This is a genomic window from Pectobacterium carotovorum, assembly GCA_016415585.1.
In the GTDB taxonomy this organism is placed as follows: Bacteria; Pseudomonadota; Gammaproteobacteria; order Enterobacterales; family Enterobacteriaceae; genus Pectobacterium; species Pectobacterium carotovorum_K.
This window is the reverse complement of sequence record CP066552.1, coordinates 4,612,066-4,727,408: the sequence shown is the minus strand read 5'-3', so window position 1 is coordinate 4,727,408 and position 115,343 is coordinate 4,612,066. Positions and strand designations below refer to the sequence as shown.

Genomic DNA, 115,343 nt, shown 5'->3' with positions numbered 1-115,343 from the left:
GCATGTTGGCAACTTTGTCGAACTGAAAAAAGCGCGGCTGGGTAAAGGATCAAAAGCGGGTCACCTTAGCTATTTGGGTGATGCGGATATCGGTTCCGGTGTTAATATTGGCGCAGGAACGATCACCTGTAATTATGACGGCGCGAATAAACATAAAACGGTTATTGGTGACGATGTATTTGTTGGTTCGGATAGTCAGCTGGTAGCGCCCGTTAGCATAGCCAGCGGTGCGACGATCGGTGCAGGAACGACGGTTACGCATGATGTGGCAGAGAATGAGCTGGTGGTCGGTCGCGTGAAGCAACGGCATATTTCCGGCTGGCAACGTCCGGTGAAAAAGAAATAATATTTAATGCCTCCGCACGCGGCGGAGGCGGTTTTGCCCTGTGCTTTGGCCTATCCCCTGTGTGGGTCGGTCCCCGAGCACAGAACAAAACATAATAATCCCCAACTCTCTACAAGGCTCGGGGAACCCGGAAAAACCGGAACAATCAGGTCTAAGACATCCCTGGTGACACAATATGTCACTTTTATAGGAATACCATCGATGTGTGGAATTGTAGGCGCTGTTGCGCAACGTGATGTTGCTGAAATTTTGTTGGAAGGTTTACGCCGTCTTGAGTACCGCGGCTATGACTCTGCGGGCCTGGCGGTTGTTGACAGCGAAGGACATGTCGCTCGTTTGCGCCGTTTGGGGAAAGTGCAGGTGCTGTCTCAGGCAGCCGAAGAGCATGAACTGCACGGCGGTACGGGTATTGCCCATACTCGCTGGGCAACGCACGGTGAACCTTCTGAAGAGAACGCACACCCGCATGTTTCTGAACATATCACTATCGTCCATAACGGCATTATCGAAAACCATGAACCGCTGCGCGAACTGCTGATTGGTCGCGGCTATCGTTTTGTTTCTGAAACCGATACCGAAGTGGTTGCTCATCTGGTTCATTTTGAACAGCAGCAGACCGGCGGAACGCTGGTTGACGTGGTTAAGCGTGTGATCCCACAGCTGCGCGGTGCGTATGGCATGGTGGTGTTGGATAACCGCGATCCGAGCGTACTGGTTGCCGCGCGTTCTGGTAGCCCGCTGGTGATTGGCCGTGGTGTGGGTGAAAACTTCATTGCCTCCGATCAGTTGGCATTACTGCCTGTGACTCGCCGTTTCATGTTCCTGGAAGAAGGTGACATTGCGGAAATCACCCGTCGTGATGTACGCGTGTTTGATAAATCCGGCCAACTTGCTGTACGCGAAGAAATTGAATCAAAAGTGAATTACGATGCCGGTGACAAAGGCGCGTATCGTCACTACATGCAGAAAGAGATCTACGAACAGCCGATGGCGATCAAGAACACCCTTGAAGGGCGTTTCAGCCACGGCGAGATCAATCTTTCTGAGTTAGGCCCGAAAGCGGATGAGCTGCTGGCGAAGGTTGAACACGTTCAGATTATCGCCTGCGGTACGTCCTACAACTCCGGTATGGTTTCCCGTTACTGGTTTGAAGCGCTGGCGGGGATTCCGTGCGACGTGGAAATTGCTTCCGAATTCCGCTATCGCAAACCTGCTGTGCGTAAGAACAGCCTGATGATTACCCTATCTCAGTCTGGTGAAACGGCAGATACGCTGGCGGCACTGCGTTTGTCCAAAGAGCTGGGCTATCTGGGTTCGTTAGCCATTTGTAACGTTGCGGGTTCCTCGCTGGTGCGTGAATCCGATCTGGCGCTGATGACCAAAGCGGGCGTAGAGATTGGCGTGGCCTCGACCAAAGCCTTCACTACCCAGCTTACCGTTCTGCTGATGCTGGTGGCGCGTGTTGGCCGCCTGCGCGGTATGGATGCGAAAATTGAGCATGAGATCGTTCACGGTTTGCAGGCGCTGCCAGCGCGTATTGAGCAAATGCTATCTCAGGACAAGCTCATCGAATCTTTGGCGGAAGGTTTCTCTGACAAGCACCATGCGCTGTTCCTCGGCCGTGGCGATCAGTATCCGATCGCAATGGAAGGGGCGCTGAAGCTGAAAGAGATTTCTTACATCCACGCGGAAGCCTATGCGGCAGGCGAGCTGAAACACGGCCCTCTGGCGCTGATTGATGCGGATATGCCGGTTGTTGTCGTGGCACCGAACAACGAGCTGTTGGAAAAATTGAAATCCAACATCGAAGAAGTTCGGGCGCGCGGCGGTGAGCTGTATGTCTTCGCTGACGAAGATGCCGGTTTCACCAGCAGCGAAAATATGAAGATTATTCCACTGCCGCATATCGAAGAAGTGATTGCGCCAATCTTCTATACGGTGCCGTTGCAGTTGCTGTCTTATCACGTCGCGCTGATTAAAGGCACCGATGTCGATCAGCCACGTAACCTGGCGAAATCCGTTACGGTAGAATAACTTTCCGGTATTTTGTTAGCCACGATCGTCCGCCTTATGTCGATAAACATAAGGCGGATTTTTTATATCCATTCTTTAGTTGTGCTTATTGCTCTGCTTCACACTACCGATATCTGTTTGATAAAACCTGAGGCAGGGAACCATGTTTCTTTTGTCAGGTTATCTCTATTTTGTGTAAAATAGTTTTAATGATGCATTAGTTTTACATCTTGCATCAGAAACGAATTCTTTTTTGGCAGTGATGTTTTTGTTTGATAGGGATTTTATGAAAAAACAGATTATTTTCGCCGCTTTAGTCTCTGTTCTTATATTGGCTGGTTGTGCTGAGCGTACGGTTCCGGTAGCGAATGTGACACAGTCCATCACTGGGCAGCACACAACAGAACAAGTAAAAAATGCCATTATTGAAGCAGGACAAAAACGTAAGTGGGCGATGACTCAGGCTTATGTGGGGGCGATTGATGGTCGTCTAGTTCAGCGCAGCCATGTGGCAAATGTTCGCATTACCTATTCACAAACCAGTTATTCTATCAGCTATGTTGGAAGTGAGAATTTGTTGGCAGGCGGTGGGAAGATTCACCGAAATTATAATAATTGGATAAAAACGCTGGATCATGAAATTCAATTAACACTTGCCAGTCAACAGATTAAATAATTTTAATAGTCGGATATCTTTTTGCTATCCGACTCTATTTTTTGTTGTTCTTTTCTGATCGTTTTTGTCCGACCTCAAGGGAAAAGTCAGTGTATTACGGATATGACAAAGATAATGTCAGCGCGTTGGATGCTATTACAGAAGCGCAACGAATTGCGTTTGCTCCCATGCTGTTTCAGGCCGCTATCAATCTGCGTAACCACGGTATTTTAGATTTTCTGGATAAGCGCGGTCATCAGGGAGCAAATCTCGATGAGATTGTTGCCATTACCTCATTAAATCGTTATGCCGTTGAACTGCTGCTGGATGTCGGGCTGAGTGGCCGCATTATTATCCAGAAAGAGGAAAATTACGCGCTGGCTAAAATTGGTCATTATCTGCTTCATGACCGCATGACGCGCGTCAACATGGATTTTACTCAGGATGTTTGTTATCAGGGGATGTTTTACCTTGATGAGGCGTTGGCAAAAAATGAACCTTCTGGATTAAAAGTTTTTGGTGAATGGCCAACAATCTATCCAGCGTTAAGCCAACTGCCGCCGCAGGCAAAGTCGAGTTGGTTTGCATTCGATCATTTCTATTCCGATGCCGCGTTTGATGCTGCCTTGCCGCATGTATTTCAGCTAAAGCCAAAACATCTCTACGATGTTGGCGGGAATACCGGTAAATGGGCCATGCGCTGCTACGACTACGATCGTGATGTTAACATGACGATTTTGGATTTGCCGGAGCAAATTGCGCTGTCGACAGAAAATATCATCGAAGCTGGGAAATCTGACCGTATTCAGGGATGTGCTGTCGATATGCTCTCCGATTGTCCGTTGCCGAGTGAAGCGGATATATGGTGGATGAGTCAGTTCCTCGACTGTTTCAGCGAAGAACAAATCGTGGCTATCTTGCGTAAAATCGCCGGCGTGATGAAAACGGATGCAAGAGTCTGTATTTTAGAAATTTTCTGGGATCGTCAGAGGTGGGAAGCTGGTGCTTTTAGTCTTAATGCCTCTTCGCTCTACTTTACCTGTCTCGCTAATGGTACCAGCCGTTTCTATGCGGCAAGACGATTTTTACCTTTATTAGAGCAGGCCGGATTTATCGTTGAAAATCAAATCGATAACATTGGCGTTGGTCACACGCTGCTGATCTGTAAAAAGCGATAATAAATAGCGGACGTAAACGGGAAATAGCAGCGATATAGCCGAAATAGGTCGGACTGGAAGAAGGCAGTATGAGATTAGCATTTTCAATCATTGATTGGCAGGCCAGCGCGCCGGGCCTCAGCAGCGCGGACGATTGGCTGAATTGGTCGCGGGCGTCCGTTGCTATCAATGCCGAGCAACCTTTGGATAAATGTCGACATTTACCCATGATGATGGCTCGTCGCCTCAATCAAGGGAGCCGTTTGGCGGTCGATAGCGGGTTAGCGTTGCTGAGTCGCCAGTCGGTGGATGCCATTGTCTTCACCTCACGCCACGGCGAGCTGGAACGCAATCTGAGTATCCTGAAAGCGCTGTCAGAAAATGAGAATATTTCTCCTACTGATTTTGCTATGTCAGTACACAATGCGGCAGTCGGAAGCCTGACGATTACGGCAAAAGCCCCATTGGTTTCTACGTCGATTGCCGCAGGAATGGACTCTTTCCAGCAAGGCCTTATCGAAGTGAAGGCATTACAGACCGCGGGATACCGCAATATTCTATTGGTTGATTTCGATGGCGTGATCCCTGACTTCTACCACCCACATGTTCCGGCAGACATGCCCCGTTATCCCTATGCCGTCGCTCTATTGCTAGGGGATGGTGATGACATGGTGTGTGAATCGCAACCTCAGGTGGAATCTCACTGCGAAGGTTCACCACAAAGTCTGTTGTTCTTACAGGCTTTTCTTGCCAGAAGACCGCGTTTTTCCTTACCGGGCGAACGCGTTGGCTGGGCGTGGGGGAGAAAAGATGTCTGAGCCATCGCTGGTGCTTCGCCCTTCGACTCGTCTGAATCGTTTGTGGCGATTAATGATGACCGGCATGTGTTTTGCCATGTTTGGCGTTGGCGGCTTACTGCTTTCTCTGGTGTGGTTCAATGTATTGCTGATTCAGCGTAATACCGTTCGCCGCCGCCAGTTGGCTCGCCGCAGCATTTCCGCCAGCTTCCGATTTTTTTTATGCAGTGCCCGCAAATTAGGGGTACTGGATTACCGCATTGACGGCATAGAAACCTTACAGCGCGATAGCGGCTGTTTGGTTGTCGCCAATCATCCGACGTTAATTGACTATGTTTTGCTGGCCTCCGTCATGCCCGATGCTGACTGTCTGGTTAAGGCTGATTTACAGAAAAACCCGTTTTTCCGCGGCGTCATTCGTGCGGCGGATTACCTGCTTAACAGCCAGTCTGATGCGCTATTGCCGGACTGTCAGCGACGGCTTGATAACGGCGATGCGATCATTATTTTTCCTGAAGGCACACGTACGCGTTATGGCGAACCCCTTGTTCTGCAACGCGGTGCCGCAAATATTGCGGTGCGTTGCGGCTGTGATTTGAGGGTCGTGCATATTCGCTGTAGCCAAAAAACATTGGGAAAACAAAGTCGCTGGTATCACATTCCGCCTGAAAAACCGTGTTTCACGGTGAGCGTACGTGAACGCATCAATAACGACACTTTTATGGCGCCTGAAGAGGCGCGATCCTTGGCGGCTCGCCGTTTGAATCGCCTTTTGCAGCAATCTTTAACACCAGAAAGCTGATCACCATTTGGAAATACATATGGAAAGTATGTTTGTTGAAATTAAAGAGATGATTATCGACTCTCTTAATCTTGAAGATATCAGTGTTGATGAAATAGAAACGGACGCTCCGCTTTTTGGCGAAGGCCTTGGTCTGGATTCTATCGATGCACTTGAGCTGGGATTAGCGGTAAAAAACCGTTATGGCGTCGTGCTTTCTGCGGAAAGTGAAGAGGTACGCCAACACTTCTTTTCCGTTGCAACCCTTGCAGCTTTTATCAACACTCAGCGCGCCGTGAGTGCCTGATAGTAAAATAAAATGAGTTGATGATGGATAAAAACGAAATTTATCAGGAAATTACAGGCTTACTGGTCAAGCTGTTTGAACTGGATGCTGATGATATCAAACCTGAATCCCGCCTCTATGAAGATCTTGAGTTAGATAGCATCGATGCGGTGGATATGGTGGTTCACCTGCAAAAACGCATCGGGCGCAAAATATCGCCGGAAATTTTTAAATCTGTGCGCACGGTACAGGATGTGGTCGATGCGGTAGAAAACCTGCTCCGTGAAGGTTAATGAGCCCGCCAAGTGATGCGTGTGCTGATACGTAGTCTGAATATTTTAATGACGCTCGCCTGGCCTTTTCTGGCCTGGTTTAGCATCACGCACCCTGAGCATCGCTGGTTACTCGCGGTACTGGCGCTGATGTGTGTTCTGCGTTTCGCTACGTTGCGTGATGAAAAAAATTTATTTGAAAACAATGTATTCAAAGGAACGGCTCTGTGGCTGGCTGCGGCCGGGGTTGTGCTTTCCGTTGCCAGTTTATTACTGCGTGATGGCGGTTGGCTGTTGTGGTATCCCGTGGCGGTAAACAGCGTCATGTTGATGCTTTTTGGTGGCTCACTTTATAGCGGTATGCCGCTTGTAGAGCGCCTTGCCCGCCTTCAGGAACCAGAGCTTCCTGCTCAGGCTATTTCCTATACGCGTCGCGTGACGAAAGTCTGGTGTTGGTTTTTTATTTTTAACGGCAGTATCGCCGTGCTGACCTGCCTTGTCGGCAATCTTCATTGGTGGACGTTATGGAATGGCGTGATCAGCTATGTGCTTATGGGGTTGTTGATGGGGGGAGAGTGGTTGATACGCCAGCGTCTGAGGAAGCGCGTATGAACGGGTTCACTGTCCGCACCATCAATGACTGGCTGACGGGGAATTATTCCCCTCAGCGCATTGTTGCCAGTAATGGTGCCAGTACGTTCACGCTGGGGTCGTTGAAAGCGCAGGTAGTTGCGCTCTGCCAGCAGCTAAGCCTGCGGCATGAAACGCGTTGGGCGCTGTGTTTTGAAGACAGCTACCGCTTCACTATCGGGCTTCTGGCTACTCTGCATGCGGGAAAAACGCCAGTCATTCCCGGCCACTGCCGCCAATCTGTATTAGAAGAACAGGCGGATGAGTTTGACGGAGTGTTGACGGATGTGTCCCTGCATCTGGATTGCCCTGTGTTTGCCCTGACAGCGGAGACGGAGAGCGTCGCTGATGCCGTGTTGCCCCCCATACCGGATGATGCCTGTGTGGTGTTGTTCACGTCAGGCTCCACCGGGAAGCCGCGTCAGATTGTTAAACCGGTACGCTGCCTGGATGAAGAGTCGCGTTGGTTGGCGGATCGCTGGGGCGCGCATTTGCAAGGCTGTGATGTGATCGCTTCCGTCACCCACCAGCATTTATATGGGCTGACGTTTCGCATCTGGCTGCCTATGGCGCTGGGGCTGCGCTTTGATAGCCGCCAACTGCTTTATACCGAACAGCTTACTTCCCAGCATCGCCAGCGGCGTTACGTGTTTATCAGCAGCCCGGCATTCTTACGCCGCATTGACCGCGCGCTTTCTGCCCCCGAGTGTTCGTTGATTGTCTCTGCTGGGGGAACCTTGCCCTGGCTACATGCCGAAGCGGCAGCCGAGTGGTTTATGCAGCCCATCAATGAGATATACGGCAGTACCGAAACGGGCGTTTTAGCATGGCGCTCGCGTGAGACGGATACCGTGCCGTGGCAGCTCTTCCCCGGCGTGTCGCTGAGGCGTGATGAACAAGATAACTGGTGGGCGCAGTCGGCGCTGATCCCACACGCTCTGGGGCACAAGCTGGATGATCGATTGGCGTTCGATGACGCGGGCCATTTTCAGCTGTGCGGCCGACACGACCGCGTAGTGAAGATCGAAGATAAGCGCATCTCGCTAAGCGAGATAGAACGGCGCTTACTCGATTTGCCCGATATTGCTGATGCGGTTGCGCTTCAGGTGACGCGCTCGGAGCGTAGCGGCATTGGCGTGGTGCTGGTGTTGAATACCCCCGATAAGGCCGATGACTTACCGAATTTGAAACGCCAATGGCGGCATGAATTGCAAAAATGGCTGGAGCCGTTAGCGATGCCGCGTTTCTGGCGCGTTGTCGACGTTATCCCCCACAATAGCCAGAGTAAACGTGCCTGGCCGCAGATACAGGAATTGTTTCATGTTGCCCGTTGAGCTTGTCCGGCACGATGTAAAAAAGACGGATGAAACGTCTCAGGTTGAATTGATGCTACAGGCTGACCCTGAACTGTTCTGGTTCAAGGGGCACTTTACGGGGCAGCCGCTACTGCCCGGTGTGGCACAGTTGGATTGGGTCATGCATTACGCAACGACGGTGCTGGCACAAGGGTGGACGTTCTTGTCCATTGAGAACATTAAATTCCAGCAGCCGATTTTGCCCGGTAAAACGCTGCGTCTGGTGCTGACATGGCACACCGGAAAACAGCAACTGACCTTTAGCTACACCATTCTGGAGGGCGAGACTGAGCGCACGGCCAGCAGCGGGAAAATAAAGCTCACACCGATGATGGAAGATCGCCCATGTCAGTAAATGGCGCATTCTCGCCCTGCGTGGTGATCCCTTGTTATAACCACGGCGCCATGATGGCGTCGGTGCTGGCGCGCCTGGCACCGCTAGCGCTGCCCGTTTTCATTGTTGATGATGGAAGCGATGCGGCAACGCAACACGTTCTCACCCAACTGGCAGCAGAAAATGACGGCGTGACGTTGATTCGTTTGGCGCATAACAGCGGGAAAGGTGCGGCAGTGATTCGTGGTATTGACGCTGCGGCGCAGGCCGGATTTAGTCATGCCTTACAGGTTGATGCCGACGGGCAGCATCAGATTGAAGATGCGCCGCTTCTGCTGGATGAGGCGAAAACGCACCCGCATTGCCTGATTTCCGGGCGACCGCGTTACGATGCCTCTGTGCCGAAATCACGCCTTTACGGGCGCTATGTCACCCACGTCTGGGTTTGGATTGAAACGCTATCCCTCTCCATCAAGGACAGTATGTGCGGTTTCCGTGTCTACCCAGTTGCGGCCACGGTATCTCTTCTCTCCCGAAAGTCTCTCGGTCACCGTATGGATTTCGATACGGAAATTATGGTGCGTCTGTATTGGGCGGGAACGCCTAGCCGCTTTATTGAAACGGCGGTGACGTATCCAGAAAACGGCCTGTCTCATTTCGATGCGCTGCACGATAACCTGCGGATTTCCTGGATGCATACCCGTCTGTTTTTCGGCATGCTTCCGCGCATTCCCGTGCTGCTAATGCGGCAGCGTCAGCAACACTGGGCTGGCGTGTCGGAGCGCAAAGGCCTGCTCGGTATGCGGTTCATGCTGGCGGTATATCAACGGTTAGGACGCGGGGTGTTTACGCTGTTTCTCTGGCCTGTTATTGCGTTTTACTGGCTGACGGGCCGTACCGCGCGTCAGGCGTCTCAGTCATGGCTGCGGCGAATCGGAGGGTATGCGCGTCAGCACGAGATCCCGCTGCCTAAACCGCTCAACAGCTATCACCATTTCCTCCGTTTTGGTCAGTCAATGCTGGATAAAATCGCCAGCTGGCGCGGCGATCTACACTGGGGCCGCGATATTGATTTTGCCCCCGGCGCGCGGGAAACCATTGAGCACAGCAGACAAAAAGGGCAACTGATTCTGGCCTCACACCTTGGCGATATCGAGGTGTGCCGGGCGCTGGCGCAGCAGGTGAGCGGGCTGGTGATTAACGCGCTGGTGTTTACTGAAAACTCCCAGCGTTTCAAGCAGGTGCTGGAAGAGATTGCCCCGCAGGCCGGTGTGAACCTTATCCCTGTCAGCGACATCGGGCCGGATACCGCAATCATGCTACAAGAAAAGCTGGATGCCGGTGAATGGGTGGCGATTGTCGGCGATCGCACGGCGGTCAATCGTCAGCGCGGCGGTGTGCGACGCGTGGTGTGGAGCCCGTTTTTGGGAAAAGACGCGCCTTTTCCTCAAGGGCCTTTTGTTCTGGCTGCGGCACTGCGTTGCCCCGTATTGCTGATGTTTGTCATTCGCGAGCAGAAAAAGCTGCGCGTCTACTGCGAGCCGTTTGCCGATAGCATTGCGTTACCGCGTCCAACCCGACAGCAGGCCTTACAGCAGGTCGTCGATCGCTATGCCGAACGGCTGGCGCACTATGCGCTGAAATCCCCGCTCGACTGGTTTAATTTTTTTGATTTCTGGAGCTTGCCTGATGATGACGGCCGAGCCGCTGGGAAAAAGGAGTAAGGGTGCTAAACGATTCCCGCTTAAGCCATGAAGTTGAACTGACGGTATCTTTCCATGACTGCGATCCGATGGGCGTGGTGTGGCACGGTAACTACTTTCGTTTTTTTGAAGTCGCGCGCGAGGCGCTGCTTAGCAAATTTAACTACGGCTATCGCGAAATGCAGGCCTCTGGCTATGTATGGCCGGTGGTCGATACGCGGGTGAAATACCGTGCGGCGCTGACTTACGAGCAGCGCATTCGCATTCGCGCCACTATCGAGGAAGTCGAGAATCGTTTGCGTATCGCCTACCAGATTTTCGATGTTGAAAGCGGCCAACGTGCCACGACCGGCTATACGATTCAGGTCGCGGTACAGGAAGGATGCCGCGAGCTGAGTTTTGTTTCTCCCCCCATTTTGTTTGAGCGCCTTGGAGTGACGCCATGATACGACTGATTGTCGCGGTTTTTGTGCTGTTGAGCGGTATGGCGCAGGCCGTTACGCTGGATGATTTACAACAACGGTTCAGTAGCCAGCCTGTTGTGCGGGCTGATTTCACCCAACTGCGTGAAATAAAGGGGATGGCAAAGCCGCTGAAATCCGGTGGGCAGCTGTTAATCGCGCAGGATAAAGGGCTGTGGTGGCATCAGGCCACGCCGTTTCCGCTGACGATGGTGTTGGACGAAACGCGGATGGTTCAGGTAATGAACGGGCAAGCGCCGCAGATCGTTACGGCGGAAAGCAATCCACAGATGTTTCAGTTTAACCACCTGTTACGTGCCTTGTTTCAGGCCGATCGTCACGTATTAGAGCAGAATTTTTCCATCGATTTTACCGATCTCGGTCAGCAACAGTGGAGACTGGTGCTGACGCCCAAAACGTCGCCGTTAGATAAACTGTTCAACACCATTACGCTGAACGGCGGTGAGTTTCTTGACGGCATTGCGCTGGATGATCGCCAAGGCGACATGACCCGAATTACGCTGAGCAATCAGCGGATTGAACCCCGGATGTTGAGCGATGATGAGCAACAGCGTTTCGTTTTCTGACGGCATTCGTCGCGCGGCGCGGGTTTGGATTGGCTGCTGTGTTGCGCTGATCGCGGCGCTGGCGCTGCTGCTACCGAAGGCGCAGATCAACAGTAGTGTATTGGCTCTGTTGCCTAAGCAGTCGATGGGCGCACTTCCCCCGGAGCTACAGCAAGGCTTTATGCAGCGTCTCGATCGGCAGATGGTGTGGCTAGTGACGCCGGGCAAGCAGGCGGAACCCGCGGTAGCGGACTGGTGGTTGAAACACCTGCGTGCGCTTCCCGATCTACAGCAGGTTAATGGCCCTATTGATGCTGAACAGCAGCAGCGATGGGGGAAATTCGTTTTTGAACATCGCAATGGTCTGGTCGATCCCGTCACGCGCGCGCGGCTGGAGAATGGTGGTGCGGCGCAGGCCGATTGGGTGCTGGCACAGCTTTATTCCGCGTTTGCTGGCGTGAGCGGTAAAGAGTTAAATCACGACCCTTTGATGCTGGTGCGCGGTTCCCAACTGGCGTTGCAGCAAAATGCCAGTCAGTTGGGGTTGTCGCAAGGTTGGTTAACGACAAAAGATGCAGAAGGCCGCATCTGGTACTTTCTGCACGGTGAGCTTAGCGCTGGCTCGTTTGACATGGCGCGTAACCAGCAACTGGTTGATCAATTAGATGTCCTTGAACGCGATCTCAAGGCCACATTCCCTGATGCCGACGTGCTCACTCGCGGGACAGTACTGTTCAGCAACTATGCCAGCCAACAAGCCAGACAGGATGTCTCTACCCTTGGTGTCGCCACCGTGGCGGGCGTTCTGTTGCTGATCTTCTTTGTGTTTCGTTCACCGCGCCCGCTGCTGTTATGTGGATTATCGGTCGGCATCGGTGCGCTGGCAGGCACGGTCTTTACGCTGCTGCTGTTCGGTGAACTGCATTTGATGACGCTGGTCATGAGTATCAGCATCGTCGGGATTTCAGCGGATTATACGCTCTATTATTTGACCGAACGGATGGTCCACGGCGGCCATGTTTCCGCGATGGAAAGCCTGAAAAAAGTGCTGCCCGCGCTTCTGCTCGCGCTGGGAACGGCGGTGGTGGCTTACTTGATTATGGCGCTGGCACCGTTCCCCGGCTTACAGCAGTTGGCGGTGTTCGCCGCAACCGGGCTGACCGCCTCCTGTCTGACTGTGGTGTGCTGGTATCCTTTTCTGGTTAAGGGACTGCCAGTTAGACCTGTTCCCGCGATGGTGCTGATGGGGCGCTGGCTGGCCGCGTGGCGGCGTCAGCGTGGCGTACGTTTCGGGATCCCGCTTGCGCTGCTGGTGCTTTCTGTCGTGGGGCTGCTGCGGCTGGAGGTCAATGATGATATCTCCCAGCTACAGGCGTTGCCGCAGGATCTGATGCAGCAAGAGCGGCAGTTGACAGCGTTAACGGGACAGAGCGCCGATCAAACCTGGTTTGTCGTCTACGGCGACAGCGCAGAGGAGACATTGCTGCGTCTGGAACAGCTCGCGCCTAAACTGCGTGACGCGCAGCAACAAACGTGGCTAAAGCAGTTCCGGTTACTGCCGCTTTCTTCTCAGGCTCAGCAACAGCGCGATAGTCAGCTTATTGCGTCTGCCGCACCGGCGGTTATCGAGCGTCTTAAAGGCACGGGCGTTGATGTGGCGATGCCGGATGTGCGACCGATGCCGGTCACACCGGAGCGCTGGCTCGATAGCCCGATCAGTGAAGGGTGGCGACTGCTGTGGTTGACGTTACCTAATGGGAAAAGCGGTGTTCTGGTTCCGGTAAGTGGCGTGAGCGATAGCTCTGCGCTAGGACAGATGGCCAAAACATTGCCGGGCGTGGAATGGATCGACAGAAAAGGGACATTCGATGCCCTGTTCGGTTTCTACCGCGTCATGCTGGGATGGTTGTTGATGGCAGCGCTGGCGGTGATTGCGCTGAGCTACATGATTCGTCTTGGACTGCGCCGTGGATTAGTCAATGTGGTGCCGTCGGTGCTGTCGCTGGGCGGCGGACTGGCGGTGCTGGCGTTGAGCGGTCATTCGCTGAACCTGTTCTCATTGTTGGCGCTGGTTCTGGTGCTGGGCATCGGCATCAATTACACGCTGTTTTTCAGCAACCCACGCGGTACACCGATGACCTCGCTGCTGGCGGTGACGCTGGCGATGTGCGTTGCCCTGCTGACGCTGGGTATGTTGGTTTTCAGCAGCACTCAGGCCATCAGCAGCTTCGGGATTGTGCTTTGTAGCGGTATTTTTATCGCCTTCTTGCTGGCGCCTCTGGCGTTGCCTGATTCAAAAGGGAAACGAAAATGACATTATTGCGACGTGGGCTTCTGCTTATTGGTGTGCTGCTGCTAAGCAGCTGTGCCAGCAAACAGCATGATGATAACCGCCCACAGGCGTGGCTCAAACCGGGTGTGAAAGTCACGCTACCCGCACCAGCCATTACCCCGTCGGTCAACGAACAGCAGCTATTGACGGGCACCTTTGACGGTAAGCAGCAATCGCTGCTGGTAATGCTGAATGCCGATGATAAGCAGCTTTCTCTGGTCGGGCTTTCCTCTATCGGTATTCGTCTGTTTAAAGTCACCTACGATGCGCAGGGTGTTCATACTGAACAGTCCATCGTCCTGCCGCAGTTGCCACCAGCCAGTCAGGTTCTGGCGGATATCATGCTGAGCCACTGGCCGATCGCCGTGTGGAAGACGCAGCTACCAGCGGGTTGGACGCTGAAAGATAGCGAGGATAAGAGACAGCTGCGTGACGATCGCGGCACGCTGATTACGGAAATTCGCTATATGACGCGGAATAACCAGCGCGTGCCGATGAGCGTTCAGCAATTCGTCTTTGGTTATCACATCGTGATTCAACATCTGGATAGCTAGCATGATTTACATTAACGCTGTCGGGGCGCTGAATGCGCTGGGCAATAATCTGGATGAGATTGCCGATAACCTTGCTAGCGGTCATGCGCCGAGCATGCGCCCTGATACCGGATGGCTGCTGCACGATAAACCCTGTTGGACAGGGAAGGTGGATGCAGAATTACCGGTTATCCCAGTAGAATTAGCGGCGCATAACAGCCGTAATAACCAGCTATTGCTCGCCGCATTGGAGCAAATTCGGCCTCAGGTTGACGCGGCTATCGCGCAGTTTGGCTCCGACCGGGTAGCGGTGATTTTGGGCACCAGCACCTCAGGGTTGGATGAGGCCGATCGTTACGTCAGCGACAATATTTCCACTTATCACTATGCGCAGCAGGAACTTGGCGATCCTTCCCGATTTCTGGCTGCCTATCTGAAGTTAAATGGACCCGCTTACACCATATCAACTGCTTGCTCTTCCAGCGCCAGAGCGCTGATCAGCGGTAAACGATTGATTGATGCCGGGCTGGTGGATGTAGCTATCGTTGGCGGCGCGGATACGCTGAGCCGTATGCCGCTAAATGGCTTCGATAGCCTTGAATCGCTATCTTCAACGCGCTGCCAGCCGTTCAGCGAAGAACGTAACGGGATCACCATCGGTGAAGGCGTGGCGCTTATGCTGATCGGGCCGCAGCCCGATCGCGTGGCGGTATTGGGTGTCGGAGAATCATCAGATGCTTACCATATGTCAGCACCACACCCAGAAGGCGAAGGGGCAATTCGCGCGATAACTATGGCGTTGTCGCAAGCGGGATTGCAGCCCGAGGATGTGGGCTATATCAATTTACACGGTACCGCCACGCGCCTGAATGACCAGATTGAAGCCAATGTGGTTCACGCCGTTTTTGGCGATGGCGTGCCTTGTAGCTCAACCAAACACCTTACCGGCCATACGCTGGGAGCGGCGGGGATTAGTGAAGCCGCGATCTGCTGGCTGCTGCTGACGCGGGATCTTCCTTTGCCCGCGCAAGATTTCTCACGCAGTCACCCCGATGCCTCACTGCCATCATGCGGCTTGCTCCGTGAGCCAGCTCCGCTGACCCGCTCGGTCATTCTGTCTAATTCTTTTGCGTTTGGCGGCAACAATACGTGTCTGATCCTGGGGACGAATCATGAGTGAGTATCTGGCTGCGGCAGCTTATCTGCCCCATTCAGCCCCTATGGTGCTGGTGGACAAGGTGATCCATGTTGATGATGAACACGCGCACTGCCGTGTGGCAGTCAGCCGCGAGAGCATTTTGGCACCGTTTCTGAATGCTCAGGGGCATCTGCCAGCTTGGTTTGGTATCGAAATTATTGCTCAAACGATCGGGGTCTGGTCTGGCTGGCACGGGCGTCAAATCAGCGGGCTGCAAGAGAAGCCGCGTCCCGGCATGTTGCTGGGTGGGCGGGGTTATCGCTGCAAGCAGGATAATTTTCCTGCCGGCTCCCTACTTGATGTGACCGTTACGCTGCTGATGCGTGACGATAAAATCGGTAGCTTTGAGGGTGAGATCGCGATAGCCGGGGAGACGTATGCCTCTGGCCGGTTGAACACCTATCAGCCTGACGAACATGAGTTAAAAGCACTTTTAGAACAGGGAAAGCGACTATGACAGACGGAAAAACAAGCATGACTCGTTCCGTGTTAGTGACCGGTGCCAGCAAGGGGATTGGTCGAGCCATTGCGCTGCGTCTGGCGGCGGATGGTTTTACCGTGGTGGTGCATTATCACCGTGATGAAAACGGGGCGCAGGAAACCTTACGCCAGATTACGGCACAAAACGGTTCCGGCCGTATTGTCAGCTTCGATATTGCCGATCGGGAAACGTGTCGCACCGTGATCGAACAGGATATTGAGGCGTATGGTGCCTACTATGGCGTGGTCAGTAATGCGGGTATCACCTGTGACGGTGCTTTTCCCGCCCTCGACGATCAGGCGTGGGATAGCGTCATTCACACCAATCTCGACAGCTTCTATAACGTGATTCATCCCTGTGTGATGCCGATGATCGGTCTGCGGAAAGGCGGGCGAATTATCACGCTGTCTTCTGTTTCCGGGATCATGGGGAATCGGGGGCAGGTCAACTACAGTGCAGCAAAAGCGGGCATTATCGGCGCAACGAAAGCGCTGGCTATCGAACTGGCGAAGCGAAAAATCACCGTTAACTGCATCGCTCCCGGTTTGATTGATACTGGCATGGTTCAAATGGAGCCCGTCGCCGTTGAAGAAGCCATGAAGATGATCCCCATGAAACGCATGGGTCAGGCGGAAGAAGTCGCAGGGCTGGCGAGTTATCTTATGTCCGATATCGCGAGTTATGTCACGCGTCAGGTCATTTCTATTAATGGAGGGATGCTGTGATGCGTCGTGTCGTGGTAACGGGAATGGGCGGTGTCACCGCGTTCGGTGAATCCTGGGAAAGCGTCTCGGACGGGTTGCGTGCGGGTCGCAATGCGATACGTAAGATGCCCGAATGGCAGATTTATGATGGCCTGAATACACAGTTGGGCTCGCCGATTGATCACTTCAGTTTGCCAGAACACTACACGCGTAAGCGCATCCGTTCGATGGGGCGCGTGTCTCTGATGGCAACCCGAGCAACCGAACTGGCGCTGGAACAGGCCGGGTTGATTGGTCATCCGGTGCTGACTAACGGAGAAACCGGCATTGCTTACGGCTCATCAACGGGCAGCACAGGGCCGGTGAGCGAATTCGCCACCATGCTGACAGAAAAGCACACCAATAATATTACCGGTACGACCTATGTGCAGATGATGCCGCATACCACCGCGGTGAATGCTGGCTTGTTTTTCGGGCTGCGCGGCCGTGTGATTCCGACATCCAGCGCCTGTACGTCAGGAAGTCAGGCGATTGGCTACGCCTGGGAAGCGATTCGTCATGGCTATCAGACGGTCATGGTGGCGGGCGGTGCGGAAGAGCTGTGTCCGTCAGAAGCGGCGGTGTTTGATACGCTGTTCGCCACCAGCCAACGCAACGATGCGCCAGAAACGACGCCGTCTCCTTTTGACACAAGCCGTGACGGTCTGGTTATTGGGGAAGGTGCGGGTACGTTAGTGTTGGAAGAGCTTGAACATGCTCTGGCGCGTGGGGCAACGATTTATGCCGAACTGGTTGGGTTTTACACCAACTGTGATGCGGCACATATTACGCAACCCCAGCGTGAAACCATGCAGATTTGCATTGAAGGATCGCTGCGCTGCGCGGGTTTGCAACCCGGTGATGTGGGTTATATCAGCGCACACGGAACCGCAACCGATCGGGGTGACGTCGCAGAAAGCCAGGCTACCGCCGCCGTGTTTGGTAACTCCACACCGATTTCGTCGCTGAAAAGCTATTTCGGCCATACGCTGGGCGCCTGTGGTGCGCTTGAAGCGTGGATGAGTATTGAAATGATGCGTGAAGGGTGGTTTGCACCGACGCTTAATTTACGGCAACCTGCGGAAGACTGTGGCGAGCTGGATTACATCATGGGTGAGCCACGCCATATTGAGACTGATTATATTCAGTCTAATAACTTCGCCTTTGGCGGCATCAATACGTCGCTGATTTTCCGTCGTTGGCAATAATGGGTTGAGAACGTTAACGGGTTCATGATGAATAACAAACAACAATATCTGGATATCGCTGAAGGGAATGCCACTCAGTTAAGCAACTGACTCGCCATCTTTCTCATCTGACAGTTCACCAGATTGTAGGCCAGCAGCATAATATCAAGGCGGTTAACTATCTGATAAGGAGGATCTTTACACTCCAGCACCATACCCACAATGTACCAGACCATCATTTCCAGCGGGAGACGATGTTTATGCAGAGTGACAATCTCGGACTCTTAAAGACAACGTTAAATGAGCGCTGGGTCAAGAAAGTCACCCAAAGAAGTCAGGGGTTACGGGTGGCGTTTTAGCAGGAGATAAGATTAAGAGCCTGAGCAATAAGCATAAAAAAATCCGGAAACGAGGGTGATTTTCGGATTTTTACACAATAACTGGAGCGTTCAGCCGATCCTTAATTGATCGGTATTACCCGTCTCGGCAGCGGCAATAAAAATTCGGCGTTGATCGAGGGTAATGGCGTCTGACATAACTATTGGCTCGGGCGATGGGTTCAATTAATGGTAAGCGTTCTGGCAGCTCAATCTTTCTCATACTGACAGTGGTCAGCTTACCTTTATCATCGTCTGGGTGACTTGAATAATCCAATTAATGACAGCATCCACCCGTGGTGCAATATGCCTGCGGTGCGGAAGCAACAAAGAAACTTGTCGTGGCGGTGGTACGAACTCTGGCAACACCGCTACCAATGCTCCGGCGTCAAGTAAACGCTGGCTGGTGGCTTGCTTCTGTAATCAAAGCCACGGACTCTTGCTTAAAACAGATCAATCAACACGATAAAACAGGGCTATTGACCTCAATCAGCAGCCCTTATCGTTCCACGATTATTGCGGATAAATAACAAATTTATTACCCCTGTTCAATTTTCAATAATTAGAAAATCTTAATAATCATCGAACTCAACAGGCTTTGACTCTCCCAATCTGACCTGATTTTCATCCACTACGTCGCAAGACTGGGGGGCAGTTTCTTCATGTGTTAGTGATGAAAGGCGATAACTTTTTACACGCCAATATCAACTAACCACTGTTCGACTGTGCGCGGATGAATACTCAATAGTTGCTGCGCACTTATTTTTACATTGATTGCAGAATCTTTGGTTAGCGCTTTTGCTTCGTAACCTGCAACAACGTCAGCCGCTACCGCCGCACCAAACAATACTGCCAAGCGCTCTCCAAATTCTTTCGGAGTCAAACTCGTATAACTGACTTCTCGCCCCAAATGATTAGCGAATGATTTCGCAAGTTCATCACCAGTAACAGCCGGTAACTGACCAATCTCAACGACGCCTGTGATCGCATCGCTCATCAAAAGTGCCGCTGCGACATCAGCAACATCCAGATGCGAACACCAGGAAACTGGGTAATCTGCTCGTAGTGGATAAGGGAGAACGCCTTCAGTTTTCACTGCCTCAATCACTATCGGTAACAGCAAATTTTCGAGATATAAACGTGGCGCAATTATCGCGCTAGAGACGCCTGTTGCTTCAACTCCACGGATCAATTCGGCTAGCGCACTTTTATCCTCTGAATCACCCAATACCCATCCGCTAGTAGAAATTACCACCCGTTTTGGGCGGGCAAGCCCAACTGCCTCTGCGATATTCTGTGCATATTGCAGGCGCAGGCTTTCAGGCCCTAATGGCAAATGGATAAAAACGCCTTTCGCACCCAAGTACGCCGCAACCAAGGATTGAACGGACGTGAGATCCACCGCTACGGCTGAACCCGATTCAAGATTTTGTGGATGCCTAATCGCAGCCGTTACATTTTTACCTTCAGCCACCAATTTTCTAAACAGGGGGGATCCTTGTGCGCCAGTTGCGCCGTGAACTACGTATGTCATAAACACCTCTATGGTTAAATAAACAGACTATTAATAGTGCTGTGCTAAGATAGGTTACGTCAAATGCACTATTAGAGATGTTTTGCCATGAATGAAAATAAAGTTCCCTGCTGTGGAGTCGCTCGGTTTTTAGTCCTTCTTGATGGACCATGGGCGACCTTAATTGTGCGGCAATTGCTCCTTGGCCCCCAGCGTTTCACGCAACTACGAGATGCCCTGCCAGGCATAAGTGCGCATACCCTGACTCATCGGCTGAAAAGATTTGAGGCGCACGGATTGGTCACTCGCACTGCCTATGCAGAAACACCGCCGCGCGTTGTTTACGAACTCACTCCGCTGGGAGAAGGTTTACGCGGTGTGTTGGAGTCAATGAAAACCTGGGGCGACGCAGTGCCGAATGAAATAATTGTGGGGAATGTAAAATATAACGAGGCAAGCTTGGCCGACATTAGCGTTCCTTTACCGGAGTTGAAGTCTCCTTCTTGAACAATCGTCTATAAACCGACGGTGAGGGAGAAGAGCGCGAGCCGTGGTTCGCTCCCCCTCTGGATTGATGCCAATGTCATGAACAACTAAGTTCACCACGACCATCACTGACAGGCAGCCCACCCACATTATAACGGTCACTTGGGGCTGGATAAGCATTCTTACGACTAATTTGGGAAGCCCCTTTTTAATTAACGCAGACTGAAATCACCTAATCTATATCTTTAATGTATCGATAACCGCTCTCAAAGCTGGCGACGCATTGCGATGAGGGTAGTAAAGATATAGACCGTCCAAGCGGTGGCTAAACTGTTGCAACACCCTGATTAGTTTTCCGTGTTCAAGCTCAGTGGCAACTAGCTCCTCCGGCACATAGGCCAACCCTAATCCCATTTTTGCAGCTGCTGCTTCCATATAGCTGTCGGAAAAGACCCACTGCCCCTCTGGCCGATGCTTGATGGGCTTACCCTCGAGCCAAAGCTCCCACTGATATAGGCTGCCATCGGCAAACTGGTAGGCAATGCAGGGGTGGACCGCTAGCTCGGCTGGCGTCTGCGGAAAGCCGTATTGCAGAAAATGATCCGGCGTCCCCACCATCACCATCTCCATATCCGGGGTGATGCGCACGGCCACCATCCCCTCGTCCACCTCGCCCCCCAGACGCACACCGGCATCGAAGCGCTCATCGATGATATTCACGAAGCGGCTTTCGCTGATGAGCTCCAGACGGATATCAGGATAGTGCTGCCTGAAGATGACCAGCTTAGGCAGCAGCACCTTTTCAATGGCGTGCTGACTGGCATTGATCCTCACAGTACCTGAAGGGATATCGCGAAAATGTGCGAGCGTGGCAAGCCCCGCATCCAGGGATTGAAAGCCGCTCATTGCCGTGCGGTATAACTGCTCGCCAGCCTGGGTCAGTGACAGGCTGCGGGTGGTGCGCACCAACAATTGCACCCTGAGCCTGACCTCGAGATCTCGGATTGTACGACTGATCCCGGACTGAGCCAGTCCCAATCTGGCTGCTGCCCGGGTAAAGCTGCCTTCCCGGGCAACCAGCATGAAAACGTGGAGATCGTTGTAATTTTCGCGGCTTGTCATCTTGTTCCACCCACACTTTTTTCAGCCAGCCATGGCTTGTTCAACGCCTATTGGACGTCCGAATTAAGAACACATACACATTAATGTTATCAAAAAAACCGATCTAATCATCATAAATGGTTCTAACTAGAATGTAGCCCATGGTTCACAACACCATCAATCCAGTACCACGGATCAGAAACCCGATTTCAAGGAGTTTTGCCATGAATGTCCTCCCCAAGAAGCTGACAGCTATCGCGTCTGCCCTGCTGCTGGGCGCAGCATTAACCGGAGTATCCACAATGAGTCATGCACAGACTGCCAATCCCACTGAACCCGTCTCAATGGTGACCCAATGGGACAAGACTTTTGCCCAGAGCGACAAAGTCGAGCATCGCAAGGTGAGCTTCAAGAACCGTTATGGCATCACCCTGGTCGCTGACCTCTATCTGCCGAAGAACCGGGGAAACGCCAAGCTAGCGGCCATAGCTCTGGGCGGCCCCTTTGGCGCGGTGAAGGAGCAGTCGAGCGGTCTCTATGCCCAAACCCTGGCCGAGCGCGGGTTCGTCACTCTGGCATTTGACCCCTCCTACACCGGCGAAAGTGGCGGTCAACCACGCGATGTGGCCTCACCCGACATCAACACCGAAGACTTCAGCGCAGCCGTCGATTTCCTTGGCTTGCAAGAGGAAGTGGACCGTACCCGGATCGGTTTGCTGGGGATCTGCGGCTGGGGTGGTATGGCCCTCAATGCCGCAGCCGCGGATACTCGCATCAAAGCTGTGGCGACCAGCGTAATGTATGACATGAGTCGAGCCATGGGGCATGGGGTGGGCGATGGCAAGGATCGTTACACCACTGCCGATCGCCGCGCCATATTGAAACACCTGAACGAACAACGTTGGCAAGACGCAGAAAGTGGCTCATTTGCCCATAGCAATCACGATCTCTATGTCGACCAGAAGGGTAACGTCACGGCAGCCAGCCGGACCCTGCCAGAGGCACTGCCGGACAATCCGCATCCGGTACTCAAGGAGTTCTTCGATTACTACCGTTTGCCACGCGGGTTCCACTCCCGCTCGGTGAACTCCAATGGAGCCTGGACCACCACCATGCCCCTGTCGTTTATGAATATGCCACTGTTGAGCTATGCCAGCGAGATCAAGATTCCTACGCTTGTCGTCACCGGCGAGAACGCCCACTCGCGCTACTTTGCCGAAGATGCCTTCAAGGCCGTGGGAAGTCAGCAAAAAGAACTGGTCGTGGTACCGGGCGCCAACCATGTTGATCTCTACGATAACGTGGCAGGCAAGATCCCCTTTGCTCAGTTTGAGCAGTTCTTCAAGACCAACCTGAAGTAAAGACCAAGCACGCGGCGGGCCATCCCGCCGCGCATTTTCCATCGGATGCGGTATCACATGACGTGTCTGCTGCACGTAAGCTGATCGGCAATGACCAGTGAAACACGCACCATTGAAGCCGTCCAATGACGCACCTCCACCCTTCAATATCAGGTCCTAAAATGAAGACTCATCATGCCACTGTCGAATCCCTCCCCGCAGTACAAGAACATTGGGGGGCCGTGGGGGCCATGTCCCTCTGCGTGGCTCTGCTGATTGCCGCCGAGTTTATGCCGGTCAGCCTACTGACCCCGATCGCCCGCGATCTCGGTGCCAGCGATGGCCAGGCAGGCCTTGCCATCTCCATCTCGGGTCTCTTCGCCGTCGTCGCCAGCCTGCTGGTCACTCGGGTCTGCGCCCACCATGAGCGGCGTCATGTGCTGATGGTATTGGCACTGGTGATGCTGATCTCCCTCATCCTGATCGCGCTAAGCCCCAACTTTGCGCTACTGATGCTGGCCCGGGCCCTGCTGGGCGTGGTGGTCGGTGGATTCTGGGCACTAGCCACCGCCACCATCATGAGGCTGGTGTCCCCCAACTCGGTGCCTAGGGCCCTCGGTCTCATGTACACCGGCAACGCCGTCGCGACCGCCTTTGCAGCTCCGCTCGGCAGCTATCTGGGTGGCATCATCGGCTGGCGGGGCGTGTTCTGGCTGCTTACCCCACTGGTTGTGCTGAACCTACTGTGGATAGCCGTCAGCCTGCCTTCGATACGAAGCAAGCACAGTGCTGATCCGATTCTGGGGCTGCTCAAGCGACCCAATGTGGCGATGGCCATGCTCGGCGTCATGCTCACCTTTGCTGGCGCCTTCTGTGCGTTTACCTACTTCCGACCGTTTCTGGAGACGCGTACCCAAACCAGCCTGCCGGAACTCTCCTCCCTGCTGCTGGCACTAGGAATGGCCGGATTCGTGGGCACCTCGGTGGCCAGCGCCACCCTGCATCGTCACCTATACCGGCTGCTGCGATGGCTGCCCCTGATGCTTGCACTCATCACCCTTGGCCTGCTCGCCATCCAGCACTCCTTCTGGGGCGTCGCGCTGATGCTGACCCTGTGGGGTGCTATCAATGCCGCCATTCCGGTTGCCTGGTCCGCCTGGATAGCTCGGGGGATCCACGATGCCCCCGAGAATGGTGGCGGCCTCATCGTTGCCGCAATTCAGCTCTCCATCATGCTGGGGGCCAGCATCGGTGGCTGGCTGCTCGATCACTACACCATAGGCGCCACCTTGCTCGGCAGCGCCTCGTTGCTGATGGTAGCAACACTGATGGTAGGCAGTGGCAAACGACTGCAAGCAAACTCAGCAATAGAGAGGTAAATGTATGGAAATAATTGCTAATGGCACGAAATCTTCGCTGCAAGCTCCCGGAGCTTGGTTTGTCGGCAAGGTACGCATTGATGATTTATTTCAGGCTCCACTGCCTGCTACGGTATCGATAGGGACTGTAACATTCGAACCTAGAGCTCGAACGGCATGGCACAGTCATCCACTTGGGCAAACACTGATTGTGACTAAAGGAATCGGATGGATTCAAGTTGAAGGTGGCTCCATTCGAGAAATTTGCTCGGGTGATATTGTGTGGATATCGCCGGGTGAAAAGCATTGGCATGGAGCTACGGCCAATACAGCTATGACGCATATTGCCATACAGGAAGCAGTGAATGGTCAAGCCGCTGAGTGGTTTGAACAGGTCAGTGAACAGGATTATATAGGCAACACCACTTTGTAATCAGTTCAACTCCCTGTCATCCATAATGCGGATTGTGTCATGAGCCGAATGGCGGTTATTATCGGTTCATATCGTGAGCCGAATGTGGTGTCAATTCGGCTCATTTTTGGCATTGCACTGCTTGCCCGCGACACAGAATCAACGAGATTATCGATGACCGTAGACTGGATCTGGCAACATGATGAGTGGCCAAACTTTTGCTGGCAAGATTGGCTGTTACTGCCACGACTACGCCGTGCAAATTACTTAGCCATAACTAGACTCACTGACCGATCCCCTGCACCAGTCAGAACGCCTGTTCTGGCTGGTGATGCCTGAATTTTCCTGCACCCTACGTCACTGTCATAAAACTGTCATATTGCGTACATTTTACTGTCACCAAACTGTCCTATTTTTCCTCCTGCGAACTACACTCTGATTTGATAACTCTGATTGATAACGACGTTACGTCGACACGTTTGAGTATCCCACAGGAGGGATTATGAAACTGATGCGTACCACTCTTGCCAGTGTTGTTGCGGCAACCTTTTCTCTGACGGCATTTTCTGCTTTAGCTGCTGCTAACCTCACCGGTGCCGGTGCGACATTCCCTGCGCCTGTTTATGCCAAATGGGCTGACTCCTATCAAAAAGAAACCGGTAATAAAGTTAACTATCAAGGCATCGGTTCTTCTGGTGGTGTAAAACAGATTATCGCTAAAACAGTCGATTTCGGTGCTTCTGACGCCCCTCTGGCTGACGACAAATTAGCACAGGATGGTTTATTCCAGTTCCCAACCGTTATCGGTGGCGTGGTGCTGGCAGTGAACGTTCCTGGTATCAAATCTGGCGATTTAACGCTGGATGGTAAAACGCTGGGTGATATCTACCTGGGCAACATCAAAAAATGGAACGACCCGGCGATCACCAAACTGAACCCGAATGCCAAGCTGCCGGATCAGGACATCGCAGTGGTTCGTCGTGCTGACGGTTCTGGTACGTCTTTCGTATTCACCAGCTACCTGGCAAAAGTGAACCCAGAGTGGAAAGAGAAGATTGGTGCAGGTTCTACTGTGAACTGGCCAACCGGTCTGGGCGGTAAAGGTAACGATGGTATCGCGGCGTTCGTACAGCGTCTGCCTGGTTCTATCGGTTACGTAGAATACGCGTATGCCAAGCAAAACAACCTGGCTTACACCAAACTGATTTCTGCCGATGGCAAAGCGGTTAGCCCGACTGGCGCAAGCTTCAGCAACGCGGCTAAAGAAATCGACTGGAGCAAGTCTTTCGCTCAGGATCTGACGAACCAGAAAGGCGCTGATGCATGGCCGATTACCTCAACCACGTTTATCCTGGTTCAGACCAAACAGGAAAAACCTGAGCAGGGCGCTGAAGTGTTGAAATTCTTCGACTGGGCGTTCAAGAAAGGCGGCGAGCAAGCTGAAGCGCTGGATTACGCAACACTGCCAAAAGAAGTGGTTGAGCAAATCCGTGCTGCCTGGAAAACCCAGGTAAAAGACAGCAGCGGTAAAGCTCTGTACTAATTATTGTATCGACACCATCGTGTTGATAACCAGAGCGTGATGAGGTTGTCAGGTTCTGGGAAAGATGTAGTGGAATAACACGTCGTATCGGGGCGGAGAGGTGATAGCAACCTCTCTGCCTTCAATAGCTTATCAAATGTAGTTAAAACGAGAAGAGAGACGTATGGCGGAGTACAAGCCAACTATCAAAGCCCCGGGAAAATATGGCGATATCCTCTTCAGCACGCTGGTAAAACTGGCGGCGCTGGTCACGCTACTGCTCTTGGGCGGCATCATTGTTTCCCTGATTGTGGCGTCCTGGCCTAGCATCGAGAAGTTCGGTTTTGCCTTCTTGTGGACGAAAGAGTGGGATGCGCCCGCAGAGCAGTTTGGTGCACTGGTTCCGATTTACGGCACCATCGTTACCTCACTGATTGCACTGATTATTGCGATTCCGATTAGCTTCGGGATTGCGCTATTTCTGACAGAACTGGCACCAGCCTGGTTGAAGCGTCCGCTTGGCGTGGCGATTGAATTGCTGGCGGCCATACCGAGTATTGTCTACGGCATGTGGGGGCTGTTCATTTTCGCTCCACTGTTTGCCAAATACTTCCAACAGCCGGTAGGAAATGTCCTGTCCGGTATTCCTATTGTTGGTTCGCTGTTCTCCGGCCCGGCATTCGGGATCGGTATTCTGGCGGCTGGCGTCATTCTGGCCATCATGATTATCCCGTACATTGCGGCGGTGATGCGTGACGTGTTTGAGCAAACGCCGGTGATGATGAAAGAGTCCGCTTACGGCATTGGCTGTACGACGTGGGAAGTCATCTGGCGCATTGTGCTGCCTTACACCAAAAACGGCGTAATCGGCGGGGTGATGTTGGGACTGGGACGCGCGTTGGGGGAAACCATGGCGGTGACCTTTATCATCGGTAACACCTACCAGCTCGACAGCGCATCGCTGTATATGCCAGGCAACAGTATTACCTCTGCACTGGCGAACGAATTCGCCGAAGCGGAATCCGGCTTGCACACGGCAGCGCTGATGGAGCTGGGGCTGATTCTGTTTGTGATTACCTTTATTGTTCTGGCATGTTCAAAGCTGATGGTGATGCGTTTGGCTAAAAATGAGGGGGCGCGCTAATGGCTGCATTAGGCATAGAGCAAGATGCTGCTCTGGAGCGTTCGCGGCGTAAAATGCAGGCCTGGCGCCGCCAGAAAAACCGCATTGCGCTGTTCTTATCGATGTCCACGATGGTGTTTGGCCTGTTCTGGCTGGTCTGGATTCTGTTTTCGACCGTGACCCGAGGCGTGGATGGCATGTCTCTGGCGTTGTTTACCGAAATGACGCCGCCGCCTAATACGGCGGGTGGTGGATTGGCGAATGCCATCGTCGGGAGCGGATTGTTGATCCTGTGGGCGACGCTGCTGGGTACGCCACTGGGGATTATGGCGGGCATTTATCTGGCGGAATACGGTCGTAAATCCTGGATCGCCGAAGTGATTCGTTTCATCAACGACATTCTGCTGTCAGCACCATCGATTGTGGTGGGTCTGTTTGTCTACACGCTGGTGGTGGCAAGAATGCAGCACTTCTCCGGCTGGGCGGGCGTGATTGCGCTGGCGCTGTTGCAGGTGCCGATTGTGATTCGTACCACCGAGAACATGCTTAAATTGGTACCGGATAGCCTGCGTGAAGCGGCTTATGCGCTGGGTACGCCGAAATGGAAAATGATTTCTGCGATTACGCTGAAGGCATCGGTATCGGGCATCATCACCGGGGTATTGCTGGCCATTGCGCGTATCGCCGGGGAAACCGCGCCGCTGCTGTTTACGTCGCTGTCGAATCAGTTCTGGAGCACGGATATGATGCATCCGATTGCTAACCTGCCGGTCACCATATTTAAGTTTGCCATGAGCCCGTTTGTGGAGTGGCAACAGCTGGCCTGGGCGGGTGTACTGCTGATTACGCTGTGTGTGCTGCTGCTGAATATTCTGGCGCGCGTTATTTTCTCTGCCAAGAAGCACTAATTCGCTAAGAAAGCGTCGTTTTCTGAGAAACATTAAATAAATTCAAGGTGCTGCCAGGCAGCGCCAGGAAAAAGAGAGAAGTCTTGATGAGTATGGCTACTGAGACATCCAACAAAATCCAGGTACGCGATCTGAATTTCTATTACGGAAAATTCCACGCGTTGAAAAACATTACGCTGGATATTGCCGCGAATCAGGTTACCGCGTTTATCGGCCCGTCCGGCTGTGGTAAATCCACTCTGCTGCGTACGCTGAATAAAATGTATCAGCTCTACCCTGAGCAGCGCGCTGAAGGCGACATTCTTCTGGATGGCAATAACATCCTGACGGATAAGCAAGATATCGCGCTGCTGCGCGCCAAGGTCGGCATGGTGTTCCAGAAGCCGACGCCGTTCCCGATGTCGATTTACGACAACATCGCGTTTGGTGTGCGTCTGTTTGAAAAGCTGTCTCGTGCCGATATGGATGAACGCGTTCAGTGGGCGCTGACCAAAGCTGCGCTGTGGCAAGAGACGAAAGATAAGCTGCACCAGAGTGGCTATAGCCTGTCCGGTGGTCAACAGCAGCGTTTATGTATTGCGCGTGGTATCGCGATTCGCCCAGATGTCTTGCTGCTGGATGAACCTTGTTCTGCGCTTGACCCGATTTCTACTGGCCGCATTGAAGAACTGATCTCCGAGCTGAAAAAAGACTACACCGTGGTCATCGTGACGCACAATATGCAGCAGGCAGCGCGTTGTTCAGATCATACGGCGTTTATGTATTTGGGTGAGCTGATTGAGTTCAGCGATACTGATACCCTGTTTACTGCTCCACGGCAGAAACAGACTGAAGATTACATCACCGGCCGTTACGGTTGATTAGGAAAGCATCATGGATAATCTGAATCTGAACAAACACATTTCCGGTCAGTTTAACGCCGAACTGGAACACATCCGCACGCAGGTCCTGACCATGGGCGGGCTGGTGGAGCAACAGCTGAGTGACGCGATTACCGCGATGCATAATCAGGATGCGGAGCTGGCTCAGCAGGTGATTGAAGGTGACGCCAAAGTTAACATGATGGAAGTGGCGATTGATGAAGCCTGCGTGCGCATTATTGCGAAAAGGCAGCCTACCGCCAGCGATCTGCGTCTGGTGATGGCGATCATCAAAACCATCTCCGAACTGGAACGTATCGGTGACGTAGCGGATAAAATCTGTCGCACCGCGCTGGAGAAGTTCTCCCATCAGCATCAGCCGCTGCTGGTGAGTCTGGAGTCATTAGGGCGCCACACCGTGCAGATGCTGCATGACGTGCTGGATGCGTTTGCCCGTATGGATCTGGATGAAGCGATTCGTATTTATCGCGAAGACAAAAAAGTGGATAAAGAGTACGAAGGGATTGTGCGTCAACTGATGACCCACATGATGGAAGATCCCCGGACCATCCCAAGTGTACTGACGGCGTTGTTCTGCGCCCGTTCCATTGAGCGTATCGGTGACCGTTGCCAGAACATCTGCGAATTTATCTTCTATTTCGTCAAAGGTCAGGATTTCCGTCACCTGGGTGGCGATGCGCTGGAAAAGCTGCTGGCGCAGAAAGATAAAGCGGAAGAGTGATCCAGTTTTTGTGATTTTCGTGATAACGCCCTGCTTGCAGGGCGTTATTTTTTATCAGGATAGTGAATCAGATCGTGGAAGCGCGCTGTGGTATCGGCAGGGTTGTGGTAGCGGTGTTCCCTGTCGGCGGCAAAGCGCAAGGCGTCACCAGCGGACAACACATGCGTCTGCCCATCAACGGTCATTTCCAGTTGTCCCTCCAGCACAATAATATGCTCGATCACCCCGCTTTCATGCGCCGATGAGGTGCTGCTGGCTCCCGCCGCCAGCTCAATAACCAACATATCAAAACGTAGCTTTTCGTCGAAGGGGAAGAGCGGTACCACGTGCATTCCCGCCTCGTTTTCCCTGAATGACGATCCCGCACCCGAGCGATAGGTCACGTCTTCATCCGCGAGCGTCGGTTCGATAAAGGTAGAAAACGCGACATTCATGCCGGTCGCAATTTTCCACAGCGTGGCGACCGTCGGGCTGGATTCACCGCGCTCGATCTGGCCGAGCATTGCTTTGCTCACACCCGTCTCTTCTGCCGCACGCGTGAGGCTCCAGCCTTTCTCTTGCCTTAACGTTTTCAACGTATTGCCAATGTGGCTGGTTAACTCATCAGACATCAATATTGGCTCCTGCTTGTGCGTTATAGCGCACGCTGCTATGTTAACGCTTTCTGTGCGTTATAACGCACGATAAGAATGAAGGTATACCATGCCTGCGTCATTTGCGCTAAAAGATGTCACCTTTTCGACCCTCATCGCTGGCTTCGTTGCGGTGCTGGTGGGCTACACCAGCTCGGCCGCCATCATTTTTCAGGCAGCGGAAGCGGCGGGTGCCAGTGCGGTGCAGATCGGCGGCTGGTTAAGCATGCTGGGGATTGCCCAAGGGCTGGCGTCTATTAGCCTGTCGCTGTATTACCGCGCGCCGATACTGGCGGCCTGGTCAACGCCGGGGGCGGCGCTGCTGGTCACCAGCCTGCCGGGCACCTCGATCAATGAGGCGATCGGCGTGTTCCTGTTTGCCTCTGCGCTTATTTTTATCTGTGGGATCACTGGCCTCTTTGCCCGCCTGATGAATGTGATACCACACGCTATTTCTGCTGCGATGCTGGCGGGGATTTTGCTGCGCTTTGGCGCGGATGCCTTTCTTTCCCTGCAACACGATTTCTGGCTAGCTTTTGCGATGTGCATAACCTATTTGCTCAGCCGTCGGCTGCTGCCGCGCTTTGCCATTGTGTTGACGCTGCTTGCTGGCCTGCTGCTAGCCTTATTTCGCGGACAAATTGTGGTTTCTGATTCGCCGCTGGTGTTCGCCGTACCGGAATTTATTACGCCACATTTTTCATGGGCGTCTCTGTTGGGTGTCGGTATTCCATTTTTCATTGTCACGATGGCGTCGCAGAACGCGCCGGGCGTTGCCACGCTGAAAGCCGCTGGCTATCAGGTTTCCATATCACCGCTGATTACCATTACCGCATTAATCGCGCTGGTTTTGACGCCGTTCGGTGGCTTTTCCGTCTGTATCGCCGCGATTACCGCCGCGATCTGTATGGGGCCGGATGTACATCCCGATCCGAAGAAACGCTATCTTGCTGCCGTTGCTGCCGGTGGCTTTTATCTGCTGGCGGGCGCTTTTGGCGGATCAATCGGGCAGCTTTTCATGGCGCTACCGCAGCCGCTGATTCACGCTATCGCCGGTTTGGCGCTGCTCAGCACGATTTCAGGCAGCCTGTATCGCGCGTTGCTGGATGAAAAGCAGCGCGATGCTGCGGTCATTACTTTCCTGATCACCGCCTCTGGGCTGACGCTGTGGGGAATTGGCGCGGCATTTTGGGGGCTAATCGGGGGGATGATGACCTGGTTTATTCTGTCAGTAAGGGAAAATAGTTAGAGCATGTTCAAGAATGGATGAGGCTGGGTTTGTCAGAGTCAGCTCGTTCAACCCTTACTGGGATAAAGATGGTGTGACTTTTCGGGATCATGATGGGTACAGGGTTGTCATCCAGAACCGGCGGTGCGGATAACCTTGACAGCGCTTTACAGGCTTATGGTAAATAAGTGCATAGGCTAGCTCATTCGGACTAGCATAAGAACGACAAAGGCTCACCATATGGCGAGCCTTTGTCGTATATCTACTTCTGTTGTCCTCGGGGGGAAGCATTACTGCTAACAAGTCCCGTGGCTAGTGAGATCAGTATAAGGATGATTGACGATGTCGTCAAACAGCATAAAGGATAGCCTCTCTGCGGCCAGAATAGGCACGTATGAAAATATCGTCGGTGGAGCGACTGGCTTGCCTCAGACAGAAAAAGCCTTAAAGCTTTATATGTGGAATGCGCAAATATCAGCCGCTTTTTTTGTTCCTCTTCATGTGTGCGAAGTCCTCACGCGCAATGCTATTTCTGAAGTCATTGAAACGGTATACGGGGACAGATGGCCTTGGTCCATTGGTTTTGAGCGAAGCCTACCGATCCCTATCCATGGCTATAAGCCAAAAGATGATCTGATTAGTGGGCGACGAAATCAGCCAACGACGGGAAAAGTTATCCCTGAACTAAAGTTTGTTTTCTGGCAAAAAATGCTGACCGGAAGATTTGATACTCGCTTATGGAACAATCACATACTAACCGCTTTCCCTCATGCCGTCGCTCAGGGCCTGAGTGCCGCGCAGCTGCGTCAGAATCTCTATAGTGATTTAGAAACTGTGAGAAAACTGCGCAACCGCATTGCTCATCATGAACCTATAATCAACCGGAACCTGCTGGATGATTTCGCAACGATAAAAAGAATTATTGCATATCGGTGCGAACATTCGGTTGAGTGGATGCAAAACAATCAGATGCTGCTCCCGCTCCTTACACTTAAACCGTAGTAATACTGTGCCTGGCTGCCGTTATCTCTTCCGAAAAAGTCTGAATAGGAGATTTCCTGTCGCTTTCCATCACTCTACCTAGCTGTACTTGAATCAGGATAATCTGCCAGAATACTGAAGTAACATAAGGTTATATTATAGCTATTTATGTTATTTCCCGCGTTTTCGCCCTGCTGATAGCCTGCTGTTAATACACCAATAATTAAGGGGCAGGGAATGAAAAAGCAGATTTTGACAGTGACTTTATTGGCCGGGTTGGCTTCCGTTTCTGGTGCTGCACAGGCAGATAAATTAGATGACATTCAGAAGGCGGGTGTGGTGAAAATTGCCGTCTTCGACAGTAATCCGCCGTTTGGCTATGTCGATCCGCAGAGCAAAAAGCTGGTGGGTTATGACGTGGATATCGCTGAGGCAATTGGTAAGGCGCTGGGCGTAAAGGTTGAGCTGCGCGCGACTAACCCCGCTAACCGTATTCCTTTGTTAAGTTCGCAGAAAGTCGATCTGATCGCCGCGAACTTCACCATTACCGATGAGCGTGCCAAGCAGGTTAACTTTAGTATTCCTTACTTCGCTACCGGGCAAAAATTCATCGCCCGTAAAGGCGTGCTGAAAACGCCGGAAGACATCAAAACGCTGCGCATCGGCGCGGATAAAGGCACCGTGCAGGAGATTACCCTGCGCGAGCATTACCCGACAGCCAAAGTGATTTCCTACGACGATACGCCGCTGGCTTTCGCTGCGCTGCGTAACGGCAACGTTCAGGCCATCACGCAGGATGATGCCAAACTGGTCGGCCTGCTGGCTAACGTGCCTGATGCACAGAAGGCTGAGTTTGAAATCTCTCCGTTCAGCATTACCAAAGAGTATCAGGGCGTCGGGATTCCGAAGGGCGAAGAGCGTCTGACGACGAAAATTAACGACACGCTGATTAACCTGGAAAAACAGGGTGAAGCGAAGACGATTTACGATCGCTGGTTCGGGCCGAGCACGAAATCATCCCAGCCGCGTGGCGACTTCACCTTTGCCCCGCTGGATCAACAACCTAAATCCTGATAGCTGACGCCTTCAGTGCTATGATCTCAGCCCTCTGCATGCAGAGGGCATTTCTATTTGTACCTCGTAATAATGACAAAGAGAGATAAAACGCATGGATACGGCGCTGCAATCGCTTGAGTCGTGGCTGTTGGCTCCTCAATACCTCATCTGGCTGTGGCACGGTTTCCTGATCACGCTGGGTCTTTCCCTAAGTACGATCGTTCTGTCTACGGTGTTGGGTTTTCTGTTGGCGGCGGTCAGAGACAGCCAGATTCGTGTACTGCGTGGCGTTGTTGTGGCGTATAGCTCGCTATTTCGTAATACACCGCTGCTGGTGCAGCTATTTTTCTGGTATTTCGGCGCCGGGCAGCTTTTTCCCTCAGAGATGATGCAATGGCTGAATACCTCCCATGCCATTTCGCTGCTGGGTACGACGCTGGCATGGCCTTCTTTTGAGTTTCTGGCGGGCTTGGCAGGGTTGACGCTCTACTCCAGTGCGTTTATTGCGGAGGAGATCCGCTCCGGTATTCGCGGCGTAGCACGCGGGCAGAAGTATGCCGCGCATGCTTTGGGGTTAACTGGTTTCCAATCCATGCGTTATGTGGTGTTGCCACAGGCGCTAAAAATCGCCCTGCCGCCGCTGCTTGGGCAGTACATGAATATCGTTAAGAACTCGTCGTTGACGATGGCGATTGGTGTTGCTGAATTGTCCTACGCGTCGCGTCAGGTAGAGACGGAAACCCTGCGTACGTTTCAGGCATTTGGTGTGGCGACGGTGTTGTACATCATGATTATTGCGGTGATGGAAGGCTGGGGCATGTGGCGTCAGCAGCGCAGTCTGGCGGAGAGACACTAAGATGGATTTTACCGTTATCACCGATAACATCGACTATTTGATGTGGGGAACGTTCCCAGATGGCCCGCTGGGTGGCGCGGCGCTGACGCTGGTGATGAGCCTGCTGGCGGGCATAGCGTCTGCCATATTGGGTACGATTTTAGGCGTGGCGCTAGCGATGTCCCGAGGCTGGTGGAGTGCACTGTTGGCGATGATACTGGGGTTCTTCCGGGCGATTCCCGTCATCATGCTGATTTTCTGGACGTACTTCCTGCTGCCGATCGTTTTTGGCGTCGATATCCCTGAAATTACTACCGTGGTTTGTGCACTGGCGCTGATCGCCTCGGCGTATCTGGCGCATGGTGTGAAGGCCGGTATTGTCGCCATCGGGCGCGGCCAGTGGCAGGCTGGACTCTCGCTGGGGCTAAGCCGCTGGCAGGTGTTATGGCAGATAGTGCTGCCGCAGGCGCTGCGGATGATGGTGCCTTCCTTCATCAACCAATGGATTTCTCTGATTAAAGATACCTCACTGGCCTACATTGTCGGAGTTGGCGAGCTGACGTTTCTTGCTACGCAGGTCAATAACCGCAGCATGGTCTACCCGATGGAGGTTTTCCTGTTTGTCGCGCTGGTCTACTTTGTGTTTTGTCTGTCGCTGGAGCTGCTGGCGAACGGGGTTAACGCCCGTTTTAACCAGCAGGAAAAGCAGCCGAAACGGCGTTTGCTGTGGTGGCGGAATAAGCCAGCCTGAGGATGCGGATTGTCGACAAACCTATTTGCAGAACAAAAACGGGATTAACGGAATAGAAGAGTAAAGCGTTTGCGCCAGGGATGGCGCAATTCGAGCTTACATGGATGTACTTGCAGCGTCTTTACGATCTATCCGTTACTCCCGCTCGGTGACCTTTGTCAGTAACCTCAAACTGCCTTTTGGTGGTTTATTCCTGCGCAGTTATGTTCCAGCCTTTTTCGCGCCAGATTTGCGGCAGTTCGCGCATATCGTCGAACATCGTGACCAGCGGGTGATGGATCGGTTGGTTATGGGGATCGGCGCAGTAATAGAACACCGGAATGCCCGCAGCAATGCCTGCCTGTACACCAGCAGAGGAATCTTCAACCAGAATGCAGTGTTCGATGGGAAGCTGTAACTGCTCGGCAGCGTGATACAGCACCGCCGGGTCGGGTTTCCATTTTTTCAGATCGTAGCCGCTGTAGAGATGGTCGCCAAACAGATCGAGCATGTGCGTCAGGCCGAGCGAATGGTGCATCTTGCTGACCGGGCCGTTGGACACCACGGCCATTGGGACAGTAATCGACTGCACTAACTCACGTGCGCCCTCGATAGGTTGCAGGAACTCATCGAACAGACGTTTCACTTCTTGCCGGAAATGACGCTCCGCATCATCTACCGACACGGTTAAGCCATGCTGCTGGCTGATGCGGGCAATAATCTCGTACAGCTTCACGCCCTTGTAGGTTTTTATCACCTCCTCCAGCGATAAGTTCACCCCATACGGGATGAAGATATTCACATAAGCCTGGCAACACAGCACTTCGCTATCAACCAGCGTGCCATCACAGTCGAAGAAGACGCATTCAATACGGGGCATGACCAATCCTTATCGATGAAATAAAAGATGAAGCTCCTACTTTAACTAATTGACCCGATATTGCGACCTACAAAGCCATTTTCAGAGCGATCTTGCATAAAATTAAGGGGTTTAAATTGAGGGATGGCGGCGCAATAGCCATGACGTTAATAGGTTCTTCTTATTCGATGAAAAAAAACGTGGGATCAACGTAAAAACGCAGCGTTTTGTTATAGGATACCCGACGACAGTTATTCCCTTCTTTGGATTGTTACTAATGAATAAATCACAACCCGGTCTTGCTACCGAGCAGGGCCTGCTGGAGCGCGTGTTTAAACTTAAACAACACGGCACGACAGCACGTACGGAAACGATTGCCGGTTTCACGACGTTTTTGACGATGGTCTACATCGTTTTTGTTAACCCGCAGATTCTGGGCGTGGCGGGGATGGATACCAAAGCGGTCTTTGTGACCACCTGTCTGATTGCGGCATTCGGCAGCATTTTGATGGGGCTGCTGGCTAACCTGCCTGTGGCGCTGGCTCCGGCAATGGGACTGAATGCATTTTTCGCTTTTGTCGTTGTTGGCGCGATGGGTCTCCCATGGCAGGTTGCGATGGGTGCTATTTTCTGGGGCGCAATCGGTTTCCTGTTGCTGACTATCTTCCAGATTCGCTATTGGATGATCGCCAATATCCCGCTCAGCCTGCGTTTGGGTATCGCCAGCGGTATCGGCCTGTTCATTGCCATGATGGGCCTGAAAAACGCCGGCATTATCGTTCCTAACCCTGAAACGCTGGTGACGATTGGTAACCTGACGTCACACAGCGTGCTGCTGGGTGCTCTGGGCTTTTTCATTATTGTGGCGCTGGCCTCACGTAATATTCACGCCGCGGTACTGATCTCCATCGTGGTGACCACCTCAATTGGCCTGCTGCTGGGCGATGTGACGTATTCTGGCGTGTTCTCCATGCCGCCGAGCGTCATGTCGGTGGTGGGTCAGGTTGATCTGGCTGGGGCACTGAACCTCGGGATGTCCGGCATTATTTTCTCCTTCATGCTGGTTAACCTGTTTGATTCCTCCGGTACGCTGATTGGCGTGACGGATAAAGCCGGTCTGGTTGATGCTCGTGGTAAGTTCCCGCGCATGAAGCAGGCACTGTATGTCGATAGCGTTAGCTCTGTGGCCGGTTCATTTATCGGGACATCCTCCGTTACCGCGTATATTGAAAGCTCTTCTGGCGTATCTGTGGGTGGACGTACCGGCCTGACGGCTGTGGTTGTAGGCCTGCTGTTCCTGCTGGTGATCTTCCTGTCGCCGTTGGCGGGGATGGTGCCTGCCTATGCGGCCGCGGGCGCACTGATTTACGTGGGCGTATTGATGACGTCCAGCCTGGCGCGCGTGAAGTGGGATGACTTGACGGAAGCCGTACCGGCCTTTATTACCGCGGTGATGATGCCGTTCAGCTTCTCTATTACTGAAGGGATCGCGCTGGGCTTCATTTCTTACTGTGTGATGAAGTTGGCGACGGGTCGCTGGCGTGAAATCAGTCCTTGCGTGGTCGTAGTTGCGCTGTTGTTCCTGCTGAAAATCGTGTTTATCGACGGGCATTAATGTGTTCGTGGCTCCGGGGCTTTCCCGGAGCCTCAGCCTGCGACAAGGTGGCTGGCTACTGTGAGGCGGTAGAGGTGGCTTTTTCTATCGTATGGCTGGTTAATTTCATATAGCGTACAGACTGGCGCTGCTGCTGTAGAATTTCCCCCGACTTTCTCATGCCCGTTGCCGACGTGTATTTCCACATGATCAATCGGTTAAGCGTGGGGATATGGGCGCAGGCCCAGGCAAGGTAATCATCAACATCGCTCATCACTTCTACGGCGGGGGTGCAGGTTGAACGCAGCCTGCCAGAGGCGGGGTGGAGTTTCAGGTTATTGGGAGGGTGGCTGTTCACGCCAGGGATTTTCATCAATGACTGGCGGATGGTGCATAGCTGCGTTGCTGCTTCCAGCGGATCGCGCTGTGCGTCGATCCACGCCTGTTCGGCCTGTGTCTGTGCCTGCATCTGTGGGACGGCCTGATTCGTTGGCCTGACATGAACGATTTCGATATCCATACCGACGCTGCCTTCTTCGCTCAGGAGGATGGCGATAGTATTGCCTGCATAGCCGATGCTGAAATTGGGCATATTGGGATCGGCAAAATAAGGGCGTCCCTCAGGGGACACGAGTAGCGTGGGCAACAGCGGATAGCCGAAAAAATAGAACATCATCTCAGCCAGCAGCACTCGACTTTTCAGATAACGCTCGCGGCGTTTGGCTGAAAAACCTTGTGTTGATGAGATGAGCCTATCGGGCAGTCTTTGTAAGTCAGGAAGCGCTTCCGTGCTTGTCCACCTGACAAAATGGCAGGTCATTGTTCACTCCGTGATCGTGATAAAAGATGGGAACCTATCAGGCATTACCGATGCATATTATCAGACTAATATGTGATCTAAAGAAAAATCGATGGATAAATCGGCGATAATTATTAATTAGGCACACCGAATTTCCTGCGTAGTGTGTTTTGTGGCGATCTTTCCCTGTTCGCCACCTTCCAGTCTGTTTTAATGGCTTGGCCACCCCAGTGCGGAACGCCGCTGTTTTTCCAACGTCTGCTTGCGCAACTCATCCGCTGTCACTAATCGCAGCGCCGATGTCGGACACACGCTGACGCAGGAAGGGCTCTGGGCGACATCCACGCATAAATCACATTTGTGGACCTCGCTTTGCGTGAGGTGCGCTTCCCCCTCGTCATTCGACGCTTTTGTCACCACATTGATGGCCCCGAAAGGACAGGCGACGACGCAGCTTTTGCAGCCGATGCAGCGGGACTGAATAACCTGAATGCTATCCCGATCGCGCACCAGCGCATCATTCGGACACACGCTGGCACAGGGTGCATTTTCACACTGGCGGCACAGAACCGGCACGCTGACGCTGGCGCTTTTCACGACCTTCAGGCGGGGAAAGAAGTGCGAAGGACGCAGTTGTGCACTTTGACCACCGCTATGGGCTACCGCGCAGGCGATCTCACAGGTTCGGCAACCGATACATTTTTCTGCTTCGGCGATAACAAATTGATTCATGAGCGGAGCTCCTCGCGGGTTGCGTTCATTTCGGGGCGCTGCGGGTGTGCGGGAATCGTACCCGTGACGGCGGTCAGCCCCATTGTCGCAATCATTCCCAATGCAGCTTTGCGGCCGTCGGCAATAGCGGTCACGACCAGATCGGCACCGCGCACGGCATCGCCACCGGCAAAAATACGCGGATGGTTGGTCTGGCAAGGTATTTGACTATTCAAGGGGGCGGTGATGTATCCCCAGTTATCCAGACCGACGTCGGCGTCTTCCAGCCACGGCATACTGTGTGACTGAAAACCAAAGGCGGTTATCACGGCCTCTGCAGGTTGCACGAATTCCGAATTAGGAATGGGGCGCGGACGGCGACGGCCGCTGGCATCGGGTTCGCCCAGTTCGGTGCGAACCAGACTAATTCCGCACACTTCGCCTTGTTCATTCAGGCAGATTTTTTGTGGCTGAACGTTAAACAGGAATTCCACACCTTCTTCGCGGGAGTTTTTCACCTCTTTTTTCGAGCCTGGCATATTCGCTTCATCGCGACGATACGCGCAGGTTACGGATATCGCACCTTGTCGAACGGAGGTGCGCAGGCAGTCCATTGCGGTATCTCCACCGCCCAGCACCACAACACGTTTTCCCGCCATCGAGATATAGGGTTCGTCGTCTAATTCAGGTAGTCCCATAACGTGCTTGGTATTGGCGATCAGGAATGGAAGCGCATCGAAGACGCCGGGAGCTGTTTCATTATCAATGTTGGCCTTCATGGAGCGGTAGGTGCCCACGCCGAGGAAAACGGTGTCATAGTCGTCCAGAAGCTGAGCCAGAGAAATATCTTTCCCTACTTCGGTATTCAGCCGGAATTCGATTCCCATTGCATTGAACACTTCACGACGATGGATCAGGACGTCTTTATCCAGCTTGAACGATGGAATCCCGAACGTGAGCAGCCCACCAATTTCCGGGTGACGATCGAACACCACGGCCTGCACACCGTTGCGTGCTAGCACATCGGCACAGGCTAGCCCAGCCGGACCCGCACCGACGATCGCCGCGCGTTTGCCGCTGGGAACGACACGCGTCATGTCGGGCGACCAGCCCATTGCCATTGCGGTATCGGTAATGTAGCGCTCAACGTTGCCGATGGTGATGGCGCCGTACTCTTTACCCAGCGTACAGGCGCCTTCACATAGTCGATCCTGCGGGCACACTCGGCCACAGATTTCCGGCAGGCTGCTGGTTTGGTGCGACAGTTCTACGGCTTCAAGAATGCGCCCCTGTTTGGCCAGACTCAGCAGCTCGGGAATATTGTTATGCAGCGGGCAGGTCCACTCGCAGATCGCGCGTTTGCCACAAGAAAGGCAGCGGTCAGCCTGATCTTCCGTCTGCTGCACGGAGAAGCCATGATAGATTTCATCAAACGTGGAGGTTCTCTGGATCAGCGGTTTTTTCTCGGCATCCCGGCGCGGCCAGTTTTTTCTTTTGCTGAGCGGATGGGTTGTCTGCGCTTTCAGCACGGGCGTTTCACGCTGCCAGTGAGCGGAGGAGCGCAACGCCATTACCTGTTGTTTCTCCTGACGGCGGGCCGCTAACGTTTGCTCGCTGACGAGCTGTAAGGCCTGAGTCGGACAGGCTTCTACACACGCTTGTCCTTCTGGACGATCGGCGCAGAGATCGCATTTATGGGCGATGGCGCTGTTGTCCACCGGGCTTGTCACCATGGACATCGCGCCGAACGGGCAAGCCAGTACACAGCTTTTGCAGCCGATGCACTTTTCCTGAACGAGCTGAATGCTATTGTCTTTTCTGATCAAGGCCTGCGTTGGGCATACGCTGGCGCAGGGGGCATCTTCACAGTGACGGCAGGTTACGGCAGCCCGCAGCGTTGGCGTATTGAATGCCTTGATTCTGGGCTGAAACACCGCGGCACTATCTGGATAGCGCTCGTCATTGTGTGAAATGACACAGGCGATTTCGCATGCATGGCACCCCATACAGTCTTGAGTACTGGCAATAACAAATCGGTTCATTACCTTTTCCTACTCTGGATCCCTCGATCGTGGCCTTTATCCTAATAGCTGGATAACACCCTGACCTTGATATAGAGCAGGTAAAAAGTCGGTTAATGTTAAATCTCATACGTGTTACTAATAAAATTATTGAATCGTTTCAGTGAGTTGTAATGTTATGCGAAAGTAATGGTCTGGTTGTATATAACCTTGTTTTTTGTCTGGTTTACAGTGGTTTATCTCGGGTAAAAATTCTGGTTTTTATTATTTTTGATGAAATAACTCGTTACTTTTACTTACTCGCCTCATAATGTTTGGCGCTATTTATATGCAGAAAAACACTGTTGCATCAAAACAATGTTGCAGCTAAATAACGTGTTTACGGCATTTTCATTATGAATCAATAACAGGGCGTTGCTCAGGTTAATGGATTGTCACTAAGGGATAGTGTTATGAATAAAAAAGTCGTTCTTTGTTCTGTATTCATGTCGGCTGCATTATTGAGCGGATGTGCCACAGAGTCTTCCCGTACCGTAGAAGCACAAAAAGTGACTTCTTACAGTACGCCTTATCAGGGTGTTCGCAGCCCGATTTCCATCGGAAAATTTGAAAACCGCTCTAACTACATGAACGGTATTTTTTCTGATGGCGTTGACCGTTTAGGTAATCAATCCAAAACCATTCTTGTTAGCCATCTTCAGCAGAGCGGCCGCTTTAATGTGTTGGATCGTACCAACATGGAAGAGCTGAAAGCGGAAGCGGGTATTAAAGGACAAACGCAGACGCTGAAAGGCGCTAGCTATGTTATTACCGGCGATGTGACCGAGTTTGGCCGCAAAGAAGTGGGTGACCATCAGCTGTGGGGCATCCTGGGTCGCGGTAAAACACAGGTCGCTTACGCAAAAACCACGTTAAACGTGGTGAACGTACAAACGTCTGAAGTGGTGTATTCCGTACAGGGTGCGGGCGAGTACACCTTATCCAACCGTGAAATTATCGGTTTTGGCGGTACGGCCAGCTATGACTCTACGCTGAACGGCAAAGTGTTGGATTTGGCTATTCGTGAAGCCGTCAACAATCTGGTTGCAGGAATTGAAAGTGGTGCCTGGCGCCCAGCGAACTAATGGAATAGGAATATAACCATGTTATCTCATAAGAAAATTGTCCTGCTACTGGCAGCGGCAGTATTAGCAGGCTGTGCGTCTGCGCCAAAAACGATTTACAGCTGGGATAAATATCAGCCTGCGCTTTACGATTATTATCAACAGGATAAAGTCGGCCCAGAGCAGCAGATTCTTGCTTTGAATGAATCGATCGAAAAAGCCAAAGCCGCCAATAAACCTGTCCCACCGGGACTCTATGCTCAACTCGGGTTGCTGTACGCCAATACTGGCCGTGATAGTGAAGCTCGCCAACAGTTTGAAACTGAAAAAGCGAAATTCCCTGAATCAGCACCTTTTATGGACTTCCTGTTGAGTAAAAATAAAGGGAGCATTAAATGAATCGTTTCTTAGGATTATGTGGTCTGGTTTTTGCGCTGGCGCTGACCGGCTGTGCTAAACCCGTTCCTTATGATTACACGGCATTTAAGCAGAGCAAGCCTAAGTCCATTCTGGTATTGCCGCCTGTTAACCATTCCCCAGATGTGAAAGCGAGCTATAGCCTGCTTTCTCAGGTCACGTATCCGCTGGCGGAGTCGGGTTACTACGTCTTGCCTGTCGCTGTAGTTGACGAAACGTTCAAACAGAATGGTCTGTCGACCGCGGCGGATATTCATGCGCTGAGTACGGCGAAGCTGCATCAAATCTTTGGTGCTGATGCTGCGCTGTATTTGGACGTAAAAGAGTACGGCACGTCATACATCGTGATTAATAGCGAAACCCGCGTTTCTGCGGATGCGCGTCTGGTTGATCTGCGTACCGGAAAACTGCTGTGGAGCGGAAGCGCAACGGCGTCCAGCAACGAACAGCAGTCAAATTCTAACGGCGGCATCATCGGTATTCTGGTACAGGCTGCGGTGAATCAAATCGCAGACACGATCTCCGATAAAGGCCACGATGTTGCTGGCGTGACCAGCGCGCGCCTGCTGGCGGCGGGTAATCCACGCGGTATGCTGTACGGGCCTCGTTCACTGCAATACGGTAAAGAAACCTACTAAATTTCTAGGTAGTACATCGTTACATGGTAGTACACCGCTACATCATCAACGCCGTTCATTATTGAACGGCGTTTTTTATCGTCTTAACCGAGTGCTATACATCAGCAGCCTGATGACGATGCTGTTTATTATGGCGGGTTGTCCAGACGAAGGCCGCGGTCAGCAGCAGGATCAGCGTGGCTGCGGCCAGCACAATGGAAAAACCCGAATCAAAGGCAGAATGGGCCTGTGTGGTAAGCACCTGTCGCATATTTTCCGGTAAGGATTCGGCAAAGATTAATGCCTCGTCCAGGCTGTCATACGCGGTGTCCGGTGCGGCAAACCCAGCGGGTAGCATAAACGTTGCGGAATAAGCGAAAGACAGCAAACTGCCCATCAGCGTCACGCCCGTCGCGCCCCCTAATTCATAGGACACTTCTTCGATTGAAGCCGCCATACCTGCTTTTGACGCTGGAGCAACCTGCATAATAGTGCTCGATGCAGCCGTCATGGTGGAGCCCACGCCTGCGCCAATAACGGTTAGGCTGATGATTTGTATAATGGTGGGCGCATTGTGCAGCAGCAGATAGCTTCCCATTCCCAGCCCCGAAATCAACAGGCCAGCGGCTAGCATTGTCCCACTATTCACGCGCGGCAGTATCTTTCCGGTTAACGGGCCAGAGATAAAGGACGCCAGCGATAGCGGTAAAATGAACAATCCCGCCTGTAGCGGAGACAGTCCGACGACTAACTGCAATCGCTGAGTGAAAGCCAGCTCCATACCGATCAATGCGGCCGCAGCTACGATAGCTGCGGCTACGGCCGCGCTGAAAGGCCGCAGGCGGAAGAGAGAGAAATCGACCAGAGGATGCTTGCTGTTACGCTGACGCCGAACGAACAGGGTAATGAACGCCACGCCGATGAGCAGAGCGATGAGCGCATCTTCATAAGACGGAACCCGCTTGCCCAGCTCTTTGATGGCATAGGTGATACCAATCAAACCTACCATGATTAATAGAGAACCGATGAAATCCCAGCGGTGGGAGGCGTTGCCCGGCCGGTGTGGAATCACGGTGATTCCCATGATGAGCGCAAGCAAAACGACTGGTACGTTAATGAGGAAAACCGATCCCCACCAGAAGTACTCAAGCAGTATCCCGCCCATCACGGGACCAAACGCTGCGCCGCCGGAGGCCACCGCAGCCCAGATACCGATCGCCAGTGCGCGTTCCCGTTCATCAGTAAATGTCAGACGAATAATCGACAGTGTGGCAGGCATCATCATCGCCGCACCTACTGCCAGTAGCGCGCGGGCAGCGACAAGCAGACTGGGTGTGGGCGAATAAGCGGCAAACAAGGACGCCGCACCAAAGACCACCAGCCCGGAAATAAATAGAGGTTTATGGCCCAGCTTATCGCCCAATGTGCCCGTCCCCAGCAGTAAACCGGAGGCAACCAGCGCATAGATATTAACGATCCACAGCTTTTCCGATGCAGTCGCGTGCAGGTCGTGAGTGCGGTGTACAGCACCGTCATGTCGATAACAATCAGGAACAGTGCGCTGGAAACAATGGCCAGGATCAGCCACTTCTTTGGTGATTGCATAGCAGGATCTCTACCTTGAACTTCTATTTTTCATCTGTTGGATAGCGTTCCGATGATATAGAATTGCCTTTTAAATACAAACGTATTTTAAATTGGGGAAGATATGGGGCGTCATAAGAGCATTAATCGTGCATGCGTGTTGGATGCGGCGGAGCAGATTGTCCGCACGCAGGGAACGGCTGCGCTGACGATCGATGCAGTCGCTAAAGCTGCGGGCGTGACAAAAGGCGGTATTCAGTCGAGCTTCGGGACGAAAGATGAGCTAATTAACGCGATGTATCAGCGTTGGGAAGACGAGTTTGATGAGATGGCTGCCGTGTGCATCGGTACGGATGATAGCCGGGAAGCCAGGGTGCGTGCACACGTTGATATCACTTATCGGACGGATGCTGCAGAAGGCGATCGGGCGGCGGGCATGATGGCCTCGCTGTTGAATATGCCTGAACACCTTGCTAGATCGCAGGCGTGGTATGACAGCCAGTTGGCAGGGCTTGATCTGAATTCGCAGGAAGGGCGAGATGCTCGGCTGGCGTTTCTGGCATCCGAAGGGGCATTCCTGCTGCGCTATTTTGGCTTTATGGCGGTCGATGACGAGACCTGGAAAGCCATTTTCTCTGATATTTCCCGCCTGCTACCTGAGCGTACGGCTTCTTCCTGAGTAAGCTCCTCTGTCCATGACGCGCATTGTTTTATCGATGATCGTTTGATTATGGTTTGATGGATTGTTGCTCGCTGGACTGCTGCGCTGCCAGAATGTCGTCCAGATTCCCTTCGACCCATACCGCCAACTCTTTTACCCGCTCGCCAACCTCTTTGCCTAACGGTGTCAGGCTGTACTCAACATGCGGCGGAACAACCGGATAGGCTGTTCGCAGGACAAAACCATCACTTTCCAGCCATTGCAGAGTTTGCGCCAACATGCGCTCGCTCACGCCGCCAATCCGTCGACGCAACTGGCTGAAGCGATGCGTATCATCAAGTAATGCGATCAAAATCAGCACACCCCAGCGACTGGTAACGTGGTTAAGTATCTGGCGAGAAGGGCATTTCTCAGCAAAGACATCACCAGCTGGCAGAATGGGTAGCAATAAATCTGCTGGTGTTTTGGGTTGACTCACTATACTTACCTTTATGTATGTACTTACTTAAAATTAGCTTTGCCGATATTATGCCAGCCAGTTCTTGTTAACAAAAGACGGTTAATAAAAGACAGTCAATAAAAGGAGCTTGAGATGATTGCTATTACTGGTGCATCCGGCCAACTGGGCCGTTTGGTTATCAAACAACTGTTAGAGAAGGTTCCGGCGAGCGACATCGTGGCGCTGGTGCGTGATGTGAATAAAGTTGCCGATCTGTCGGCAAAAGGCGTGCAGGTGAAAGCGGCGGATTACAATCAGCCAGAAGCGCTGGCTTCCGCGCTGCAAGGTGTGGATAAGGTGCTGCTGATCTCTTCGAGCGAAGTGGGTCAGCGTGCGGTACAACACCGCAATGTCATCGATGCGGCGGTGAAAGCTGGTGTGAAGCTGGTCGCATACACCAGCCTGTTACACGCGGATAAATCGCCTCTGGCGCTGGCAGCAGAGCATCAGCAGACAGAAGCGCTTCTGAAAGCGTCTGGCTTACCGTATGTCTTGCTGCGCAACGGCTGGTATACCGAAAACTACGCGGCCAGCATCCCTGCTGCGCTGGAACACGGTGTATTTATCGGTAGCGCAGGTGAGGGGAAAATTACCTCAGCAACGCGCGAAGATTTCGCTGCCGCTGCGGTCGCGGTGCTGACGCAGGAAGGACAGGCTGGCAAGGTTTACGAACTGGCTGGTGATGAGCCTTACACGCTGGCAGAGCTGGCGGCGGAAGTCAGCAAACAGTCTGGTAAAAATATCGGTTATCAAAACCTGTCTGAAGCGGAGTTTGCCGCCGCGCTGGTTTCAGCCGGGCTGCCTGAGGGGTTCGCGCAGATTATTGCGGATTCAGACACGGGCGCATCCGAAGGTGGTCTGTTTGATGACGGTAAGCAACTGAGTCGCCTGATTGGTCGCCCAACAACGCCGCTGTCTGCGGTAGTGAAAGCGACGCTGAAATAACGCCTAAAAAGTAACGCTTAAAAATCGGCTCGGGGATAGTTCTGGGCCGATTACTATTACACAACCGCTAACCTAGACAGTAATGACAGCATTTCTTTCTGTGGCCAAAGATATCCGCGATCTTTAACTGAACAGGGTCTATCAGCTAGTGATTGACCGAGGGAGTAACCCGCCAATTCAGCAATGTTGAGGTTATCAAATCGCACAATGTGCTCAACATCCCCTTTCATCTGATTCAATGTGCCCTGCACAGAACGGCTGCACTGCGTATCCACCTGAAGTGGGCGTAAATAATGTTGTGCTGCGTTGAGTTGATCTTCATCTGCACCACACTTGAGTAGGGTATTGATGAAGCTATCCGTGAAGTGGTCGTTTAGCTCTGCGAAATCCTTCTTTATCAACGCCGGAAGTACCAAAGGAAATCGGGTGGCGTCATGAACTAGCAGTACGCAATTCCGGCGCTGTAAGGTGATTAGATTTCCGTGCCAACTGCTCAGTGGGTTGATATCTACGGTGGGTTGCGTAAATAACCACTGGCTGCGTGGTGTAACAGCAAGTTGACTGCTGTCATTCAGTGGTAAATGACTGAATAGTTTGTGTGTGGCATGAAGTTGAATCATCTTATCCCTCTTGTTCTTCTGTACCCGCCTTATTGCTTATATTCTATTTACACGCCATAACAGGTAAATGCACGGTTAACGGTTATAGCGTGTAATTCTTATTTTACCTGCTAAAGCGTGTAATATTTATTCTATCGTCTATAACCGATAGGATAAGAGGATGAAGGTCACCAACAGCAAGCAGCTTAGCAGCTATCTGAAAGATGTTCGTATCACGCAGAAGCTTTCACAAGGGAAAGTGGCCAGTAAAGTGGGTATTCGCCAGGATACGGTATCCAGTTTCGAGCAACATCCTGATTCCACTAAGCTGGAAACCTTCTTTAAAATCCTGTCGGCATTGAATTTAGAACTTACTGTTACGCCCCGGAATGTGGACACCACCAATAACGAAGCCTCTGTTGCATCATCCTGGAAGGAAGAATGGTAATGGCTGCGCTCGATGTTTACATGAACGGCTATCGGGTGGGGATTCTGACCAAAACGGGCAGTGGAGCACATCATTTTTCCTATGATGCGAACTGGCTCGGGTTGCCGGGGAGTCGCCCCATTTCGCTTTCTGTGCCGCTACGTCATCAGTCCTATCAAGGTGATGAGGTTTATAATTTCTTCGACAATTTGTTGCCGGATAACCCGGATATCAGAAGACGGATTGTCGCCAGGTATCACACGGATTCCACCCAACCGTTTGATCTGCTGGCTAAAGTGGGGCAAGACAGTGTCGGGGCGTTACAATTAGTGCCGCAGGGTTCACCTGTGCACGATATAAAAAAGATCGAATACAAAACCTTATCCGAGCAGCAGCTTGAAAACATACTGACCGGATATCTGTACGATGCCCCGCTGGGTATGATTGACACTGAAGACGATTTTCGTATTTCTATCGCAGGTGCACAGGAAAAGACGGCGCTGCTTTATCTGGATGATCACTGGTGCCTGCCTCTCAATGCCACACCAACTACCCACATCATCAAGCTACCGATTGGTAAAATCGAGAGTCACTCTTACTCAATTGATATGTCTGACAGCGTTGAAAATGAGTATCTGTGCCTGCTCATTGCCAAGGCATTTGGGCTGCCAGTGCCGCACTGTTTTATGATCAAAGCTGGCAAGATAAAGGCGCTGGCGGTGGAGCGTTTTGATCGTAAATACGCCTCGGATGTCAGTTGGATTATGCGGCTACCACAAGAGGATTTTTGTCAGGTATTAAACGTTCCTTCCGCACTGAAATATGAAAATCATGGTGGACCGGGTATTTCCGCCATTATGTCGTTTCTATTGGGTTCGGTTGATCCAGAAAGAGATCGTTATCGCTTTATGCAGGCTCAGGTACTGTTTTGGCTATTGGCTGCAACGGATGGTCATGCGAAAAATTTTTCCTTGTTTATTGAATCTGAGGGGCGATATCGACTCACGCCTTTCTATGACATTCTCTCTATGTATCCGGCGATGGGATTAACTGGCTCAAGAGGCAAGAAATATGCGATTGAGCAGATCTTTCCCCGGCATTTTTTCCAGACGGCGAAGGCCGTTGGGTTTGCCAGAGAATCAATGGAAAACATTCTGGCGGAGTTTGCACAAACCGTTGATAACGTCATTACGACTGTTGGAAGTCAACTGCCAGTGGATTTTCCTACTCATATCAGTGAGGCAATCCTGACCGGGTTGCTGGCTAGATCGAGACGGCTCATGAGAGGATGGGAGTAATTTCCCCGACGAATAATATCGGGGAGAGCAAATCACTTCCCGATACAAAAGCTCGAGAAAATACGGCCTAGCAGGTCGTCAGAGGTGAACTCGCCGGTGATTTCACTTAAGGCCTGTTGTGCCAGCCGCAGTTCTTCTGCCAGCAGTTCTCCCGCGTAGGCACTCACCAGCTGTTCTTTGCCCTGAATCAGATGCTGTGCAGCCAGTTCGAGTGCTTGCAGGTGGCGACGTCGAGCCAGAAAACCGCCTTCTGTGTTGCTGGTGAACCCCATACTTTGCTTGAGGTGGTCGCGCAGCGTATCGATGCCTTCACCCGTGCGGGCGGAAAGTCGGATAAGTGAGTGAGTATTCACATCTTCGATGCCGAGCGCTTCGCCAGTCACGTCAGCTTTGTTGCGCACCACGGTAATCGGCAGCGTTTTTGGCAGGCGCGCCATAAATTCTGGCCAGATCTGCTCAGGCTCGGTCGCCTGCGTGGTGGTGCCGTCTACCATGAATAGCACGCGATCGGCCTGTTCGATTTCCTGCCAGGCTCGCTCAATACCAATGCGCTCGACTTCGTCGCTTGCATCGCGCAGCCCGGCGGTGTCGATGATATGCAGCGGCATACCATCGATATGGATGTGCTCGCGTAATACGTCGCGTGTCGTTCCCGCAATATCCGTCACAATGGCGGCTTCACGACCGGCTAACGCATTGAGTAAGCTGGATTTACCGGCATTAGGGCGACCCGCAATCACGACCTTCATCCCTTCACGTAGCAGGCTACCCTGATGCGCTTCGGCTCTGACGGCGTCCAGATCGGCCATCACGCCATTGAGCTGTGCTTCAATTTTGCCATCAGAGAGAAAGTCGATCTCTTCATCCGGGAAGTCGATGGCAGCTTCGACGTAGATTCGCAGGTGAGTAAGTGCTTCCACTAACTGATTTATACGGGTGGAGAATACGCCTTGCAGAGAGTTCAGTGCGGAGCGCGCGGCCTGTACCGAGCTGGCATCAATCAGATCGGCAATGGCTTCCGCCTGCGCAAGATCGAGTTTGTCGTTCAGGAAGGCACGTTCAGAGAATTCACCAGGACGTGCAATCCGCACGTTAGATAGCGTCAGGATACGTTGCAGAAGTAAATCAAGAATAACCGGACCGCCGTGACCCTGAAGCTCCAGCACGTCTTCCCCCGTAAAGGAGTTCGGGCCAGGAAACCAGAGGGCAATGCCCTGATCGAGCGTGGTGCCGTTGGCATCACGGAACGGCAGGTAATCGGCGTGGCGAGGCTTGGGGAGCTTACCCAGAACGGTATGCGCGACGTCGGCGGCGGCCTGTCCTGAAATGCGTAAAATACCCACGCCTCCGCGTCCCGGTGGCGTGGCTTGGGCGACGATGGTGTCGGTATTACTCATGATGTTCTCTCTGCATTGATGCCTGTTTGGCAGGCTATTTTACGTATCTTGGCTGATAAAGCAGCCGTTAAAAAAATAAGGCGGTCAATGACCGCCTTACGCTTTCTATCGGTTAGCCATCAACCGGATTATTTTTTCTCGCGGCTATGCAAGCCACGTTTTTCCAGACCGCGGTAAATCAACTGCTGCTGGAGAATGGTAACCAGGTTGCTGACAATGTAGTACATAACCAGACCTGACGGGAACCATAGGAAGAAGACCGTAAAGATGACCGGCATGTAGGTCATGATCTTCTGCTGCATTGGATCGGTCACGGTGGTTGGTGACATCTTCTGGATGAAGAACATCGTCACGCCCATCAGGATCGGCAGAATGTAGTACGGGTCTTGTGCAGACAGGTCATGAATCCACAGAGCGAACGGCGCGTGACGCAGTTCAACGGAGCCCATCAGCATGTAATACAGCGCCAGAAAGATTGGCATCTGAATCAGCAGCGGGAAGCAGCCGCCCAGCGGGTTCACTTTCTCTGATTTGTACAGCGCCATCATTTCCTGACTCATGCGCTGTTTGTCATCACCAATACGCTCACGCATAGCCTGCAATTTAGGTTGCAGTAAGCGCATTTTCGCCATTGAGGTGTATTGCGCTTTCGTCAGCGGATACATGATACCGCGCACGATAAAGGTAATGGCAATGATGGAGAAGCCCCAATTGCCGATGAAGCTGTGCAGGAATTTCAGCAGCTTAAACAGCGGCTGAGAAATGAACCACAGCCAGCCGTAATCTACGGTCAGATCCAGATGCGGTGCGACAGCAGCCATCTTGTCCTGAATCTCTGGGCCGACCCACAGGGTGGTCTTCAGATCTTGCTGGCTACCTGCGGCAACCACAACCGGAGCGGATTTGAAGCCAATAGCGGCCTGACCGTTACCCAGCTTGTTGGTATAGAAGGTGTTAGCGCCTGTTGTCGTCGGAATCCACGCGGTTGCGAAGTACTGTTGCAGCATTGCTACCCAGCCACCGTTGGTGGTGATGTTCAGGTTTTCGTCCATGTCGCTGAAGCTGTACTTTTTGTACTTGTCTTCACTGGAAGAGAACGCCGCGCCACGATAAGTGTGCAGTGCAAAGTTGCTGCTGCCGGTATCGCGGTGCTTAGGCAATTCCATAGACTGTTTTAACTGACCGAACAGCGTGAGTTCCAGAGGCTGAGAGCTGGTGTTGTTGACGCTATAGTCAACGTTCAGTGCATAGTCGCCACGTTTCAGAACAAACGTTTTGGTGTAGGTGACGCCGTCAGCCGCAGTGTATGTCATCGGGATGCGCAGTTCGCTCTGACCATCCGCCAGCTCGAAGCTATCTTGCGTGGTGGTAAACAGCGGACGCGGGCCGTTAGCCGGGTTGTCTGGGCCGTTTTTGCCGGTCAAACCGCTCTGAGCCTGATAGACAAACTCGGAGGTGGTTTCCAGCAGGTGGAAAGGTTTATCTGAACCCAATGTGTCCGGGTAAGCCAGCAGATGCGCTTGCTCGATGTCGCCGCCACGCGTGTTGATTGTCAGCGACAGCACATCGGTTTTCACTGTGATCAGTTTGCCTTGACCGCTGGCTGGTACGCCCTGGTTGGTAGCATCACCGGTCACTGCGTTCGTCGCCTGCTGTATGGCCTGCGTGGTTGCTGGCGGATTTTTATCCGTCTCCCAAGCCTGCCAAAGCATAAAGGTTACGAATAGCAGAGCGATGAGAAGAAGATTGCGTTGCGAATCCATCGTTAATGTTCTCTGTTATTGTCGGTTTTTGGCGGTACGGGATCATCACCACCAGGGTTCAAAGGATGGCATTTTAATACGCGTTTAAGCGTCAACCAACAGCCTTTTATCATGCCGAACCTGCGTATTGCTTCAATACCGTATTGCGAGCACGTTGGCTGGAACCGACAATGCGGTCCGAGCAACGGGCTGATAACGAGTTGATAACCGCGTATCAACCCGATCAGGAGTCGGGAGCCAAACGACAATGCCGACGCCATAGTTTTTCCAATGCTTCCGTCAGAGTACGGTTATCCAGTTCAGACACCCCTTTTTTCACAAGCACGACAAAGTCCATTGAAGGCAATGAATGTTGGTGCAGGCGAAAACTTTCGCGCGTCAGGCGTTTAATCCGATTGCGTTCATGAGCACGTTTCACATGCTTTTTGGCGACGGTAAGACCGATGCGGGGATGCCCCAGCGAGTTCAGGCGGCCGAGAATGGTGATTTGCGGCGTGCCAGCCCGTTGCGGTTGCTGGAAGACGAAAGTGAAATGACTGGGAGTTAACAAACGTAACTCCCTGGGAAATGCTAGCTTAACCACTCGGTGGGTTAGCTTTTATTACTTAGAAACAGACAGACGAGTACGGCCTTTCGCACGACGGCGGGCCAGAACTTGACGACCATTTTTGGTGGCCATACGAGCACGGAAACCATGGCTACGGTTACGCTTCAATACGGACGGTTGGAAAGTGCGTTTCATGGCGATTTCTACCTAAACTTGGAAAATTATAACTTCACAGTAAACGCGTTTGGCTGTTCGGCGTGAAAATGACCGACGCCTCAATCGCATATCACAGCTATATAACGGAAAGAGGCAGGATTGTAATAATTGTACAGTCCTGAGTCAATTAACATCACACTTAACACGCCAGCCATTCCGATTATTTTTGGAATTTCTGCCTGCCAGAGCACAGAAAAGGCGTAGACGCGCGGGCAGGGAATTATACGGACTCTATTATAAAGCGCAAGGATCCTCCAACGATCTGTCCCGCAAGATCATGATCGATGTCACCGTAACGATCGTGCCACCGAGGGTAGGCTTGGGGGCGCTTCACCGCAGGCGGATAAAATGTGTGCTAGCCGCCCTTCTGCCGTGTTGCGGGGTGTTGCGATAAGAATAGCCTGTGGATAAAAAGGATCGAAACTGTGCAGAAGGGGAAGATCTCTTCGGCGGATTAGGTTATGATCCGCGGTTCCGTTAGCGATCCTTTTGACGGGATCGTCGGAGTAAACCGCCGCGCTATGTGGTGTGCTTGCTGTCTGAATTGTGAATGAAACAATCGTGGATGACGCAGGCGCCAAAAAATCATGAGTCACATAAATAACGTCTTATTCTTTTCTTTTTGATCGTTCTTGTTCGAGTGGAGTCCGCCGTGTCACTTTCGCTTTGGCAGCAGTGTCTTGCCCGTTTGCAGGATGAGTTACCTGCCACAGAATTCAGTATGTGGATACGCCCGTTGCAGGCGGAGCTGAGTGATAACACTCTGGCGCTCTACGCCCCCAATCGCTTTGTGCTGGATTGGGTTCGTGATAAATACTTAAATAATATCAATGTCCTGCTGAATGATTTCTGCGGGATGGATGCCCCTTTACTGCGTTTTGAAGTAGGGAGCAAACCGTTGGTTCAGGTGGTAAGCCAGCCTGCGCAGTCGCACCACAATCCTGTCAGCGTGGCGCGGCAACAGCCGGTGCGTACGGCACCGGTACGGCCAAGCTGGGATAACTCGCCGGTACAGGCAGAACATACCTACCGTTCGAATGTGAACCCCAAGCATACGTTTGATAACTTCGTTGAGGGTAAATCGAACCAGTTAGCCCGTGCAGCGGCGCGTCAGGTGGCCGACAACCCTGGCGGCGCGTATAACCCGCTGTTTCTTTATGGCGGCACTGGCTTGGGTAAAACGCACTTATTGCACGCGGTGGGGAATGGCATCATTGCCCGCAAGCCCAACGCGAAAGTGGTTTACATGCACTCCGAGCGTTTCGTGCAGGATATGGTGAAAGCGTTGCAGAACAATGCGATTGAAGAATTCAAACGCTACTACCGTTCTGTTGATGCGCTGCTGATCGATGATATCCAATTCTTTGCCAATAAAGAGCGTTCGCAGGAAGAGTTCTTTCATACCTTTAATGCGTTGCTGGAAGGCAACCAGCAAATCATCCTGACATCTGACCGCTACCCGAAAGAGATCAACGGCGTGGAAGATCGCCTGAAATCCCGCTTCGGCTGGGGATTAACGGTCGCGATTGAACCGCCAGAGCTGGAAACCCGCGTGGCGATTCTGATGAAGAAAGCGGATGAAAACGACATTCGTTTGCCTGGCGAAGTGGCGTTCTTTATTGCTAAACGCCTGCGTTCTAACGTGCGTGAGCTGGAAGGCGCGCTGAACCGCGTTATCGCGAATGCCAATTTTACCGGCCGCTCGATCACCATTGATTTTGTGCGTGAGGCGCTGCGCGATCTGCTGGCGTTGCAGGAAAAACTGGTTACTATCGACAATATTCAAAAGACCGTGGCGGAATACTATAAAATCAAGGTAGCCGACCTGCTGTCTAAACGTCGTTCCCGCTCGGTGGCGCGTCCGCGCCAGATGGCGATGGCGTTGGCGAAAGAACTGACGAATCACAGCCTGCCGGAAATCGGCGATGCCTTTGGCGGGCGTGACCATACGACGGTGTTGCATGCCTGCCGCAAGATTGAGCAGTTGCGTGAAGAAAGTCACGACATCAAAGAAGATTTTTCCAATTTAATCAGAACTCTATCGTCATAACACTATGAAATTTATTGTTGAACGCGAACGTCTGTTAAAGCCATTACAACAGGTCAGCAGCCCGCTGGGCGGTCGACCGACTTTACCGATTCTGGGCAACCTGCTGATTCAGGTGACGGAAGGCGCGCTGTCGCTGACCGGTACCGATCTGGAAATGGAAATGGTGGCGAAGGTTGCGCTGACGCAGCCGCATGAGCCGGGTGCCACGACCGTCCCTGCCCGCAAACTGTTTGATATTTGCCGGGGGCTGCCGGAAGGCGCAGAAATCACGATTATGCTGGATGGCGATCGCATGCTGGTGCGCTCAGGCCGCAGCCGTTTCTCGCTGTCCACGCTGCCCGCAGCGGATTTCCCTAATCTGGACGACTGGCAGAGCGAGGTTGAATTCTCTCTGCCGCAGGCGACGATGAAGCGTTTGATCGAAGCGACGCAGTTTTCGATGGCGCATCAGGATGTCCGCTACTACCTCAACGGTATGCTGTTTGAAACCGAAGGCGAAGAGCTGCGTACGGTCGCGACCGATGGTCACCGTTTGGCGGTCTGTTCGATGCCGGTTGGGCAATCTTTACCCTCACATTCGGTGATCGTGCCGCGTAAAGGTGTGATGGAGTTGGTGCGTCTGCTGGATGGTGGTGATACCCCGCTGCAACTGCAAATCGGCAGCAACAACATTCGCGCGCATGTCGGCGATTTCATTTTCACGTCGAAGCTTGTTGATGGTCGTTTCCCTGATTATCGCCGCGTATTGCCGAAGAACCCGGATAAAACGCTGGAAGCCAGTTGTGATCTGCTCAAGCAGGCCTTCTCCCGTGCGGCGATTTTATCGAATGAAAAATTCCGCGGTGTGCGTCTGCATCTGATTCAGAATCAGCTCAAAATTACGGCTAACAATCCAGAGCAGGAAGAAGCGGAAGAGATTCTGGATGTACAGTACGACGGCACCGAGATGGAGATCGGCTTTAACGTTAGCTATGTACTGGATGTGCTGAACGCGCTGAAGTGCGAAGGCGTCCGTTTACTGCTGACTGATTCTGTTTCCAGCGTGCAGATCGAAGATAGCGCCAGCCGTGCGGCGGCCTATGTCGTCATGCCAATGCGTCTCTAGCAAATAGGTGGGCTTATCCGCCCACCTTTACTCACTCGAATAGCGTCGTATGGCTCTCACTCGTCTTCTCATCAAAGATTTCCGTAACATCGAGGCGGCCGATCTGGCGCTGGTTCCCGGCTTTAATTTTTTGGTCGGCGCCAACGGCAGCGGTAAAACCAGCGTGCTGGAAGCGATTTATACGCTGGGGCACGGACGGGCGTTTCGTAGCATTCAGGCGGGGCGCGTGATTCGTCACGATCAGCCGGAATTTGTGCTGCATGGCCGTATTGACGGTACTGAAACGGAGCGATCCGTCGGGTTAAGCAAAAACCGTCAGGGCGACAGCAAGGTACGGATTGACGGCAGTGACGGCCATAAAGTTGCTGAACTGGCGCAACTGTTACCGATACAGCTGATCACCCCGGAAGGGTTCACCCTGCTCAACGGTGGGCCGAAGTATCGCCGTGCCTTTCTCGACTGGGGCTGTTTCCATAATGAGCCCGGCTTTTTCGCAGCCTGGAGCAACATGAAGCGTTTGTTGCGCCAGCGTAATGCAGCGCTGCGTCAGGTGAGTCACTATGGGCAGCTCAGAGCCTGGGATCAGGAACTGGTGCCGCTGGCGGAACGTATCAGCGAATGGCGTGCGCAATACAGCGCGGCAATTGCCAATGATATCGCCGCGACCTGTACGCAATTTTTGCCTGAATTTTCTCTCAGTTTCTCTTTCCAGCGCGGCTGGGATAAAGAAAGTGAGTATGCAGAACTGCTGGAACGGCAGTTCGAACGCGACCGTATGTTAGGTTATACGGCGCTGGGGCCGCATAAAGCCGACTTCCGCATCCGCGCCAGCGGCGTGGCAGTTGAGGATATGCTGTCCCGTGGCCAGCTCAAGCTGCTGATGTGTGCGCTGAGGCTGGCTCAGGGTGAATTTCTCACCCGTCAGAACGGACTGCGCTGTCTGTATCTGATCGATGACTTTGCTTCCGAACTGGATAGTACCCGCCGCCGTTTGCTGGCTGAACGGTTAAAAGCCACTCATGCACAGGTTTTTGTCAGTGCGGTTAGCGCTGAGCAGATAGAGGACATGATTGGTGAAAAGGGCAAGATGTTCCGCGTAGAACAGGGTAAAATAACGGTTCAATCACAGGACTAAAATGAGCGAGAAACGTTGATGTCGAATTCTTATGACTCCTCAAGTATCAAGGTATTGAAAGGGCTGGATGCGGTACGTAAACGCCCAGGTATGTATATCGGCGATACGGACGATGGTACCGGCCTGCATCATATGGTATTCGAGGTTGTGGACAACGCTATCGACGAGGCACTCGCTGGCTATTGTAAAGACATTATCATCACCATCCATGCTGATAACTCGGTATCGGTGCAGGATGATGGCCGTGGTATTCCGACCGGCATTCACGAAGAAGAAGGGATCTCCGCCGCTGAAGTCATCATGACCGTGCTGCACGCGGGCGGTAAGTTCGATGATAACTCGTATAAAGTCTCCGGCGGCCTGCACGGCGTAGGGGTTTCCGTGGTTAACGCCCTGTCGGAAAAACTGAAGCTGGTTATTCACCGTGACGGAAAACTTCACGAGCAGACCTATAAACACGGTGTGGCGCAGGCTCCGCTGGTGGTTACGGGTGAAACCAACAGAACCGGTACGACGGTACGCTTCTGGCCGAGCCATGAGACGTTCACCAACGTGGTGGAATTCGAGTATGAGATTCTGGCTAAGCGTCTGCGCGAGCTGTCGTTCCTGAACTCCGGTGTCTCCATCCGCTTGATCGACGAACGTGAGAAAGATAAAGCCGATCATTACCATTATGACGGCGGCATCAAGGCGTTTGTTGATTACCTGAACCGCAACAAGACGCCAATTCACCCGAACGTGTTTTATTTCTCGACGGTGAAAGATGACATCGGCGTGGAAGTAGCACTGCAGTGGAACGATGGTTTCCAGGAAAACATTTACTGCTTTACCAACAACATTCCACAGCGCGACGGTGGTACGCACCTGGCCGGTTTCCGTGCCGCGATGACCCGTACGCTGAATACCTACATGGATAAAGAAGGCTACAGCAAGAAAGCCAAAGTCAGCGCCACCGGTGACGATGCGCGTGAAGGGCTGATTGCCGTGGTTTCCGTGAAAGTGCCGGATCCAAAATTCTCCTCGCAGACCAAAGACAAGCTGGTTTCTTCCGAAGTGAAAACGGCGGTTGAATCGCTGATGAATGAGAAGCTGGTGGATTATCTGATGGAAAATCCATCAGATGCCAAAATTGTGGTCGGTAAAATTATTGATGCCGCACGTGCCCGTGAAGCGGCGCGTAAAGCGCGTGATATGACGCGTCGTAAAGGTGCGCTCGATCTGGCTGGCCTGCCGGGCAAATTGGCGGACTGTCAGGAACGTGACCCCGCGCTGTCTGAACTGTACCTGGTGGAAGGGGACTCAGCGGGCGGCTCTGCTAAGCAGGGGCGTAACCGTAAGAACCAGGCAATTCTGCCGCTGAAGGGTAAAATCCTGAACGTTGAGAAAGCCCGTTTTGACAAGATGCTTTCCTCACAGGAAGTCGCGACGCTGATTACCGCGCTGGGCTGTGGCATTGGTCGTGATGAATACAACCCGGACAAACTGCGCTACCACAGCATCATTATCATGACCGATGCCGACGTGGATGGCTCGCACATCCGTACCCTGCTGTTGACCTTCTTCTATCGTCAACTGCCTGAAATTGTTGAGCGTGGCCACGTGTATATTGCTCAGCCGCCGCTGTACAAGGTGAAAAAAGGCAAGCAGGAACAGTACATCAAAGATGATGAAGCGATGGACCAGTACCAGATCGCACTGGCGCTGGATGGCGCGACGCTGCACACCAATGCACAGGCTCCTGCGCTGGCGGGTGAACCGCTGGAGAGACTGGTTTCTGAACATTACGCCATACAGAAGATGATTGGCCGTATGGAACGTCGCTTCCCGCGTGTGTTCTTGAACCATCTGATTTATCAACCAACGTTGGCTGAAGCCGATTTGGGCGAGCGTGAAAAAGTACAGGTGTGGGCGGAATCGCTGGTTAGCAGCCTGAACGAAAACGAGGTTCACGGCAGCACATACAGCTTTGTCATTCACCATGATGAAGAACGCGGCGTATTTGAACCGGCGCTGCGCGTGCGCACGCACGGTGTGGATACCGATTATGCGCTGGGTACAGGTTTCATCGCGGGTAGCGAATACCGTAAATTGAATCAGCTGGGTGAAAAACTGCGTGGCTTGATTGAAGAAGATGCATACATCGAACGTGGTGAGCGTCGTCAGCCGGTTGCCAGCTTTGAACAGGCGCTGGAGTGGCTGGTGAAAGAGTCCCGCCGCGGCCTGACCATACAGCGTTATAAAGGTCTGGGTGAAATGAACCCGGATCAGCTGTGGGAAACCACGATGGATCCGGCCAGCCGCCGCATGCTGCGCGTGACGGTGAAAGACGCCATTGCTGCCGATGAGCTGTTCACTACCCTGATGGGTGATGCCGTTGAACCGCGTCGTGCGTTTATCGAAGAGAACGCCCTGAAAGCGATGAATATCGATATCTGATTCGGTCTACGTTGTTATCGTTATCTGAGCCAGCTCCCTGCGGAGCTGGCTTTTTTATGGCGAGCTTTCTGCTCGCCACCCTTTTGGCCGTAGCGAGCGACGTTGAAAAACGTTCCCTAGGTCTTTTATGCTTTCATTAGGCCAATGCACGTCGTTTGGCGCTGCGCATTTCCTGTAGCAGGGTGATGAAAGACGTAATCAGCATAAAGATGACGGCAGACCAGAAAATGGCGTGAGGATGGCCGTGATCCAGCAGCCAGCCGAACAGCACCGGTCCTGCGGCACCGCCAATGTTGAAGCCGGTGGAGACAATCCCAAATACCCGTCCTTCTGCCCCCGGTGGTGATGCGGCACGCACCAGCATATCCCGTGAAGGCGCGATCATGCCGGAGAGGAAACCGGCAGCAGCCAGCAACGGAACAAGCACGAGAGTCGGTAAGGAATACATGGCAACGATACTGACCAGCACGGCGGTGGCGGCCAACGCCGCTGTTGCCACCAGCCCGTGGCGCTTGGTTTTATCCGCCAGTGAACCGCCAGCTAATACGCCAAAGGCGCTGGCGAACAGGAATGCGGTAAGCGCCACGTTAGCCTGTGAAAGCGACAAATCGTAGCCCGTGACTAATGCGGTAACCGAGAAGTTCTGGATTGAACCCGTACTTAAATTCAGCAGCAGGAACAGAATCAGCAGCGCCAGGATCGGCAGCGTGAAAACGGGTGCGCGCGATTTGCCCGGCTGGGTGCCTGTTGCTGCCGCAGGTTTCACCCGATTGGGTTCATCGCGATCCGTCAGAAGCAGCGGTACCGTCAGTAAGCCGAGGATGCCAGAGACGATGAATGCGCTACTGATGCCGGAAAAGGCGGCAACGGACAGCAAAATACCGGGCGCAATCGCGGTGCCTAGAAAGCCGGAGAACGTGTGCACCGAGAACGCACGGCCCATGCGCTTCTCATCAATCCCGCGCGACAGCAAGGCGTAATCCGCCGGATGATAAACCGCATTCGCCACCCCCGCGAGCCCCATCGCAGCGACCAGCCAAACGTAGCTGCCTGAAAAACCGAGAGAGAGAAAACAGAGGCTCCCGAGCGTGATCCCTGCGGTTAACGTGCGGCGCGCGCCGATGCGGTCCACCATAAAACCAATCGGCGTCTGCACGCAGGCAGAGACAATGTTGAATACGCTGAGCGCAAACCCGAGTTCGACAAAGCTGATATCACGCTGGGCTGAAAGCAGCGGAATGAGCGCGGGCAGCACCATCATATGGAAATGACTCACCAGATGCGCTGATGAGATTTGCGCCAGTAGCGGTAGTTTTATGAATTTCATGTTTTTTTGCAGCTTACAGGTCTGTAGATTTTATTATCGTGAGAGCTGGCGCAGGAACAGGGCGTCACTCCCTGGCAAATGGATCATAAGGTTAGCATATTACTTATATCATCTATGGCGAATATTGATACCCGCCTTTTCGGCAGGATAGGAGAGAACGACATGACGACCAAATCGTATTTGGGTGGGTGTTTATGTGGTCAGATTCGGTTCAGGGCAACGGGCGAACCGGGCAATCCGCATGCCTGTTCCTGCACCCATTGCCAGCAGCATTCCGGTGCACCAACGCTGCTGTGGGTTGAGTTTCCCCGAGCAGCCGTTGAGTGGATTGGAGAAGGTGGAGAGCCCGCGCGCTATCGCTCGTCTGATTATTCCAGCCGGGCTTTTTGTCCGCACTGCGGCAGCACGCTGGGGGCGATTGATGATGAACCAACCATTGCGCTGACGGTTGGAAATTTTGATGAGAAAAATAGCCCGGAGCTGAAACCAACGTCACATTCGTTTGAGGATTGCTGTCCTCGCTGGGAATAAAGCACAGGCCGTTTCCGGCCTGTGTGGGATTTCTACGGGTGAAGGACTGTGATTACGAGAGCTTAAATACCAGCACCGTTTGTGCGAGCTGTCTGGCCTGTTCTTCCAGCGAGGCGGCCGCCGCCGTGGCTTCCTGCACCAGCGCGGCGTTCTGCTGGGTGACGCCGTCCATCTCGTGAACGGCCTGCGTCACTTGGCTGATCCCGCGTGATTGTTCATCTGACGCTGAGACGATCTCATCCATGATGTCTTTTACCGATGTGACGGCACTCAGCATTTCCTGCATGGTTTCACCGGCGTTCTGAACCAGCGTAACGCCGCTATCGACACGGCTGGCGGACTCCGTAATCAACGCGGTGATGTCTTTTACGGCACTGGCGCTGCGCTGAGCGAGGTTACGCACCTCGTTGGCAACGACCGCGAAACCGCGGCCTTGTTCGCCCGCTCTGGCGGCTTCCACCGCTGCGTTAAGTGCCAGAATATTGGTCTGGAACGCGATGCCGTTGATGATGCTGGTAATGTCGGCAATCTTCTTCGAACTATCGTCGATCTCACTCATAATGTGAACAACCTGACCCACTATCTTGTCGCCTTTCTGAGCGATGTGCGCGGCATTCTGCGCCAGCGTTGTGGCGTTATGGGCGTTATCCGCATTCTGTTTCACCGTCGCTGTAATCTGCTCCATGCTGGCGGCGGTTTCTTCCAGCGCCGCCGCCTGTTGCTCGGTGCGGGAAGCCAGATCGGTGTTGCCTGCTGCAATTTCCGTCGCACCGTGGCTGACAGATTCGCTGGTGCTAATCAGCTGCTCGGCGATGTCTCTCAACTGCGTCTGCATGGCGTTCATGGCGTAAAAAATACTGCTGTCGTCCTTCGGTTGCACAGGAATGGTCTGCGTTAAATCCCCTTGTGCGACGGACAGGGCGATCTGTGCGGCCTGAGCGGGTTCGCCACCGATCGGACGAGCAACCTTGCGGTTAAAGATGATGCCCAACGCGCCGGAAACCACCACGATACTCAGCACCATAAGCAGCAGGCCCACGTTGCGCTGCTGTGCGGTTTCCGCCATCACCACATTGACGGGGGCGGACAGGCCGAGCATCCAGGGCGTGCCGGTATTGCCGATTTTTACCGGCATATACACGTTAAACGCCGGCGTGTTCAGCACGTCATTGTCACGTTCAATCTGATAAGACTGACCTGTGGTGACATGCTCAAGCAGCGTTGGGTCGTTTTCAATTTTCTTGGTTATCCGGGCTTTGTCAGGATGAGAAATGTAGGCACCGGTGTGGGACAGTAACTGGGCGTAGCCCGTGCCTTGATAGGGTTTTATATTGTTGGTGAGCTGTTGCAGCGTATCCAGCGAAAAGTCCGCGGTGACGGAGCCGTAAAATTTGTTGTTGATGATGATAGGCACGGCAATGGAGGTCAGTAGAACATCGACGCCGTTGTAGGGATAGCTATACGGTTCCAGAATCACTTCTTTCTGGAGCTTTTTCGGTAGCAGATAGTAGTCGCCGCTGCCGGGCGTTTCATAATCCACCAGATTATGCAGAGCTACGTTGCCTGCGGTATCGCGGTCAACGTAGCGGACGAAGCGACCTTGCGGATCCTGATCGGGCTGACCAGCGTACTCGCGATCTTTGCCGTCAAACGCATTGGGTTCCCACGCCAGCGACATCGAAAGGAAGTCGGGATGACTCTTCAGCGCATTCTTCAGCAGCGTCTCAGCGGTTTTTCGGTCGGCGTTACCTGCTTCTTGCAGGCTGACAACGCTCTGCACCAGATTGCGCGCCGCATGTAGCGCGACATCCAGCTTTTGTTGAATGAGGTAGCTGTTGGTATATGCCGTTTGCTCAAGATACTGCTGTGCGATGGTTTTTTGCTGCTGGCCAGATTGCCAGATCAGCAGGCCGATAGTGAGAATAAAACCGAGTGCGATGGTGGTGACGCCCGCCAGGAGCATCAGCATACGTGTGCTGAGCTTTCTTTTTGACGTGGTTGGTGAGGCGTGGATGGATGGGGTGCTGTGATTAACCGGTAACAGTGTTGTAGACATATGCGTAATATCCCCTGGGATATAAGCGCCCATAGGCACCTTTTTTCATAAAAGAATCAATCGATTGTCTTCCTTTCTGTTTTTGGGCCATTCCCTTGCGCGACTCGTCATTTTTTGTGATGTAAGTCACAAATAAATTATCGGCGGGAAACAATATCTCTTTAGGTTATTCACGGAAATGTCACAAATCAGCGTGGTGCTTAAATCGAGATAGCAGTGAGGCATGACGCCTCACCGTGTGAGCGAGGATTAGGCGGCAGGGCCTTTGCTGACGGAATCGCGGATAATCAATTCGCCTTTGAAGGCGGGTGCAGGCGCGACGGTTTCACCCTCTAGCCGGCACAGCAGTTTCTCAAGGGTATAGCTGATCATCTCAGCGACGGGCACATGTACGGTAGTGAGGGGCGGGTAGAACCACGATGCCATCGGTAAATCATCGAACCCCAGCAGCGAGACATCCTGCGGAATGGCGAGGCCGTGTTCGCGCAGCGCTTTGGCCGCGCCAATCGCCATATCGTCATTGCTGGCGACCAGTGCACTGAAGGTAGCTGACCGCTGAAGCAGGGTTTTTGCTGCCGTATAACCGCTGTCATGGGTCCAGTCGCCTGACGCAACCAGCCTGTCATTATAGGGAACCCCGTTTTCCTCCAGCGCCAGTCGGTAGCCCGCCAGTCGGCTTGTACCGGTGGGTGAGTTCGCCGATCCGCAGACAAAGGCGATATCACGGTGGCCCTGTGCAATCAGGTAATTGACGGCATCATGGCAGTGCTGCTGGTGATCGGCGCAGATGCCGTTATCACCGTGCTGATGCAGTGTGCGGTTCACGACCATGATCGGCTGATTGTGCTGTTCAATAATCTCTTCCATTTCATCCGTGGAGAGAAAACGCGGATAGATAATGACGGCATCGCAGCGTAAATCGAGCAGGAACTGGATCGCTTCGCGCTCTTCTTCCGCGCTGTGCTTGCCATCTGCCATGATGAGCTGCCGCCCGTATTTTTCCGTCATGGTTGCCGTTTGGAACAGCAATTCGCTGAAATAAGGGCCGCTGTACAGCGTGTTGGTCACAACCAAACCAATAATTTGCGATTTGCTCGTGGCGAGCTGGCGCGCCAGCAGGTTGGGCCGGTAGCCAATCTCTTCAATCGCCTGAAACACCCGATCCCGCGTGGTTTTACTGACATAGTTATTCCCTGTCAGCACGCGTGATACGGTGGCTTTGGATACACCGGCTTTTTTCGCTACATCGAGCATGGTTACCATCGTACTTTCCCGTTCTCCTGTATTGCCTTATGTTGTCATTATAGGGAAAAATCCTCCTTTTTTATCAGCAATAACAAGTGTAGGGATAAAAATATTCCCCGATTGCGCTATTTATGATCGCCTTCAAAAAACAGTAAAAACAATATGAAACCGGTTGCATATTATTTTATGTCTTGCTTGAATAATAAAAAAACAGACGGTGAGGTGCAGTATGAATAAGATTTTACTCTGTTGCGCAGCAGGAATGTCTACCAGCATGCTGGTACAGCGAATGGAAAAGGTCGCCGAGAAAAATGCGATCGCTGTTGAGATAAAAGCCGTGGGTTTTGAAGAATTTAATGAGCTGATTGATGAATATGATTGCTGCCTTCTGGGGCCACAGATCAAGTATAAATTGCCTGAATTCAAGGTGATAGCTGACGAGAAAAAGAAGCCGATTGCGGTCATTAATATGGTTGATTACGGCATGATGAATGGGGAAAAAGTCCTCAACGATGCCCTGGCGATGATTGCGTAATATAACGGGAGGAATAATGAGTAAATTAACCGAGTCATTATTCAGCGTTATCGAAAATCGTATTAGCCCGATTGCGGCAAAACTTTCCAGCCAGCGTCATGTTGTGGCAATTAAGGATGGATTCATTGCTTCCATGCCTTTTTTAATTGTCGGCTCTTTTATGATGTTATTCGCCCATCCGCCTTTTAGCCCTAACAGTGAATGGGCTTTCGCACAATGGTGGCTAGGGATGGTGGAACGCCACGGCGAACAGATCATGATGCCCTATAACATGACGATGGGCATTATGGCGGTGTATATCACCAGCGCCATCGCTTATAACCTAGCGCAGAGCTATAAAATGAACGGTTTTATGGCTGCCAGTCTGGCACTGATGTCGTTTATGGTGGTGGCGGCTCCGCAAATCGACAAAAGTCTGCCGGTTGGGTCGCTGGGTGGCGAGGGGATTTTCACCGCGATTATCGTGGCGATCTATTCGACGGAGCTAATGCATTTTTTGCAGAAGCGCAATATTGGTATTCGCCTGCCGGAACAGGTGCCACCGAAAATCCGCCAGTCTTTCGATCTGCTGATCCCGATTCTTGCCATCTTTTTCACGCTTTTCCCGCTTAGCCTGTTTATGCAGAGCCAGTTCGGCATGCTGTTGCCGCAGGCGATTATGGCCGTCTTTGCGCCGATTATCTCGGCATCCGACTCGCTCCCCGCCATCCTGATTGCGGTGCTGCTTTGCCACCTGCTGTGGTTTGCTGGGATTCACGGGGCCGTTATCGTCGGCGGCATCTTGCAGGCATTCTGGTTGACTAACTTAGGGATCAATCAGGAAGCGTTTAACGCGGGCGCACCGATCACCAAAATTTTTATTGAACCCTTCTGGCAGTTCTTCATTACGGTGGGTGGCTCGGGAGCGACCATGGGGCTGGTCTTTCTCTACCTGCGTAGCCGTTCTGCTCACTTGCGCTCCATCGGCAAGCTGGCCGTGGTGCCGAGCATGTTCAACATCAACGAACCGGTGATTTTTGGTTCACCCGTTGTGATGAATCCGCTGCTGTTTATTCCGTTTATTACCGCGCCGTTGGTGAACGCCACCCTTGCCTATATCGCGTTAAAAACCGATTTGGTGCACCGCGTGATTTCTCTTGCACCCTGGACAACGCCGGGCCCGATTGGCGCAGCCTGGTCTACGGGATGGGACTGGCGTGCGGTGGTGCTGGTAGGGGTACTGATTGTCATCTCGTCCTTAATCTATTACCCCTTCTTTAAAATGTATGAACGTCAGCTGGTCGCACAAGAAGTGGGTACAGCGGAGGAGGCAGTGAGTGATGCGCGATGAAACCATTCTCGATGAAACGACAGTAATGGAACTGATTATCTATGCGGGAGAAGCGCGCTCAAGCTCGATGGAAGCGCTGAGTGCCGCCAGAAAATACGATTGGGACACGGCTGAAGAACGGCTGAACACGGCTTCCGTTGCGGCGCGCAAAGCCCATCAAATCCAGACGGCCTTGATTGGTGCCGATGAGGGCAGCGGAAAGATCCCAGTCAACCTGATTCTGGTTCACGCGCAAGATCACCTGATGAACGCCATGCTATGCCGTGAACTGGTTGAGGAACTGATTCAACTGCATCGGGAAATCTCCACCCTTAAACAGCTTATAAATTAACAACATGTAAATTTGAACTAACGAGAAGGAAATAAGATGTCTGCTGAACAATTACCGAAAGACTTTCTGTGGGGCGGCGCGGTAGCGGCGCATCAAGTTGAAGGTGGTTGGGATCAAGGCGGCAAAGGCGTCAGCATTTGCGATGTTCTGTCCGGCGGTGCCCACGGCGTTGACCGTGTGATTACCGATGGCGTACAGCCTGGTGTCAGTTATCCAAACCATCAGGCGGTGGAATTCTATTCCCACTATAAACAAGATATTGCCCTGTTCGCTGAAATGGGCTTCAAATGCTTCCGCACCTCGATTGCCTGGACGCGTATTTTCCCCAATGGCGATGAGCTGGAGCCGAATGAAGCCGGTCTGCAATTCTATGACGACCTGTTTGATGAGCTGTTGAAATACAACATTGAGCCAGTGATTACGCTGTCTCACTTTGAGATGCCGCATCATCTGGTTAAGCAATACGGCGGCTGGCTGAACCGTAAAGTGGTGGATTTCTTTGTCCGCTACAGCGAAGTGGTTATGAAGCGTTATCAGTCTAAAGTGAAATACTGGATGACCTTCAATGAGATCAATAACCAGCGTAACTGGCAGTATCCGCTGTTTGGCTACTGCTGTTCCGGCGTGATTTTTACCGATCACGACAAGCCAGAGCAGGCGATGTACCAAACGCTGCACCACCAGTTTGTCGCCAGTGCGAAAGTGGTGAAGCTGGGTCATGAAATTAACCCGAATTTCAAAATTGGCTGCATGCTAGCGCTGGTGCCGATCTATCCGTGGTCATGCCATCCAGATGACGTGATGTTTGCCCAAGAAGCGATGCGCGAACGCCACCTGTTCGGTGATGTGCAACTGCGTGGTTACTACCCGTCTTACATCCTGAAAGAGTGGGCGCGCAAAGGCTATCAGATTGATATGCAGCCGGAAGATGAACAGACGCTGCGCGAAGGCTGCACGGACTATCTGGGCTTTAGCTACTACATGAGCAGCGCGGTGCAACTGTCGGCGAAAGGCCAGAAAAAAGAAGATGCGATTACGGGCTTTGACGGCGGCGTGAAAAACCCACATGTGAAGGCGTCGGAATGGGGTTGGCAGATCGACCCGGTTGGCCTGCGTTATACGCTGAACAGCTTCTACGAACGTTATCAGAAACCGATGTTCATCGTCGAAAACGGCTTTGGCGCCGTAGACAAGGCGGAAGCCGACGGCAGTATTAATGACGATTACCGCATCGAATACCTCAAAGCGCATATCGATCAGATGAAGAAAGCTGCCGTGGAAGACGGCGTGGAGCTGATGGGCTATACCCCGTGGGGCTGCATCGACTGCGTGTCCTTCACCACGGGTCAGTACAACAAACGCTACGGTTTCATCCACGTGGATAAACACGATGATGGCACTGGCGCGTTCAAGCGCTCGAAGAAAAAGAGCTTCGACTGGTATAAGAAAGTGATCGCCAGCAACGGTACCGAGCTATAACAGCGATTACAGGAAACGTTGGTCACAGGGCCGTGCTTAACCGCACGGCTTTTTACGTTGCATGTCATACGCCTGTCACCCTGGCGTATTTCGCTAACGACTTCATCGCTGAATCGCGTTAGCATGAAAACAGATAACTTGATGCTGGAAAAACTATGTCTGTAAAACTGATCGCTATTGATATGGACGGGACGTTGCTGACGCCCCAAAATCAAATTTCACCTGCGGTAAAAGCCGCGATTGCCGCTGCCAGAGAGAAAGGCGTGCAGGTTGTGCTGGCTACCGGTCGCCCTTACATCGGCGTCGAGCGCTACCTGATGGAGCTGGATTTGCAGCAGGAAGGCTGTTACTGCATAACCAACAACGGTGCGCTGGTGCAGCGTACGGTCAACGGTGACTGTGTGGCGCAAACGGCGCTGAGCTTTGACGACTATCTCTATTTCGAAGCGCTAGCCTGCAAACTGGGCGTCCATTTCCACGCGTTGGACTTCAATTTTGTCTACACCGCCAATAAAGACATCAGTCCTTACACCATTCATGAATCTCACCTGACCGGGATGCCGTTGAAGTATCGTGCGGTAGAAGAAATGGATCGCAGCCTGACGTTCCCGAAAGTGATGATGATTGATGAGCCAGAGATATTGGATCGCGCCATCAGCCAACTGCCACCGGAAGCCTTTGAACGCTACACCATCATGAAGAGCGCCGAATACTATCTGGAAATTCTGGATAAGCGCGTCAACAAAGGTGAAGGCGTGAAGATGCTGGCGGAGCACCTCGGCATTCCACGCGAAAGCGTCATGACACTGGGCGACCAACAGAACGATCTGGCGATGATTCGCTATGCCGGTATCGGCGTCGCGATGGGCAACGCCATCGATGAAGTGAAAGAAGCCAGCCAGTTCGTCACTAAAACCAACATGGAAGACGGCGTCGCTTATGCGATCGAGAGGTTTGTGCTGAATGCCTGATTAGAGAGAGTAAATAAAAATAGCCATCATTGATGGCTATTTTTATTTATAATAATCCAGTCTATTTAGACTCGTATTATTCTTACGGATTAGATTGCTTAATGTTTGCATCAATAACTTGATAGAAGGCATTGCCTGTGTCTGCAATGTTCCAAACGGCTAAAATAATATAATAGCCCGGCTTAACAGTAGGAACATCACACTCCATTTTTACCGTATAGGTGGGTATTTTTCCGCTATCATTTCTTTCGCAGAATGGTGTCGAATTAAATTGCTCTTTGGATAATGGCTGATTAGGATCCCAGTCTCCTTTCGTAATATAGAATTTCCAGGATTCTGTAGCGTGGGGGGCAGTTAAATGCCAGGTAAACATCTGCTTCCCACTCTCAATATCGACATGATGCCAACGTATTGTACTCTGTGCATTTAATTCACTAAAACGCGAATTTCCTCCACTGGCAATTTCACCATTCTTAGGGCCAGTTTCTGGAAATCCTTTTTTCCCTTCTACAGAATGTGGTTCATATTGAACGTCACCGCAACCTTTGTTCAAATTCCCCCCTTCTTCTGAGCATAGAAAAGCTCTGCTTGGCGGATTATCAACAAATCCATGACGAGGACTGATATTTTCTGCATAAGCAGATGGCATCATTAATAATGCACCTGAAACAATAATTGTGTGTAATAAAGTTTTCATGAGATTCCTATTTGTTTAAATAACCATGTGATAGTGTTTAGTAAATGAATTACTTGTGGTAATTCATGATGTTATTTTTATGGGGAACTATTAATTTTAATTTGATCTAAATTAATTTTTTAAACTGCCTGATTGTGGTTTTTATTTCCATGTGTTTTTATTAAAGATGTTGGGGATTTATTTGTCAAATTTTAATTTTAATTTTCAATTAAATTAATAATTATCTATAGATATTTTTTTTCATAACCAAAAGAATAATAATTATATGTAAAACTAAAATAATTGGATTCATCAACCATTTTTTAAATGAAAAAGTCCGAAAGTTATCTGAATGAGTGTGGATTTTTTTGCAAAAAAATAATGGATACGGAGGATGAGGCTGGCATGTATTATTGCGCCATCTTTAATTGTGGATTAATGCAACTGAAAATTACCGAAGCATCGACATGCTAGAAGATGAGCCAGGGTTTCCATAATGGTCATTTTAAACGTTCAAATCTCCAGTATGGTACGATCAAAAAATTATTTTAATTCCAGACTATTCGCTATTTTTTCACTCATAACCTGAGTGATGTGGTTAACTACCTGGCTGCGGGGAATTTGGGGAGGATAAACCGCGCAATACGCCATTTTTATATCAGGATTGAAAGGCTTAACGATAATCGGTGAAGGGCTGTTCAGGGCGGTAATAAAATCGACTACGCCGATGCCGACGTTTCTTGAAGCCAGCACGCAGCAGTTAGCCATCGAGGTTTCGATAGGGTTATGTAGATAGATTTGTTCTTTTCTGGCGGAAATATCGAGCTGTGCTCGCAGCGGTGTGGTTCTTCCCGGCAGAATAGCGCGCGTCCTGGCCAGGTCGGCAAGCGTAATTTCATCCGCCGTGGCAAGAGGGTGATCCACCGCTAACACCACGACCGCACTGGCGTCAGCCAGTGGTTCAGCTTCCAGCCCTTTGATGCCCGGCTGGCCAAAAATAAAGCCGACGTCATACTGATTTTCAGAAATGGCGCTCGTAATATGGCTGCTGCTTTCGATGTCTAAAAACAGGGAAAGATCGGGGTATTTCTTGAGTAAAGTAGGGAGAACTTGGTCTGAACACAGAAACGAGAGCGCCTGAACGGCGGCGATGCGTAGCACGCTACCCTTGGCGTGGCGAATTTCATCCGCAATCATCCCGATGTGATCCAACCCCAGATAAAGACGCTCGACTTCGCGATACAGCTTCATCGCCTCTGCGCGTGGAATCAGGCCGCGCCCGTCCCTATCGAACAGCTTAAGATTCAGTGCGTCTTCAAAGTCTTTAATGAGCCGGCTGACCGCAGGTTGGGTGATGAACATCATGTTGGCGGCAGCGGTGATGCCTCCGGTGAGGATGACTTTATGGAAGGCTTCAACCTGACGGGGATTGATACGCATGCTAGCCACCTTGAAACATAACATTTGGTTATCAATTTAACACAAAATGCAATTTTTCATTATCTAATCTAGCGCATAGACTCACAATCATAAGATTTAATACACTTCATTATTACTCAGTCATGGAATAGAGGGTTAGTAAATGAAGAAATCAACGCTGGCGTTATTGTTTACCGTTTTATTTTCATCTTCACCTTTGGTTTATAGCGCGGACCTGAGTATCGGTTTGGCTTCCTCCACCACATCAATGGATCCGCAGTTTTATGTGAGTGGAGCGAATAGCGCAATGGCGCGCAATATTTTTGACGGTTTGGTTGTACAGGACGAAAAACAGCAGATTGCACCTGCCCTGGCAACCAGTTGGAAAGTGATTGACGACAAGACGTGGGAGTTTGTATTGCGTCCTGACGTTAAGTTTCACGACGGCAGTGATTTTACGGCTAAAGATGTGATTGCCAGCATTAAACGTGTTGCGCTGGCCTCAAAAAACAGCCCAAGTTCTTACGCACCTTACGTCAGCGACATTGCTGAAGTAACAGAAATTAATCCACTAACGGTGCGGATTAAGACAAAAGAGGCGTCGCCGCTGCTGCTGAATAATTTAAGTCGGGTTTCTATTTTACCTGCCCGACTTGAAAACGTCCCGACGGAAACGTTGAATTCAGGAAAAGATGTGATTGGTACAGGGCCATTCAAATTTGTTTCCTGGGTGCCGGACGACCGGGTAGTCCTTAGTCGTAATGACGATTACTGGGGAGGAAAAGCAGAGTGGGACAACGTTACTGTCCGTGTATTTAAAAACAGTAGTGCACGTGTAGCAGCCGTATTATCCGGTGATGTGGACATGATTGAAAACGTTCCAACAGCCGACAGCAGTAATATTGAAAAAAATCAGCAGTTAAAAACGATTTCAACACCAGGGAATCGTGTTATTTACCTTCACATGGACCAGCAGCGAGAGGAATCACCGTTCGCCAAAGGTCCTGATGGTAAAAACCCATTACTAAAAAAAGAAGTACGCCAGGCGATGTCTTTAGCTATTAATCGTCAGGCAATCGTCGACCGTGTGATGGAGGGGCAGGCTGTTGTTGCCTCTCAGCTTGTACCGAAGGGGTACCCAGGCTATTCCGCTTCCATTCCTGCGCCGGTTTATAATCCGGAGAAAGCCAAACAGGAACTGGCGGCGGCGGGTTACCCCGACGGCTTCACGCTGACCTTCCACGCGTCGAACGATCGTTATCCTAATGATTCTAAAATTGCTCAGGCCATTGGCCAAATGTTCACACGTGCCGGTATCAAAACCGAGGTTGTTACGATGCCCGGCAGTGTGTACTTCTCACGTGCGTCCCGTCTCGAATTCAGTTTGATTATGGGCGGGGCCGCGATTGAAACCGGGGAAGCTTCTGGCGTATTGGGGCCATTGTTAGAAACCTTTGGCCCCAATGCAGGACAGGGGAATCGTGGTCGCTATTCCAATCCTGTTTTTGATAAAACGCTGAACGAAGCACGTGTCACGCTGGATGAAACCAAACGTGATGCGCTGCTGGCTGAGGCGATGAACATTGGCATGAACGATCTGGGCGTCATTCCAGTGATGTTCCTGTCCAACACCTGGGCGATGAAAAAGCAGTATACCTACGTGGGCCGTTCTGATGCCTACACGCTGCCGTACTTCGTCCGTTCTGCGAAATAGTCACCTGTCATTTATGATTCAAATAAGGGGTGAGTATTCACCCCTTATCTATCCGTAACAAGGAGAGCGGAGTGAATACATTTAGCGGTGTTTTTCCCTATCTGGTGTCACCCGTCAGGCCCGATGGTCAGGTTGATAAGCCCGTTCTGGCGCAGCTCACTGAACATCTGATTCAATGCGGTGTACATGGCGTCGTGCCGTTAGGCAGCACCGGTGAATTTGCCTATCTCTCTGCGGCTCAGCGTCTGGATGTCGTCAACACGGTGATCGAAACGACGGCGGGCCGTGTGCCGGTTATCGCCGGTGTTGCGTCGACAACGATTCAGGATGCCGTTGAGCAAACGAAACGCTACGTCGAACTGGGTGCGGATGGCGTTCTTGCGGTACTGGAAGCCTATTTCCCCCTGAAAGACGAGGGCGTCGAACAGTATTTCCGCGCCATTGCCGAAGCCGCACAGGGTAAACCGGTGGTGCTCTATACCAATCCTCAGTTCCAGCGTTCCGATTTGAGTTTGCCCGTCATCGAACGCCTGAGCCATGTTAATAATATCCGCTATATCAAAGACGCCTCGACCAATACTGGGCGCTTGCTTTCCATCATCGAACGTACCCGTGGCCGAATGGATGTCTTCTCCGCGTCCGCCCATATTCCCGCTTGCGTCATGCTGATTGGCGGCGTGGGGTGGATGGCTGGCCCGGCGTGTATCGTTCCCAAACAGAGTATTGCTTTGTATGAAGCCGCCCGCTCGGGTGACTGGAACAGAGCAATGGAACTTCAGCGTCCGCTGTGGCGCATCAATGAAATCTTTGCCCGTTATTCCATTGCTGGCTGTATTAAAGCGGCGCTGCAATTGCAGGGATTTGCGGTAGGCGATCCGTTGCCGCCTCAGCAACCGTTGGATGAAAAGGCGCGTAATGAGATCGCTGACGTTTTGGCGTCTGTCGATTCTCTATAACGTCAATTTACTTATTATTTTTCACGCTGTAGAGGTGTGGGTTTTTCTACACCTTGATGTTCGGTAGTACCTATTAAAAAGAGAAAAGGAATCATCGAAGGATGAGCGCTTTACCTATTATTATTGATTGTGATCCGGGGATAGATGACGCGATTGCGTTATTAAGTGCATTTGTGGCACCAGAGTTGGATATTCGCGGTATCTGCACAGTGTGCGGTAACCAGTCGCTGGACAAGACGGTGCGTAATGCGCTGCAAATTGTTGAACTGGGTCAGCGCACGGATATCCCCGTTTTTGCCGGTTGTCATCGGCCGCTGTTGCGCGACCCTATTCATGGCCAGTTTCACGGCGAAAGCGGACTGGGCCAGACGGTGCTGCCTGCGCCGAAAAAACAGGCCGACGCACAACATGCGGTGAGTTTTATTATTGCGCAGTGTAAGCAGGCGATCGCTGACGGCACGCCGATCACGCTTTGTACGTTAGGGCCGTTAACCAACGTGGCAACGGCGCTGCGTATGGCGCCTGAGATTGCTGACGGTATTGCACGCATTGTGATGATGGGCGGTGCGTACCGCGAAGCGGGCAACCGCAGCCTGACGTCTGAATTCAATATGATTGCCGATCCGCAGGCCGCCAAGGTGGTGTTTGATTCGTCGATTGCCATCGTCGCACTACCGCTGGATGTCACGCATCAGGTGATTTTAACGCCGGAATTGGTGGCGCGTTTCATTGCGCTATCTGGGCGCATTTCCGCACCGTTGGGTGAAATGATGGCGTTTTGGGATCGCAATGACATCCGTCGCTATGGCTCACGCGGCGGCCCGCTACACGATCCATTGGTCATCGCCTGGGTGCTGGCACCGCACTGTTTCACGACCGAAAAAGCCAGTGTTTACATTGAGCAGGAAAGCGAGCTATGCATGGGGCAGACCGTTGCCGACTGGTACGGGAAAACCGATCGTCAACCGAATGTCGATGTGGTGACGGGAGTAGATGCCAAACAGGTTGTCGAACTGTTTGCTGACCTATTGAGCCGCTACAGAGAGGATGTCTGACATGGTTCGAGAGCGCATTATTATTGATACCGATCCCGGCGTTGACGATGCGATAGCCATCTGGCTGGCATTGGCTTCACCTGAACTGGACGTACTTGGGATTACCGTTGTGGCAGGCAATGTACCGCTTGCCGCCACGCTGCCGAATGCGTGCAACGTGGTGGGTGTGACGGGCAGAACCGATGTGCCGATTTTTGCTGGCGCTTCGCGCCCACTCCTCCGCGATCAGGTGTTCGGTAAGTACGCCCATATCGGCAAGTTCACCTCTGAGTGGGTGCCAGAAAGCACGCTGTCGCCGGAAGAGGAACACGCCGTCGATTTTTTGGTGCGGATGACGCGTCAGGCGGCGGCCGACAATAACCCGATCACCATTTGTTCACTCGGGCCACTGACGAATCTGGCGTTGGCGCTGTGTTTCCACCCTGATGTCGCACGTGGCATTAAACAGATTGTGTCCATGAGCTGTGCCTTTACCGCAATGGGGAATCGCGTACCGTGGGCGGATTTTAACGTCTATGCCGATCCGCATGCGGCGGAAATCGTTTTTTCTTCCGGCGTTCCCATTGTCATCATGCCGCTGGATGTGACCTTTCAGGCGCTGATTCAGACGGAACAAGTTGATGATATCGCACGCAGCGGCGGTGCGCCGGGTAAGGCGATGGCCGCGCTGCTGCGTATGTTTGACCGTAGTGAGGTGGAGCGCTTTGGCCGTGAAGGTGGACCGATTCATGATGCGACCGTCATTGCGTGGCTGTTGAAACCTGAGCTGTTCAAGTCAAAACGTGCTCACCTAGGGGTAGAAGTTTCCGGTAAGACTGCGGGTTACGCGTTCGCCGATTTTTATCACAAACTGAGCGAGCCGGAGAATGCGCTGATCATGCGGGAAATCGACGAACAAGGATTCCTCGGGCTGATTGCCGATCGCCTGCGTCGCTATGGCTCTGAAGCAATCAATGATGTTAAAGCAATCAATGGATCTGAGGAGCGCTGATGGTCGCCTACCTGCTGAGCCGAATCGGACAAACGCTGCTGACGCTGGCTGTTATGTCGGTGCTGGTGTTTGTAGGTGTCTATCTGGTCGGTAATCCGGTCGATATGCTGTTGAGTGCGACGGCCACGCCAGCGGAACGGCTGGCGGTGATTCAGTCCTTTGGTCTGGATAAGCCCGTCTGGGAACAGTACGGGCTGTTTGTCTGGAACGCCTTGCAGGGCGACATGGGCAACTCGTTTATCTTTAACCAACCCGCGCTGACGCTCATTTTTCAGCGCATGCCAGCCACGCTCGAATTGGCGATGGTGGCGTTCGTGATGGCGCTGGTTGTCGGTATTCCGCTGGGGATTTACGCTGGCCTGAAGCCAGACAGCGCGGTGTCCAAATCCATCATGACCTTTTCCATCCTCGGCTTTAGCCTGCCCACGTTCTGGATTGGGCTGGTGATGATCATGCTGTTCAGCGTGAAGCTCGGCTGGCTGCCGTCCTCTGGCCGGGGCGATACCCACGAGCTCTTCGGTATTCCATTCAGTTTTCTGACCCGCGATGGTCTCGAACACCTGCTTTTACCCGCGTTTAACCTCGCGCTGTTTAAAATTTCGCTGGTTATCCGTCTGATGCGTGCGGGCGTGATGGAGTGTCTGCAACAGGATTATGTGCAGTTTGCCCGCGCGAAAGGGCTGTCGGAAACCCGCATCGTGCTGGTTCATGTGCTGCGCAACACGCTGATTCCACTGATTACCGTGCTAGGGCTGGAACTGGGGTCGCTGATCGCATTCGCCGTGGTCACGGAAACCATTTATGCCTGGCCGGGCATGGGCAAGCTGATTATCGACTCGATTGCCGTGCTCGACCGCCCGGTTATCCTGGCTTATCTGATGATTACCGTCGTGATGTTTAGCGTGATTAACCTGCTGGTCGATTTGCTGTATGTGCTGGTCGATCCGCGTGTGCGGCTGGGAGGAGACAAGGGATGACGGGGAATACGATACACCAGCCCGCTGCGGTGCAAAAAACCACACATCCGGTGATGCGCGTCATCGTGGCGCTGATTAACGATAGGCTGGCGCTATGCGGACTGATCATGCTGGCGATTTTTGTGCTGCTGGCACTGCTTGCTCCGCTTCTTTCGCCGCAGAATCCCTACGATTTGATGCAGCTCGACATCATGGATGGCCGGCTCGCACCGGGTGCGCAGAGCATGGCGGGCATGATGTATTGGCTGGGGACGGACGATCAGGGGCGCGACCTGTTCAGCGCGATTCTGTACGGCACCCGCATCAGCCTGATAGTGGGCTTCTCCAGTGCGGTACTCGCGCTGCTGATTGGTGCCTCGCTGGGGCTGATTAGTGCCTACGTTGGTGGAAAAACGGATGCCACGATTATGCGCATCGTCGATATCCAGCTTAGTTTCCCCCCCATCCTGATTGCGTTGATCCTGCTGGCGGTGCTGGGGCAAGGGGTCGATAAGATCATCATGGCGCTGGTGGTGACCCAGTGGGCTTACTACGCGCGCACGATTCGCGGTTCAGCGCTAGTGGAACGTCGCCGCAGCTACGTGGATGCGGCGCGCAGCATGGCGTTGTCCAACCGCCGTATCCTGTTTCGCCATATTTTACCGAACTGTCTGGCACCGCTAATCGTGGTGGCAACGATGCGCATCGCCTATGCCATCATGCTGGAAGCCACGCTTTCGTTTTTGGGGATCGGGCTGCCAGTGACGGAACCGTCACTGGGGCTGCTGATCTCAAACGGTTTTGAATACCTGATGTCGGGCGACTACTGGATCAGCTTCTTCCCAGGGTTAACGCTGTTGCTGCTGATTGTGGCGATCAATCTGGTCGGGGATGCGCTGCGCGACATCCTCAACCCGCGGAATTAATCTGTGGGAACGCCCATAGGAATAAGGGGTAACGAACGCATGACAGCGCCGATTATGTCCGTTTCGCATCTGACCACCGCCTTTCAGGTGAACGGCGAGTGGATGAACGTGGTGCGGGATTTGTCCTTCACGATTGGCGAGAAAGAGACGGTCGCCGTGGTGGGGGAATCTGGTTCAGGGAAAAGCGTGATGGCGAAATCCATCATGCGCTTACTGCCACCTGGCCAAAGCCGGGTTGAAGGTCAGATTCATTTCGGCGACACCGAACTGCTGTCGCTCCCCAATAAAGCGATGCAGGATGTGCGCGGCAACCGCATTGGCATGATTTTTCAGGAGCCGATGACCAGCTTGAATCCGGTTTTGCCGATTGGCTACCAGATTACAGAAGTGCTGCGTCGCCATCGCGGCATGGGGAAAGCTGAAGCGCGTGCCGAAGCGGTGCGCCTGCTGGAAAAAGTCCGCATTCCGGCGGCAAAATCACGGCTGAACGAATACCCGCAGAGCTTCTCCGGTGGTATGCGCCAGCGCGTGGTGATCGCGATTGCGCTGGCCTGCCACCCGAAACTGCTGATTGCCGACGAACCGACGACGGCGCTGGACGTCACGATTCAGGCGCAAATTCTGACGCTGATAAAAACCCTTCAGGAAGAAGAAGGGATGTCGGTACTGTTTATCACCCACGACATGGGCGTGGTGGCGGAAGTGTCCGACCGCACGCTGGTGATGTATCAGGGCGAAATGGTGGAAAACGCCGTCACGCGGGAGATTTTTCATCACCCGCAACAGCCCTATACCCGCATGCTGCTGTCTGCCGTGCCTAAACTCGGATCGATGTCCGGCAGCGCGTGGCCGCAGCGCTTCCCGCTGGTCGACCTCAAGACGGGCGAGCGCCAGCCAGTGCCGGAGGCGGTGAATACCGTATCGGGCGAGGAGCCGGTGCTGACGGTAAAAAATCTGGTTACTCGATTTGATATCCGATCAGGATTTTTCCGTCGGCTGTCGGGGCGCGTTCACGCGGTGGAGAATGTCTCGTTCGATCTCTGGCCGGGAGAAACACTCGCACTGGTCGGGGAGTCGGGCTGCGGTAAATCCACTACCGGTCGGTCGATTATTCGCCTCAACGACGCCGTCAGCGGCGATATTCAACTGCTGGGAAAAAATATCCTGACGGCGGATAAGCGTGAGCTGACGGATTCGCGGCGGCAGATTCAGATGGTGTTTCAGGATCCGTATGAAAGCCTTAACCCGCGCATGCGGATAGGGGAAGCTATCGCTGAACCGATGCTGCTGCACGGTCTGGCGACCCGACAGGATGTTAATGCAAGAGTGAGCGCGCTGCTGGAACAGGTGGGGTTATCCGGCGATATGGCCTCACGTTTCCCGCATCAGTTCTCCGGCGGGCAGCGGCAGCGCGTCTGCATTGCCCGCGCACTGGCGCTGGAGCCGAAAGTGATTATTGCCGATGAATCGGTGTCGGCGCTGGATGTGTCCGTCAAGGCGCAGGTGATCAACCTGATGCTGGATCTTCAGCAGAAGCTGGGGCTGTCATTCCTGTTTATCTCGCACGATATGGCGGTGGTCGAGCGTATCAGCCACCGCGTTGCGGTGATGTATCTTGGTGAAATCGTGGAGATCGGGCCACGTTCGGCGATTTTCGACAATCCGCAGCATGATTACACCCGACGTCTGATTTCTGCGGTACCCGTGCCTGACCCGGACACCCGTCCGGTGCGTAATATCACCAATGATGAATTGCGCAGCCCGGTACGCGCTCCCGATTTCCACCCTCCCGCACGTCGCTATAAGCAGGTCGGGGAAGGACATTTTGTGTTGGAATGACAAGAGAGTGGGGATGTACTGACTGAGTACATCCCCACTCTCTTCCTGACCCGTTTTGCCACATGATGACGATTTTTATAGGATAGCGTGCCGTCACCTTTTTTTCTCAATTGTTGTTATCAATATATTCAGCCAGTACGCCGGGATCGGAAACTTCGCTCATGAGATATAATGCATCAATCCCCCAATCTTCGGCATGATTTTTTCCATTAAAAGATTGTGTGAATACAATTTTGCTATGAGTTGTTTGATTCCAGATATGTCCGGAAAACCATGTGCAATTGGTTACTGGCGTATAAACACCGACTTGGCCCTCTCCTGGAGACATACCGAGTAATTTTGCTATTTCGGTGCTTTCTTGATTGATATTAGGAATGATATTATTTTTTAAATTATCTATCTCTTCTTCTGAAGTTTTCTTAACTAATTGGAATCCAAATTTACGCGTCGGTTGATCATTGACTAATCCCTCAACAAACCCTTTTTTTTCATGATATCCATAGCAGGTATAATCGTTTTCTTTTTCGCTATAAAATATGATTATCCATGAATGACCTAGCTGACCACTTCCACATAACGATGTGAGCTCGCCGACTACCGCATGTGCTCTTTTTTCTTTGTTATCTGGATATTCTTCCGCAGCAGAATCGGCTTTGGTAATGATTTCATTCAGATCGGTCTTCTGTGGTTTTCTGTTCACTCTAATACATATCTGTGGATAACCAACAGAAGGGGTTCCGATTGTTTCATATCTGCTTTCATCTTTTAAATTAGATAATGATAAAGGTATTATTTCTTCATTCATAATATAGGCCTCTCTTGTGATGGTAAATTTAATTTTTCAATGGATAAACTCTCACGTACTCGATTTCTAATGTGGATTTAGATTCATTTATGTTACCGAAACCAGTGCTGGGGTAATTCTTTCGGGGCACTTCTGTGCTCAATATAATGAATTGCTCTGCAATGGATATCGGCGCTGCTTTAGCGGAAACTTGCTCGATTTTTTTATCGTCTAGGTAAAATGTATAACCTTCCGGTGTCCACGCAACGGCAAATTTATGAAAATTCCCATCATTAATATTTGTGCCTGCATGTTTTTTTGACCAATATTTATGGCTGCTTCCATAATCATTCCAATGTATAGCATTGTTATATTCATTAGCCTTGGCTTCAGCGAGATGTTCAAAAACGTCTATTTCTACACCGGATTTCTCAGGATTGCTGATATCTTTGCCAATCGTTGCGGACTGAACCCAGAAGGCAGGCTGAACACCTTGAGTACTATTAAACCTGATGCTTGCTTCCCAATAGCCATACTGCTGCTTGAACCTCCCGTCTGTTGATATCATACCGCAATAATTATTAATTTCGCCTTTTTCGTTCTTTGTTGTATAGGTTGTAATTTTTAAAATACCATTTTGAATAGAAACGGCGGATTCGTCATTGATACAGAAATTTCTTTTTCCTAAATATCGATAAATCCACTTTGTTTCATCTAATTTATTGGTGCTGAAATTATCTTCAAAGGACGGTTGTGAAAAAAATTGAGGAGGTATCGCGTTGGATGCTCCGGTATAAAAAAATAGTGTAATAATAATGGTTGATATTTTTTTCATTTCATATCTCATTATTTTTAAATGAATGATACTCATGGGGTATCAAGAAAATTAATAGCATGTTATTTAATGTAAATTAAAATATATCCGCCATACTTCAAGTTGTCTGTGCGTGCCTCTCCCCTTTAGGGCCGCTGCAAGTAGCGTTAAAATCCGCCTCTTCCAGATTTTTTAGTCATCTGAATCACTTATTTGAGTAAGCTTGTCGGGATTCTCTCACTTACCGCCTTCCTGAAATTAGAATTATTTATGGTATATATAATTTATTCAACTGATAATGTTATAAAAATTGTAGCATAATAAGTATATATTTTCTTTATCTACAATATTTTTATTAAAATTTAAAATCTATATGATATTATTTTTAATAAATTAATTTAAATTTATTTGAAATTAAATTGTTAATATTAATTTTCATATGCAATCTAACCAAGTATTGCGGAATATATATCCGCTATACTTCAAGCTGCCTGTACTTTGGCTACAACTGCTGAGTTGCGACGCCATAGCTGTGGCTTTTTAAATCTCAATTTGTCGTTTTTATAGCCAAAAATAGAAAATGCCTGAAATCAGTACACTTAGCGTAATAAGCGTTGCAATAGTGGGTTTTACCCGTCATTCACATCTGAAATACGTTTTACATGACCTGCCTCACATTGTTTCCATTATTGTCTATCGTTTCGTGAACCTATTCTCATATCTAGTTTTTTTTCATGGAAAACGGTTTCCGTTTTGTTTCCAATGACTGTGTTTCCATGAACGAGCTTCCAATGGGTGTATGTCCAATGACCGTGTTTATTCACGATGCTTTTATTGATGACGTTTTTTATTCATAACGTACGTACGACGGGGTGTTGAAAATGAAAAGGATCATGCTTTGTTGTTCCGCTGGGATGTCTACCAGCCTTTTAATGCGAAAGATGAAGGAGGCGGCCAGCGCACGTGGTCTGGATGTTGAGATTGCCGCCTACGCCGCCCATGAGTTTGACGAGCAGGTCGGGAAGTATGATGTTGTGCTGCTGGGGCCACAGGTGAAATATATGCTGGCGTCATTCAAGGAGAAAGCCGAGGGAAAAGGCGTGCCCGTGGCAGCGATAGACATGATGGATTACGGTATGCAGCGCGGTGACAACGTGCTGGATTTTGCCTTTTCACTGATCGAAAAATCAGGACAACCGCTATGAGTGGCCTCTATCAGTCGATGGTGAATATCATCGAGCAAAAAATTACCCCGTTGGCAGGTGTGGTAGGGCAACAGCGCCACATCATCGCGATTCGTGATGGTTTTATCGCCGCGCTGCCTTTCATGATCATCGGCTCGTTTATGCTGGTGTTCATCTTCCCGCCGTTTGCTCCAGATACCACGCTGGGATTTGCCCGCGCATGGCTTGATTTCTCCGTTGCCTACCGTGAACAACTGATGCTGCCGTACTACCTCAGTATGGGGGTCATGACCTTCTTTATCTCGGTGGGGATCGGGGCCAGCCTTGGCAAGCATTACAAGTTGGATCCGATCATGACTGGCCTGCTGGCGCTGATGGCATTCTTGCTGGTGGCCGCGCCTTATCAGGAGAAGCAAATTTCCACCCAGTACTTCTCTGGGGAAGGGATTTTTACCGCGATTCTGACTGCGATTTATGCGGGTGAAGTGTATGCGTGGCTGAAGAAACGCAATATCACGATTCGCCTGCCGAAAGAGGTGCCGACTGGCGTGGCGCGTTCGTTTGAAATCCTCATTCCGGTGCTGGTCATCGTCGCGACGCTGCATCCGTTTAACCTGTTCATCCAATCTGCGACCGGCATGATTATCCCAGAAGCCATCATGCACCTGCTGGCACCGCTGATTTCAGCGTCGGATTCGCTGCCCGCGATTCTGATTTCGGTATTCATCTGCCAGATTCTGTGGTTTGCCGGGATTCACGGCGCGCTGATCGTCACCGGGATTATGAACCCGTTCTGGATGACCAACCTGGCGCTGAATCAGGCTGCGCTTTCGGCCGGTGCGCCGCTGCCACATATTTATTTGCAGGGATTCTGGGATCACTACCTGCTGATCGGCGGGGTCGGTTCCACGCTACCGCTGGCCTTTTTGCTGCTGCGTAGCCGCGCGGTTCATCTGCGTACGATTGGCCGCATGGGCGTGGTACCGAGCTTTTTCAACATCAACGAACCGATTCTGTTTGGTGCACCGATCATCATGAACCCGCTGCTGTTCCTGCCGTTTATTTTCGTGCCGATGGTCAATGCTGTCATTGCTTATACGGCGACGAAGCTTGGCTGGATCGCGCAGGTGGTTTCCCTGACGCCGTGGACGACGCCTGCACCAATTGGTGCATCATGGGCGGCGAACTGGGCATTCAGCCCAGTGATCATGTGTCTGCTCTGCATGGTGATGTCGGCCGCGATGTATTACCCGTTCCTGAAAGTCTATGAGCGCACGTTGCTCAAACAGGAGCAGGAGAAACAACAGCAGGCCGCAGGCGAAGCCAGCGCCAGCGCATAAACACGAGTGAAGCAGAGAGGAACGTATGCACGATCATCTTCAGAACGATTTTCGCTTTCCCGCGAATTTTTGGTGGGGTAGCGCCAGTTCGGCACCGCAAACGGAAGGCGAAAGCCTCAACTATGGTAAAAGCGCCACCGTGTGGGACGAATGGTTTGCCACGCAGCCCGGCCGTTTTCACCAGCAGGTTGGGCCGGCGGATACTTCCACGTTTTATCAGCACTGGCGTGAAGATATCGCGCTGCTGAAGACGCTGAATCACAACACGTTCCGAACGTCGATCTCTTGGGCGCGGCTGATTCCCGATGGCGTCGGTGAACCGAACCCGCAGGCGGTTGCGTTTTATAATCAGATCATTGATGAAATGCTGGCGCAGGGCATCACGCCGTTTATCAATCTGTTCCATTTTGATATGCCGATGGTAATGCAGCGGCTGGGTGGCTGGGAAAATCGGGCGGTGGTCGTGGCCTATGCGGGCTATGCGGCGACCTGCTTCCGCCTGTTTGGCGACAGGGTAAAACACTGGTTTACGTTCAATGAGCCGGTGGTGCCGGTGGAAGGCGGGTATCTGTATGATTTCCACTACCCGAACGTGGTGGACTTCAAGCGTGCTGCGACGGTCGCGTACCACACTATGCTGGCGCATGCGCTGGCGGTGAGGGCGTATCGTGAGCAGTCTCAGGGTGGGGAAATCGGCATTATCCTCAACCTGACGCCTTCCTACCCGCGTTCCCAACATCCGGCTGATGTGAAAGCCGCCAACATCGCCGATCTGATGTTTAACCGCAGTTTCCTCGATCCCGCGCTGAGGGGCGAATACCCGCAGAAACTGGTCGATCTATTGCACCGATATGGCCAACTGCCGAGCTGCCAACCTGACGATCGCGCGCTGCTGGCCGATGGGATTGTCGATCTGCTGGGGATTAACTACTACCAGCCGCGCCGAATCCAATGCCGCGACAGCCTGGTCAATCCCGATAGTCCGTTTATGCCCGAGTGGTTCTTTTCCAGCTATGACATGCCGGGACGAAAAATGAATCCCTATCGCGGTTGGGAAATTTACGAACCGGGTATCTATGACATTCTGACCAACCTGCGGGTGAATTACGGCAATCCACGCTGCTTTATTTCGGAAAACGGTATGGGCGTCGAGAACGAACAGCGTTTCGACGCCAACGGTCAGATTCAGGATGATTACCGCATCGATTTTGTCCGCGAACACCTGAAGTATGTACACAAAGGCATCGCGGAAGGCAGCAACTGTCTCGGCTACCATATGTGGACGTTTATCGATAACTGGTCGTGGTCGAATGCCTACAAGAATCGCTATGGCTTTGTGCAGTTGGATTTGGCGACGCAAAAGCGCACGGTGAAGAAAAGCGGAAAATGGTTCGCGGCGACAGCGGCCGAGAATGGCTTTCAAGGTTCAACGTCGTAAGTCTTTGTTCACTTCGGTGTGGCACTCTGCCACACCGTATTAATCGTCCTTCCAGCTTCCCCACAGTCTCCCTTCCACATAAAAATCACACATAAAAAAAAACGGCTTGCCCTGATGAGGAGGCAAGCCGGAAAGAGGGTAATACGCGATGTCTTGCAGGTGTTTCTATAATGGCATAGCGGGATAAAAATTCAGGGTAAACAACGATTAGTTGTAGATTACCGCAGAGCCACGCAGCTGATCGTTACCGGTCGCAGACGTGATGGTATAAGCTTTAGCGCCCGCTTTTTCTGCTTTCGCTGCGAGCTGAGCTTGCAGTGAGCTCAGGTCCTGAGCAGTTGCGGTAACGACGCCCGCTTTTTCCAGATTCTGAGCCTGTGAAGCAGATACGTATTCAGCAGCAGAAGCACCGAAAGTCATGGTAGCGAGAACAACAGCAGCGGCGATGGTTTTTACGTTTTTCATGATGTCTTATCCTTTTCTGTTTGATAGGTGAAAGGGGGCTGCCCTTTCGATATGAAGAATGTTACGCCGATGCTAATGAATTAAAAAACGGATGTTATTGAGAGAGTCTTTCTATTTTTTTGAATGATAATATCGGTTGTTGTTTGTTTTTTTTAAATAAAAAACAATAAGTTATACATAAAACTGAAATTGATTTACAAACTATTGACTGATATTGAATAAGTGGGGTGATGTCTTGTATGTTGAAGTTCAACTAACGTTTAATGCTGCTGGTCATCAACTTACCAACATTAATTGCTGGTCATATAATGGAGAGTGGCTGGTTTATGACGTCCGACCTTATGGATCTTCATTCACAGGGCTGACCATTGAGCGAGTACACCTGAAAAGCCGCAAAACCGAGGTAATTTATCGGGCAACGGCGGGGGCGCATGTGGGCGTGGTGACCTGTAGCCCGCAGGAACCGCTGCGCTATGTTTTTATCCACGGGCCGGAAAATCCGAATAGCGAGTGGCAGTATGATTTTCACCATCGCCGTGGAACGATAGTGGCGGATCGTCAGCGTGATGAAGCTGTCACGCTTGATGCCTTCTCCATTACGCCGCCTTATCAGGCTGGGGCGCTGCGCGGTGGTACGCATGTCCACGTCTTCAGCCCGGATGCCAGCCGCCTGAGTTTTACCTATAACGACCATGTACTGCATGAACATGATCCTGCCTTGAACTTGCGTAACGTGGGTGTTGCCGTGCCGTTACAGGGCGTTATGGTTGAGAAAAGCCATCCGCGTGAATATGACGGCAGCCACTATTGTGTGCTGGTCAGTAGAACGACGCCGCAACCGCAGCCCGACAGCGATGAGGTCAATCGCGCCTATGAAGAAGGCTGGGTAGGAACGGCGGGCTATATCCGACAGGATGGTTCTCGGCAGCGCTGGGCGCTGGCGTTTATTGGCGATACGCGGGCGGCGGACGGGACAACGGTACCTGAGATTTTTATTGTCGACTTGCCGGAGGCGCTTGAAGAGTATGCCAAAGCGGGTGATGCGCCACTGGCAGGGACGGCAACGTCAATGCCTGCGCCGCCAGCAGGCGTGCAGCAGCGGCGTTTAACGTTTACGCACTCGCGTCGTTATCCTGGTCTGGTGAATCAGCCGCGCCATTGGCTACGTGCCTCGCCCGACGGCAGTGAGATTGCTTTCCTGATGCGGGATGAGGCAGGCGTGGTGCAGCTGTGGATGATTTCTCCGAACGGCGGTGAACCGAGACAGGTAACGCGTACGGAACGCGGCGTACAGTCTGCTTTTAACTGGCACCCGAGCGGGCGTTCTCTGGCGTTTGTGTGTGACAACAGCATCATGCTGTGTGATGCAAAAAGCGGGGAGCTTGCTCGACTGACGGCGCGGACGGACAGCGCACCGAGTGCAGATGCGGTGGTCTTTTCCCCTGATGGGAAACAGATTGCGTATATGCGGGAGATTGACGGTTTTAATCAGCTCTTCGTCGTGGCAACGGCGTAACCGGTACGCGCGAACTCATGGCGAGTGCGGTGCTATCAAAGCTGATTATGAGGCATGGTGTTATGAGGCAGAGTGTTATGCGGCAGAGTGTTATGCGGCATAGTGGCGAGCTGTGAACTGGCGGTCTGGTTTTGCTCTTCACTGTGTGAAATGCGCTCGCGCGTCGATAGCTTGTTCTTATCGCTGCCTGTGCGGTAGTAGTCGTAGGGCAGCAGCAGCGTGTCGGCCACCGCCGAGAACGGCAGGTCGATAGCAACCAGCGGCATCATCGCCCAACTGGTATCGTCGTCACGCAGCATACCCACACTGGCGCGCGTGCCGGAATAGTATCCCTGATCGCTTCCGGTATGCGTCATCACGCTGGAGCAACCGCTGGTTACCACCGCACCGCTACCGGTAATGATGAAAGAGAACAACGCACTTTTCAGTAAGGTCATATTCCTGTCCATTAAGAACCGCTGCCAAGGTAGTCTATCCTGAGTGTATGTGATAACACCCGCAGTGTGAGTGAATATTGCATGAAACCCAGCGATTTTTCCTTTTTGCCTCTTGAAAGTCTGAGGGGGGTCACCATATTGATAATAAGCCGGAAAAAAACGATACGCCGTCAGGGTATCTGTCCCGGCTGTGAACCTGTCCTTATAAGGAAGGTAAAAATAAATCCTCGCTGCATGTTTAGGAGGCTGTTTTATGCGTAACCCCGATTTTTCCCCACTGTACCGTTCTGCTATTGGTTTCGATCGCCTGTTCAATCTATTAGAAACCGGCCAGACCCAGAGTAACGGCGGCTATCCTCCCTACAACGTCGAACTGGTTGACGAGAACCAATACCGCATTGCGATTGCCGTCGCTGGCTTCGCCGAGCAGGAACTGGACATCACCGCGCACGACAATTTATTGATTGTAAAAGGTGCCCACGCCGGTGAGCAGGTTGCCCGCAACTACCTGTATCAGGGGATTGCCGAGCGCAACTTCGAGCGTAAATTCCAACTGGCCGAACATATTCAGGTAAAAGGCGCCAATCTGGAAAACGGGCTGCTGTATATCGATCTCGAACGTATCGTGCCGGAAGCGATGAAGCCGCGTCGGATTGAAATTAAGTAAACCAACATCACGTTATTTGCACGAATCGCGCATTGCCTGAAATGGTAGCGCTGTGAATGAACGCTTCGTCTGCCGAATGGGGACGACGCCAGCTATGGCATCGTGGCTGGCATAAGGTACGCCCACAGGGGCATCACTTATCTCGCTTCTTAGAAGGAGTCATATTATGCGTAACTACGACTTATCACCTTTACTGCGTCAGTGGATCGGTTTTGACAAATTAGCCAGCTCAATGCAGGGCAGCCAGGAACCGATTGATTTTCCTCCGTATAATATCGAGAAGAAAGACGACAACCACTACCGCATCACGCTCGCGCTGGCGGGGTTCCGGCAGGCCGATCTGGATATTGAAGTGGAAGGCCCGCGCCTGACGGTGAAAGGCAGTCCGGCACCGTCCGAAAAAGCCGTGGAATATCTGCATCAGGGGCTGGTGTTTAAACCTTTCACGCTGAGCTTTACGCTGGCCGAACACCTGCATGTGTCCGATGCCCATTTTGAAAATGGTCTGCTGCATATCGATCTGGTGCGTGACGTGCCGGAAGCCTTGCAGCCTCAGCGTATCGCCATCGGCGGTGGTCGTCCGGCCTTGAACCAGCAGACTGCTGACGACGCGTCATAACGCGATATCCGCATTGTTTGTTTGATGATTTCCCGCGCTCGTATCATTACGGGCGCGGTTTTGTGTTGCCCGCCACGTTTCCCACCCCGGCATTCTGCCAGAATCAAAATATACTCGTCATACTTCAAGTTGCATGTGCGTTGGCTGCGTTTACTCACCCGAATCACTTACTTGAGTAAGCTCATAGTGCTTCGTTCTCTTGCCGCCTGCCTGAAACTCGAATTATTTAGAGTATAGCGGTAGTGGTACTTCCCAATAAAAACGTCCGCAAAGGATATGGGCATGAGTGATATCGCACTTACTGTGAGTATGCTGGCGCTGGTGGCGGTTCTGGGGTTATGGATCGGCAACTGGCGGATTTACGGCGTTGGTTTAGGGATTGGCGGGGTCCTGTTCGGTGGGATCATCGTCGGGCATGTTGCCCATCAGTACCAGATTCAACTGAATGACGACATGTTGCACGTCATCCAGGAGTTCGGGCTGATCCTGTTTGTCTATACCATTGGTATTCAGGTCGGGCCGGGTTTCTTTTCCTCTCTGCGGGTATCTGGCCTGCGGCTCAATGCGTTTGCTCTGCTGACGGTGTTCCTCGGCTGCGTGGTGACCGTGCTGCTGCACAAGCTGCTCAATATTCCTTTGCCCATTATCCTCGGTATTTTCTCTGGCGCGGTGACCAACACGCCTTCGCTCGGCGCGGGTCAACAGATTCTGACCGATCTTGGGTCGAGTTCGGCATTGGTGAACCAGATGGGAACAGGCTACGCAATGGCGTACCCGCTGGGGATCTGCGGCATTTTACTGGTGATGTGGCTGATGCGCGTCCTGTTCCGCGTGGCGGTGGAGAACGAGGCAAAGCAGTTTGAAGTCAGCAACGGTTTGAATCATGAGCAACTGCACACGATGAATGTGTCGGTGACGAATACCAATCTGCAAGGGCTGGCGATTCAGGATGTGCCGATTCTGAACCGCGACACCATCGTCTGCTCCCGCCTGAAACGCGGTGATGAACTGATGGTGCCGTCGCCGCAGACGCTAATCCAACTGGGCGATTACCTGCATCTGGTTGGTGCGAAAAACGATCTGGAGCAGGCGCGTCTGGTCATTGGTAATGAAGTTGAGACATCGCTCTCGACGCGCGGAACGGATTTGCACGTTGAACGCGTAGTGGTGACGAATGAGAAGGTGCTGGGACGCAAGATTCGCGAGCTGAATCTGAAGCAAAACTACGATGTGGTGATCTCGCGCCTGAATCGTGCGGGTGTCGAGCTGGTCGCCAGCAATCAGGCCAGCCTGCAATTTGGCGATATTCTGAATCTGGTCGGGCGGAAAACGGCGATTGATGCCGTCGCGGATATCGTGGGGAATGCGCAGCAGAAGCTCCAGCAGGTGCAGATGCTGCCCGTCTTTATCGGTATCGGGTTGGGTGTCCTGCTGGGGTCGGTACCGCTGATGATTCCCGGCTTTCCTGTCGCGCTGCGGCTCGGGCTGGCGGGGGGGCCGCTGGTGGTCGCGCTGGTGCTGGGGCGTATCGGCGGTATTGGTAAACTTCACTGGTTTATGCCGCCCAGCGCGAACCTGGCACTGCGTGAACTCGGCATTGTACTGTTCTTATCGGTAGTGGGGCTGAAATCCGGCGGCGACTTCGTCGAGACGTTATTGAACGGCGACGGGGTGTGGTGGATTGGCTATGGTGCGCTAATTACCATTGTGCCGCTGCTGCTCGTCGGCATACTGGCGCGGACGCTGGGTAAGATGAACTACCTGACGCTGTGCGGCATGTTGGCGGGCTCCATGACCGATCCGCCTGCGCTGGCGTTTGCCAATGGGCTACACCCGACCAGCGGTGCAGCGGCGCTGTCTTATGCGACGGTTTATCCGTTGGCGATGTTTCTGCGAATTATGTCGCCGCAGCTGCTAGCCGTACTGTTCTTGACCCTCTAAATGTTATCAGCTGGATAAAAACTACTATTTTCTCGTCGAATAATGGCGATTTATTTCTTTATTTTTGAAGAGTGGAATACCTGAGTGAAAAAATAAGGAATGGATAACTGACTGTCTGGAAAAGAATTATATTTCCATTATTAGATATAAGGTTTTTTTATCATTTATTTGTCGTTAACTTCGTTAATTTTATGTTCTTTAAATGTCAATTATTATTGAATTTTAAGGGTTTTTTATCGGGGGATTAAAACCGTGATGGTTTCTTAAATAAATTAATGAACCCCTTTAGTAACTAAAGTTACGCTATTTTGTAGGCACATTATAATACTATCTCTTCATTAATCACTTGATTTGATAAGACGAGAGAAGCACCCTGAACCCTTGTTTTCTCGTCTTTTTTTTCCGCAGATGATTCCTGTTGCGTTGTTTTCAGCAGGGTGACGAAGGAAGAATAACGAAATACCCACTCCTCCGCACGGGACATCCGTCGTGAATATCTCCTGAATAATTTGAGTGCAGTACTCTCGCGGCTCAAAAATGACGGGGATATGCCCTAAATAATTCGAGTCGCAGGAAGGCGGCAACCGCATGACAAATCGGTTCCAGACCGATTTGAACAGCGCTAGAGCTGGCCCGAAGGGTGAGCCTCATTTATGAGGCTCATTAATCTCCAGGAGCTTACATCAGTAAGTGACTGGGGTGAGTAAGGGAAGCCAACGCATATGCGGCTCGAAGTATGACGGGAAATACAGAATCCGTTTTAATGAAGAGTGGTGTTCTTATGTCTGCGAATAACAGCAGGTTGATAAAGCTTCTAGTTATCCTTTGTATCGCTGGTGGCTTATGGTTATTGCCGGTTCCTGATGGGGTTAAACCCGATGCCTGGCATCTGATGGCGATTTTCATTGCCACGGTTGTCGGTCTGATTCTCTCTCCTTACCCGCTTGGCGCGATGGCGATGTTCAGCCTGACCTCGGTCGCCATATTAGGGTTATTACCCATTAAAGATGTGCTGGCGGGCTTTAGCGATCCCACTATTTGGATGATCGCCTGCGCCTTCTTTATCTCTCGCGGCTTTATCAAAACCGGCTTTGGCCGACGCATTGGCCTGCTGTTCATCAGCAAGCTGGGGAATAGCTCTCTCGGTCTGGCGTATGGTCTGGTGTTTACCGACCTGATGTTCGCTCCGGCCATGCCTTCCACGTCTGCACGCTGCGGGGGGATCATCACTCCGCTGTTCCGGTCCATTGCCGAAGCCTATGACTCCACGCCGGAAAAAGGCACGCAGCGTCGCATTGGTGCGTTTCTGGTGCAGTCCATTTTCCAGTGTAACGCCGTGACTTCCGCGATGTTCATGACCTCCATGGCGGGTAACCCGATGGTGGCGAAGCTGGCTTCCCAGTTTGGTATTCACATCAGTTGGACGGATTGGGCGTTGGCGACACTGCTGCCGGGCTTCCTGTCTTTGGCGCTGATTCCTTACCTGATCTACCGTTTCTATCCGCCTGAACTGAAGAAAACCTCAGAAATGCGAGCGATCGCCGTCGAAAGACTGCGTGAAATGGGCAAAATGACCCGCGACGAGTGGGTGGTGCTGGGCGTGTTCCTGGGTCTGGTGACGTTCTGGGTGCTGGGTTCTACGCTGAATATCGATGCAACCCTGACCGCGCTGGCGGGCCTGAGCGTGCTGTTGCTCAGCCGTGCGCTGACCTGGGACGATGTGGTCAGTGAGAAAGAAGCCTGGCACACCGTGGTGTGGTTTGCCGTACTGATGACGCTGGCTGGTCAGCTCAACAAGATGGGCCTGATTGCCTGGTTGGGCGGATTGGCCGGTAATGCGGTGAGCGGGATGCACTGGCTGCCGATGCTGGGTCTGCTGCTGCTGGTGTACTACTACAGCCACTACCTGATGGCGAGTGCGATTGCCCACATCAGCGCCATGTATGCGATTTTTGTCTCTATCGCGCTGGCCGCTGGTGCGCCGCCGATGCTGACCGTACTGGTATTCGGTATCTTCAGTAACCTGTTTATGTCCACGACCCACTACTCCAGTGGTCCGGCACCGATTTTATTCGGCACAGGCTACGTGCCGCTGGGAACCTGGTGGAAGATCGGTTTCCTGGTCAGTGTGGTCATCATCCCTATCTGGCTGGGTGTTGGCGGAGTGTGGTGGAAACTGCTCGGTTTCTGGTAAACGTAGTACTGCTGGCTTTCCTGATGCGACATTCCTGACACAAAAAATGTACCGCAACATTAAGCCTGATTTCCTTTCTTCAAGCCTACGCCCTGTCCTTGTGACGGGGCGTATGCATCACGGCACGCGAAACGCGACGAAACAGTATAAGATAACGGTGTGATGATGGTGGTTTCGGAGAGTGACATGGGCAAGAAAAAGGCACCGCTAAAGCTGGGAACATCGGTGTTTCTGATGGTGTCGGTTGTGCTTGGCGCGGTGTTGCTGGTGGTCTATTCCTTGCTGTTTTTTCGCATTAATCAGCTTTCAGAAGATCATCTGCGAGAAAAAGCGTTTGCCATTGCTCGCACATTTGCTTCTTCTCCCGTGGTTATTGATGAACTTAAAGGGATTGGTCGGCCTGAGGAAGTGCAGGTTGCTGCGGAGGCAATCCGCCAGCGTAATCAACTGCTCTTCGTCACCGTCACGGACATGGATACGGTGCGCCATAGCCACCCTGAACCGGAAAGAATTGGTGAACATTTTGCCGGTCGGGATATATATCCGGCGCTGTTGGGCATGGAAAATACCTCCATCAACCGAGGTACGCTCGATCCCGCGCTACGGGTCTTTACGCCAGTTTTCGACAGTAACCATAAGCAGGTTGGCGTTGTTGCGCTGGGGATTGCCTTAACCAGCGTGCAGAAGGTGATCAGCGATAACCGCTGGATGATTCCCTGGACGCTATTGGCAGGGGCGCTGGTCGGCTGGCTGGGCACGTTGATTCTGGTGAAAGTGCTCAAGCGCATTATGCTGGGATTCGAACCGTTTGAGATCTCGAACCTGTTTGAACAGCGTAACGCGATGCTCAAACACATCAAAGAAGGCGTTATCGCGGTCGATCAGCATGGCCGGATTACGGTCATCAATGATGAGGCGCGACGGCTTTTCCGGCAGAATAATCCACAGGGCAGTGAAACATCGGCTCCGAAGACAGCCGAACGCGTCAGTGACCAGTGGCTTGAACATCTGCATCTGAAACAGGTGCTGGAGAGCGGTACGCCGCGACGCGATGAAGAGATTAACTTTAACGGCCATTTGCTGCTGACCAACACCGTTCCGGTTTTTGTGAAGGGCGACATTATCGGCGCGATTGCGACATTCCGTGATAAAACGGAGATTAGCCAGCTGCTGCAACGGTTGAGCGGGATGTCCTACTATGCGGATGCGCTGCGGGCGCAGTCGCACGAGTTTATGAATAAGCTGCACGTTATCCTGGGGATGCTGCACTTAAAATATTACTCGCAGCTGGAAGATTATATCCTGAAGACCGCCAATAATTATCAGGCGGAAATTGGTTCGATTATTCGTAAAGTGAAATCGCCAGTGATTGCCGGCTTCCTGTTGGGTAAAATCAACCGCGCGCGCGATCTCGGCATTACGCTCTCTATCAGCGAAGAGAGTCTGCTGCCGGATACCGATGATGTCGATGCCACGAATGAATTGATTACCGTATTGGGTAATCTGATTGAGAATGCGATGGACGCGATTGATCGGCAGGAACACTGCGAAATCAGCGTGAGCTTCCATCATCAGAATGGCCGCCTTCACTGTACCGTGGGGGATGACGGCCCCGGCATTTCGCCGGAGAGTCAGGCGCGCATTTATGAACAGGGATTCTCTACCAAAGGCAGCGGGCGCGGTATCGGCCTGTACCTGACCAAGCAGAGTCTGGAGAAGATTGGCGGCACTATCGAGTTTGAATCAGAACCTGAGGTGTACACCCAGTTTTTCGTTACTATTCCTTATCAAGCAAGGCTGTTTGACCATGATTAATGTACTGATTGTTGATGACGATGCCATGGTTGCAGAGCTTAACAAATCTTATCTGAACCAGGTTTCTGGATTTAGCTGCTATGCGACCGTCCCCACGTTGCAGCAGGCGCGAAACCTGCTGATGCAACCTGACTCGGAAATCGATTTGGTACTGCTGGATATTTATATGCAGCAGGATAATGGACTGGACCTGCTGCCGACTATCCGTGAATTTAGTGAGAAAACGGACGTCATCATCATCTCGTCTGCCAGCGATGTGTATACCATCAAAAAAGCGCTGCACTACGGTGTGGTGGATTATCTGATTAAGCCTTTCCAGTTCTCGCGCTTCGAACAGGCGCTGACCGCTTATCGCGAAGAGGCGAACTTGTTCAAGCACCGCGATTTTGTTGGGCAGTCGGATATTGATAACCTGATTCGCCGTACCAGCAGTAGCACGGTCAGCGAACGTAAGAAATTGCCGAAAGGGCTGACCAGCCTGACGTTACGTACCGTCTGTGAGTGGATTGAAGGCAATCAGGGCATTGAGTTCTCTACCGAAATGCTGGCGAATGCGATTGGTATCTCCCGCGTCTCCTGCCGTAAATACCTGATCTATCTGTCTGATACTGGCATCCTGACCACCAATATCCTGTACGGCTCAACCGGCCGACCAGTTTATCTGTATCGTCTGCTGCCAGAAAAACAGGACTCGCTGCGCCAATACTGTGAATAAAAAGCGGTGAGTAATTAGCAGTAAATAAGGTAAACAGAAACGAGGCGGGAGCGATCCCGCCTTGTGCTATACACAATTCAGTGACGATGAAACCAAATGGAGTTGGTTGAGTGGAACACGATAAATTTATGCAGTACGGCCGTGGGTTAGGGCTGTGGCGTAACCCACGGGAAAATATTAAGCCCGAACCAACAAATTACTTCAGAGATGACCCGATTTACCTCACGCCTTCAAAAGGGGAATGGGTTAATCATGTCCAAGAGTGCAAAAAAGAAAATAACCCGTTAGAGAACGGTGTATTTATCTGGACAGAAATTAAGGGTACAGGTCACGCCTTTGTCTCTGTGCATGAGGATAATAATGCTTCTGTTTTCACTTATGGTCGCTTTGGTAGACGGTCTGGTGCTGGCGGGACTGTCGGTGATGGCATCTTAAACTTTTTGCGGTTTGAAGAGGCGAGAACATATTACCGAGAAGAGCTGTACAAGATGGAGGCGAAGGCATTCATCATTACAGATGCAGACCCTACGATTGCAAGAATGTACTTTGAAAGGCTGTGGCATTCAGGAAGCAAAGTTAAAGAGACGCCAGACATGGGGGATGATACCAAACGAGATGGCCACACAATTGATCAATATGATGTGACAGGGGTTAACTGTACAACCCATACAACAAAAGGCGTGAAGATAGCGGGATCACAGATATTTGAGGGGGGATATACCACTCACTCTCAGATGCGAATTGATTACGAAGAAGATTTTGCCGTGCCGGTATCGCTACAGCGGTATTTAGAAAGAAAAAGCGCTGAGTCATCGATGCTTGTTGTTGATATGACGAGTGAGTTTAGAAAGCAGTACCCCAATATTAATGGGTTTAACCCTCTAGATGAATCAACAATAAGAATGAAAGCTTTTCGAGCTGCCGCTGAGATAGCTTCTGGTGTTGGCAAGGTGTCGCCTTATTCTGGTGGTACTGTCGGGGGATTATTAGAAGGGATGCATGATGTTAACAAGTGAATGTAAGACGGTTATGCGCTGGGGAGGAATAGCATTAGTAACCTTTGTATATTATCTGTGGCTCTTTCTTGCTATTTTTCCGTTAGATAATAAAGGGGACATGCCACTGGGTAAGGTGGTTACTATCGAATATCATGAGGCCGTTATAGAAAATATTTATAAGGCCACAGATAATATTCTTGAGGTTGCTTTAATTGGTTTCCCCATCTGCGTGGCGCTGATTCTCATCATTTTCAAAAAAGTTAGATAGTTGTGGTAAGCAAACGGAACTGAGTGTTATGTGTGGAATGAGATAAACGAGGCGGGAGCGATCCCGCCTTGTGCTATACACAATTCAGTGACGATGAAACCAAATGGAGTTGGTTGAGTGGAACACGATAAATTTATGCAGTACGGCCGCGGGTTGGGGTGTAGTGGTCAACAAAAACTGGCCACGGCTTTAGAGTTTTTCCAGAACAATCTTTCTGATTCATTCGGCGTCAAACCACCATTATATTGATGAGGTCTGAGCTGGCTGTAATATCCTGTGATGTAATTCGTTATTGCCGTGCTGGCTTGGCTAAAATTCGCGTAGCCATTATCCGGTACCCACTCTGTTTTCAGGCTTCTGAAGAACCGTTCCATTGGGCTGTTATCCCAGCAATTTCCCCGGCGACTCAGACTTTGCTTTATCTGATATCTCCACAGTAACTGCCTGAAATTCCTGCTGGTATAGTGACTGCCTTGATCCGAGTGATACAGTAAATTAGCCGGTTTTCCCCGTGCTTCCCAGGCCATCGACAGGGCTTTACCTGTCAGTGCTGAATCAGGGAAAAATGACATCGCCCAGCCAACCGGTTTACGGGAAAACAAATCGAGTACTACAGCCAGATAAGCCCAGCGTTTTCCCGTCCAGATATAAGTCACATCACCGCACCAGGCCTGATTAGGCTCGGTAACAGCAAACTGGCGATCCAGATAATTAGGGATCTCAATGTGTTCCTTAGACGCCTTCTTATAACGATGGCCAGGTTGCTGACAGCTGATAATATTGAGCGCTTTCATCAGCTTTGTTGCCCGCCAGCGGCTCAGTTTTATACCTTTGGTGGTGACCATCGCGGCAATGCTTCGCGCTCCTGCTGAGCCGTTACTTTCGCGATAAACTTCACGCACAAGGCTCAGTAATGCCACTCTCGTGGCGTCAGGCTTCCTGGGCTGCCGCCAGTATTTATAACTGCTGCGATGAACCCCAAACACGTTGCACACAACGGCAACAGGAAACCGCGCCCTGAGTTTCTCAACTAATGAGAATTGTTCAGGGAGTCTGACATCAAGAGCGCGGTAGCCTTTTTTAATATATCCCTTTCCATTTCAACGCGTTGAAGTCTTTTCTTTAGCTCACGTATTTCAATCTGCTCAGGTGTCATGGGTGAAGCAGTGGGTGATTTTCCCGCTCGCTCTTCTTTCAGTTGTCGAACCCATTTGTCCATCGTGGATTTGCCGACATTCATTGCCGTAGCAGCGGCGGCAACGGTGTAGTGCTGATCGAGTACAAGCTGGGCAGCTTCGAGGCGAAACTCGGGGCTAAAATTACGTCTGTTACGTCCGGTCATAATGTCACCTGTTTTGACTGTGAGGTGATGATATCACCTCTATTCAGGTGGCCAAATTCAGTGTGCCACTACACCTTATTCTGGTGGTACTATCGGTGGCTTATTAGACGGGATGCATGATGTTAACAAGTAAGTGCAAGTCATTTATTCGATGGGTCAGTATTGCCCTTGTCTCTCTATTTTATTATCTACTGGTAGGGGGGGTTGGTGCGATTTCCTTTGATAAGGATATTATGTATTTTTCAGAAAAAACTATATCTGTTGAATATCACAGAGCTAGCCTGGAAATTATGCAGGAACATACTAATTCGGTGTATTTAGCTGCGTTCATAGCTTTTCCCATCTGCGTGGCTCTGATTCTGATCATTTTCAAAAAGGTTAGGTAGTTACGGTAAGCCAAACCGTTAACAATGGCTGCTGCCGGAAAAGCAGGACTCGCGGTGCCAATACTGTGAATAAAAGGCTGTGAATAAATAGCGCTGAATAAATAAAAACGCCACGGCAATCACCGTGGCGTTTTCGTTAGTGGGTAATCGTGGTTGGGTTAGACAACCCAGCCCAGCAGCAGCGTTGCCGCGATGACGGTAGAGGCGCCGCCGATACGGGTGGCGATCTGTGCGAACGGCATCAGAGACATACGGTTAGAAGCGGACAGAATAGCCACATCACCCGTACCGCCCAGTCCGCTGTGGCACGTGGTCACGATGGACGCTTCAATTGGGTACATGTTCAGGTAAGGCGCAATCAGGAAACTCACCAGCGCCATGGACAGCACCACAGAACCACAGACGATGACATAACCCACAGAGAATACCGCGACGACGCTCTCCAGCGGGATATACAGCATGCCCAGCCCGATCATCAGCGGCCACACCAGAGAACTGGATACGAACTTGTAAACGCTGTGCGCGCCAGTTTCCATAATCGCAGGAATCACGCGTCCGTATTTACAGAAGACGGCGATCAGAATCATCAGAACTGGGCCTGGGATGTGTACCAGTTTCTCAAACAGGCCACCGACGATGAAGAAGGCGCAAATCATCAACAGTCCGCCACCCATCAGGTGAAAATCGACCGGTTTTGGCGCTTCGTTGACGGCAAACATCGCGTTGTCTTCATCGCTGCGAACCAGACGGCCTTCGCCGTTCAGATCCTTGCGGCGCATACCCAGACGGGATAGCACGCCAGCACACAGAATCGCGAAGATGTTACCGACGACGGCTGCGGGCGCTAGCTGAGCGACATAGACATCTGGGCTTTGTCCCAGAATCGCAGAATAGGCTAAGGATAACGGCAGGATGCCTTCACCAATGCCGCCACCGATAATTGGCACGATGATGAAGAAGAAAGTGTGATAAACGCTGTAGCCGCACAGTTTACCAACCAGCAAACCGGTTGCCAGCGCGGTTGCGGTGCCGATAACCAACGGGACGAACATGCGCACCATCCCCTGAATCAGGATTTTGCGGTTCATACCCAGAATACTGCCGACCACCAGACAGGCGATGACGAAATACAGGAAGTTCGCCTCTTTCATCAGCAGGTGGACGGTTTTCATGGTGTTGTCGTTGAACAGCTCAAAATACACCATAACGGAAGGCACCATCAGGCACAGAATGGCTGGGCCGCCGATATCTTTGAACACGGGAATGTTGCTGCCAATGTGTGCCAGCAAAAAACCCATCGTCATGATGACGGCGAAACCGCCAATCATATTTTTAGGCAAATATCCTTCGTAGGCCGCGATAGCGACAATGGCGGCAATCGCCATAAAAAGCGCAACGGGAACGGAGCCGATTTTCTTTTTAAAAAAGCCCCCGATAAACGATTCTTGTGTTTCCAGAGCGAGATCGTTCTCACATAAAATATCAGTTTCAATTTTTTTCATTATATTCACCCTGCTAGGACAGTTGGTACAGAAAGAAATTACATACCTGCCGTTTGATATCGTTGCGATATTGGTAATGCATCGTTATCGACGCATTTTATTGGCTTTTTTCTCGCCGATATCTGTGTGACTATCGAGCGTCGCTAATGCCAATGACGGCGGGATGTTTATTATCAGAAAGCAGAAAAATTCGTTTTTTTGTTTTTTATCAGTTAGTAACAAAAAGATAAGGAATGGTTGATGTTATTTAACAATGAATCATGTTGGAGAGTAATCTAGCATGAGGGAATGTTAAAAATAATACGTTAATTACGTATTTGTGAACTTATCAGCAACTCTATTTTAAATAACTTATATTATTTTTTTGTAATTAAAATAATTTATTGAGAGGGTGTGGGGGAATTAAAACAGAAGGAGAGGTAAATCACAGAGTGAAAATACCACTTTATGAGAATAAGTAAATAGCGTGTTTTCATTTTAGTGAAAATATTTATTTAACTAAAATAGCCAGGTAATTATTGAGCAATATCATTGTTTCGCTGGCCGTCGCCCTGACGACGCTGCCGCGGGACAAAATGCGTTCTCGACCCTATGTCAGTTGCCTTTTTATCTATGCTTTATCTAACGGGTGTATCCAGCAACGGATCTCTGGTAACGGCTATCCCACAGATAAAAAACGATGTAGAGCGCGCTTGTTGCCCGTTAAAGGAGGGGGGAAACCACGTTTTTTATGTCGCATAGAGTTTTTTTATGTAGCGTAGATAGTCATTTGTCTACTTATGGTGCCGTGGTAAATATCAGAATTTCTTATTATCTGTCAGAATTTTCACCTGTTGTTAACGTTTTTAACAAAAAATAGTGCTCAAATCTTGTACATGTAAGACCAGATGACTATAGTTTTTTAAATGGTGATAATTTCTTTTTGTCCGCAATGTGTCAGTTTTTATCTCTGTTTTTTCATCAAAAGGCAGAGAATATGTCTTTCTTGAGTTGGTGAGCTTGTATTTTCTCTTTTAAGAAAATGTAAGGAAATTTTGTAAATCCTTACTGCTTATATTGACGTCACCGTCATCTGTTGAGAAATTGAGGGCGTCATAGGGATATAAGGAGGAAAGCAGCGGCTTGTCTGAATGATTCTACGTCTTCATCCAGCATCCGTGAGCGGGTTGTGGCGTTTCGAGGTATACGTTGTAGTTATTATGACTGTATCCAACAGCGTGGCGACCATCGGTTGTGTTAACCATCATTCCTCTCCCCACTATTTTGATTTTGCCTTCGGGCGACAGGGTACAGACCACAGTTCGTAAAAATACAGGTCTGGCCAACCATACCCAATTGATTTCGAGATGCAGGACGGAATATCAGCGCTGTTAACCACTGTGTGTTTAACGACAGTATTAACGCGTATGCAGCTTGGAGTATGGCGGGTATAGCACACAACATCATCCACAATGGAGCACAAGTAATGGAAAAATCCCTCGTTAGATCAAGGGTATTGAAGTTCGGCCTTGGCTTACTCGCCATGTCCGTCGCGGTAGGTGTTCAGGCAAAAACGCTGGTTTACTGCTCAGAAGGCTCCCCAGAAGGTTTTAACCCGCAGCTGTTCACCTCTGGTACGACGTTTGATGCCAGCTCTATTCCTATTTATAACCGTCTTGTGGAATTTAAAGACGGCACCACGGACACCGGTCCAGGTTTGGCTGAAAAATGGGATATTAGCGAAGACGGCAAAACCTACACCTTCCATTTGCGCAAAGGCGTGAAATGGCAAGATAGCAAGGATTTCAAACCTTCCCGTGAATTCAATGCCGATGACGTGATTTTCTCCTTCATGCGTCAGCAGGATGCTAACCATCCGTACCATAAAGTATCTGGCGGCAGCTATGAATACTATCAAGGTATGGGCATGCCAGAGCTGGTCAGCAAAATCGAAAAAGTCGACGACTACACCGTCCGCTTTGTGCTGAACCGCCCTGAAGCGCCGTTCCTGGCAAACCTGGCGATGGACTTCGCTTCCATCCTGTCGGGGGAATATGCGGATCAGATGTTGAAAGCTGGTACGCCAGAGAAGGTTGACCTGAACCCAATTGGTACAGGCCCGTTCCAGCTGCAACAATACCAGAAAGATTCTCGTATTCTGTACAAAGCCTTTGAAGGCTTCTGGGGCACCAAGCCTGGTATTGACCGTCTGGTCTTCTCTATCACGCCAGATGCGTCTGTACGTTACGCCAAGCTGCAAAAAGACGAATGCCAGATCATGCCGTATCCAAACCCGGCCGATCTTGCCCGTATGAAAGAAGACAAAAACATCACGTTGCTGGAAAAGCCGGGCTTGAACGTTGGTTATTTGGCCTACAACGTTGAGAAAAAACCGCTGGATAACGTCAAGATTCGCCAGGCGCTGAACTATGCAGTGAACAAGTCTGCCATCATTGAGGCGGTCTATCAGGGTGCTGGTCAGGCCGCGACTAACCTGATCCCGCCGACTATGTGGGGCTACAACAACGACGTTAAAGACTACAGCTACGATCCTGAAAAAGCGAAAGCACTGCTGAAAGAAGCAGGTATGGCTGACGGTTTCTCTATCGACCTGTGGGCAATGCCAGTACAGCGACCGTACAACCCGAATGCTCGTCGTATGGCGGAAATGATTCAGTCCGACTGGGCGAAAGTGGGCGTGAAAGCCAAGATCGTCACCTACGAGTGGGGCGAGTATCTGAAGCGTGCGAAAGACGGCGAGCACCAGACCGTGCTGATGGGCTGGACTGGCGACAATGGGGATCCAGACAACTTCTTCGCGACCCTGTTCAGCTGCGACGCGGCCAAAAATGGCTCCAACTACTCCAAGTGGTGCTACAAGCCGTTTGAAGATTTGATCCAACCGGCGCGCGCTGTTTCCGATCACGAAAAACGTATTGAGCTGTACAAGCAGGCGCAGGTTGTGATGCACGATCAGGCTCCGGCGCTGATTGTTGCGCACTCCACCGTGTACGAGCCAGTGCGTAAAAACGTGAAAGGTTATGTGATTCAGTCGCGTGGCGTGCATAGCTTCAACAACGTGACGTTGGATTAAGTCAGCCACTCGTTTTTCACGGACATTAAAAACCCCGACCTTGCGGTTTCTCGTTAGAGGAGTCGTGGAGGCGGGGTTTCTTGCCCGTTACGTTTTTATGGCAGACTTCCTGCCCGCCACCCGGCGGGCCGTCGTACACGACGTTTAAAATCGTTCCTGACGATTTTTTATGCTGTGAGCAATGATAAGCCTGATGGCCAATGAGCCAATGGGCATGAATAGAGAGTTCGGGATATGTTGCAGTTCATACTCCGGCGTTTGGGGCTCGTTATCCCAACGTTTATTGGTATCACCCTATTGACCTTCGCATTCGTGCACATGATTCCGGGCGACCCGGTGATGATCATGGCGGGGGAACGAGGTATCTCCGCCGAGCGGCATGCGCAATTGCTGGCTGAAATGGGGCTGGATAAGCCGCTTTGGCAGCAATACCTCCACTATATTGGCGGTGTGATGCAGGGCGATCTGGGGATCTCCCTCAAAAGCCGTATCCCCGTGTGGGAAGAATTTGTGCCTCGCTTCAAAGCGACGCTCGAACTGGGTGTCTGCGCGATGCTGTTTGCTATCGCGGTTGGGATTCCTGTTGGCGTGTTGGCTGCGGTCAAACGTGGTTCCATTTTCGATCATACCTCTGTTGGCCTGGCGCTGACGGGCTACTCCATGCCTATCTTCTGGTGGGGCATGATGCTGATTATGTTGGTCTCCGTTCAACTCAACCTGACGCCCGTTTCGGGGCGTATCAGCGACACGATTTTCCTCGATGACAGCATGCCGCTGACCGGCTTTATGCTGATCGATACCTTGTTCTGGGGCGAGGAAGGCGATTTTATCGACGCGGTTGAACACATGATCCTGCCTGCCATCGTGCTGGGCACCATTCCTCTGGCGGTGATTGTGCGTATGACGCGCTCCGCGATGCTGGAAGTGTTGGGAGAGGATTACATTCGTACCGCCCGTGCTAAAGGCCTGAGCCGCCTGCGTGTGATTGTCGTGCACGCGTTGCGTAATGCGATGCTGCCAGTGGTGACGGTCATAGGTTTGCAGGTTGGCACCATGCTGGCCGGGGCAATTCTGACGGAAACCATTTTCTCTTGGCCGGGGCTGGGACGGTGGTTGATCGATGCGTTGCAGCGTCGTGACTATCCGGTGGTTCAGGGGGGCGTACTGCTGGTGGCAACCATGATCATTCTGGTTAACCTGCTGGTTGATGTGCTCTACGGCGTGGTTAACCCACGCATCCGTCACAAGAAATAAGGGGAAGGCTAAGATGACACACGTCACTGAACCTGTTGTAAATAGCGCACCGAAGCCGATGACCCCGCTACAGGAATTCTGGCACTATTTTAAACGTAACAAAGGGGCGGTCGTTGGCATGGTGTATGTCGTGCTGATGCTGATTATCGCCATTGGTGCCAACGTACTGGCACCGCACGCGCCTGCTGAGCAGTTCCGCGATGCGCTGCTTCGTCCGCCGGTCTGGCAAGAGGGCGGAAGCTGGCAGTTTATTCTGGGAACGGACGACGTCGGGCGTGATGTTCTGTCCCGTCTGATGTACGGTGCACGCCTGTCGCTGCTGGTCGGCTGTCTGGTCGTCGCGCTGTCGCTGGTGCTGGGGGTGATCTTCGGTCTGCTGGCTGGGTATTTCGGCGGTGTGGTCGATGCGCTCATCATGCGTGTTGTCGATATCATGCTGGCACTGCCGAGCCTGCTGCTGGCGCTGGTGCTGGTGGCCATCTTCGGACCTTCGATTGTGAACGCCTCGCTGGCGCTGACCTTCGTGGCGTTGCCGCACTATGTCCGTTTGACTCGTGCGGCGGTGCTGGTGGAAGTCAACCGCGATTACGTCACCGCTTCACGCGTGGCGGGAGCGAGTTCGGCACGCCAGATGTTCGTCAACATTCTTCCGAACTGCCTAGCTCCGCTGATTGTGCAGGCTTCTCTCGGTTTTTCTAACGCCATTCTTGATATGGCTGCCTTGGGTTTCCTCGGTATGGGCGCACAGCCGCCAACGCCAGAGTGGGGCACCATGCTGTCGGACGTTTTGCAGTTTGCACAAAGCGCCTGGTGGGTGGTGACGTTCCCCGGTCTGGCAATCTTACTGACGGTATTGGCGTTTAACCTGATGGGGGACGGCTTGCGTGACGCTCTCGACCCCAAACTCAAGCAGTAGTAGAGGTAGAGAGATGGCGTTGCTCAATGTAGATAAACTATCGGTTCACTTTGGTGATGAGGATCTGCCGTTTCGTGCGGTCGATCGTATCAGCTACCAGGTTGAACAAGGCCAGGTGGTCGGTATCGTCGGGGAATCCGGCTCCGGTAAGTCCGTCAGTTCGCTGGCGATTATGGGGCTGATTGATTACCCCGGCAAAGTGATGGCCGACAAGCTGGAATTTAACCAGCGTGATTTAACAAAAATTTCTGAGAAAGAACGGCGTAATCTGGTGGGTTCTGAAGTCGCGATGATTTTCCAGGACCCGATGACCAGCCTGAACCCGTGCTATACCGTGGGCTACCAGATCATGGAAGCCATCAAGGTGCATCAGGGCGGTAACCGCAAAACCCGTCGTCAGCGTGCGATTGACCTGCTGACGCTGGTGGGGATTCCCGATCCAGGTTCGCGTCTTGATGTGTATCCGCACCAGCTTTCCGGCGGGATGAGCCAGCGTGTGATGATCGCGATGGCGATTGCCTGTCGGCCGAAGCTGCTGATTGCCGATGAGCCGACCACGGCGCTCGACGTGACCATTCAGGCGCAGATCATCGAACTGCTGCTCGAATTGCAGCAGCGCGAAAACATGGCACTGATCCTGATTACGCACGATTTGGCGCTGGTGGCCGAAGCGGCACACCACATCATCGTGATGTATGCCGGGCAGGTGGTGGAATCAGGCAAAGCGGCGGATATTTTCAGTGCGCCGCGTCATCCGTATACCCAGGCGTTGCTGCGTGCGTTGCCGGAGTTTGCGGCAGATAAATCCCGACTGGCATCGTTGCCGGGTGTGGTTCCGGGTAAATATGACCGCCCGAACGGCTGTCTGTTAAACCCGCGCTGCCCCTATGCGCAGGACCGCTGCCGTCAGGAAGAACCTGCACTGCGCGATATTCCTGGTCGTCAGGTGAAATGTCATACACCGCTCGATGATGCGGGGAGACCAACCCTATGAGTGAACTGAACGCAACATCGCAGCCGTATTTGCTGCATGCGATTGATTTGAAAAAACACTATCCAGTGAAAAAGGGCTTTTTCGCGCCAGAGCGGATGGTGAAAGCGCTGGACGGCGTTTCCTTTACGCTGGAACGCGGTAAGACGCTGGCGGTGGTGGGAGAATCTGGTTGTGGAAAATCCACGCTGGGTCGCCTGCTGACGATGATTGAAACTCCATCGGATGGTGAACTGTACTATCAGGGGCAGGATCTGCTGAAGCACGATCCTGAAGCGCAGAAACTGCGTCGGCAGAAGATCCAGATCGTTTTCCAGAATCCGTATGGATCGCTCAATCCACGTAAGAAAGTCGGTCAGATCCTGGAAGAACCGCTCCAGATCAACACTGAGCTGTCAAAAGCCGAACGCCGTGAAAAAGCGCTGGCGATGATGGCGAAAGTGGGGCTGAAAACGGAACATTACGATCGCTACCCGCATATGTTCTCCGGCGGCCAGCGTCAGCGTATCGCTATCGCCCGTGGGTTGATGTTGGATCCTGACGTGGTGATTGCCGATGAGCCGGTTTCGGCGCTGGACGTGTCGGTTCGCGCACAGGTGCTGAATCTGATGATGGACTTGCAGCAGGATCTGGGGCTGTCTTACGTCTTCATCTCGCACGATCTGTCCGTTGTCGAACATATCGCTGATGAAGTGATGGTGATGTATCTGGGCCGCTGTGTCGAGAAGGGCAGTAAAGATGCCATTTTCAACAACCCGCGTCACCCGTATACGCAAGCGTTACTTTCCGCGACGCCGCGCTTGAACCCGGATTTACGCCGCGAGCGCATCAAGCTGACGGGGGAGTTGCCTAGCCCACTGAATCCGCCGCCGGGCTGCGCGTTCAATGCCCGCTGTCAGCGCTGCTTCAGCACCTGCACCCAGTTCCAGCCACAGCTGAAAACCTACGGTGAGCAGCAGGTTGCCTGCTTCGCTGTCGATCAGGATGAACAGGGTACCGTTGCCGTCTAGTGTTCCTCGCCCCACGCGGCTTTTATAAGGCGTGGGGCAATGAGATCTGGTGTTATCGCCGCCCTGATGAGGTTTTGAGTTCCCACCGCGGAGTGAAAAGGTTTCTGGATAATTCGTTCTTTAGCACCCTGTTAGTCATGGATTCAAATACGGCTTTTTGGGTCTCTTGGTTTGCTCTTACACCGATAGTACGTATGGCGTCATCATCGTTGTTCATCCCGGTAGGCTTCAGTTCGCTTTCAACCAGTTTGTTAAACGTCTCCTCAAAGTGTTGATGTTTGTCGTCATTTGCTTTTTTCCATTCGTCAGGCGCTATACGCTCCACTGTTTTATGCCATGCGCCCCACAGTGCAAACCAGGCTGGGAATGTGTTGTTTTCAGCTTTTTTGACAGCGAGTTCGGAGCGATTCAGATTACGATGGGTGATACCTGAGACCTTAAAGAACCTCATTTTAGGGGTGATGGCAGTTAATTCAAGTTTCCTCCTCAGCTTGTGCTGGTAACCAAGGAACACTTCAATTTCATCTATATCCTTATTGGGGTTGCGAGTTGCGAGTCTCTGGGTTTTTATTCTGGCAACCTGTTCAAGCTGCTCAAGGCGAAAAATTCCCCGCGCGGTATCAACCAATTCTGGGAGGTTGTTATCAAACTCTCCAGATTCGACACCATGTGCCATTTCTACATTTTTCATCTGATGGTAGGTAAAGATAACTCGGTCTTCGCAAGAGGTAGATGCATCTGCTGCAATGGAAAAGGTTTTTGCCCTCAGGCTGCTGTTATCAGCTAGACGCGTCAGCCAGTTGGAAATCGTATTCTTGAATTCGGGGGGATTTGTTTGGGTTTGTGTCCGATAGAGTCTGCCTAAAAATTCACTGAAGTTGGCGGCATTTTGCTCATTGCTAAAGGCAGCCCACTTGTCTGATATCTCGGTGGATTGCCAATTGCCAACGGATGCTGATAACTGGCTCGGTATTGGAGGGAGCATGAGCCATTGATTATATCTGACATCAAGTACGTTTATCCCCTGCGGCAGGGAGTCTGGCAGCGTGGTCAGTTGGTTATGGCTGACATCAAGTCCGGTTATTCCCGACGGCAGGGAGTCTGGCAGCGTGGTCAGTTGGTTATGGCTGACATTAAGTTCGGTTATTCCCGGCGGCAGGGAGTCTGGCAGCGTGGTCAGTTGGTTATTACTGATATCAAGTCCGGTTATTCCCGGCGGCAGGGAGTCTGGCAGCGTGGTCAGTTGGTTATGGCTGATATCAAGTATGGTTATTTCCAGCGGCAGGGAGTCTGGCAGCGTGGTCAGTTGGTTATGGCTGATATCAAGTATGGTTATTTCCAGCGGCAGGTTTTTGGGTAGGACAGTCAGCTGGTTATAGCTGGCGCCAAGTGCGTTTATTTTCTGCGGCAGGGAGTCTGGCAGAGTGGCCAACTGGTTATTACTGATATCAAGTACGGTTATTCCCGGCGGCAGGGAGTCTGGCAGCGTGGTCAGTTGGTTATTACTGACATTAAGTCCGGTTATTCCCGGCGGCAGGGAGTCTGGCAGAGCGGTCAGTTGGTTATTACTGATATCAAGTCCGGTTATTCCCGGCGGCAGGGAGTCTGGCAGCGTGGTCAGTTGGTTATGGCTGACATCAAGTTTAGTTATTCCCTGCGGCAGGGAGTCTGGCAGCGTGGCCAGTTGGTTATCACTGACATTAAGTTCGGTTATTCCCGGCGACAGAGAGTCTGGCAGCGTGGTCAGTTGATTATTACTGACATTAAGTACGGTTATTCCCGGCAGCAGGGAGTCTGGCAGCGTGGTCAGTTGATTATTACTGACATTAAGTACGGTTATTCCCGGCAGCAGGGAGTCTGGCAGCGTGGTCAGTTGGTTATGGCTGATATCAAGTATGGTTATTTCCAGCGGCAGGTTTTTGGGTAGGGCAGTCAGCTGGTTATAGCTGGCGCCAAGTGCGTTTATTTCCTGCGGCAGGGAGTCTGGCAGCGTGGCCAGTTGGTTATTACTGACATCAATTACGGTTATTCCCGGCGGCAGGGAGTCTGGCAGAGTGGTCAGTTGGTTATTACTGACATCAAATACGGTTATTCCCGGCGGCAGGGAGTCTGGCAGCGTGGCCAGTTGGTTATTACTGACATCAAATACGGTTATTCCCGGCGGCAGGGAGTCTGGCAGCGTGGTCAGTTGGTTATGGCTGACATCAAGTCCGGTTATTCCCGGCGGCAGGGAGTCTGGCAGCGTGGTCAGTTGGTTACAGGCGACATAAAGTGCGATTATTCCTGGCGGCAGGGAGTCTGGCAGCGTGGTCAGTTGGTTATGGCTGATATCAAGTATGGTTATTTCCAGCGGCAGGGAGTCTGGCAGCGTGGCCAGTTGGTTATGGCTGATATCAAGTATGGTTATTTCCAGCGGCAGGGAGTCTGGCAGGGCGGTCAGTTTGTTATGGTTGACATCAAGTTTGGTTATTCCCGGCGGCAGTTTTTTTGGTAAGGTGGTCAGTTGGTTATTGCTGACATCCAATGCGGTTACTCCCAGCGGCAGTTTTTTTGGTAGGGTGCCCAGTTTGTTATGGCTGGCATCCAGTGCGGTTATTCCCGGCGGCAGTTTTTTTGGTAGGGTGGCCAGTTTGTTATGGCTGACATCCAGTGCGGTTATTTCCTGCGGTAAAGTGTCGGGCAGGGTGGTCAAGCCCAAATTTTCTAAGTTCAATCTAGGGCTATTCTCTTTCCAGCATACCCGAATCCATTGTGCGGCAATGCTACGACTTTCAGCCTCTCCGTGGGGAGACGCGCAGACCCATGCGTGTAGTGTTATTAGCCCCTGTGCGGCATTGTGGTCATCTTCACTTAGTGCGAGTGCGACAGGCGTGGGGGCATCATTGCCACTGGGGACGATGGTGCAAACCGTCTCCCCTGTTCCGTCCAGGCGCTCAGTGACGAGGTTATTTTGATATTCCGGAGAAAGTAGCGTCTTCAACTGCACAAAATTGAATAATCGATCCCGCGGTGAAACGTCGGTAGCGGGCTGGTAAAACTCACGCAGCAGTGCTTCAGCGTGAATCTGATTTGACTGAGAGAACCATTCTTTCATCTTCGGCCACAATGAACAGTCGTTGGATTGATGCTGCTGGTCTCTGACGTTGTTTATTATGTGACTGCGGTTTGCGGTTGCGTCAGAAGACGCGGGGGAGATATTGAAGTCGGGCATACATTTTCCTTTGAGGGGATTAGACAGATAGCATGCTAATGCTGTTTTTTAAATCACAGGCATAGCCTGCCTAGTCTCTTGTGGAAGGGATACCAAAAAACGGAAGAGGGAATGTCTGCCACACGTCGGTGCATCATGCATAAAATCAACAAGTCAGCTCTGATACTGATTGGCGGGTTAACATAGGGGAAAAATATTGCGGTCGCGACCTATGAGCACTCAAAAAGAAAAACCCCGTAAAAACACGGGGTTCTTCATCAGTTTGAAACTGCTGAATAATCGGCTGTCTTAGCTATCTTTTGATTAACTGTTAAAAGGTTTCCCAGTTATTACTGCTTGTACTGCCTGATTTTCCTGCCAGAGCCAATCTCGGCGCTGTTGGCTGCTTCATCTGTGATGCCAACCGTGGTGCTGGCGTTTGAACACCGCTGATTTTGAATACGCCCATTAATTCCAGCAGTGTTCTGGCTTGCTCACTCAGGCTGTCGGCGGCGGAGGCTGATTCTTCAACCAGCGCGGCATTCTGTTGAGTCACCTGATCGAGCTGATTCACCGCATCATTGACCTGAGAAACGCCCTGTTCCTGTTCGTGCGTGGTCAGGCCGATCTCATTGAGCAGGTTGGCAACCTGCTGGGATTTTTCGACAATGTCTTTGATGGTGATGCCCGCATCATTAACCAGCTTCTCACCCATTTCCACGTTAGACACGCTTACGCTAATCAGATCTTTGATTTCACGCGCGGCGGAAGCGGAACGCTGCGCCAGAGAACGTACTTCACCGGCGACCACAGCGAAGCCACGGCCTTGTTCACCGGCTCTGGCTGCTTCAACGGCAGCATTGAGCGCCAGAATGTTGGTCTGGAAAGCAATGCTATCGATGACGCCGATAATATCGCCGATCTTACGTGAGCTGGCGGTGATATCTTCCATGGTACGTACAACGTTATTGACCGCATCGCCACCTTTTTGCGCCGTGGTGCTGGCGGAATGGGCCAGTTCTGTGGCGGTGCGCACGGTCGCAGCATTCTGCTTCACCGTGGTATTCATTTGTTCCATTGAGGCGGCGGTTTCCTGAAGATTCGCAGCCTGCTCTTCCGTGCGTTGGCTTAGATCGGTGTTGCCCATCGCAATCTGCGTCGCGCCCGTAGCGATAGATTCGCTGCTCTGATGCACCTGACCGACGAGGTTGCTCAGGTTTTGACGCATATCTTCCATCGCGGCCAGCACGCTGGTGGTATCACCGTCGCGCAGTTCAATCGCAACGGCCAGATTCCCCTGTGCAACCTGACGCGTGACTTCCAATGTGTAGGCTGGTTCTCCCCCGAGCTGACGTTTAATGGCTCGGGTAATCCACCATGAGATCATTGCTCCCAGCACGACAGAAAGCAGGGCGATAATGACCATCAACGTACCTGCGCTAGTGGCGTTCTTTAAAGACTGCTCGGCGATTTCAGCCGTGAGCTTCTCTTGCCAGTTAACCATGTCATTCAGGGCTTGGAAGACGGCATCCTGCTTGACACGCACGTCTGTTAATAACAGATGTTGAGCTTCGCTGTTCTTGTTCGCCGTTGCCAATGCGATGGCCTCTTTATAGCTACTGCTATAGGCCGGACGTACGCGCTCCAGTACCGCGACCAGTTCCTGAGCACGTTGCTCGACGGCGGCGTCGTGTATTTTTGAGAGTAATGCGTTATTACGGGAAATCATCTCCTCAATACGCGCTTTCTCTCCTTGCATTTGCTGGCTGTCTTCCAGCATCGTCAGGTTTCTGATGGCGATCGCGTTGGTGTTTATGTTGTCTTTAAATTCCTGCATCATCAGGAGGTTGGTGATGCGAACCTGCGATAACAGCTGGATGTTTTCTCCGAGCTTGTCTAACTGGATACGGCCAAATACCGCCACCAGAAATCCGATAGCGATGACCAGGGTAAAGCCAGTCCCTAGCATTTTACCCAGGCTACTATTTTTTATGAGATTCATTGTGTCCCTTATTATATGTTGAGAACGAATATGGTTGGTGCCGGCGTGCTTTTAATGTGAAATAGGCGTTGCGAAAATGTATTTATTTTGCAGATGCCATCACGTTGATACCTTAAAGAGTCGAGTCGCAGAAAGATGAATAAACATGCGGCTTGAAGAATGACAGGTCTATCCTTTTCCGTAATTGTTGCCCGTTTCCCTTGGCTAATAAACCTATCCTAAGTTTACTTTTTCCTGTCACGCTCTCCGGTAAGTGATCGTCGTGTCTGGTGCGATGGAACATAGGAAAATAAGGGTAAATGGTGGCGCAGGAGTATAAAAGGTGGCGGTAAAAGCCGCAATATCTCTATGGATTAGAGAAAAAATAAACTGGAGTTATGCTGTAATGCTAAATTGACAATCATGTTAATATATCCGTCATACTTCGAGTTGCATGTGCGTTGGCTGCGTTTACTCGCCCGAATCACTTACTTGAGTAAGTTCATCGGGACTCCCTCGCTTGCCGCTTTCCTGAAACTCGAATTATTTAGGGTATAAACGCTGTAGTTATGATTTTTTGTTTATTTATTCAACGCTAAAAGATGTTTATTTCTCATTCATTCTTTTTTTTCGAACGATATGATGTTGTTACCCTCGTATATTTGAGGTTTTTTTCATCGAAAATTGCTATTCCTCGTTTTTTATTGATTTTATTCCATCGCGCTTAATATAAAACAGCATTGCTGTTTTTTCTCTTTATTCATTATTTTTCCCTACTGAAAAAATCTCGTGTGTTTATTCGATGGATAACGGGAATGGGCTGAGTGGCAATGTGAGAGGTTCAGGCCATAAAGGGATAAAAAACCGCTGAGCGATCAGCGGTTTTAGCTTTCTTTTGATTGGTTGTTAAAAGGTTTCCCAGTTTTGCTTATCGCTTCCCGTGCTGCTTTTAGGTCTGGCGAGAGAGAGCGTGGCGCTGGTGGGTCTTTTCAACGGTGTCGCCATGCGCTGTGACGATCCGCCCTCAACGGTGAAGGTTTTCATCAGCTCGACCAGATGAGCCGCTTGATCGCTCAGGCTATCGGCAGCGGAAGCGGATTGCTCAACAAGCGCGGCATTCTGCTGCGTCACCTTATCAAGCTGATTAACAGCATCATGGATCTGCGAGACGCCGGATTCTTGCTCCTGCGTGGTGACGCCAATTTCATTAATCAGGTCGGCAACGTTGCGCGCCTGACGCACCAGTTCTTCGATTGTCGTCCCCGCATCACTGACCAGTCTGGAACCAACCTCGACTTTCTCGACGCTGTGGCCGATCAGCTCTTTAATCTCTTTGGCTGCCGTTGCAGAACGCTGTGCCAGCGAGCGAACCTCGCCTGCCACCACGGCAAAGCCACGGCCTTGCTCGCCAGCCCGTGCGGCTTCCACTGCGGCGTTAAGCGCCAGAATGTTGGTCTGGAAAGCGATGCCATCGATGACGCTAATGATGTCGCCAATTTTGTGCGAGCTGTCAGTAATTTCTTTCATGGTGATAACGATGTTGCCGACGGCTTCGCCGCCTTTAGCAGCGGTATCGCTGGCAGCTTGCGCCAGTTGAGCGGCATTGCGCACCGTATCGGCATTCTGACGCACGGTCTGGCTCATTTCTTCCGTGGAGGCGGCGGTTTGTTGCAGATTCGCCGCCTGCTCTTCAGTGCGCTGGCTGAGATCAGTGCTGCCTGCGGCAATCTGGCTGGCACCGGTTGCGATAGATTCGCTGCTCTCACGCACTTGCTCAACAATGCTGCTTAAGCTTTTGCGCATGTTATTCATTGCAAACAGCAAGCTGGTATTGTCGCCTGACGCGAGCTCGACTGGTATCGCGAGATTACCTTGCGCGATTTCTTGTGTGACCTGTGTGGCATAGGCAGGTTCGCCGCCCAATTGCTTCTTGATATGGCGGGTAATAAGCCAGGCGATGCAGGCGCCGAGCAATGAGGCGATGACAGCCAGAATCAGTAATGAATTGCCATCATCGTAGGACTCTTCAACTGCACTGGCTGCTGTTTGCGTGGTGTAGTCTTTCTGCAACTGAATCATGGTGTTCAGGTTGTTAAAAAGCCGGGTTTGTATGGGCTCAAGCTGGGTTTTAACCAACTCGATAGATTCAGCCTGCCTGTTGCTGAGTGACAGCGCGACGGCCTGGCGGCCCACGGTGGCAAATTCAGTGCGATTTTGCTGAAGTTCACCGAGAATATTGCGGACTTCGGTTGCCCGTAAATTTTCTTCCAACTGAGTGACGAGCTTGGTGTTTTTGGCGCTCGTGGCTTCAATCAGTTTTTGATTGTCTTCCAGAACCTTTTGTTCGGT

At 51.8% G+C, this 115,343-nt stretch carries 104 protein-coding genes and 2 pseudogenes (2 of these 106 only partly in view); 76 read left to right on the top strand and 30 right to left on the bottom strand.

Annotated elements, in window-relative coordinates; translation table 11 throughout:
* The 20 genes from glmU to JFY74_20975 all read left to right on the top strand — a co-directional run.
* Positions 1-346, top strand: the 3' end of a protein-coding gene (gene glmU / locus JFY74_21070; protein QQG28493.1) for a bifunctional UDP-N-acetylglucosamine diphosphorylase/glucosamine-1-phosphate N-acetyltransferase GlmU. It extends 1,025 nt beyond the left edge of the window; 346 of the gene's 1,371 nt are visible here — the last part of the coding sequence; its start codon lies off the left edge, out of view; its stop codon occupies positions 344-346.
* A gap of 201 nt (positions 347-547) precedes the next feature.
* Entirely contained in the window at positions 548-2,380 is a 1,833-nt protein-coding gene (glmS, locus tag JFY74_21065; GenBank protein ID QQG28492.1) for a glutamine--fructose-6-phosphate transaminase (isomerizing), read from the top strand.
* Between the two features lie 265 nt (positions 2,381-2,645).
* A complete protein-coding gene (locus JFY74_21060) occupies positions 2,646-3,035 on the top strand; it encodes a hypothetical protein (GenBank protein ID QQG28491.1) in 390 nt (129 codons plus the stop codon).
* A gap of 89 nt (positions 3,036-3,124) precedes the next feature.
* Complete coding sequence (locus JFY74_21055) at positions 3,125-4,192, top strand: SAM-dependent methyltransferase (protein ID QQG28490.1); 1,068 nt, start codon at positions 3,125-3,127, stop codon at positions 4,190-4,192.
* A gap of 68 nt (positions 4,193-4,260) precedes the next feature.
* Positions 4,261-4,989: a beta-ketoacyl synthase chain length factor gene (locus tag JFY74_21050; protein ID QQG28489.1), complete on the top strand. Its 729-nt coding sequence runs from the start codon at positions 4,261-4,263 to the stop codon at positions 4,987-4,989.
* Positions 4,982-5,770: a 1-acyl-sn-glycerol-3-phosphate acyltransferase gene (locus JFY74_21045; GenBank protein QQG28488.1), complete on the top strand. Its 789-nt coding sequence runs from the start codon at positions 4,982-4,984 to the stop codon at positions 5,768-5,770. The genes JFY74_21050 and JFY74_21045 overlap by 8 nt, the downstream gene beginning before the upstream one ends.
* A 19-nt stretch (positions 5,771-5,789) precedes the next feature.
* On the top strand, positions 5,790-6,056 hold the full coding sequence (locus JFY74_21040; protein ID QQG28487.1) for an acyl carrier protein: 267 nt from the start codon (positions 5,790-5,792) through the stop codon (positions 6,054-6,056).
* Positions 6,057-6,079: 23 nt separating this feature from the next.
* Positions 6,080-6,328: an acyl carrier protein gene (locus tag JFY74_21035; GenBank protein ID QQG28486.1), complete on the top strand. Its 249-nt coding sequence runs from the start codon at positions 6,080-6,082 to the stop codon at positions 6,326-6,328.
* Between the two features lie 15 nt (positions 6,329-6,343).
* On the top strand, positions 6,344-6,919 hold the full coding sequence (locus tag JFY74_21030) for a hypothetical protein (protein QQG28485.1): 576 nt from the start codon (positions 6,344-6,346) through the stop codon (positions 6,917-6,919).
* Positions 6,916-8,271, top strand: a complete 1,356-nt coding sequence (locus tag JFY74_21025; protein QQG28484.1) for an acyl-CoA synthetase — start codon at positions 6,916-6,918, stop codon at positions 8,269-8,271. The genes JFY74_21030 and JFY74_21025 overlap by 4 nt, the downstream gene beginning before the upstream one ends.
* Positions 8,258-8,647: a hydroxymyristoyl-ACP dehydratase gene (locus JFY74_21020; protein QQG28483.1), complete on the top strand. Its 390-nt coding sequence runs from the start codon at positions 8,258-8,260 to the stop codon at positions 8,645-8,647. Before JFY74_21025 ends, JFY74_21020 begins: the two co-directional genes overlap by 14 nt.
* Entirely contained in the window at positions 8,638-10,350 is a 1,713-nt protein-coding gene (locus tag JFY74_21015; GenBank protein ID QQG28482.1) for a glycosyltransferase family 2 protein, read from the top strand. Before JFY74_21020 ends, JFY74_21015 begins: the two co-directional genes overlap by 10 nt.
* A gap of 2 nt (positions 10,351-10,352) precedes the next feature.
* Complete coding sequence (locus tag JFY74_21010; protein ID QQG28481.1) at positions 10,353-10,775, top strand: acyl-CoA thioesterase; 423 nt, start codon at positions 10,353-10,355, stop codon at positions 10,773-10,775.
* Positions 10,772-11,377 (top strand): outer membrane lipoprotein carrier protein LolA, encoded by a 606-nt coding sequence (locus JFY74_21005; protein ID QQG28480.1) that lies wholly within the window; start codon positions 10,772-10,774, stop codon positions 11,375-11,377. The genes JFY74_21010 and JFY74_21005 overlap by 4 nt, the downstream gene beginning before the upstream one ends.
* Entirely contained in the window at positions 11,349-13,670 is a 2,322-nt protein-coding gene (locus tag JFY74_21000) for an MMPL family transporter (protein QQG28479.1), read from the top strand. The genes JFY74_21005 and JFY74_21000 overlap by 29 nt, the downstream gene beginning before the upstream one ends.
* On the top strand, positions 13,667-14,242 hold the full coding sequence (locus JFY74_20995) for a DUF3261 domain-containing protein (GenBank protein QQG28478.1): 576 nt from the start codon (positions 13,667-13,669) through the stop codon (positions 14,240-14,242). The genes JFY74_21000 and JFY74_20995 overlap by 4 nt, the downstream gene beginning before the upstream one ends.
* 1 nt (position 14,243) lies before the next feature.
* Complete coding sequence (locus JFY74_20990) at positions 14,244-15,401, top strand: beta-ketoacyl-[acyl-carrier-protein] synthase family protein (protein QQG28477.1); 1,158 nt, start codon at positions 14,244-14,246, stop codon at positions 15,399-15,401.
* Positions 15,394-15,876, top strand: coding sequence for a hotdog family protein (locus JFY74_20985; GenBank protein ID QQG28476.1), 483 nt, complete (start codon positions 15,394-15,396; stop codon positions 15,874-15,876). The genes JFY74_20990 and JFY74_20985 overlap by 8 nt, the downstream gene beginning before the upstream one ends.
* A gap of 17 nt (positions 15,877-15,893) precedes the next feature.
* On the top strand, positions 15,894-16,625 hold the full coding sequence (gene fabG / locus JFY74_20980) for a 3-oxoacyl-ACP reductase FabG (GenBank protein QQG28475.1): 732 nt from the start codon (positions 15,894-15,896) through the stop codon (positions 16,623-16,625).
* A complete protein-coding gene (locus JFY74_20975; GenBank protein ID QQG30602.1) occupies positions 16,625-17,851 on the top strand; it encodes a beta-ketoacyl-ACP synthase in 1,227 nt (408 codons plus the stop codon). The genes fabG and JFY74_20975 overlap by 1 nt, the downstream gene beginning before the upstream one ends.
* A gap of 134 nt (positions 17,852-17,985) precedes the next feature.
* Here JFY74_20975 and JFY74_20970 read toward each other — a convergent pair.
* A pseudogene (locus tag JFY74_20970) lies at positions 17,986-18,224 on the bottom strand (transposase domain-containing protein).
* 674 nt (positions 18,225-18,898) lie between these two features.
* Complete coding sequence (locus tag JFY74_20965; protein QQG28474.1) at positions 18,899-19,741, bottom strand: NAD(P)H-binding protein; 843 nt, start codon at positions 19,739-19,741, stop codon at positions 18,899-18,901.
* Between the two features lie 87 nt (positions 19,742-19,828).
* On the opposite strand from JFY74_20965, the gene JFY74_20960 reads away from it, so the two are divergent.
* Positions 19,829-20,227: a helix-turn-helix transcriptional regulator gene (locus tag JFY74_20960; GenBank protein QQG28473.1), complete on the top strand. Its 399-nt coding sequence runs from the start codon at positions 19,829-19,831 to the stop codon at positions 20,225-20,227.
* 216 nt (positions 20,228-20,443) lie between these two features.
* On the opposite strand, the gene JFY74_20955 is transcribed toward JFY74_20960, so the two are convergent.
* A complete protein-coding gene (locus JFY74_20955) occupies positions 20,444-21,328 on the bottom strand; it encodes a LysR family transcriptional regulator (GenBank protein QQG28472.1) in 885 nt (294 codons plus the stop codon).
* Between the two features lie 203 nt (positions 21,329-21,531).
* Between JFY74_20955 and JFY74_20950 the strand changes: the two genes are divergently transcribed.
* The 8 genes from JFY74_20950 (at position 21,532) to phoU (ending at position 29,572) form a co-directional block, all read left to right on the top strand.
* The gene (locus JFY74_20950; GenBank protein ID QQG30601.1) at positions 21,532-22,668 is read left to right on the top strand and encodes an alpha/beta hydrolase; all 1,137 of its coding nucleotides are present in this window, start codon (positions 21,532-21,534) and stop codon (positions 22,666-22,668) included.
* A 161-nt stretch (positions 22,669-22,829) separates the two neighbouring features.
* A complete protein-coding gene (locus tag JFY74_20945; protein ID QQG28471.1) occupies positions 22,830-24,026 on the top strand; it encodes an MFS transporter in 1,197 nt (398 codons plus the stop codon).
* Positions 24,027-24,030: 4 nt separating this feature from the next.
* Positions 24,031-24,438 carry a cupin domain-containing protein gene (locus JFY74_20940; GenBank protein ID QQG28470.1) on the top strand — a complete coding sequence of 136 codons (408 nt, stop codon included), beginning with the start codon at positions 24,031-24,033 and terminating at the stop codon, positions 24,436-24,438.
* Positions 24,439-24,919: 481 nt separating this feature from the next.
* Entirely contained in the window at positions 24,920-25,960 is a 1,041-nt protein-coding gene (gene pstS, locus JFY74_20935) for a phosphate ABC transporter substrate-binding protein PstS (GenBank protein ID QQG28469.1), read from the top strand.
* A 163-nt stretch (positions 25,961-26,123) separates the two neighbouring features.
* A complete protein-coding gene (gene pstC, locus JFY74_20930) occupies positions 26,124-27,083 on the top strand; it encodes a phosphate ABC transporter permease PstC (GenBank protein QQG28468.1) in 960 nt (319 codons plus the stop codon).
* Positions 27,083-27,970, top strand: a complete 888-nt coding sequence (gene pstA, locus JFY74_20925) for a phosphate ABC transporter permease PstA (GenBank protein ID QQG28467.1) — start codon at positions 27,083-27,085, stop codon at positions 27,968-27,970. Before pstC ends, pstA begins: the two co-directional genes overlap by 1 nt.
* Positions 27,971-28,056: 86 nt before the next feature.
* On the top strand, positions 28,057-28,830 hold the full coding sequence (pstB, locus tag JFY74_20920) for a phosphate ABC transporter ATP-binding protein PstB (protein QQG28466.1): 774 nt from the start codon (positions 28,057-28,059) through the stop codon (positions 28,828-28,830).
* Positions 28,831-28,843: 13 nt separating this feature from the next.
* Positions 28,844-29,572, top strand: coding sequence for a phosphate signaling complex protein PhoU (gene phoU, locus JFY74_20915; protein QQG28465.1), 729 nt, complete (start codon positions 28,844-28,846; stop codon positions 29,570-29,572).
* A gap of 44 nt (positions 29,573-29,616) precedes the next feature.
* Here phoU and JFY74_20910 read toward each other — a convergent pair whose 3' ends face one another.
* Positions 29,617-30,183: a helix-turn-helix transcriptional regulator gene (locus tag JFY74_20910; GenBank protein QQG28464.1), complete on the bottom strand. Its 567-nt coding sequence runs from the start codon at positions 30,181-30,183 to the stop codon at positions 29,617-29,619.
* A 91-nt stretch (positions 30,184-30,274) separates the two neighbouring features.
* Here JFY74_20910 and JFY74_20905 point away from each other — a divergent pair, with 91 nt between their 5' ends.
* The 5 genes from JFY74_20905 to JFY74_20885 all read left to right on the top strand — a co-directional run bounded on the left by JFY74_20905 (position 30,275) and on the right by JFY74_20885 (position 35,055).
* On the top strand, positions 30,275-31,453 hold the full coding sequence (locus tag JFY74_20905) for a benzoate/H(+) symporter BenE family transporter (protein ID QQG28463.1): 1,179 nt from the start codon (positions 30,275-30,277) through the stop codon (positions 31,451-31,453).
* A gap of 321 nt (positions 31,454-31,774) precedes the next feature.
* Positions 31,775-32,434: a hypothetical protein gene (locus tag JFY74_20900; protein QQG28462.1), complete on the top strand. Its 660-nt coding sequence runs from the start codon at positions 31,775-31,777 to the stop codon at positions 32,432-32,434.
* Positions 32,435-32,650: 216 nt separating this feature from the next.
* Positions 32,651-33,487: an ABC transporter substrate-binding protein gene (locus JFY74_20895; protein ID QQG28461.1), complete on the top strand. Its 837-nt coding sequence runs from the start codon at positions 32,651-32,653 to the stop codon at positions 33,485-33,487.
* A 94-nt stretch (positions 33,488-33,581) separates the two neighbouring features.
* A complete protein-coding gene (locus JFY74_20890; GenBank protein ID QQG28460.1) occupies positions 33,582-34,325 on the top strand; it encodes an amino acid ABC transporter permease in 744 nt (247 codons plus the stop codon).
* A gap of 1 nt (position 34,326) precedes the next feature.
* A complete protein-coding gene (locus tag JFY74_20885) occupies positions 34,327-35,055 on the top strand; it encodes an amino acid ABC transporter permease (GenBank protein QQG28459.1) in 729 nt (242 codons plus the stop codon).
* 187 nt (positions 35,056-35,242) lie between these two features.
* Here JFY74_20885 and yieH read toward each other — a convergent pair whose 3' ends face one another.
* Positions 35,243-35,914, bottom strand: a complete 672-nt coding sequence (gene yieH / locus JFY74_20880) for a 6-phosphogluconate phosphatase (protein QQG28458.1) — start codon at positions 35,912-35,914, stop codon at positions 35,243-35,245.
* A gap of 256 nt (positions 35,915-36,170) precedes the next feature.
* Here yieH and JFY74_20875 point away from each other — a divergent pair, with 256 nt between their 5' ends.
* Entirely contained in the window at positions 36,171-37,508 is a 1,338-nt protein-coding gene (locus tag JFY74_20875; GenBank protein QQG28457.1) for an NCS2 family permease, read from the top strand.
* 55 nt (positions 37,509-37,563) lie between these two features.
* Here the strand turns inward: JFY74_20875 and JFY74_20870 are convergent, their stop codons facing one another.
* The 3 genes from JFY74_20870 to aegA form a co-directional block, all read right to left on the bottom strand.
* Positions 37,564-38,307 (bottom strand): hypothetical protein, encoded by a 744-nt coding sequence (locus JFY74_20870; GenBank protein ID QQG28456.1) that lies wholly within the window; start codon positions 38,305-38,307, stop codon positions 37,564-37,566.
* A gap of 189 nt (positions 38,308-38,496) precedes the next feature.
* Positions 38,497-39,018 (bottom strand): 4Fe-4S dicluster domain-containing protein, encoded by a 522-nt coding sequence (locus tag JFY74_20865; GenBank protein QQG28455.1) that lies wholly within the window; start codon positions 39,016-39,018, stop codon positions 38,497-38,499.
* Positions 39,015-41,039 carry a formate-dependent uric acid utilization protein AegA gene (aegA, locus tag JFY74_20860; GenBank protein QQG28454.1) on the bottom strand — a complete coding sequence of 675 codons (2,025 nt, stop codon included), beginning with the start codon at positions 41,037-41,039 and terminating at the stop codon, positions 39,015-39,017. The genes JFY74_20865 and aegA overlap by 4 nt, the downstream gene beginning before the upstream one ends.
* 431 nt (positions 41,040-41,470) lie before the next feature.
* Between aegA and JFY74_20855 the strand changes: the two genes are divergently transcribed.
* From JFY74_20855 to JFY74_20845, 3 genes are read left to right on the top strand one after another with little or no spacing between them, the layout of a single operon-like run.
* The gene (locus JFY74_20855; protein QQG28453.1) at positions 41,471-42,142 is read left to right on the top strand and encodes a CsgG/HfaB family protein; all 672 of its coding nucleotides are present in this window, start codon (positions 41,471-41,473) and stop codon (positions 42,140-42,142) included.
* Positions 42,143-42,160: 18 nt separating this feature from the next.
* Positions 42,161-42,520 (top strand): DUF4810 domain-containing protein, encoded by a 360-nt coding sequence (locus tag JFY74_20850; GenBank protein ID QQG28452.1) that lies wholly within the window; start codon positions 42,161-42,163, stop codon positions 42,518-42,520.
* Positions 42,517-43,176: a DUF799 domain-containing protein gene (locus JFY74_20845; GenBank protein QQG28451.1), complete on the top strand. Its 660-nt coding sequence runs from the start codon at positions 42,517-42,519 to the stop codon at positions 43,174-43,176. The genes JFY74_20850 and JFY74_20845 overlap by 4 nt, the downstream gene beginning before the upstream one ends.
* 94 nt (positions 43,177-43,270) lie before the next feature.
* Here JFY74_20845 and JFY74_20840 read toward each other — a convergent pair.
* Positions 43,271-44,760, bottom strand: a pseudogene (locus tag JFY74_20840) (MFS transporter).
* 103 nt (positions 44,761-44,863) lie between these two features.
* On the opposite strand from JFY74_20840, the gene JFY74_20835 reads away from it, so the two are divergent.
* Entirely contained in the window at positions 44,864-45,418 is a 555-nt protein-coding gene (locus tag JFY74_20835) for a TetR/AcrR family transcriptional regulator (GenBank protein QQG28450.1), read from the top strand.
* 49 nt (positions 45,419-45,467) lie between these two features.
* Here the strand turns inward: JFY74_20835 and JFY74_20830 are convergent, their stop codons facing one another.
* A complete protein-coding gene (locus JFY74_20830; protein QQG28449.1) occupies positions 45,468-45,878 on the bottom strand; it encodes a helix-turn-helix transcriptional regulator in 411 nt (136 codons plus the stop codon).
* 114 nt (positions 45,879-45,992) lie between these two features.
* On the opposite strand from JFY74_20830, the gene JFY74_20825 reads away from it, so the two are divergent.
* The gene (locus JFY74_20825; GenBank protein QQG28448.1) at positions 45,993-46,844 is read left to right on the top strand and encodes an SDR family oxidoreductase; all 852 of its coding nucleotides are present in this window, start codon (positions 45,993-45,995) and stop codon (positions 46,842-46,844) included.
* Positions 46,845-46,900: 56 nt separating this feature from the next.
* Here JFY74_20825 and JFY74_20820 read toward each other — a convergent pair whose 3' ends face one another.
* The gene (locus JFY74_20820) at positions 46,901-47,464 is read right to left on the bottom strand and encodes a hypothetical protein (protein QQG28447.1); all 564 of its coding nucleotides are present in this window, start codon (positions 47,462-47,464) and stop codon (positions 46,901-46,903) included.
* A gap of 160 nt (positions 47,465-47,624) precedes the next feature.
* Between JFY74_20820 and JFY74_20815 the strand changes: the two genes are divergently transcribed.
* Both JFY74_20815 and JFY74_20810 read left to right on the top strand, forming a co-directional pair.
* Positions 47,625-47,891, top strand: a complete 267-nt coding sequence (locus JFY74_20815) for a helix-turn-helix domain-containing protein (protein ID QQG28446.1) — start codon at positions 47,625-47,627, stop codon at positions 47,889-47,891.
* Positions 47,891-49,168 carry a type II toxin-antitoxin system HipA family toxin gene (locus JFY74_20810; protein ID QQG28445.1) on the top strand — a complete coding sequence of 426 codons (1,278 nt, stop codon included), beginning with the start codon at positions 47,891-47,893 and terminating at the stop codon, positions 49,166-49,168. The genes JFY74_20815 and JFY74_20810 overlap by 1 nt, the downstream gene beginning before the upstream one ends.
* A 32-nt stretch (positions 49,169-49,200) precedes the next feature.
* Here JFY74_20810 and mnmE read toward each other — a convergent pair whose 3' ends face one another.
* The 5 genes from mnmE to rpmH all read right to left on the bottom strand — a co-directional run bounded on the left by mnmE (position 49,201) and on the right by rpmH (position 53,070).
* A complete protein-coding gene (mnmE, locus tag JFY74_20805; GenBank protein QQG28444.1) occupies positions 49,201-50,565 on the bottom strand; it encodes a tRNA uridine-5-carboxymethylaminomethyl(34) synthesis GTPase MnmE in 1,365 nt (454 codons plus the stop codon).
* Positions 50,566-50,693: 128 nt separating this feature from the next.
* The gene (yidC, locus tag JFY74_20800) at positions 50,694-52,328 is read right to left on the bottom strand and encodes a membrane protein insertase YidC (GenBank protein QQG28443.1); all 1,635 of its coding nucleotides are present in this window, start codon (positions 52,326-52,328) and stop codon (positions 50,694-50,696) included.
* 2 nt (positions 52,329-52,330) lie between these two features.
* Positions 52,331-52,588 (bottom strand): membrane protein insertion efficiency factor YidD, encoded by a 258-nt coding sequence (yidD, locus tag JFY74_20795; protein QQG28442.1) that lies wholly within the window; start codon positions 52,586-52,588, stop codon positions 52,331-52,333.
* Complete coding sequence (rnpA, locus tag JFY74_20790) at positions 52,552-52,911, bottom strand: ribonuclease P protein component (protein QQG28441.1); 360 nt, start codon at positions 52,909-52,911, stop codon at positions 52,552-52,554. The genes yidD and rnpA overlap by 37 nt, the downstream gene beginning before the upstream one ends.
* An 18-nt stretch (positions 52,912-52,929) precedes the next feature.
* Positions 52,930-53,070 carry a 50S ribosomal protein L34 gene (rpmH, locus tag JFY74_20785; protein ID QQG28440.1) on the bottom strand — a complete coding sequence of 47 codons (141 nt, stop codon included), beginning with the start codon at positions 53,068-53,070 and terminating at the stop codon, positions 52,930-52,932.
* 673 nt (positions 53,071-53,743) lie between these two features.
* Here rpmH and dnaA point away from each other — a divergent pair.
* From dnaA to gyrB, 4 genes are read left to right on the top strand one after another with little or no spacing between them, the layout of a single operon-like run.
* Entirely contained in the window at positions 53,744-55,141 is a 1,398-nt protein-coding gene (dnaA, locus tag JFY74_20780) for a chromosomal replication initiator protein DnaA (GenBank protein QQG28439.1), read from the top strand.
* Positions 55,142-55,145: 4 nt separating this feature from the next.
* Positions 55,146-56,246, top strand: coding sequence for a DNA polymerase III subunit beta (gene dnaN, locus JFY74_20775; GenBank protein QQG28438.1), 1,101 nt, complete (start codon positions 55,146-55,148; stop codon positions 56,244-56,246).
* A 49-nt stretch (positions 56,247-56,295) separates the two neighbouring features.
* Entirely contained in the window at positions 56,296-57,381 is a 1,086-nt protein-coding gene (recF, locus tag JFY74_20770) for a DNA replication/repair protein RecF (GenBank protein QQG28437.1), read from the top strand.
* An 18-nt stretch (positions 57,382-57,399) separates the two neighbouring features.
* Positions 57,400-59,817, top strand: a complete 2,418-nt coding sequence (gene gyrB, locus JFY74_20765; protein ID QQG28436.1) for a DNA topoisomerase (ATP-hydrolyzing) subunit B — start codon at positions 57,400-57,402, stop codon at positions 59,815-59,817.
* 136 nt (positions 59,818-59,953) lie between these two features.
* On the opposite strand, the gene JFY74_20760 is transcribed toward gyrB, so the two are convergent.
* A complete protein-coding gene (locus JFY74_20760; protein ID QQG28435.1) occupies positions 59,954-61,144 on the bottom strand; it encodes an MFS transporter in 1,191 nt (396 codons plus the stop codon).
* Between the two features lie 162 nt (positions 61,145-61,306).
* On the opposite strand from JFY74_20760, the gene JFY74_20755 reads away from it, so the two are divergent.
* Complete coding sequence (locus tag JFY74_20755) at positions 61,307-61,675, top strand: GFA family protein (GenBank protein QQG28434.1); 369 nt, start codon at positions 61,307-61,309, stop codon at positions 61,673-61,675.
* A gap of 52 nt (positions 61,676-61,727) precedes the next feature.
* Here JFY74_20755 and JFY74_20750 read toward each other — a convergent pair whose 3' ends face one another.
* Together JFY74_20750 and JFY74_20745 are read right to left on the bottom strand one after the other, a co-directional pair.
* Positions 61,728-63,731: a methyl-accepting chemotaxis protein gene (locus JFY74_20750; protein QQG28433.1), complete on the bottom strand. Its 2,004-nt coding sequence runs from the start codon at positions 63,729-63,731 to the stop codon at positions 61,728-61,730.
* A 249-nt stretch (positions 63,732-63,980) separates the two neighbouring features.
* Positions 63,981-64,994: a LacI family DNA-binding transcriptional regulator gene (locus JFY74_20745; protein QQG28432.1), complete on the bottom strand. Its 1,014-nt coding sequence runs from the start codon at positions 64,992-64,994 to the stop codon at positions 63,981-63,983.
* 211 nt (positions 64,995-65,205) lie between these two features.
* Here JFY74_20745 and JFY74_20740 point away from each other — a divergent pair, with 211 nt between their 5' ends.
* The 5 genes from JFY74_20740 (at position 65,206) to yidA (ending at position 69,622) form a co-directional block, all read left to right on the top strand.
* Positions 65,206-65,511, top strand: a complete 306-nt coding sequence (locus JFY74_20740) for a PTS sugar transporter subunit IIB (protein QQG28431.1) — start codon at positions 65,206-65,208, stop codon at positions 65,509-65,511.
* Between the two features lie 16 nt (positions 65,512-65,527).
* On the top strand, positions 65,528-66,841 hold the full coding sequence (locus tag JFY74_20735; protein QQG28430.1) for a PTS sugar transporter subunit IIC: 1,314 nt from the start codon (positions 65,528-65,530) through the stop codon (positions 66,839-66,841).
* Positions 66,831-67,172, top strand: coding sequence for a PTS lactose/cellobiose transporter subunit IIA (locus JFY74_20730; protein ID QQG28429.1), 342 nt, complete (start codon positions 66,831-66,833; stop codon positions 67,170-67,172). Before JFY74_20735 ends, JFY74_20730 begins: the two co-directional genes overlap by 11 nt.
* Before the next feature lie 36 nt (positions 67,173-67,208).
* The gene (locus tag JFY74_20725) at positions 67,209-68,651 is read left to right on the top strand and encodes a 6-phospho-beta-glucosidase (GenBank protein ID QQG28428.1); all 1,443 of its coding nucleotides are present in this window, start codon (positions 67,209-67,211) and stop codon (positions 68,649-68,651) included.
* A 155-nt stretch (positions 68,652-68,806) separates the two neighbouring features.
* On the top strand, positions 68,807-69,622 hold the full coding sequence (yidA, locus tag JFY74_20720; GenBank protein QQG28427.1) for a sugar-phosphatase: 816 nt from the start codon (positions 68,807-68,809) through the stop codon (positions 69,620-69,622).
* Positions 69,623-69,704: 82 nt separating this feature from the next.
* Here the strand turns inward: yidA and JFY74_20715 are convergent, their stop codons facing one another.
* Entirely contained in the window at positions 69,705-70,319 is a 615-nt protein-coding gene (locus JFY74_20715; GenBank protein ID QQG28426.1) for a lytic polysaccharide monooxygenase, read from the bottom strand.
* Positions 70,320-70,841: 522 nt separating this feature from the next.
* Positions 70,842-71,738, bottom strand: a complete 897-nt coding sequence (locus JFY74_20710) for a LysR family transcriptional regulator (GenBank protein ID QQG28425.1) — start codon at positions 71,736-71,738, stop codon at positions 70,842-70,844.
* Positions 71,739-71,880: 142 nt separating this feature from the next.
* Between JFY74_20710 and JFY74_20705 the strand changes: the two genes are divergently transcribed.
* The 7 genes from JFY74_20705 (at position 71,881) to JFY74_20675 (ending at position 80,154) form a co-directional block, all read left to right on the top strand.
* Positions 71,881-73,431 (top strand): ABC transporter substrate-binding protein, encoded by a 1,551-nt coding sequence (locus JFY74_20705; GenBank protein ID QQG28424.1) that lies wholly within the window; start codon positions 71,881-71,883, stop codon positions 73,429-73,431.
* Between the two features lie 71 nt (positions 73,432-73,502).
* Entirely contained in the window at positions 73,503-74,387 is an 885-nt protein-coding gene (locus tag JFY74_20700; GenBank protein QQG28423.1) for a dihydrodipicolinate synthase family protein, read from the top strand.
* 101 nt (positions 74,388-74,488) lie between these two features.
* Positions 74,489-75,442 (top strand): nucleoside hydrolase, encoded by a 954-nt coding sequence (locus JFY74_20695; protein ID QQG28422.1) that lies wholly within the window; start codon positions 74,489-74,491, stop codon positions 75,440-75,442.
* 1 nt (position 75,443) lies between these two features.
* Positions 75,444-76,433 carry a nucleoside hydrolase gene (locus tag JFY74_20690; GenBank protein QQG28421.1) on the top strand — a complete coding sequence of 330 codons (990 nt, stop codon included), beginning with the start codon at positions 75,444-75,446 and terminating at the stop codon, positions 76,431-76,433.
* Positions 76,433-77,410, top strand: a complete 978-nt coding sequence (locus JFY74_20685) for an ABC transporter permease (GenBank protein QQG28420.1) — start codon at positions 76,433-76,435, stop codon at positions 77,408-77,410. The genes JFY74_20690 and JFY74_20685 overlap by 1 nt, the downstream gene beginning before the upstream one ends.
* Complete coding sequence (locus JFY74_20680; protein ID QQG28419.1) at positions 77,407-78,315, top strand: ABC transporter permease; 909 nt, start codon at positions 77,407-77,409, stop codon at positions 78,313-78,315. Before JFY74_20685 ends, JFY74_20680 begins: the two co-directional genes overlap by 4 nt.
* 39 nt (positions 78,316-78,354) lie before the next feature.
* Positions 78,355-80,154, top strand: coding sequence for an ABC transporter ATP-binding protein (locus JFY74_20675; protein QQG28418.1), 1,800 nt, complete (start codon positions 78,355-78,357; stop codon positions 80,152-80,154).
* 106 nt (positions 80,155-80,260) lie between these two features.
* Here JFY74_20675 and JFY74_20670 read toward each other — a convergent pair whose 3' ends face one another.
* Both JFY74_20670 and JFY74_20665 read right to left on the bottom strand, forming a co-directional pair.
* A complete protein-coding gene (locus JFY74_20670; GenBank protein QQG28417.1) occupies positions 80,261-80,959 on the bottom strand; it encodes a hypothetical protein in 699 nt (232 codons plus the stop codon).
* A 28-nt stretch (positions 80,960-80,987) separates the two neighbouring features.
* Positions 80,988-81,773, bottom strand: a complete 786-nt coding sequence (locus tag JFY74_20665) for a glycoside hydrolase family 16 protein (protein QQG28416.1) — start codon at positions 81,771-81,773, stop codon at positions 80,988-80,990.
* A gap of 860 nt (positions 81,774-82,633) precedes the next feature.
* On the opposite strand from JFY74_20665, the gene JFY74_20660 reads away from it, so the two are divergent.
* The 3 genes from JFY74_20660 to JFY74_20650 are packed head-to-tail and all read left to right on the top strand — an operon-like array spanning position 82,634 to position 85,714.
* Complete coding sequence (locus JFY74_20660; GenBank protein ID QQG28415.1) at positions 82,634-82,957, top strand: PTS sugar transporter subunit IIB; 324 nt, start codon at positions 82,634-82,636, stop codon at positions 82,955-82,957.
* Positions 82,954-84,276 (top strand): PTS sugar transporter subunit IIC, encoded by a 1,323-nt coding sequence (locus tag JFY74_20655; GenBank protein ID QQG28414.1) that lies wholly within the window; start codon positions 82,954-82,956, stop codon positions 84,274-84,276. Before JFY74_20660 ends, JFY74_20655 begins: the two co-directional genes overlap by 4 nt.
* A 25-nt stretch (positions 84,277-84,301) precedes the next feature.
* The gene (locus JFY74_20650; protein ID QQG28413.1) at positions 84,302-85,714 is read left to right on the top strand and encodes a glycoside hydrolase family 1 protein; all 1,413 of its coding nucleotides are present in this window, start codon (positions 84,302-84,304) and stop codon (positions 85,712-85,714) included.
* 207 nt (positions 85,715-85,921) lie between these two features.
* Here JFY74_20650 and JFY74_20645 read toward each other — a convergent pair whose 3' ends face one another.
* Positions 85,922-86,179 carry a DUF1471 domain-containing protein gene (locus tag JFY74_20645; protein ID QQG28412.1) on the bottom strand — a complete coding sequence of 86 codons (258 nt, stop codon included), beginning with the start codon at positions 86,177-86,179 and terminating at the stop codon, positions 85,922-85,924.
* Positions 86,180-86,414: 235 nt separating this feature from the next.
* Here JFY74_20645 and JFY74_20640 point away from each other — a divergent pair, with 235 nt between their 5' ends.
* Positions 86,415-87,695, top strand: a complete 1,281-nt coding sequence (locus JFY74_20640; protein QQG28411.1) for a DUF3748 domain-containing protein — start codon at positions 86,415-86,417, stop codon at positions 87,693-87,695.
* A gap of 35 nt (positions 87,696-87,730) precedes the next feature.
* Here JFY74_20640 and JFY74_20635 read toward each other — a convergent pair whose 3' ends face one another.
* Positions 87,731-88,132: a YceK/YidQ family lipoprotein gene (locus tag JFY74_20635; GenBank protein QQG28410.1), complete on the bottom strand. Its 402-nt coding sequence runs from the start codon at positions 88,130-88,132 to the stop codon at positions 87,731-87,733.
* A 253-nt stretch (positions 88,133-88,385) separates the two neighbouring features.
* On the opposite strand from JFY74_20635, the gene ibpA reads away from it, so the two are divergent.
* The 8 genes from ibpA (at position 88,386) to JFY74_20595 (ending at position 97,349) form a co-directional block, all read left to right on the top strand.
* Complete coding sequence (ibpA, locus tag JFY74_20630; GenBank protein ID QQG28409.1) at positions 88,386-88,799, top strand: heat shock chaperone IbpA; 414 nt, start codon at positions 88,386-88,388, stop codon at positions 88,797-88,799.
* Positions 88,800-88,965: 166 nt separating this feature from the next.
* Positions 88,966-89,418, top strand: coding sequence for a heat shock chaperone IbpB (gene ibpB, locus JFY74_20625; GenBank protein QQG28408.1), 453 nt, complete (start codon positions 88,966-88,968; stop codon positions 89,416-89,418).
* A 282-nt stretch (positions 89,419-89,700) separates the two neighbouring features.
* Positions 89,701-91,359: a putative transporter gene (locus JFY74_20620; protein ID QQG28407.1), complete on the top strand. Its 1,659-nt coding sequence runs from the start codon at positions 89,701-89,703 to the stop codon at positions 91,357-91,359.
* 781 nt (positions 91,360-92,140) lie between these two features.
* Positions 92,141-93,553, top strand: coding sequence for an anion permease (locus JFY74_20615; GenBank protein QQG28406.1), 1,413 nt, complete (start codon positions 92,141-92,143; stop codon positions 93,551-93,553).
* A 186-nt stretch (positions 93,554-93,739) separates the two neighbouring features.
* Positions 93,740-95,368, top strand: a complete 1,629-nt coding sequence (gene dcuS / locus JFY74_20610; GenBank protein QQG28405.1) for a two-component system sensor histidine kinase DcuS — start codon at positions 93,740-93,742, stop codon at positions 95,366-95,368.
* On the top strand, positions 95,361-96,083 hold the full coding sequence (dcuR, locus tag JFY74_20605; GenBank protein ID QQG28404.1) for a two-component system response regulator DcuR: 723 nt from the start codon (positions 95,361-95,363) through the stop codon (positions 96,081-96,083). The genes dcuS and dcuR overlap by 8 nt, the downstream gene beginning before the upstream one ends.
* A gap of 110 nt (positions 96,084-96,193) precedes the next feature.
* Positions 96,194-97,099, top strand: coding sequence for a hypothetical protein (locus JFY74_20600; GenBank protein ID QQG28403.1), 906 nt, complete (start codon positions 96,194-96,196; stop codon positions 97,097-97,099).
* Positions 97,086-97,349 carry a hypothetical protein gene (locus JFY74_20595; GenBank protein ID QQG30606.1) on the top strand — a complete coding sequence of 88 codons (264 nt, stop codon included), beginning with the start codon at positions 97,086-97,088 and terminating at the stop codon, positions 97,347-97,349. Before JFY74_20600 ends, JFY74_20595 begins: the two co-directional genes overlap by 14 nt.
* A 167-nt stretch (positions 97,350-97,516) precedes the next feature.
* Here the strand turns inward: JFY74_20595 and JFY74_20590 are convergent.
* Both JFY74_20590 and JFY74_20585 read right to left on the bottom strand, forming a co-directional pair.
* Positions 97,517-98,691 (bottom strand): IS3 family transposase gene (locus tag JFY74_20590; GenBank protein QQG28402.1). Its coding sequence is split into 2 segments (ribosomal slippage): positions 97,517-98,433 and positions 98,433-98,691, totalling 1,176 coding nucleotides; the frame shifts between segments, so codons are not numbered across the junction.
* Between the two features lie 544 nt (positions 98,692-99,235).
* Complete coding sequence (locus JFY74_20585; protein QQG28401.1) at positions 99,236-100,579, bottom strand: 2-hydroxycarboxylate transporter family protein; 1,344 nt, start codon at positions 100,577-100,579, stop codon at positions 99,236-99,238.
* A 1,465-nt stretch (positions 100,580-102,044) separates the two neighbouring features.
* On the opposite strand from JFY74_20585, the gene JFY74_20580 reads away from it, so the two are divergent.
* The 5 genes from JFY74_20580 to JFY74_20560 all read left to right on the top strand — a co-directional run bounded on the left by JFY74_20580 (position 102,045) and on the right by JFY74_20560 (position 107,823).
* Complete coding sequence (locus tag JFY74_20580; GenBank protein QQG28400.1) at positions 102,045-103,652, top strand: ABC transporter substrate-binding protein; 1,608 nt, start codon at positions 102,045-102,047, stop codon at positions 103,650-103,652.
* Positions 103,653-103,886: 234 nt separating this feature from the next.
* Positions 103,887-104,906, top strand: a complete 1,020-nt coding sequence (gene dppB, locus JFY74_20575) for a dipeptide ABC transporter permease DppB (protein ID QQG28399.1) — start codon at positions 103,887-103,889, stop codon at positions 104,904-104,906.
* Positions 104,907-104,919: 13 nt separating this feature from the next.
* Positions 104,920-105,822: a dipeptide ABC transporter permease DppC gene (dppC, locus tag JFY74_20570; GenBank protein ID QQG28398.1), complete on the top strand. Its 903-nt coding sequence runs from the start codon at positions 104,920-104,922 to the stop codon at positions 105,820-105,822.
* Positions 105,823-105,835: 13 nt separating this feature from the next.
* Positions 105,836-106,816 carry a dipeptide ABC transporter ATP-binding protein gene (dppD, locus tag JFY74_20565; GenBank protein ID QQG28397.1) on the top strand — a complete coding sequence of 327 codons (981 nt, stop codon included), beginning with the start codon at positions 105,836-105,838 and terminating at the stop codon, positions 106,814-106,816.
* Positions 106,813-107,823, top strand: coding sequence for an ABC transporter ATP-binding protein (locus JFY74_20560; protein QQG28396.1), 1,011 nt, complete (start codon positions 106,813-106,815; stop codon positions 107,821-107,823). The genes dppD and JFY74_20560 overlap by 4 nt, the downstream gene beginning before the upstream one ends.
* A gap of 52 nt (positions 107,824-107,875) precedes the next feature.
* Here the strand turns inward: JFY74_20560 and JFY74_20555 are convergent, their stop codons facing one another.
* The 3 genes from JFY74_20555 to JFY74_20545 form a co-directional block, all read right to left on the bottom strand.
* Positions 107,876-111,034, bottom strand: a complete 3,159-nt coding sequence (locus JFY74_20555; GenBank protein QQG28395.1) for a hypothetical protein — start codon at positions 111,032-111,034, stop codon at positions 107,876-107,878.
* Between the two features lie 310 nt (positions 111,035-111,344).
* Positions 111,345-113,015 carry an MCP four helix bundle domain-containing protein gene (locus JFY74_20550; GenBank protein QQG28394.1) on the bottom strand — a complete coding sequence of 557 codons (1,671 nt, stop codon included), beginning with the start codon at positions 113,013-113,015 and terminating at the stop codon, positions 111,345-111,347.
* An 885-nt stretch (positions 113,016-113,900) separates the two neighbouring features.
* Positions 113,901-115,343, bottom strand: partial view of an MCP four helix bundle domain-containing protein gene (locus JFY74_20545; GenBank protein ID QQG28393.1) — the 3' portion only. 228 nt of this gene lie beyond the right edge of the window; the window shows 1,443 of its 1,671 coding nt (coding positions 229-1,671); its start codon lies off the right edge, out of view; it ends in the stop codon at positions 113,901-113,903.

Excerpts from the sequence above, each read along its gene's own strand:
- glmS (QQG28492.1), top strand. The coding sequence starts at position 548 with ATGTGTGGAATTGTAGGCGCTGTTGCGCAACGTGATGTTGCTGAAATT.
- JFY74_21060 (QQG28491.1), top strand. The coding sequence starts at position 2,646 with ATGAAAAAACAGATTATTTTCGCCGCTTTAGTCTCTGTTCTTATATTG.
- JFY74_21050 (QQG28489.1), top strand. The coding sequence starts at position 4,261 with ATGAGATTAGCATTTTCAATCATTGATTGGCAGGCCAGCGCGCCGGGC.
- JFY74_21045 (QQG28488.1), top strand. The coding sequence starts at position 4,982 with ATGTCTGAGCCATCGCTGGTGCTTCGCCCTTCGACTCGTCTGAATCGT.
- JFY74_21040 (QQG28487.1), top strand. The coding sequence starts at position 5,790 with ATGGAAAGTATGTTTGTTGAAATTAAAGAGATGATTATCGACTCTCTT.
- JFY74_21035 (QQG28486.1), top strand. The coding sequence starts at position 6,080 with ATGGATAAAAACGAAATTTATCAGGAAATTACAGGCTTACTGGTCAAG.
- JFY74_21030 (QQG28485.1), top strand. The coding sequence starts at position 6,344 with ATGCGTGTGCTGATACGTAGTCTGAATATTTTAATGACGCTCGCCTGG.
- JFY74_21025 (QQG28484.1), top strand. The coding sequence starts at position 6,916 with ATGAACGGGTTCACTGTCCGCACCATCAATGACTGGCTGACGGGGAAT.
- JFY74_21020 (QQG28483.1), top strand. The coding sequence starts at position 8,258 with ATGTTGCCCGTTGAGCTTGTCCGGCACGATGTAAAAAAGACGGATGAA.
- JFY74_21015 (QQG28482.1), top strand. The coding sequence starts at position 8,638 with ATGTCAGTAAATGGCGCATTCTCGCCCTGCGTGGTGATCCCTTGTTAT.
- JFY74_21005 (QQG28480.1), top strand. The coding sequence starts at position 10,772 with ATGATACGACTGATTGTCGCGGTTTTTGTGCTGTTGAGCGGTATGGCG.
- JFY74_21000 (QQG28479.1), top strand. The coding sequence starts at position 11,349 with ATGATGAGCAACAGCGTTTCGTTTTCTGACGGCATTCGTCGCGCGGCG.
- JFY74_20995 (QQG28478.1), top strand. The coding sequence starts at position 13,667 with ATGACATTATTGCGACGTGGGCTTCTGCTTATTGGTGTGCTGCTGCTA.
- JFY74_20990 (QQG28477.1), top strand. The coding sequence starts at position 14,244 with ATGATTTACATTAACGCTGTCGGGGCGCTGAATGCGCTGGGCAATAAT.
- JFY74_20985 (QQG28476.1), top strand. The coding sequence starts at position 15,394 with ATGAGTGAGTATCTGGCTGCGGCAGCTTATCTGCCCCATTCAGCCCCT.
- fabG (QQG28475.1), top strand. The coding sequence starts at position 15,894 with ATGACTCGTTCCGTGTTAGTGACCGGTGCCAGCAAGGGGATTGGTCGA.
- JFY74_20975 (QQG30602.1), top strand. The coding sequence starts at position 16,625 with ATGCGTCGTGTCGTGGTAACGGGAATGGGCGGTGTCACCGCGTTCGGT.
- JFY74_20965 (QQG28474.1), bottom strand. The coding sequence starts at position 19,741 with ATGACATACGTAGTTCACGGCGCAACTGGCGCACAAGGATCCCCCCTG.
- JFY74_20960 (QQG28473.1), top strand. The coding sequence starts at position 19,829 with ATGAATGAAAATAAAGTTCCCTGCTGTGGAGTCGCTCGGTTTTTAGTC.
- JFY74_20955 (QQG28472.1), bottom strand. The coding sequence starts at position 21,328 with ATGACAAGCCGCGAAAATTACAACGATCTCCACGTTTTCATGCTGGTT.
- JFY74_20950 (QQG30601.1), top strand. The coding sequence starts at position 21,532 with ATGAATGTCCTCCCCAAGAAGCTGACAGCTATCGCGTCTGCCCTGCTG.
- JFY74_20945 (QQG28471.1), top strand. The coding sequence starts at position 22,830 with ATGAAGACTCATCATGCCACTGTCGAATCCCTCCCCGCAGTACAAGAA.
- JFY74_20940 (QQG28470.1), top strand. The coding sequence starts at position 24,031 with ATGGAAATAATTGCTAATGGCACGAAATCTTCGCTGCAAGCTCCCGGA.
- pstS (QQG28469.1), top strand. The coding sequence starts at position 24,920 with ATGAAACTGATGCGTACCACTCTTGCCAGTGTTGTTGCGGCAACCTTT.
- pstC (QQG28468.1), top strand. The coding sequence starts at position 26,124 with ATGGCGGAGTACAAGCCAACTATCAAAGCCCCGGGAAAATATGGCGAT.
- pstA (QQG28467.1), top strand. The coding sequence starts at position 27,083 with ATGGCTGCATTAGGCATAGAGCAAGATGCTGCTCTGGAGCGTTCGCGG.
- pstB (QQG28466.1), top strand. The coding sequence starts at position 28,057 with ATGAGTATGGCTACTGAGACATCCAACAAAATCCAGGTACGCGATCTG.
- phoU (QQG28465.1), top strand. The coding sequence starts at position 28,844 with ATGGATAATCTGAATCTGAACAAACACATTTCCGGTCAGTTTAACGCC.
- JFY74_20910 (QQG28464.1), bottom strand. The coding sequence starts at position 30,183 with ATGTCTGATGAGTTAACCAGCCACATTGGCAATACGTTGAAAACGTTA.
- JFY74_20905 (QQG28463.1), top strand. The coding sequence starts at position 30,275 with ATGCCTGCGTCATTTGCGCTAAAAGATGTCACCTTTTCGACCCTCATC.
- JFY74_20900 (QQG28462.1), top strand. The coding sequence starts at position 31,775 with ATGTCGTCAAACAGCATAAAGGATAGCCTCTCTGCGGCCAGAATAGGC.
- JFY74_20895 (QQG28461.1), top strand. The coding sequence starts at position 32,651 with ATGAAAAAGCAGATTTTGACAGTGACTTTATTGGCCGGGTTGGCTTCC.
- JFY74_20890 (QQG28460.1), top strand. The coding sequence starts at position 33,582 with ATGGATACGGCGCTGCAATCGCTTGAGTCGTGGCTGTTGGCTCCTCAA.
- JFY74_20885 (QQG28459.1), top strand. The coding sequence starts at position 34,327 with ATGGATTTTACCGTTATCACCGATAACATCGACTATTTGATGTGGGGA.
- yieH (QQG28458.1), bottom strand. The coding sequence starts at position 35,914 with ATGCCCCGTATTGAATGCGTCTTCTTCGACTGTGATGGCACGCTGGTT.
- JFY74_20875 (QQG28457.1), top strand. The coding sequence starts at position 36,171 with ATGAATAAATCACAACCCGGTCTTGCTACCGAGCAGGGCCTGCTGGAG.
- JFY74_20870 (QQG28456.1), bottom strand. The coding sequence starts at position 38,307 with ATGACCTGCCATTTTGTCAGGTGGACAAGCACGGAAGCGCTTCCTGAC.
- JFY74_20865 (QQG28455.1), bottom strand. The coding sequence starts at position 39,018 with ATGAATCAATTTGTTATCGCCGAAGCAGAAAAATGTATCGGTTGCCGA.
- aegA (QQG28454.1), bottom strand. The coding sequence starts at position 41,039 with ATGAACCGATTTGTTATTGCCAGTACTCAAGACTGTATGGGGTGCCAT.
- JFY74_20855 (QQG28453.1), top strand. The coding sequence starts at position 41,471 with ATGAATAAAAAAGTCGTTCTTTGTTCTGTATTCATGTCGGCTGCATTA.
- JFY74_20850 (QQG28452.1), top strand. The coding sequence starts at position 42,161 with ATGTTATCTCATAAGAAAATTGTCCTGCTACTGGCAGCGGCAGTATTA.
- JFY74_20845 (QQG28451.1), top strand. The coding sequence starts at position 42,517 with ATGAATCGTTTCTTAGGATTATGTGGTCTGGTTTTTGCGCTGGCGCTG.
- JFY74_20835 (QQG28450.1), top strand. The coding sequence starts at position 44,864 with ATGGGGCGTCATAAGAGCATTAATCGTGCATGCGTGTTGGATGCGGCG.
- JFY74_20825 (QQG28448.1), top strand. The coding sequence starts at position 45,993 with ATGATTGCTATTACTGGTGCATCCGGCCAACTGGGCCGTTTGGTTATC.
- JFY74_20820 (QQG28447.1), bottom strand. The coding sequence starts at position 47,464 with ATGATTCAACTTCATGCCACACACAAACTATTCAGTCATTTACCACTG.
- JFY74_20815 (QQG28446.1), top strand. The coding sequence starts at position 47,625 with ATGAAGGTCACCAACAGCAAGCAGCTTAGCAGCTATCTGAAAGATGTT.
- JFY74_20810 (QQG28445.1), top strand. The coding sequence starts at position 47,891 with ATGGCTGCGCTCGATGTTTACATGAACGGCTATCGGGTGGGGATTCTG.
- mnmE (QQG28444.1), bottom strand. The coding sequence starts at position 50,565 with ATGAGTAATACCGACACCATCGTCGCCCAAGCCACGCCACCGGGACGC.
- yidC (QQG28443.1), bottom strand. The coding sequence starts at position 52,328 with ATGGATTCGCAACGCAATCTTCTTCTCATCGCTCTGCTATTCGTAACC.
- yidD (QQG28442.1), bottom strand. The coding sequence starts at position 52,588 with ATGGCGTCGGCATTGTCGTTTGGCTCCCGACTCCTGATCGGGTTGATA.
- rpmH (QQG28440.1), bottom strand. The coding sequence starts at position 53,070 with ATGAAACGCACTTTCCAACCGTCCGTATTGAAGCGTAACCGTAGCCAT.
- dnaN (QQG28438.1), top strand. The coding sequence starts at position 55,146 with ATGAAATTTATTGTTGAACGCGAACGTCTGTTAAAGCCATTACAACAG.
- recF (QQG28437.1), top strand. The coding sequence starts at position 56,296 with ATGGCTCTCACTCGTCTTCTCATCAAAGATTTCCGTAACATCGAGGCG.
- gyrB (QQG28436.1), top strand. The coding sequence starts at position 57,400 with ATGTCGAATTCTTATGACTCCTCAAGTATCAAGGTATTGAAAGGGCTG.
- JFY74_20760 (QQG28435.1), bottom strand. The coding sequence starts at position 61,144 with ATGAAATTCATAAAACTACCGCTACTGGCGCAAATCTCATCAGCGCAT.
- JFY74_20755 (QQG28434.1), top strand. The coding sequence starts at position 61,307 with ATGACGACCAAATCGTATTTGGGTGGGTGTTTATGTGGTCAGATTCGG.
- JFY74_20750 (QQG28433.1), bottom strand. The coding sequence starts at position 63,731 with ATGTCTACAACACTGTTACCGGTTAATCACAGCACCCCATCCATCCAC.
- JFY74_20745 (QQG28432.1), bottom strand. The coding sequence starts at position 64,994 with ATGGTAACCATGCTCGATGTAGCGAAAAAAGCCGGTGTATCCAAAGCC.
- JFY74_20740 (QQG28431.1), top strand. The coding sequence starts at position 65,206 with ATGAATAAGATTTTACTCTGTTGCGCAGCAGGAATGTCTACCAGCATG.
- JFY74_20735 (QQG28430.1), top strand. The coding sequence starts at position 65,528 with ATGAGTAAATTAACCGAGTCATTATTCAGCGTTATCGAAAATCGTATT.
- JFY74_20730 (QQG28429.1), top strand. The coding sequence starts at position 66,831 with ATGCGCGATGAAACCATTCTCGATGAAACGACAGTAATGGAACTGATT.
- JFY74_20725 (QQG28428.1), top strand. The coding sequence starts at position 67,209 with ATGTCTGCTGAACAATTACCGAAAGACTTTCTGTGGGGCGGCGCGGTA.
- yidA (QQG28427.1), top strand. The coding sequence starts at position 68,807 with ATGTCTGTAAAACTGATCGCTATTGATATGGACGGGACGTTGCTGACG.
- JFY74_20715 (QQG28426.1), bottom strand. The coding sequence starts at position 70,319 with ATGAAAACTTTATTACACACAATTATTGTTTCAGGTGCATTATTAATG.
- JFY74_20710 (QQG28425.1), bottom strand. The coding sequence starts at position 71,738 with ATGCGTATCAATCCCCGTCAGGTTGAAGCCTTCCATAAAGTCATCCTC.
- JFY74_20705 (QQG28424.1), top strand. The coding sequence starts at position 71,881 with ATGAAGAAATCAACGCTGGCGTTATTGTTTACCGTTTTATTTTCATCT.
- JFY74_20695 (QQG28422.1), top strand. The coding sequence starts at position 74,489 with ATGAGCGCTTTACCTATTATTATTGATTGTGATCCGGGGATAGATGAC.
- JFY74_20690 (QQG28421.1), top strand. The coding sequence starts at position 75,444 with ATGGTTCGAGAGCGCATTATTATTGATACCGATCCCGGCGTTGACGAT.
- JFY74_20685 (QQG28420.1), top strand. The coding sequence starts at position 76,433 with ATGGTCGCCTACCTGCTGAGCCGAATCGGACAAACGCTGCTGACGCTG.
- JFY74_20680 (QQG28419.1), top strand. The coding sequence starts at position 77,407 with ATGACGGGGAATACGATACACCAGCCCGCTGCGGTGCAAAAAACCACA.
- JFY74_20675 (QQG28418.1), top strand. The coding sequence starts at position 78,355 with ATGACAGCGCCGATTATGTCCGTTTCGCATCTGACCACCGCCTTTCAG.
- JFY74_20670 (QQG28417.1), bottom strand. The coding sequence starts at position 80,959 with ATGAATGAAGAAATAATACCTTTATCATTATCTAATTTAAAAGATGAA.
- JFY74_20665 (QQG28416.1), bottom strand. The coding sequence starts at position 81,773 with ATGAAAAAAATATCAACCATTATTATTACACTATTTTTTTATACCGGA.
- JFY74_20660 (QQG28415.1), top strand. The coding sequence starts at position 82,634 with ATGAAAAGGATCATGCTTTGTTGTTCCGCTGGGATGTCTACCAGCCTT.
- JFY74_20655 (QQG28414.1), top strand. The coding sequence starts at position 82,954 with ATGAGTGGCCTCTATCAGTCGATGGTGAATATCATCGAGCAAAAAATT.
- JFY74_20650 (QQG28413.1), top strand. The coding sequence starts at position 84,302 with ATGCACGATCATCTTCAGAACGATTTTCGCTTTCCCGCGAATTTTTGG.
- JFY74_20645 (QQG28412.1), bottom strand. The coding sequence starts at position 86,179 with ATGAAAAACGTAAAAACCATCGCCGCTGCTGTTGTTCTCGCTACCATG.
- JFY74_20635 (QQG28410.1), bottom strand. The coding sequence starts at position 88,132 with ATGACCTTACTGAAAAGTGCGTTGTTCTCTTTCATCATTACCGGTAGC.
- ibpA (QQG28409.1), top strand. The coding sequence starts at position 88,386 with ATGCGTAACCCCGATTTTTCCCCACTGTACCGTTCTGCTATTGGTTTC.
- ibpB (QQG28408.1), top strand. The coding sequence starts at position 88,966 with ATGCGTAACTACGACTTATCACCTTTACTGCGTCAGTGGATCGGTTTT.
- JFY74_20620 (QQG28407.1), top strand. The coding sequence starts at position 89,701 with ATGAGTGATATCGCACTTACTGTGAGTATGCTGGCGCTGGTGGCGGTT.
- JFY74_20615 (QQG28406.1), top strand. The coding sequence starts at position 92,141 with ATGTCTGCGAATAACAGCAGGTTGATAAAGCTTCTAGTTATCCTTTGT.
- dcuS (QQG28405.1), top strand. The coding sequence starts at position 93,740 with ATGGGCAAGAAAAAGGCACCGCTAAAGCTGGGAACATCGGTGTTTCTG.
- dcuR (QQG28404.1), top strand. The coding sequence starts at position 95,361 with ATGATTAATGTACTGATTGTTGATGACGATGCCATGGTTGCAGAGCTT.
- JFY74_20595 (QQG30606.1), top strand. The coding sequence starts at position 97,086 with ATGTTAACAAGTGAATGTAAGACGGTTATGCGCTGGGGAGGAATAGCA.
- JFY74_20585 (QQG28401.1), bottom strand. The coding sequence starts at position 100,579 with ATGAAAAAAATTGAAACTGATATTTTATGTGAGAACGATCTCGCTCTG.
- JFY74_20580 (QQG28400.1), top strand. The coding sequence starts at position 102,045 with ATGGAAAAATCCCTCGTTAGATCAAGGGTATTGAAGTTCGGCCTTGGC.
- dppB (QQG28399.1), top strand. The coding sequence starts at position 103,887 with ATGTTGCAGTTCATACTCCGGCGTTTGGGGCTCGTTATCCCAACGTTT.
- dppC (QQG28398.1), top strand. The coding sequence starts at position 104,920 with ATGACACACGTCACTGAACCTGTTGTAAATAGCGCACCGAAGCCGATG.
- dppD (QQG28397.1), top strand. The coding sequence starts at position 105,836 with ATGGCGTTGCTCAATGTAGATAAACTATCGGTTCACTTTGGTGATGAG.
- JFY74_20560 (QQG28396.1), top strand. The coding sequence starts at position 106,813 with ATGAGTGAACTGAACGCAACATCGCAGCCGTATTTGCTGCATGCGATT.
- JFY74_20555 (QQG28395.1), bottom strand. The coding sequence starts at position 111,034 with ATGCCCGACTTCAATATCTCCCCCGCGTCTTCTGACGCAACCGCAAAC.
- JFY74_20550 (QQG28394.1), bottom strand. The coding sequence starts at position 113,015 with ATGAATCTCATAAAAAATAGTAGCCTGGGTAAAATGCTAGGGACTGGC.